The organism is Cellulophaga algicola DSM 14237 (assembly GCF_000186265.1).
Classification (GTDB): Bacteria; Bacteroidota; Bacteroidia; order Flavobacteriales; family Flavobacteriaceae; genus Cellulophaga; species Cellulophaga algicola.
On sequence record NC_014934.1, the window covers coordinates 1 to 115,343 of the forward strand.

Annotated in this window: 110 protein-coding genes, 2 tRNA genes, 3 rRNA genes and 1 riboswitch (1 of these 116 running past the window's edge); of the genes, 64 read left to right on the top strand and 51 right to left on the bottom strand. The window is 34.4% G+C overall.

Going from position 1 to position 115,343, the window contains the following annotated elements:
* Positions 1-111 precede the first annotated feature (111 nt).
* Genes dnaA through CELAL_RS00015 form a run of 3 tightly spaced genes read left to right on the top strand, consistent with a single transcriptional unit; the run spans position 112 to position 2,728 of the window.
* Positions 112-1,536, top strand: a complete 1,425-nt coding sequence (gene dnaA / locus CELAL_RS00005) for a chromosomal replication initiator protein DnaA (protein ID WP_013548862.1) — start codon at positions 112-114, stop codon at positions 1,534-1,536.
* A gap of 9 nt (positions 1,537-1,545) precedes the next feature.
* Complete coding sequence (locus CELAL_RS00010) at positions 1,546-2,001, top strand: low molecular weight protein-tyrosine-phosphatase (RefSeq protein WP_013548863.1); 456 nt, start codon at positions 1,546-1,548, stop codon at positions 1,999-2,001.
* Between the two features lie 10 nt (positions 2,002-2,011).
* The gene (locus tag CELAL_RS00015; protein ID WP_013548864.1) at positions 2,012-2,728 is read left to right on the top strand and encodes an SAM-dependent methyltransferase; all 717 of its coding nucleotides are present in this window, start codon (positions 2,012-2,014) and stop codon (positions 2,726-2,728) included.
* A 45-nt stretch (positions 2,729-2,773) separates the two neighbouring features.
* Here the strand turns inward: CELAL_RS00015 and CELAL_RS00020 are convergent, their stop codons facing one another.
* From CELAL_RS00020 to dapF, 4 genes are all read right to left on the bottom strand, one after another.
* The gene (locus CELAL_RS00020; protein WP_013548865.1) at positions 2,774-3,409 is read right to left on the bottom strand and encodes a lysozyme family protein; all 636 of its coding nucleotides are present in this window, start codon (positions 3,407-3,409) and stop codon (positions 2,774-2,776) included.
* 150 nt (positions 3,410-3,559) lie between these two features.
* A complete protein-coding gene (mltG, locus tag CELAL_RS00025) occupies positions 3,560-4,603 on the bottom strand; it encodes an endolytic transglycosylase MltG (RefSeq protein ID WP_013548866.1) in 1,044 nt (347 codons plus the stop codon).
* Positions 4,603-5,127, bottom strand: coding sequence for a GNAT family N-acetyltransferase (locus CELAL_RS00030; RefSeq protein ID WP_013548867.1), 525 nt, complete (start codon positions 5,125-5,127; stop codon positions 4,603-4,605). Before CELAL_RS00030 ends, mltG begins: the two co-directional genes overlap by 1 nt.
* A complete protein-coding gene (dapF, locus tag CELAL_RS00035) occupies positions 5,120-5,896 on the bottom strand; it encodes a diaminopimelate epimerase (protein ID WP_013548868.1) in 777 nt (258 codons plus the stop codon). Before dapF ends, CELAL_RS00030 begins: the two co-directional genes overlap by 8 nt.
* Positions 5,897-6,026: 130 nt before the next feature.
* Between dapF and CELAL_RS00040 the strand changes: the two genes are divergently transcribed.
* From CELAL_RS00040 to CELAL_RS22920, 19 genes are all read left to right on the top strand, one after another.
* Positions 6,027-7,421 carry a S1C family serine protease gene (locus tag CELAL_RS00040; RefSeq protein ID WP_013548869.1) on the top strand — a complete coding sequence of 465 codons (1,395 nt, stop codon included), beginning with the start codon at positions 6,027-6,029 and terminating at the stop codon, positions 7,419-7,421.
* A 125-nt stretch (positions 7,422-7,546) separates the two neighbouring features.
* Complete coding sequence (locus CELAL_RS00045) at positions 7,547-8,995, top strand: glyceraldehyde-3-phosphate dehydrogenase (protein ID WP_013548870.1); 1,449 nt, start codon at positions 7,547-7,549, stop codon at positions 8,993-8,995.
* Between the two features lie 79 nt (positions 8,996-9,074).
* Positions 9,075-9,701 (top strand): hypothetical protein, encoded by a 627-nt coding sequence (locus CELAL_RS00050; RefSeq protein WP_013548871.1) that lies wholly within the window; start codon positions 9,075-9,077, stop codon positions 9,699-9,701.
* A gap of 75 nt (positions 9,702-9,776) precedes the next feature.
* On the top strand, positions 9,777-10,451 hold the full coding sequence (gene trmD, locus CELAL_RS00055; RefSeq protein ID WP_013548872.1) for a tRNA (guanosine(37)-N1)-methyltransferase TrmD: 675 nt from the start codon (positions 9,777-9,779) through the stop codon (positions 10,449-10,451).
* Between the two features lie 182 nt (positions 10,452-10,633).
* Positions 10,634-10,984, top strand: coding sequence for a 50S ribosomal protein L19 (rplS, locus tag CELAL_RS00060; RefSeq protein WP_013548873.1), 351 nt, complete (start codon positions 10,634-10,636; stop codon positions 10,982-10,984).
* Between the two features lie 356 nt (positions 10,985-11,340).
* A complete protein-coding gene (locus CELAL_RS00065; RefSeq protein ID WP_013548874.1) occupies positions 11,341-13,560 on the top strand; it encodes an NADP-dependent isocitrate dehydrogenase in 2,220 nt (739 codons plus the stop codon).
* A gap of 119 nt (positions 13,561-13,679) precedes the next feature.
* Complete coding sequence (locus tag CELAL_RS00070; protein WP_013548875.1) at positions 13,680-16,079, top strand: TonB-dependent receptor; 2,400 nt, start codon at positions 13,680-13,682, stop codon at positions 16,077-16,079.
* Positions 16,080-16,082: 3 nt separating this feature from the next.
* A complete protein-coding gene (locus CELAL_RS00075; protein WP_013548876.1) occupies positions 16,083-16,883 on the top strand; it encodes a DUF4249 family protein in 801 nt (266 codons plus the stop codon).
* A gap of 12 nt (positions 16,884-16,895) precedes the next feature.
* A complete protein-coding gene (locus tag CELAL_RS00080; protein ID WP_013548877.1) occupies positions 16,896-17,132 on the top strand; it encodes a DUF6095 family protein in 237 nt (78 codons plus the stop codon).
* 116 nt (positions 17,133-17,248) lie between these two features.
* Positions 17,249-17,590, top strand: coding sequence for an ISAon1 family transposase N-terminal region protein (locus CELAL_RS00085; RefSeq protein ID WP_013548878.1), 342 nt, complete (start codon positions 17,249-17,251; stop codon positions 17,588-17,590).
* Between the two features lie 43 nt (positions 17,591-17,633).
* A complete protein-coding gene (locus tag CELAL_RS00090; protein ID WP_218916574.1) occupies positions 17,634-18,407 on the top strand; it encodes an ISAon1 family transposase in 774 nt (257 codons plus the stop codon).
* Positions 18,408-18,438: 31 nt separating this feature from the next.
* Positions 18,439-18,792, top strand: a complete 354-nt coding sequence (locus CELAL_RS00095) for an ISAon1 family transposase N-terminal region protein (RefSeq protein WP_013548879.1) — start codon at positions 18,439-18,441, stop codon at positions 18,790-18,792.
* Positions 18,779-19,147 (top strand): hypothetical protein, encoded by a 369-nt coding sequence (locus tag CELAL_RS22905; protein WP_456151072.1) that lies wholly within the window; start codon positions 18,779-18,781, stop codon positions 19,145-19,147. The genes CELAL_RS00095 and CELAL_RS22905 overlap by 14 nt, the downstream gene beginning before the upstream one ends.
* Positions 19,132-19,641, top strand: a complete 510-nt coding sequence (locus tag CELAL_RS22910) for an ISL3 family transposase (protein ID WP_456151073.1) — start codon at positions 19,132-19,134, stop codon at positions 19,639-19,641. The genes CELAL_RS22905 and CELAL_RS22910 overlap by 16 nt, the downstream gene beginning before the upstream one ends.
* A 41-nt stretch (positions 19,642-19,682) precedes the next feature.
* Positions 19,683-19,763, top strand: coding sequence for a hypothetical protein (locus CELAL_RS22915; protein ID WP_456151078.1), 81 nt, complete (start codon positions 19,683-19,685; stop codon positions 19,761-19,763).
* A 9-nt stretch (positions 19,764-19,772) separates the two neighbouring features.
* A complete protein-coding gene (locus CELAL_RS21740; protein ID WP_083807765.1) occupies positions 19,773-19,991 on the top strand; it encodes a transposase in 219 nt (72 codons plus the stop codon).
* A gap of 82 nt (positions 19,992-20,073) precedes the next feature.
* On the top strand, positions 20,074-20,415 hold the full coding sequence (locus tag CELAL_RS00105; protein WP_013548880.1) for an ISAon1 family transposase N-terminal region protein: 342 nt from the start codon (positions 20,074-20,076) through the stop codon (positions 20,413-20,415).
* A 99-nt stretch (positions 20,416-20,514) separates the two neighbouring features.
* Positions 20,515-21,393: an ISAon1 family transposase gene (locus CELAL_RS00110; RefSeq protein WP_456151074.1), complete on the top strand. Its 879-nt coding sequence runs from the start codon at positions 20,515-20,517 to the stop codon at positions 21,391-21,393.
* Positions 21,394-21,502: 109 nt separating this feature from the next.
* Positions 21,503-21,583, top strand: coding sequence for a hypothetical protein (locus CELAL_RS22920; RefSeq protein WP_245529706.1), 81 nt, complete (start codon positions 21,503-21,505; stop codon positions 21,581-21,583).
* Between the two features lie 179 nt (positions 21,584-21,762).
* Here the strand turns inward: CELAL_RS22920 and rrf are convergent.
* The 6 genes from rrf to CELAL_RS00140 all read right to left on the bottom strand — a co-directional run bounded on the left by rrf (position 21,763) and on the right by CELAL_RS00140 (position 28,131).
* Positions 21,763-21,874 (bottom strand): 5S ribosomal RNA (gene rrf, locus CELAL_RS00115).
* A 170-nt stretch (positions 21,875-22,044) separates the two neighbouring features.
* Positions 22,045-24,880, bottom strand: a 23S ribosomal RNA gene (locus CELAL_RS00120).
* Between the two features lie 235 nt (positions 24,881-25,115).
* Positions 25,116-25,189, bottom strand: a tRNA-Ala gene (locus tag CELAL_RS00125).
* Positions 25,190-25,341: 152 nt separating this feature from the next.
* Positions 25,342-25,415 (bottom strand) — tRNA-Ile (locus tag CELAL_RS00130).
* Between the two features lie 138 nt (positions 25,416-25,553).
* Positions 25,554-27,072 (bottom strand): 16S ribosomal RNA (locus tag CELAL_RS00135).
* Together the 16S, 23S and 5S rRNA genes with 2 tRNA genes alongside form the textbook arrangement of a ribosomal RNA operon.
* A gap of 381 nt (positions 27,073-27,453) precedes the next feature.
* On the bottom strand, positions 27,454-28,131 hold the full coding sequence (locus CELAL_RS00140) for a DUF4294 domain-containing protein (protein ID WP_013548881.1): 678 nt from the start codon (positions 28,129-28,131) through the stop codon (positions 27,454-27,456).
* 102 nt (positions 28,132-28,233) lie between these two features.
* Here CELAL_RS00140 and CELAL_RS00145 point away from each other — a divergent pair, with 102 nt between their 5' ends.
* Both CELAL_RS00145 and CELAL_RS00150 read left to right on the top strand, forming a co-directional pair.
* Positions 28,234-29,322 carry a M42 family metallopeptidase gene (locus CELAL_RS00145; RefSeq protein ID WP_013548882.1) on the top strand — a complete coding sequence of 363 codons (1,089 nt, stop codon included), beginning with the start codon at positions 28,234-28,236 and terminating at the stop codon, positions 29,320-29,322.
* A gap of 51 nt (positions 29,323-29,373) precedes the next feature.
* A complete protein-coding gene (locus CELAL_RS00150; protein WP_013548883.1) occupies positions 29,374-29,922 on the top strand; it encodes an NUDIX hydrolase in 549 nt (182 codons plus the stop codon).
* Here CELAL_RS00150 and hisS read toward each other — a convergent pair.
* From hisS to rpsF, 6 genes are all read right to left on the bottom strand, one after another.
* Positions 29,917-31,293, bottom strand: coding sequence for a histidine--tRNA ligase (hisS, locus tag CELAL_RS00155; RefSeq protein ID WP_013548884.1), 1,377 nt, complete (start codon positions 31,291-31,293; stop codon positions 29,917-29,919). The genes CELAL_RS00150 and hisS overlap by 6 nt on opposite strands.
* 140 nt (positions 31,294-31,433) lie before the next feature.
* Positions 31,434-31,904, bottom strand: coding sequence for a DUF6495 family protein (locus CELAL_RS00160; RefSeq protein ID WP_013548885.1), 471 nt, complete (start codon positions 31,902-31,904; stop codon positions 31,434-31,436).
* A 113-nt stretch (positions 31,905-32,017) separates the two neighbouring features.
* Positions 32,018-35,191, bottom strand: coding sequence for a TonB-dependent receptor (locus tag CELAL_RS00165; protein ID WP_013548886.1), 3,174 nt, complete (start codon positions 35,189-35,191; stop codon positions 32,018-32,020).
* A 107-nt stretch (positions 35,192-35,298) separates the two neighbouring features.
* Positions 35,299-35,748 carry a 50S ribosomal protein L9 gene (rplI, locus tag CELAL_RS00170; protein WP_013548887.1) on the bottom strand — a complete coding sequence of 150 codons (450 nt, stop codon included), beginning with the start codon at positions 35,746-35,748 and terminating at the stop codon, positions 35,299-35,301.
* Positions 35,749-35,761: 13 nt separating this feature from the next.
* Positions 35,762-36,058, bottom strand: coding sequence for a 30S ribosomal protein S18 (gene rpsR, locus CELAL_RS00175; RefSeq protein WP_013548888.1), 297 nt, complete (start codon positions 36,056-36,058; stop codon positions 35,762-35,764).
* 3 nt (positions 36,059-36,061) lie between these two features.
* Entirely contained in the window at positions 36,062-36,400 is a 339-nt protein-coding gene (gene rpsF, locus CELAL_RS00180) for a 30S ribosomal protein S6 (RefSeq protein ID WP_013548889.1), read from the bottom strand.
* A 244-nt stretch (positions 36,401-36,644) separates the two neighbouring features.
* Between rpsF and CELAL_RS00185 the strand changes: the two genes are divergently transcribed.
* A complete protein-coding gene (locus CELAL_RS00185; RefSeq protein ID WP_013548890.1) occupies positions 36,645-37,337 on the top strand; it encodes a LytR/AlgR family response regulator transcription factor in 693 nt (230 codons plus the stop codon).
* A 1-nt stretch (position 37,338) separates the two neighbouring features.
* On the opposite strand, the gene priA is transcribed toward CELAL_RS00185, so the two are convergent.
* The 4 genes from priA to nadC are packed head-to-tail and all read right to left on the bottom strand — an operon-like array spanning position 37,339 to position 42,072.
* A complete protein-coding gene (priA, locus tag CELAL_RS00190) occupies positions 37,339-39,795 on the bottom strand; it encodes a replication restart helicase PriA (protein WP_013548891.1) in 2,457 nt (818 codons plus the stop codon).
* A gap of 11 nt (positions 39,796-39,806) precedes the next feature.
* The gene (locus CELAL_RS00195) at positions 39,807-40,244 is read right to left on the bottom strand and encodes a DUF2147 domain-containing protein (protein ID WP_013548892.1); all 438 of its coding nucleotides are present in this window, start codon (positions 40,242-40,244) and stop codon (positions 39,807-39,809) included.
* Positions 40,231-41,214: a YihY/virulence factor BrkB family protein gene (locus tag CELAL_RS00200; protein ID WP_013548893.1), complete on the bottom strand. Its 984-nt coding sequence runs from the start codon at positions 41,212-41,214 to the stop codon at positions 40,231-40,233. The genes CELAL_RS00195 and CELAL_RS00200 overlap by 14 nt, the downstream gene beginning before the upstream one ends.
* A complete protein-coding gene (nadC, locus tag CELAL_RS00205; RefSeq protein ID WP_013548894.1) occupies positions 41,215-42,072 on the bottom strand; it encodes a carboxylating nicotinate-nucleotide diphosphorylase in 858 nt (285 codons plus the stop codon). It abuts the gene before it with no gap.
* Positions 42,073-42,180: 108 nt separating this feature from the next.
* Here nadC and rlmH point away from each other — a divergent pair, with 108 nt between their 5' ends.
* Entirely contained in the window at positions 42,181-42,654 is a 474-nt protein-coding gene (gene rlmH / locus CELAL_RS00210) for a 23S rRNA (pseudouridine(1915)-N(3))-methyltransferase RlmH (protein ID WP_013548895.1), read from the top strand.
* Between the two features lie 2 nt (positions 42,655-42,656).
* Here rlmH and CELAL_RS00215 read toward each other — a convergent pair whose 3' ends face one another.
* The 6 genes from CELAL_RS00215 to CELAL_RS00240 form a co-directional block, all read right to left on the bottom strand.
* The gene (locus CELAL_RS00215) at positions 42,657-43,505 is read right to left on the bottom strand and encodes a type IV pili methyl-accepting chemotaxis transducer N-terminal domain-containing protein (RefSeq protein ID WP_013548896.1); all 849 of its coding nucleotides are present in this window, start codon (positions 43,503-43,505) and stop codon (positions 42,657-42,659) included.
* A gap of 174 nt (positions 43,506-43,679) precedes the next feature.
* On the bottom strand, positions 43,680-45,572 hold the full coding sequence (gene serA, locus CELAL_RS00220) for a phosphoglycerate dehydrogenase (protein ID WP_013548897.1): 1,893 nt from the start codon (positions 45,570-45,572) through the stop codon (positions 43,680-43,682).
* 171 nt (positions 45,573-45,743) lie between these two features.
* Positions 45,744-46,529 (bottom strand): alpha/beta fold hydrolase, encoded by a 786-nt coding sequence (locus CELAL_RS00225; protein ID WP_013548898.1) that lies wholly within the window; start codon positions 46,527-46,529, stop codon positions 45,744-45,746.
* Positions 46,526-47,233 carry a DUF3307 domain-containing protein gene (locus tag CELAL_RS00230; protein ID WP_013548899.1) on the bottom strand — a complete coding sequence of 236 codons (708 nt, stop codon included), beginning with the start codon at positions 47,231-47,233 and terminating at the stop codon, positions 46,526-46,528. The genes CELAL_RS00225 and CELAL_RS00230 overlap by 4 nt, the downstream gene beginning before the upstream one ends.
* Position 47,234: 1 nt before the next feature.
* Positions 47,235-47,840: a SatD family protein gene (locus tag CELAL_RS00235; RefSeq protein ID WP_013548900.1), complete on the bottom strand. Its 606-nt coding sequence runs from the start codon at positions 47,838-47,840 to the stop codon at positions 47,235-47,237.
* Between the two features lie 79 nt (positions 47,841-47,919).
* Positions 47,920-48,372, bottom strand: coding sequence for a methyltransferase family protein (locus tag CELAL_RS00240; RefSeq protein ID WP_013548901.1), 453 nt, complete (start codon positions 48,370-48,372; stop codon positions 47,920-47,922).
* Positions 48,373-48,429: 57 nt separating this feature from the next.
* Between CELAL_RS00240 and CELAL_RS00245 the strand changes: the two genes are divergently transcribed.
* From CELAL_RS00245 to CELAL_RS00265, 5 genes are all read left to right on the top strand, one after another.
* Entirely contained in the window at positions 48,430-49,005 is a 576-nt protein-coding gene (locus CELAL_RS00245) for a non-canonical purine NTP diphosphatase (protein WP_013548902.1), read from the top strand.
* A gap of 217 nt (positions 49,006-49,222) precedes the next feature.
* The gene (locus CELAL_RS00250; protein WP_013548903.1) at positions 49,223-51,124 is read left to right on the top strand and encodes a DEAD/DEAH box helicase; all 1,902 of its coding nucleotides are present in this window, start codon (positions 49,223-49,225) and stop codon (positions 51,122-51,124) included.
* 171 nt (positions 51,125-51,295) lie between these two features.
* Positions 51,296-52,081, top strand: coding sequence for a carboxypeptidase-like regulatory domain-containing protein (locus tag CELAL_RS00255; protein WP_013548904.1), 786 nt, complete (start codon positions 51,296-51,298; stop codon positions 52,079-52,081).
* A gap of 80 nt (positions 52,082-52,161) precedes the next feature.
* Positions 52,162-53,853: an alpha-amylase family glycosyl hydrolase gene (locus tag CELAL_RS00260; RefSeq protein WP_013548905.1), complete on the top strand. Its 1,692-nt coding sequence runs from the start codon at positions 52,162-52,164 to the stop codon at positions 53,851-53,853.
* An 84-nt stretch (positions 53,854-53,937) separates the two neighbouring features.
* Positions 53,938-54,762 carry a metallophosphoesterase gene (locus CELAL_RS00265; RefSeq protein WP_013548906.1) on the top strand — a complete coding sequence of 275 codons (825 nt, stop codon included), beginning with the start codon at positions 53,938-53,940 and terminating at the stop codon, positions 54,760-54,762.
* On the opposite strand, the gene CELAL_RS00270 is transcribed toward CELAL_RS00265, so the two are convergent.
* On the bottom strand, positions 54,759-55,409 hold the full coding sequence (locus CELAL_RS00270; RefSeq protein ID WP_041557333.1) for a TrmH family RNA methyltransferase: 651 nt from the start codon (positions 55,407-55,409) through the stop codon (positions 54,759-54,761). The genes CELAL_RS00265 and CELAL_RS00270 overlap by 4 nt on opposite strands.
* A 57-nt stretch (positions 55,410-55,466) precedes the next feature.
* On the opposite strand from CELAL_RS00270, the gene CELAL_RS00275 reads away from it, so the two are divergent.
* From CELAL_RS00275 to purB, 3 genes are all read left to right on the top strand, one after another.
* Positions 55,467-56,168: an SIR2 family NAD-dependent protein deacylase gene (locus CELAL_RS00275; RefSeq protein ID WP_013548908.1), complete on the top strand. Its 702-nt coding sequence runs from the start codon at positions 55,467-55,469 to the stop codon at positions 56,166-56,168.
* Positions 56,168-56,728 carry an adenylosuccinate lyase gene (locus CELAL_RS00280; protein WP_013548909.1) on the top strand — a complete coding sequence of 187 codons (561 nt, stop codon included), beginning with the start codon at positions 56,168-56,170 and terminating at the stop codon, positions 56,726-56,728. The genes CELAL_RS00275 and CELAL_RS00280 overlap by 1 nt, the downstream gene beginning before the upstream one ends.
* 95 nt (positions 56,729-56,823) lie before the next feature.
* Positions 56,824-58,167, top strand: coding sequence for an adenylosuccinate lyase (purB, locus tag CELAL_RS00285; RefSeq protein WP_013548910.1), 1,344 nt, complete (start codon positions 56,824-56,826; stop codon positions 58,165-58,167).
* 70 nt (positions 58,168-58,237) lie between these two features.
* On the opposite strand, the gene CELAL_RS00290 is transcribed toward purB, so the two are convergent.
* From CELAL_RS00290 to CELAL_RS00315, 6 genes are all read right to left on the bottom strand, one after another.
* Complete coding sequence (locus CELAL_RS00290; protein ID WP_013548911.1) at positions 58,238-59,080, bottom strand: mechanosensitive ion channel family protein; 843 nt, start codon at positions 59,078-59,080, stop codon at positions 58,238-58,240.
* 164 nt (positions 59,081-59,244) lie between these two features.
* The gene (locus CELAL_RS00295; protein WP_013548912.1) at positions 59,245-59,784 is read right to left on the bottom strand and encodes a DUF4252 domain-containing protein; all 540 of its coding nucleotides are present in this window, start codon (positions 59,782-59,784) and stop codon (positions 59,245-59,247) included.
* A gap of 57 nt (positions 59,785-59,841) precedes the next feature.
* Entirely contained in the window at positions 59,842-60,387 is a 546-nt protein-coding gene (locus CELAL_RS00300; RefSeq protein WP_013548913.1) for a DUF4252 domain-containing protein, read from the bottom strand.
* 39 nt (positions 60,388-60,426) lie between these two features.
* The gene (locus CELAL_RS00305) at positions 60,427-60,969 is read right to left on the bottom strand and encodes a DUF4252 domain-containing protein (RefSeq protein ID WP_013548914.1); all 543 of its coding nucleotides are present in this window, start codon (positions 60,967-60,969) and stop codon (positions 60,427-60,429) included.
* A gap of 11 nt (positions 60,970-60,980) precedes the next feature.
* Positions 60,981-61,415 (bottom strand): hypothetical protein, encoded by a 435-nt coding sequence (locus CELAL_RS00310; RefSeq protein WP_013548915.1) that lies wholly within the window; start codon positions 61,413-61,415, stop codon positions 60,981-60,983.
* Positions 61,402-61,911: an RNA polymerase sigma factor gene (locus CELAL_RS00315; RefSeq protein WP_013548916.1), complete on the bottom strand. Its 510-nt coding sequence runs from the start codon at positions 61,909-61,911 to the stop codon at positions 61,402-61,404. The genes CELAL_RS00310 and CELAL_RS00315 overlap by 14 nt, the downstream gene beginning before the upstream one ends.
* Before the next feature lie 210 nt (positions 61,912-62,121).
* Between CELAL_RS00315 and CELAL_RS00320 the strand changes: the two genes are divergently transcribed.
* Positions 62,122-63,609: a S41 family peptidase gene (locus tag CELAL_RS00320; RefSeq protein ID WP_041557336.1), complete on the top strand. Its 1,488-nt coding sequence runs from the start codon at positions 62,122-62,124 to the stop codon at positions 63,607-63,609.
* Positions 63,610-63,690: 81 nt separating this feature from the next.
* Here the strand turns inward: CELAL_RS00320 and CELAL_RS00325 are convergent, their stop codons facing one another.
* From CELAL_RS00325 to CELAL_RS00335, 3 genes are all read right to left on the bottom strand, one after another.
* Positions 63,691-65,181, bottom strand: coding sequence for a DUF5011 domain-containing protein (locus tag CELAL_RS00325; protein ID WP_013548918.1), 1,491 nt, complete (start codon positions 65,179-65,181; stop codon positions 63,691-63,693).
* A gap of 3 nt (positions 65,182-65,184) precedes the next feature.
* Positions 65,185-65,535, bottom strand: coding sequence for a TraQ conjugal transfer family protein (locus CELAL_RS00330; RefSeq protein WP_013548919.1), 351 nt, complete (start codon positions 65,533-65,535; stop codon positions 65,185-65,187).
* Positions 65,536-65,709: 174 nt separating this feature from the next.
* Entirely contained in the window at positions 65,710-67,569 is a 1,860-nt protein-coding gene (locus CELAL_RS00335; RefSeq protein WP_013548920.1) for a TonB-dependent receptor plug domain-containing protein, read from the bottom strand.
* 74 nt (positions 67,570-67,643) lie between these two features.
* Positions 67,644-67,880: riboswitch (cobalamin riboswitch) on the bottom strand.
* 227 nt (positions 67,881-68,107) lie between these two features.
* On the opposite strand from CELAL_RS00335, the gene CELAL_RS00340 reads away from it, so the two are divergent.
* The 10 genes from CELAL_RS00340 to CELAL_RS00385 all read left to right on the top strand — a co-directional run bounded on the left by CELAL_RS00340 (position 68,108) and on the right by CELAL_RS00385 (position 76,845).
* On the top strand, positions 68,108-69,253 hold the full coding sequence (locus CELAL_RS00340) for an ABC transporter substrate-binding protein (RefSeq protein WP_041557341.1): 1,146 nt from the start codon (positions 68,108-68,110) through the stop codon (positions 69,251-69,253).
* Between the two features lie 33 nt (positions 69,254-69,286).
* Positions 69,287-70,285, top strand: a complete 999-nt coding sequence (locus CELAL_RS00345; RefSeq protein WP_013548923.1) for a FecCD family ABC transporter permease — start codon at positions 69,287-69,289, stop codon at positions 70,283-70,285.
* 104 nt (positions 70,286-70,389) lie between these two features.
* The gene (locus CELAL_RS00350) at positions 70,390-71,088 is read left to right on the top strand and encodes an ABC transporter ATP-binding protein (RefSeq protein ID WP_316928353.1); all 699 of its coding nucleotides are present in this window, start codon (positions 70,390-70,392) and stop codon (positions 71,086-71,088) included.
* An 86-nt stretch (positions 71,089-71,174) separates the two neighbouring features.
* Entirely contained in the window at positions 71,175-71,909 is a 735-nt protein-coding gene (locus tag CELAL_RS00355; protein WP_013548925.1) for an SDR family oxidoreductase, read from the top strand.
* Positions 71,910-72,032: 123 nt separating this feature from the next.
* Entirely contained in the window at positions 72,033-73,433 is a 1,401-nt protein-coding gene (gene rmuC, locus CELAL_RS00360; protein ID WP_013548926.1) for a DNA recombination protein RmuC, read from the top strand.
* A gap of 72 nt (positions 73,434-73,505) precedes the next feature.
* A complete protein-coding gene (locus CELAL_RS00365; protein ID WP_013548927.1) occupies positions 73,506-73,871 on the top strand; it encodes a hypothetical protein in 366 nt (121 codons plus the stop codon).
* 2 nt (positions 73,872-73,873) lie between these two features.
* Complete coding sequence (locus CELAL_RS00370; protein ID WP_013548928.1) at positions 73,874-74,416, top strand: acyl-CoA thioesterase; 543 nt, start codon at positions 73,874-73,876, stop codon at positions 74,414-74,416.
* A 306-nt stretch (positions 74,417-74,722) separates the two neighbouring features.
* Positions 74,723-74,893: a DUF3995 domain-containing protein gene (locus CELAL_RS22810; RefSeq protein WP_083807767.1), complete on the top strand. Its 171-nt coding sequence runs from the start codon at positions 74,723-74,725 to the stop codon at positions 74,891-74,893.
* 606 nt (positions 74,894-75,499) lie between these two features.
* Positions 75,500-76,321 carry a tetratricopeptide repeat protein gene (locus CELAL_RS00380; protein WP_013548929.1) on the top strand — a complete coding sequence of 274 codons (822 nt, stop codon included), beginning with the start codon at positions 75,500-75,502 and terminating at the stop codon, positions 76,319-76,321.
* A gap of 8 nt (positions 76,322-76,329) precedes the next feature.
* Positions 76,330-76,845 (top strand): GNAT family N-acetyltransferase, encoded by a 516-nt coding sequence (locus CELAL_RS00385; RefSeq protein ID WP_013548930.1) that lies wholly within the window; start codon positions 76,330-76,332, stop codon positions 76,843-76,845.
* Between the two features lies 1 nt (position 76,846).
* On the opposite strand, the gene pgl is transcribed toward CELAL_RS00385, so the two are convergent.
* Positions 76,847-77,557, bottom strand: a complete 711-nt coding sequence (pgl, locus tag CELAL_RS00390) for a 6-phosphogluconolactonase (RefSeq protein ID WP_013548931.1) — start codon at positions 77,555-77,557, stop codon at positions 76,847-76,849.
* Positions 77,558-77,570: 13 nt separating this feature from the next.
* Complete coding sequence (zwf, locus tag CELAL_RS00395; RefSeq protein WP_013548932.1) at positions 77,571-79,103, bottom strand: glucose-6-phosphate dehydrogenase; 1,533 nt, start codon at positions 79,101-79,103, stop codon at positions 77,571-77,573.
* Positions 79,104-79,318: 215 nt separating this feature from the next.
* Here zwf and gndA point away from each other — a divergent pair, with 215 nt between their 5' ends.
* The 3 genes from gndA to CELAL_RS00410 all read left to right on the top strand — a co-directional run bounded on the left by gndA (position 79,319) and on the right by CELAL_RS00410 (position 81,742).
* Entirely contained in the window at positions 79,319-80,731 is a 1,413-nt protein-coding gene (gene gndA, locus CELAL_RS00400) for an NADP-dependent phosphogluconate dehydrogenase (protein WP_013548933.1), read from the top strand.
* Positions 80,732-80,876: 145 nt separating this feature from the next.
* Positions 80,877-81,260, top strand: a complete 384-nt coding sequence (locus CELAL_RS00405; protein ID WP_013548934.1) for a DUF805 domain-containing protein — start codon at positions 80,877-80,879, stop codon at positions 81,258-81,260.
* A gap of 32 nt (positions 81,261-81,292) precedes the next feature.
* Positions 81,293-81,742, top strand: coding sequence for a DUF4345 domain-containing protein (locus tag CELAL_RS00410; RefSeq protein ID WP_013548935.1), 450 nt, complete (start codon positions 81,293-81,295; stop codon positions 81,740-81,742).
* Between the two features lie 37 nt (positions 81,743-81,779).
* Here the strand turns inward: CELAL_RS00410 and CELAL_RS21265 are convergent, their stop codons facing one another.
* The 5 genes from CELAL_RS21265 to rpmH all read right to left on the bottom strand — a co-directional run bounded on the left by CELAL_RS21265 (position 81,780) and on the right by rpmH (position 86,609).
* Complete coding sequence (locus CELAL_RS21265) at positions 81,780-82,622, bottom strand: sulfatase/phosphatase domain-containing protein (protein WP_052303957.1); 843 nt, start codon at positions 82,620-82,622, stop codon at positions 81,780-81,782.
* Positions 82,588-82,935 carry a hypothetical protein gene (locus CELAL_RS21270; RefSeq protein ID WP_052303958.1) on the bottom strand — a complete coding sequence of 116 codons (348 nt, stop codon included), beginning with the start codon at positions 82,933-82,935 and terminating at the stop codon, positions 82,588-82,590. Before CELAL_RS21270 ends, CELAL_RS21265 begins: the two co-directional genes overlap by 35 nt.
* A gap of 59 nt (positions 82,936-82,994) precedes the next feature.
* Complete coding sequence (locus CELAL_RS21275; RefSeq protein ID WP_052303959.1) at positions 82,995-83,357, bottom strand: sulfatase-like hydrolase/transferase; 363 nt, start codon at positions 83,355-83,357, stop codon at positions 82,995-82,997.
* 123 nt (positions 83,358-83,480) lie between these two features.
* Positions 83,481-86,333: a carbamoyl-phosphate synthase large subunit gene (gene carB, locus CELAL_RS00420; RefSeq protein WP_013548936.1), complete on the bottom strand. Its 2,853-nt coding sequence runs from the start codon at positions 86,331-86,333 to the stop codon at positions 83,481-83,483.
* Between the two features lie 108 nt (positions 86,334-86,441).
* Positions 86,442-86,609, bottom strand: a complete 168-nt coding sequence (gene rpmH, locus CELAL_RS00425) for a 50S ribosomal protein L34 (RefSeq protein WP_013548937.1) — start codon at positions 86,607-86,609, stop codon at positions 86,442-86,444.
* Positions 86,610-86,803: 194 nt separating this feature from the next.
* Between rpmH and CELAL_RS00430 the strand changes: the two genes are divergently transcribed.
* Entirely contained in the window at positions 86,804-87,319 is a 516-nt protein-coding gene (locus tag CELAL_RS00430) for a hypothetical protein (protein ID WP_013548938.1), read from the top strand.
* A gap of 75 nt (positions 87,320-87,394) precedes the next feature.
* Here CELAL_RS00430 and CELAL_RS00435 read toward each other — a convergent pair whose 3' ends face one another.
* Positions 87,395-88,342: a lytic transglycosylase domain-containing protein gene (locus CELAL_RS00435; protein WP_013548939.1), complete on the bottom strand. Its 948-nt coding sequence runs from the start codon at positions 88,340-88,342 to the stop codon at positions 87,395-87,397.
* A gap of 29 nt (positions 88,343-88,371) precedes the next feature.
* Positions 88,372-89,049, bottom strand: a complete 678-nt coding sequence (locus tag CELAL_RS00440; protein ID WP_013548940.1) for an alpha/beta hydrolase — start codon at positions 89,047-89,049, stop codon at positions 88,372-88,374.
* Positions 89,050-89,216: 167 nt separating this feature from the next.
* On the opposite strand from CELAL_RS00440, the gene CELAL_RS00445 reads away from it, so the two are divergent.
* A complete protein-coding gene (locus tag CELAL_RS00445; RefSeq protein WP_013548941.1) occupies positions 89,217-89,513 on the top strand; it encodes an N-acetyltransferase in 297 nt (98 codons plus the stop codon).
* A gap of 30 nt (positions 89,514-89,543) precedes the next feature.
* Here CELAL_RS00445 and mtaB read toward each other — a convergent pair whose 3' ends face one another.
* From mtaB to CELAL_RS00460, 3 genes are all read right to left on the bottom strand, one after another.
* Positions 89,544-90,872 carry a tRNA (N(6)-L-threonylcarbamoyladenosine(37)-C(2))-methylthiotransferase MtaB gene (gene mtaB / locus CELAL_RS00450; protein WP_013548942.1) on the bottom strand — a complete coding sequence of 443 codons (1,329 nt, stop codon included), beginning with the start codon at positions 90,870-90,872 and terminating at the stop codon, positions 89,544-89,546.
* 3 nt (positions 90,873-90,875) lie between these two features.
* On the bottom strand, positions 90,876-92,051 hold the full coding sequence (locus tag CELAL_RS00455; RefSeq protein ID WP_013548943.1) for a GlmU family protein: 1,176 nt from the start codon (positions 92,049-92,051) through the stop codon (positions 90,876-90,878).
* Between the two features lie 87 nt (positions 92,052-92,138).
* The gene (locus CELAL_RS00460) at positions 92,139-92,390 is read right to left on the bottom strand and encodes a type B 50S ribosomal protein L31 (protein WP_013548944.1); all 252 of its coding nucleotides are present in this window, start codon (positions 92,388-92,390) and stop codon (positions 92,139-92,141) included.
* Between the two features lie 166 nt (positions 92,391-92,556).
* On the opposite strand from CELAL_RS00460, the gene CELAL_RS00465 reads away from it, so the two are divergent.
* From CELAL_RS00465 to CELAL_RS00500, 8 genes are all read left to right on the top strand, one after another.
* Positions 92,557-93,063 (top strand): DUF4199 domain-containing protein, encoded by a 507-nt coding sequence (locus CELAL_RS00465; RefSeq protein WP_013548945.1) that lies wholly within the window; start codon positions 92,557-92,559, stop codon positions 93,061-93,063.
* Between the two features lie 43 nt (positions 93,064-93,106).
* Positions 93,107-93,613, top strand: coding sequence for a DUF4199 domain-containing protein (locus tag CELAL_RS00470; RefSeq protein ID WP_013548946.1), 507 nt, complete (start codon positions 93,107-93,109; stop codon positions 93,611-93,613).
* A gap of 452 nt (positions 93,614-94,065) precedes the next feature.
* Positions 94,066-95,037: a glycosyltransferase family 2 protein gene (locus CELAL_RS00475; protein WP_013548947.1), complete on the top strand. Its 972-nt coding sequence runs from the start codon at positions 94,066-94,068 to the stop codon at positions 95,035-95,037.
* Between the two features lie 30 nt (positions 95,038-95,067).
* Positions 95,068-96,777 carry a phospho-sugar mutase gene (locus CELAL_RS00480; protein ID WP_013548948.1) on the top strand — a complete coding sequence of 570 codons (1,710 nt, stop codon included), beginning with the start codon at positions 95,068-95,070 and terminating at the stop codon, positions 96,775-96,777.
* Positions 96,777-98,600 (top strand): ABC transporter ATP-binding protein, encoded by a 1,824-nt coding sequence (locus CELAL_RS00485; RefSeq protein ID WP_013548949.1) that lies wholly within the window; start codon positions 96,777-96,779, stop codon positions 98,598-98,600. The genes CELAL_RS00480 and CELAL_RS00485 overlap by 1 nt, the downstream gene beginning before the upstream one ends.
* Before the next feature lie 252 nt (positions 98,601-98,852).
* Positions 98,853-99,395 carry an RNA polymerase sigma factor gene (locus tag CELAL_RS00490; RefSeq protein WP_013548950.1) on the top strand — a complete coding sequence of 181 codons (543 nt, stop codon included), beginning with the start codon at positions 98,853-98,855 and terminating at the stop codon, positions 99,393-99,395.
* Between the two features lie 33 nt (positions 99,396-99,428).
* The gene (locus tag CELAL_RS00495) at positions 99,429-99,935 is read left to right on the top strand and encodes a hypothetical protein (protein WP_013548951.1); all 507 of its coding nucleotides are present in this window, start codon (positions 99,429-99,431) and stop codon (positions 99,933-99,935) included.
* Positions 99,928-100,377: a hypothetical protein gene (locus CELAL_RS00500; protein ID WP_013548952.1), complete on the top strand. Its 450-nt coding sequence runs from the start codon at positions 99,928-99,930 to the stop codon at positions 100,375-100,377. The genes CELAL_RS00495 and CELAL_RS00500 overlap by 8 nt, the downstream gene beginning before the upstream one ends.
* 38 nt (positions 100,378-100,415) lie before the next feature.
* Here CELAL_RS00500 and CELAL_RS00505 read toward each other — a convergent pair whose 3' ends face one another.
* Positions 100,416-101,444: a WD40/YVTN/BNR-like repeat-containing protein gene (locus tag CELAL_RS00505; protein ID WP_013548953.1), complete on the bottom strand. Its 1,029-nt coding sequence runs from the start codon at positions 101,442-101,444 to the stop codon at positions 100,416-100,418.
* 164 nt (positions 101,445-101,608) lie between these two features.
* On the opposite strand from CELAL_RS00505, the gene CELAL_RS00510 reads away from it, so the two are divergent.
* Positions 101,609-102,835: an RsmB/NOP family class I SAM-dependent RNA methyltransferase gene (locus CELAL_RS00510; RefSeq protein ID WP_013548954.1), complete on the top strand. Its 1,227-nt coding sequence runs from the start codon at positions 101,609-101,611 to the stop codon at positions 102,833-102,835.
* Between the two features lie 114 nt (positions 102,836-102,949).
* Positions 102,950-106,609 carry a phosphoribosylformylglycinamidine synthase gene (purL, locus tag CELAL_RS00515; RefSeq protein ID WP_013548955.1) on the top strand — a complete coding sequence of 1,220 codons (3,660 nt, stop codon included), beginning with the start codon at positions 102,950-102,952 and terminating at the stop codon, positions 106,607-106,609.
* 64 nt (positions 106,610-106,673) lie between these two features.
* On the opposite strand, the gene CELAL_RS00520 is transcribed toward purL, so the two are convergent.
* The gene (locus CELAL_RS00520) at positions 106,674-106,955 is read right to left on the bottom strand and encodes an STAS domain-containing protein (protein ID WP_013548956.1); all 282 of its coding nucleotides are present in this window, start codon (positions 106,953-106,955) and stop codon (positions 106,674-106,676) included.
* Positions 106,956-107,065: 110 nt separating this feature from the next.
* Complete coding sequence (locus CELAL_RS00525; RefSeq protein WP_013548957.1) at positions 107,066-109,666, bottom strand: T9SS type A sorting domain-containing protein; 2,601 nt, start codon at positions 109,664-109,666, stop codon at positions 107,066-107,068.
* A gap of 248 nt (positions 109,667-109,914) precedes the next feature.
* Here CELAL_RS00525 and CELAL_RS00530 point away from each other — a divergent pair, with 248 nt between their 5' ends.
* The 4 genes from CELAL_RS00530 to CELAL_RS00545 all read left to right on the top strand — a co-directional run.
* The gene (locus tag CELAL_RS00530) at positions 109,915-111,684 is read left to right on the top strand and encodes an AMP-dependent synthetase/ligase (RefSeq protein WP_013548958.1); all 1,770 of its coding nucleotides are present in this window, start codon (positions 109,915-109,917) and stop codon (positions 111,682-111,684) included.
* Between the two features lie 449 nt (positions 111,685-112,133).
* Positions 112,134-112,586 (top strand): MarR family winged helix-turn-helix transcriptional regulator, encoded by a 453-nt coding sequence (locus CELAL_RS00535; RefSeq protein WP_013548959.1) that lies wholly within the window; start codon positions 112,134-112,136, stop codon positions 112,584-112,586.
* A gap of 14 nt (positions 112,587-112,600) precedes the next feature.
* Positions 112,601-115,006 carry a 3-hydroxyacyl-CoA dehydrogenase/enoyl-CoA hydratase family protein gene (locus tag CELAL_RS00540; RefSeq protein ID WP_041557352.1) on the top strand — a complete coding sequence of 802 codons (2,406 nt, stop codon included), beginning with the start codon at positions 112,601-112,603 and terminating at the stop codon, positions 115,004-115,006.
* A 131-nt stretch (positions 115,007-115,137) separates the two neighbouring features.
* On the top strand, positions 115,138-115,343 hold the 5' portion of the coding sequence (locus tag CELAL_RS00545) for an acetyl-CoA C-acyltransferase (protein WP_013548961.1). 985 nt of this gene lie beyond the right edge of the window; the window shows 206 of its 1,191 coding nt (coding positions 1-206); it begins with the start codon at positions 115,138-115,140; the stop codon falls past the right edge of the window.

A 115,343-nucleotide genomic window follows, 5' to 3' on the forward strand; every position in this document is an offset into this window, starting at 1 on the left:
AGTTTTTTTGTTCACATATTTGTCGTCTGATAAAGCGAAGGGTATTTTCGCTAATTATCAATTTAGAAAATCTATTTTATTACTAACCAATATTTAAGAATAATTTAAAAAATGAGTGTTACTGCTATTTCCGTATGGAACAATTGTTTGGACTTTATCAAGGACAACATTCAACCGCAGGCATTCAAAACATGGTTTGAGCCCATAAAGCCTGTCAAATTAACAGATAAGGCACTAAGCATTCAAGTACCAAGTAAATTTTTCTACGAATGGCTCGAGGAGCATTATGTTAAACTTTTAAAAGTATCTCTAACCAAAGAACTTGGTGAAAGCGCAAAATTAGTTTACATTATAAAAATGGAAAACACCTACGGCAACAGAGAACCTTTTACCGAGAAAATTCCAAGCTCAAATAGAAGTACCGTTCCTGCACAAGAATTAGACGTTGCTATCAAATCTAAAAACCCACAATTAAAAAATCCTTTTATAATTCCTGGGATTAGAAATATCAAGATAGAATCACAACTTAACCCAAATTATAATTTTGAAAACTTTCTAGAAGGAGACTCAAATCGTCTAGCCCGTTCTGCGGGTATGGCTGTGGCAAATAAGCCAGGAGGAACTTCTTTTAATCCGCTATTAATCTTTGGTGGTGTTGGTTTAGGAAAAACACATTTAGCCCATGCGATAGGTGTTGAAATTAAAGACAAATACCCTGAACGTACTGTTCTATATATTTCTGCTGAAAAATTTACACAACAGTATATTGAGTCTGTAAAGAAAAATACTAGAAACGATTTCATACACTTTTATCAATTGATAGATGTATTAATCATTGATGATGTACAATTCTTATCTGGAAAATCAGGAACACAAGATGTTTTCTTCCATATATTCAATCATTTACATCAAAACGGAAAACAGGTCATCTTAACATCTGATAAGGCTCCTGTAGACATGCAAGATATTGAACAACGTTTGTTATCTAGATTTAAATGGGGATTATCTGCTGAATTGCAAAATCCAGATTACGAGACTAGAATTTCTATCTTAAAAAATAAATTATACCGTGATGGCGTTGAAATGCCTGACGATATTATTGATTATGTTGCAAAACATATCAAAACAAATATTCGCGAATTAGAAGGTGCTATTATTTCATTAATCGCACAGTCTTCTTTTAACAAGAAAGAAGTTACTTTAGATCTTGCCCAACAAGTTGTTGAAAAATTTGTTAAGAATACAAAGCGGGAAGTTTCTATTGATTACATTCAAAAAGTAGTCTCTGATTATTTTGAAATGGATGTAGCAACCTTACAATCTAAAACAAGAAAGCGTCATATTGTACAAGCAAGACAATTAGCGATGTTCTTTGCCAAGAAATTTACCAAAGCATCATTAGCTAGTATTGGTTCACAAATAGGAAAAAGAGATCATGCAACGGTTTTACATGCCTGTAAAACTGTAGATAATCTTGCTGAAACTGATAAGCAATTTCGCAAATATATAGACGATCTTACTAAGAAATTTTCTTAATCACCATTTATGAAAACGAATATTCTAATGGTATGCCTCGGAAACATCTGTAGGTCGCCATTGGCCGAAGGCATCTTACAAGACAAGCTAAACGCAGCTTCTTTCTATGTAGATTCTGCTGGCACAGGAGGTTATCATATTGGTAACCCACCAGATATTCGTTCTATTGCTGTTGCAAAAAAACACGGCATAGCTATTTCTAATCAAAAGTGCAGACAATTTAAGAAAGAAGATTTTTCTAAATTTGAGTACATCTATGTGATGGATGCAAAAAACTATCAAAACATCATTGCTCTAGCTACCAATCAAGAAGAGAAATTAAAAGTAAAATTACTTTTAAGTGAATTAAATCTTGACAACGATGAAGTTCCGGATCCTTATTGGGATGATAACGGCTTCGAACATGTTTTTCAGTTAATTGATAGTGCTTGCACTAGAATTGCTGAAAAATTGAATTCTAAATAAACAGCTTCCTATGGAAAATACAAAATTTGGTAAATTATACTTAATTCCAACTACATTAGGTGAGAATGAACCTTTAGAAGTATTACCCCTATCCGTGAAACAAGCTATTGAAAACATCAATTACTACATTGTAGAAAATGAAAAAACGGCTCGGAGGTTTATAAAAAAAATTAGCTCTAAAAAATCACAAGGAGATTTAGTTTTAGAGTCTCTCAATAAATTTACAGAGCCTGAAATGATACCCACTTTCTTACAGCCCTGTTTAGAAGGTAAAGATGTAGGTGTAATATCTGAAGCTGGCTGCCCAGGTATTGCAGATCCAGGAGCAGATGTTGTACGCATTGCTCATGAAAAAAACATTCGTGTAGTTCCTCTTGTTGGTCCATCGTCAATTCTTTTAGCTTTAATGGCTAGCGGCTTTAACGGTCAAAATTTTGCTTTTAATGGATACCTTCCAATTGACAATAGCGAGCGTAAAAGTGCTATTAAACGATTAGAGAAACTATCGAAGGATGCAGATCAGTCTCAAATATTTATTGAAACACCTTATAGAAATGATAAGCTTCTTGCAGAGTTAATTAAAACAGTACATCCATTTACAAAAATTTGTGTAGCCTGTGACATAACACTCCCTACAGAGCTAATTGCCACAAAAACAGCAAAGGATTGGACCACAGAAAAAATTGATTTACACAAGAGGCCAACAATATTTATTATTCAAGCATAAAAAAAGCCCTTGTAAAATCTACAAGGGCTTTTTTATATATCTTTTTTACTTTAATATTCTAGCATTTCTCTTTGGTTTGATATTTGAAATATCATAGCCTGAGAACAATTTCATGTAACGACCTATATTCGTTCCATAATCATCAAAAACATCATACGCACCATACGAACGTAAATACTTCTTTACATTACCTGGTCCTGCTAAATGAGCTGCTGCAATAATACCAGACTCAGTTACATTAGAATTTCCGATTTTAATTCCCGAAAATCGCTCAATATCTTTCCTCAAAATCCATTTATTACGAGCTATATTAGTCATAAATGCTTCTTCTTGAAGCTCTGGATTTGATAAAAACCGGTCTACATTATAAATACCAACCAATTCAAGAGTACTTGCACCAAACTGATATTTACCTAAATATCCTAAAGAATTAATAATTCCGTATCTACCTCTTGATTCTTTAAAAGCTAAAGCTTCTTTAAAACCGATATAGGAGCTACCTACATACGGGGGTGTTAATAAAAATTTTGCATCAAAAGTTTCATTTTGGGGAAACGAAACTAACGTAGGTTTATTTACTTTAAGGCTGTCCGGAACCAATACTGGTTTATTTTTGAATCCGAAACTAATTAAAATAAAGGTAATGGCAAGGGGACAACTAATGCTGATCCACTTTCTCATATATTTGTTTTCTTAAGACTTACGGCAACAAAAAAGTAGCTTGCTTAAATTCGCGGGGCAAATGTACCGCTATACAAAAGATATTATTGTTGTCAAAATCATAAAAATTGACTCAATTAGATAAAGTGGTGTTAAAATCAGACGTTTAACCTATCTGTTAATGTTTTGACTATTTATCCATCGGACGTACTGCTCTTTATTCTGGTTGTGTTGCGCAAGTGTTTTTGCAAACTTATGATATCCAAAATTTTCAACATTAGCTACAAAATAAAAGTAATCATGTTTTTCCGGATTTAGAACTGCATCAATCGCTGTAATATCTGGCATTGCAATTGGTCCAGGAGGTAAACCAGCGTATTTATACGTATTATAAGGTGAATCTAATTCTAAATCACGATACAACACTCTTTTAATTATTTGATCAAAATCTCCAGAGTGTAATTTCAAAGCATAAATAACTGTTGGATCTGCTTGTAAAAGAATTCCGTCACGTAATCTATTTAAATAAACACCTGCCACTCTAGGTCTTTCATCTACTTTTGCCGTCTCCTTATGCACTACAGACGCCAAAGTAGATACCTGAATAGGCGTTAACTTCAGTGCTTCTGCTTTTGCTATTCTAGTATCATTCCAGAATCTTTTATATTCCGTAAACATTTTATCTCTAAATTTTTCTGCAGAAGTATTCCAGAAAAATTCATAGCTATTAGGAATATACATAGCCAATTTAGTCTGCTCATTAAATCCTTTTTCCTTTAAAAAATTAAGATCGTTAAAGGCATTTAACAAAGATAAACTGTCTGCTTCTATTTGAGTAGCGACTCTACCCGCCAAATCTTGTAAATTTTCCTGATTATTAAAGGATAATTTTACAGGTAAATTCTTACTTCTTAAAGTATTAATAATCTCATGATTATTCATACCTTTCTTTAAGGCGTACTTACCAGCTCTTACGCTAGAAGCATATCCTTTTTTCTGAGCTGCAGATTCAAAAGAACCAAAATCTTTCAATAAAGGCGATACCAACTCCTCTACACTTGCAAAATTAGCGTCTGAAGGAATATACACAAAAGCTTCTTCGTTGTTGAATGCTGTATTGGGTGTAAAAAAAGCAGCATATACCTTATATGCAAAAAGACCACCGATTATTAGACCTATTACTAAAACTGCTAGAACTATTTTTTTCAAATACATTAATTAAATATTTTTTGATAAAGAATTTCGTTTTTAAATTTTCCTTTGGATGATATCCAATCTTTTTTAATACCAATTTTTTCAAAGCCTAAGCTTTCAAATAAATGTATACTTGCATGATTATCTTCCAGAATATTACAATAAATTTGATGCATTTCTAGTGTTACTCTAGAATACCCACATAACAACTCTAATGCTTCAGCTGCAAAGCCATTGTTTCTATGTTTTTCAGAAGCTATAATAACTCCTACCCCTGCCTTCCTATTCTTAGGATCAAAATCAAACAAATCAATCAACCCAACAACTGTATTATCAAGTAAACAAATGCACAACCGCAATTGCTTTACTTCATAAATATCCCGATGTACATTTTCAAGATACATTTCTAAAACTTGCTTAGAATATGGCGTAGTGGTACCACTAATTTCCCAAACAGCTGTAGCGTTTTCTATTTGATATAAAAAATCTAAATCTGAAGGCTCTAGCGCTCTTAAATATACTTTTTGTCCTTTTAGACTATACATCTATTTCTCCTTTGAATACAAATTTTGCGGGGCCTGTTAGAAAAACATTAGAATATACGCCATCTTCCACATCAAACCTTATGGTCAAATCTCCTCCCAAAGCTTTAATATAAATTTCATTACCAGCTGTTTTCGCTGTTTTATGCATAGCAATTGCTGCAGCAGTAACACCTGTACCACAAGATAAAGTTTCGTCCTCTACTCCTCTTTCGTAAGTTCTCACTGAAAAATTTACGGCATCTATTTGTTCAACGAAATTAATATTACTTCCTTTTTCACCATAAACCCCATAACGTAATCTGGCGCCTTCTTTTTTGACATTAAAATCTTTTAAATTAGCCACTAGCTGAACATGATGTGGAGAACCTGTATCTAAAAAAACGGCATTAGGTTTCTCTTTAATCTCCGAAACATTTTTCATTTGCAAACTCACCAATCCCTCTTTAATTGAGGCTTTATGCAAACCATCAATAGCGTTAAAGGACGCTGAATTTTCAATAATACCTAAGTAATTAGCAAAAGACACCAAACACCTTCCTCCATTTCCACACATGGTACTTTCATTCCCATCAGAATTGAAATACACCATCTTAAAATCTAAACCGTCCTCGTTTTCTAATAAGATTAAACCGTCTGCACCTACACCAAATCTTCTATCACATAAGAATGCAATTAATTTGGTATCTTTTTTATCAAATAAATTTTGTCGGTTATCAACCATAACAAAATCATTTCCCGTACCTTGAAATTTATAAAATGTAAGCTTCATCTTTTGCATTTAATAGACAAAGGTAACATTTTATTAAGGGAATTTTAGCAGTTAAAACAACGTTAAACAGAAAAATGATGTAGACAAAACTGTTAATTTTGTGGTATTAAAGTTAAAATGTAAATTGATTATGAAGAATATTGCGAATTTATTACTGGTTTCCGTGTTTGCGGGAGTAATTACATTAGGAGCTTACAAACTATTTTTTGAACAAAATACTTATATTTTTGGCGATTCAGAAACAACACCATACACGACCGCAAGCTACACACCCACAAGTGCGAAAGGTGCTGGCATTAATGAAGTAGATTTCACTTCTGCAGCCGAAAGAACAGTTAACGCTGTAGTACACGTAAAAAATGTAGCGATTAACAACGGTCCGAAAAACATTATGGAATTTTTATATGGATATGAAACAGACTCAAGACCGCAAGTTAAAGGAGCAGGTTCTGGAGTTATTATTTCGCCAGATGGTTATATTGTTACCAACAACCATGTTATTGATGGTGCATCACAACTACAAATTACCTTAAATGACAATACAACCTACCAAGCAGAGTTAATAGGAACCGATCCTAATTCAGATATAGCCTTAATTAAAGTAGACACAAATCACATGTTGCCTTATTTAGCGTTTGGTGACTCTGATAATGCAAAAATTGGAGAATGGGTATTAGCAGTTGGGAACCCATTTAATTTAACATCTACTGTAACTGCAGGAATCGTAAGTGCAAAAGCAAGATCATTAGGAGGTAGTAATCAATCTTTTATTCAAACAGATGCTGCTGTTAACCCTGGAAATAGCGGAGGCGCCTTAGTGAATACCAATGGAGATTTAATTGGAATTAACACCGCAATTAGCTCCCAAACAGGGTCCTATGTAGGGTATTCCTTTGCTGTGCCAAGTAATATTGCTAAAAAAGTTATTGATGACATCCTAGAATATGGAAACGTTCAAAAAGGTATTTTAGGGATTAAAACCCCCTCATTGAACACCCCTTATGCCATAGAAAAAGGCCTAAATGAATTAACAGGAATCTTTATCGATGGTGTAGAAGAAGATTCTGGTGCCGCAGACGCAAACTTAGAACGAGGAGATATTATTAAAAAAATAGACGAGGTGAAAATTAAAAATTTCCCACAACTTAATGGATATCTTGCAACAAAAAGACCTGGTGATGAAGTTCAAGTAACTATAGAGCGAGAAGGAGAATTATTAACTATTCCAGTCGTACTAAAAGAACGCCAAACTATAATTTTACCCATAATGGATTTAGAGGTTAAAAACTTAAATGACAAAGACCGCAAGGACTTTAGAACTAAAAAAGGAGTAAAAATAGTAGGGGTATCTGAACGTTACGAAGGCTATGGTTTAGATGGTAAAGTTTTACTTGCAGTAGGTGATAACGAAATAAATGATATAAATGATGCCAAAGTATTGTTTGGAAAAATCACTAAATATCACAGTACAAGCATTACAATGTTGAATAAAAAAGGAGAAAAAGAACGCATTATTCTTCAATAAGATTAAATACATACTAAAAAAATGCTCCCTAGTGGAGCATTTTTTATTCCAACAAATTGTTACGAAAACGTTTGAAATCTCTATTTTTGCAAAAAAATTTAACAACTCAACTTAAAAACAGTTTAATGGATAAAATTAAATCTTACGAAAAAGAACTTGCTTTTCAAGCAGATAGACGAAAAGCCACAACAGAGTTTATAAAAATTGTAAGCGACTTATGGTATGATAAATCTATTGAAGTAGTTTTATTTAAAAATCAAGTAATTGATAAAAATGTAAGTGACATTATTAACCTTCATCAATATGCTTGTGAATTTGTTCAAAAACCAATCTCTATATTTGATTCTGTTGAAATATTAAGGGCTATTAATGATATGAAATTGCCTCCTTCTAAATTAGATATTGGTAAACTCACCTATGAATATCATGCTGATAATGAAAATGAAGAACACGTAAAAGCATTTGTTTTCAACAGATTAAAAGATGCAGAAATTGCAGAAATAATAAAACCCAAAGATGTAGTTCTATACGGTTTTGGTAGAATTGGACGTCTTGTCGCTAGAGAGTTAATGGCAAAAACAGGAAAAGGCAATCAAATGCGTTTAAGAGCTATTGTCATAAGAGGGGCAATTAATAAAGACGTTTTAGAAAAAAGAGCTAGTTTACTTCGTATAGATTCTATTCATGGCGAATTTAATGGTACTGTAGCTATTGATACAGAAAATAATGCATTGATTATAAATGGTACTACCGTACATATAATTAACGCAGATAAGCCAGAAGACATTGATTACACTGCTTATGGTATTATAAATGCGCTAATCATAGATAATACAGGAGCATTTAGAGACAAAGCAGCATTATCAAGACACCTAAAAGCAAAAGGAGCTGCAAAAGTATTATTAACAGCACCAGGACAAGGAATTCCGAATATCGTACATGGCGTTAACCATAAAGACTTTGATCCAAAAACAAATAAAATATGTTCTGCCGCATCTTGCACAACAAATGCTATTACGCCAATTCTAAAAGTTATTGAAGATTCTTTAGGCGTTGTAAAAGGTCATATTGAAACAATTCACGCGTTCACTAACGATCAAAATTTAGTAGATAACATGCACAACAAATACCGTCGTGGTAGAGCTGCAACCCTAAATATGGTTATTACTGAAACTGGAGCAGGCAAAGCTGTCACTAAAGCATTACCTAGTTTAATAGGCAAATTAACTTCAAATGCCATCCGTGTTCCTGTACCAAATGGCTCTTTGGCTATTTTAAATTTAGAAGTAACGACTACTACGTCAAAAGAGGCCATAAATACTCTTATGAAAAAATATGCCCTTCAAGGCGATTTAGTAGAACAAATTAAATATTCTTTTAACAATGAATTAGTTTCATCTGACATTGTAGGCACCTCTGCCCCGTCAATCTATGATAGTAAAGCAACAATTGTTTCTGAGGATGGAAAAAACATTGTTCTTTATATTTGGTATGACAATGAATATGGGTATTCACACCAAGTAATTAGGCTTGCAAAGTATATTTCTAAAGTTAGACGCTTTACTTATTACTAATTTTTTTTCCTTTCTAACTTTATTAAAGTAATTTAGCGCTTCTCTAAATCATTAAATAATTATTAAGAACACTTACTAGATGAAAAACATTAGATTATTACTTGTAACTTTAGCATTGTTATCGGTTAATTTCCAATTCGCACAAGAGTCACAAGATGACACTGAAGAAGACGCTTCGTTAGAAACTGGCTCAATACATGGCCAGTTTGATTACTTGGCTAAAAAATCCGGGAATTACAGAGCAGATGGTGTGTATTATGAAGTCGTAAAGATTACAAGTTTAGAAAAGCTTAAGCAGAATGTTATTGATACTCTTAACTTAATCAATAAGAGAACTACAGAGCTTAATAAAGTTATAGTAGATAACGAAAAAGATATTAATTCTTTAAACGGAAAGCTTACCGAAACAACAAACAATCTTTCTTCGGTTACAGAAGAAAAAGATAGCATGTCTATTCTTGGTATTTTAATAGCTAAGTCGACTTACAATGTTATCTTATGGACACTAATTGCTGCTCTTCTATTATTTCTATTGTTTTTTATCTACAAATTCAGAAATAGCAATATTTTAACACAAGAAGCTAAAACTAACTTATCTGAACTTGAAGTTGAATATGAAGAACATAGACGTAGAGCGCTAGAAAGAGAACAAAAAATTAGCAGACAATATCAAGATGAGATAAATAAAAATAAAAAGGCTAAATAAATAGCCTTTTTATTTTTATTCAATTTCTTAAATTCTGACACTTAATATTACTCTTATCTATTAAATTAGAGCAACATGCGTATTGATATTATAACAGTCCTACCGGAATTACTCAAAAGTCCTTTTGAAGCTAGTATATTAAAAAGAGCTATTGAAAAAGGTATTGTAGAAGTACATATGCATAACCTTAGAGATTATACGGATCTAAGTTACAATCAAATTGATGATTATCAATTTGGAGGTGGTGCGGGTATGGTCATGATGATTGAACCTATAGATAAGTGTATTGCAGCATTAAAAGAACAAAGAGACTACGATGAAGTTATTTACATGACTCCTGACGGTAAGACGCTAAATCAGAAAATAGCGAACAGCATGTCGCTCTTAGAAAATATTATCATTCTTTGCGGTCATTACAAAGGAGTAGACCAAAGAGTACGCGATGCCTACATTACAAAAGAAATCTCTATTGGAGACTATGTTTTATCTGGAGGAGAATTAGGAGCTGCTGTTTTTTGCGATACCATTATACGTTTAATACCCGGAGTGCTAAATAATGAAACTTCAGCCTTAACAGACACCTTTCAAGATGACTTATTAGCTCCGCCTGTATATACTAGACCTGCAGAATATAAAGGAATGAAAGTCCCCGAAATTCTATTAAGCGGAAACTTCCCTAAAATAGAAAAGTGGCGAGAAGATAAAGCCTATGAGCGTACGGAAAAACTTAGACCTGATTTAATAAAATAAAACAGGTTATTTGGTCACCTATTACGTCAATCTAAAGTTTTCGAAAATCAATTTAAATTTTTTCAAATAAATAAGATTGAAATATTGCCAATTATTAATATTTTACTACTTTTGCAATCCAATAAACCAACCTCTGACGATAATCGTGAATGTTGCTTTATAACAAACAGTAAATCAATACGATGGAAGCATTATTAAAATTTGTTCAAGACGAATTTGTTACTAAAAAAGAATTCCCTAATTTCTCAGCAGGTGATACAATTACCGTTTATTATGAAATTAAGGAAGGTGAAAAGACACGTACTCAGTTTTTTAGAGGTGTCGTAATACAAAGAAGAGGTTCTGGATCATCAGAAACTTTTACTATTAGAAAAATTTCTGGAACAGTAGGTGTTGAGCGTATCTTCCCTATCAATATGCCAGCATTACAAAAAGTAGAAGTTAATAAAAGAGGTAAAGTTAGAAGATCTCGTATCTTTTACTTCAGAGGACTTACTGGTAAGAAAGCAAGAATTAAAGAAATACGTTCTTAATTTAAGACCTAAACAATATAGAAACCCGCATTTAGCGGGTTTTTTTATGCCTAAATGACACAAAAAAGTTTTCAAATTTGGAAAACTGAAATAAAAATACTATTTTCATAGTATAAATAGTGAAGCAAATGCAATCAATGGTTGCCGTTTTGTAAATAGACAAGACAACAAGGTTTGTAAACTATACTAAAAAAGCCATATCATATGCTAAAAGCACTGATATGGCTTTTATCGTTTTGATAACAAAAAAAAATAACATTTTAGTACATTTAACATCATATTATCCTTAATTCTATCCAAGGTAAAACAGCAAAATATTGTATATTCGCACCGCTTAATTCAAATAAACTGCAATAATGCCAAAAATAATTTATACTAAGACAGACGAAGCTCCAGCTTTGGCAACTCAGTCCTTTTTACCTATAGTTAAAGCATTTACAAAAACATCAGGAATAAATATTGAAACAAAAGATATTTCTTTAGCGGGAAGAATCATTGCTACCTTCCCTGATTTTCTTAAGGAAGACCAACGTATTGCCGATGATTTAACAGAATTAGGAGAACTAGCAAAAAATCCAGACGCAAATATTATTAAGCTTCCTAATATTAGCGCTTCGGTTCCACAACTAAAAGAAGCCATAACAGAATTACAAGAAAAAGGATATGAATTACCTAATTATCCTGACGAACCTAAATCTGATGAAGAGAAACAAATAAAATCTCGTTACGATAAGATTAAAGGTAGTGCGGTAAACCCAGTATTAAGAGAAGGAAACTCTGACCGTAGAGCACCAAGAGCTGTGAAAAATTACGCTAAAAAGAACCCACATTCTATGGGGCCTTGGAGTTCAGATTCTAAAACTCATGTAGCTACTATGGGAGAAAATGATTTTAAAACCAATGAAAAATCATTAACCATTCCTTCAGCTACTAAAATAAACATAGAATTTGTAGCAGTAGATGGTACTAAAACTATATTAAAAGAAAATTTAGGCTTACTTGAAGGTGAAATTATTGATGCAACTGTATTAAGTAAAACTGCATTAATTAACTTCTTAATAAAGGAAATTAAAGACGCTAAAGAAAAAGGAGTCCTTTTATCGGTACATTTAAAAGCGACCATGATGAAGGTGTCTGACCCTATAATCTTTGGACACGTTGTAGAAACTTATTTCGCAGATGTATTCTCTAAATATACTGATACTTTTAAAGAATTAGGAGTAAGTGCTAATAATGGACTAGAAAGCCTTTTAAATAAATTAAATAGCCTTCCTGAAGAAAAGCATAAAGAAATTCTTTCTGCTATAGAAAGCACAATAGCAAACGGACCAGATTTAGCCATGGTAAATTCTGACAAAGGAATTACCAACCTTCACGTACCTAGTGATGTTATTGTTGATGCTTCCATGCCTGCTATGATCAGAAATTCTGGTAAAATGTGGGATAAAAATGGGAAAGCCCAAGATACCAAAGCAATTATTCCAGATAGTAGTTATGCTGGTATTTACCAAGTAACAATAGATTTCTGTAAAAAACATGGCGCTTTTGATCCTACAACTATGGGTACAGTTCCTAATGTTGGTCTAATGGCTCAGAAAGCTGAAGAATACGGATCTCATGACAAAACATTTGAAATAAGTAAAAAAGGAAAAGTAAATATCCTAGATTTAAATTCTAATACTATACTACTTTCTCACGATGTTGAAGAAGGTGATATTTGGAGAATGTGCCAAGTTAAAGATGCCCCTATTCAAGATTGGATAAAACTTGCTGTTACAAGAGCAAGAGCATCACAATTACCTGCTATTTTCTGGTTAGACGATAAACGCGCTCACGATGTTGAATTAATAAAGAAAGTAAATACCTATTTACCTAATCACGATACAACAGGTTTAGACCTTAAAATTCTTTCTCCTGAAGATGCTACACAAGCAACTTTGGAAAGAATTATAAAAGGAGAAGATACCATATCTGTTTCTGGTAACGTATTGCGTGATTACTTAACAGATTTATTTCCGATTTTAGAAGTAGGTACTAGTGCCAAAATGCTTTCTATAGTTCCATTAATGAATGGTGGAGGCTTATTTGAGACCGGCGCTGGTGGTTCTGCCCCAAAACATGTAGAACAATTTTTAGACGAAGGCCATTTAAGATGGGATTCTTTAGGAGAATTTTTAGCACTTGGAGTTTCTTTAGAACATTATAGTGAAAAGTATAAAAATGACAAAGCGCTAATATTAGCTGATGCATTAGATGCTGCTACAGAAAAATTCTTAGACAACAATAAATCCCCTTCTAGAAAGGTGGGTGAATTAGATAATAGAGGCAGCCATTTCTATTTAGCTTTGTATTGGGCAGAAGCGCTAGCTAAGCAAGATAAAAATGCTGAATTAAAAGCTGAGTTTTCCAAAATTGCGAATGCTTTAAAGAGTAATGAAGCAAAAATTATTAAGGAACTAAGCGATGCTCAAGGTCACAAAATAGATATAAAAGGATATTATAAAGGAGACGATGCTTTAATTGCTAAAGCAATGCGCCCTAGTGAAACATTCAACACGATTATTGCTAGTTTATAATTTAAGTTTATACACCATTCAAAAGCCATCTTTATCACTAAAGATGGCTTTTTTTTATTAACATACATTCCTATTGATAAAAGATACAATTCTATTATTTTTACTAAAAATTGCAATCAATGAATCGTATTAAACTTTTACTTTTCTTACTACTGGGAATCATATATTATTCTGGATTATCACAGGAAAAATTTACAGTTAGCGGGAGCATAAGCGAAACGAAGAGTAATGAGACCTTAATTGGTGTTACTATTGCTGTTCCTCAACTAGCAACAGGCGTTACTACTAACGAATACGGATTCTACTCCCTATCACTCCCTGCCGGTGAATACATCCTAGAAATTAGTTACCTAGGATACCAAACCCTGAATAAAACTATTATTTTAAATCAAAATACAAAGCTCAATTTACAATTAGAAGAAGCTGCAGAACAATTACAAGAAGTTGTTTTAATAGAGAACGTTGAAAAAACAGATCTTAGAACGCCCCAAATGAGCGTAAGTAATTTAGCCGTTAAAACCATAAAGAAAATCCCAGTTGTACTTGGTGAATCGGATGTACTTAAAGCTATCGTATTACTTCCTGGCGTTAGTAATGCAGGGGAAGGTTCTTCTGGCTTTAACGTAAGAGGGGGTTCTGCAGATCAAAATCTTATTCTTCTAGATGAAGCAACAATTTTTAACTCATCGCATCTTTTCGGGTTTTTCTCTGTATTTAATCCAGATGCCATAAAGGATATTAAACTTTTCAAAGGAGGAATTCCATCACGATACGGAGGACGCGTATCCTCGGTATTAGAAATATTTCAAAAAGAAGGCAATAGTAAAGAATTTAAAGCGAATGGTGGTATTGGTATTGTGGCGAGTCGCTTACTCTTAGAAGGGCCTATAATAAAAGATAAAGCTGCCTTTCTTATTGGAGGTAGATCTTCCTATGCACATTTATTTTTACCCCTCTTTGATATAGATAATAAAGCCTATTTCTATGATTTAAATACTAAATTAAATTTCAAACTAAATGATAATAACAATATTTTCATATCTGGATATTTTGGAAGAGATGTGTTTAGTATCAGTGATAGTTTTGTAAATACTTATGGGAATACCGTAGGTAATTTAAGGTGGAATCATCTTTTTTCTGATAAGTTATTTTCAAACCTATCCTTGATCTACTCCGATTACTATTATGGCCTAAAATTAGATTTTGTAGGTTTTGAATGGAATTCAGGTATCCAGAATTTTAATTTAAAATACGATCTAAAACATTATCTCAATAATAATCTCCAAATTAATTATGGTATAAATAATATTTATTATCAATTTAATCCTGGAAAGATTGTCCCTAGCAGTGAAGATTCTGGTATTATAGAAGAACAATTAATTCAGAAATATGCTAATGAATTCGCTGCCTATATCGATATAGAGCATGATCTAAACGATAAATTAAGCTTAGCGTATGGATTAAGACTTAGTAATTTTAACAGGTTAGGACAAGAAGAAATAAACGTCTATGCTAATGACAACCCTATAAACTTTAATCCAGATCTTCAAATTTACGAAAAAGCAGATCCTATAGGTACAAATACACGAGGAAGGAAAACATCCTTAAAAACATATACGAATCTAGAACCACGAATATCAATGTCTTATCAATTAAATAATGATAATTCTATTAAATCTAGTTATACAAGATTAGCACAATACTTACATTTATTATCAAATACCAACTCCCCTACTCCATTAGATGTATGGACACCTAGCGGGTCCTTTATTAAACCCCAACTACTAGATCAATATGCTTTTGGTTATTTTAGGAATTTAAAAAATGGAGACTATTCCCTTGAAACAGAAGTATATTATAAAAAAATAAAAAATAGGATTGATTATATAGATGGCGCTAATTTAATTGCAAACAATGCCATTGAACAAGTTATATTAAATGGTGAAGCTAGAGCATATGGATTAGAAGTTTTATTTCGTAAAAATGTTGGTAAATTCCAAGGATGGCTATCGTATACCTTATCAAAATCAGAACAACGTACTCCCGGTAGATTCGCTACTGCTACAAACGGCATTAGCCCTTTAGAAACAGGTATTAACAATGGAGCATGGTATAATACTCCGTATGATAAAACCCATGACGTTTCTGTATTCGGAAGTTATGACCTGAATGAGAAATGGGATATAAATGCTAACTTTGTATTTCAAACAGGACAACCCACTAACTATCCTATAGGACAGTTTGAATTTCAAGGGTTAACTGTTCCGTATTATGGTTTGAGAAACTCAGAGAGATTACCTAATTATAATAGACTCGACATTTCTGCGACATTAACTCCAACAAAAAATAAAGATCGAAAAATTCAAGGAGAATGGGTTTTCAGTATTTATAACTTGTACAATCGTAAAAATGCTGCTTCCATTAATTTTAGTAATAATAATGAAACTGGTGTCAATGAAGCGGTAAGAACTTCAATATTCGGAATTGTACCTGCAGTGACTTATAACTTTAAATTTTAAGTAATGAAATATATATATTTAATACTAGTAGTCTCTTTGGTAGCTATAGGTTGCGAAGATGTAATTGAAGTGGAGGTACCGACGGAACAATCTAGATTAGTTATTGATGGCCTTATACGCGTATCTGATACAGATACAAATACAGACCTTGTAATAAAAACAAGTTTATCTAATTCTTTTTTTGATAATCTAGCCCCATTAACAGTTACTAGCGTATTGCTAAAAACCAACAATAACACTACAGAAATTTCGCTTTCTGAAGCTCAAACAGGCACCTACACCACTACATTATCTACAGCTATTCTAAAAGAAGGACCAATAACGCTAAGCATCGTCTACAATAACGAAACCTATGAAGGCATTTCTACGTTTACTTCTTCTACGCCGATAGACAAATTAGTTCAAGGGGAACAAACATTGTTTGATGATGACGAAACAGAAATTATTATCGCATATACAGATGATTTGAATACTGAAAACTTTTACCTTTTTGATTTTGATTTTAATGAATTTTTAGTATCCGAAGATACTTTTTATGAAGGCGAACAATTTGAATTCTCTTATTTTTATGATTCGGATTTAGAAGCAGGACGGACAGCACATGTAAGCATTTTAGGAGTAGATGAAACCTTTTATAATTATATGAATCAAATAATTTCACAAAGTGGTGGCAGCCAAGGACCTTTCCAAACTCCAGCAGGTACCGTTCGTGGGAATATAATAAACACGACTTCCTTTGAAAATTATGCTTTAGGTTATTTTTCAATTTCTGAAACTTTCACGCAAACAATTACTATTGAATAAGCTATACCAGATATGCATACAGATAAAGACATTTTAGTAAAAGGAATAAAATATTTAGGGTATACCGTAGCATTAATGTTTTCTGCTCCTATTGTAATCTATCAAGCCTTTAAAAACCAAGAACACTCTTTATATATCCCTGTATTAATTTTAGGTTTTATATTAGCTCTAGCAGCACTATTTATGGCTTTCTTAGGTATAAAAACAATAATGGACAGCCTATTTGGTAAAAAACAAAAAAAGAAATAAGCAAATTTTACCTGATCAACTTATATCTGCCATTTACAATCCTTGCTACTTGTTTTTTCGGGTCAAACGTAAAACTTGGGGAGAAACTTTATCTTTGACAAAAAAGTGTTTAGATTTTGGATATAGAATTAGTGCGGTATTTGTTGCCGGAAGGCGTATTGGATTACTTTGAAATTGTAAGCCATCAATCATCAGAAGGTAAGGTTCATTTTTACTTAGAAGAAAAGAACGTGCTACCCAAAGAGCACCAAACAGAATTAGCCCATTCCAAAGGCTTCTTGCCGGAGATAACAGTAGAGGACTTCCCTCTAAGAGGTAAATCGGTACTGCTCCATATAAAGCGTAGGCGCTGGACTCTTATGGATACGGGAAAAATCATAAAAAGAGATTGGGGTTTAATAGCTAAAGGCACTCGGATAACCAGCGAATTTGCCTCTTTTTTAAAAGGTATCGCTTGACAATCATGCCGTAAGCGCTAAACGGTTTGGCGACTATTATAAAATTAATGGCAAAGCCCTACAGTATCACTACAAAAACCATCTTAGCGACTTCAAGGATTGGCCCCAAAAGGAACATTCACAAAAGTGGTTGCTCTTTGGAAAGAATTTAGGTTACTATTTAAGTTTAGATGAAACCTCTTTGTCCAACGGTGAACTCTACACGATTCTAACCAATAAAGGCGCTAACGGAAAGAAAGGTAGCATAGTGGCCATTGTCAAGGGAACCAAAGCGGATGACGTCATCAGTGTGGGTAATAAAATCCCTGTGGAAAGACGAAATATAGTCAAAGAAGTTACTGTCGATATGGCTGGAAATATGAATTTGATCGCTAAAAAATGTTTCCCCAAAACAGAGATAGTGACCGATAGATTCCATGTTCAAAAATTAGCCTCAGAAGCAGTCCAAGAAGAACGTATCCGATTAAGATGGGAAGTTATAGAAATAGAAAACAAAGCCATTGAAGAAGCTCGAAAAACAGAAAAAACACATAAACCAGAAATTCTCGCTAACGGAGATACCCATAGACAGTTGCTGGCCAGAAGTCGATATGTATTATTTAAACCAAAGACCAAATGGACTGCAGGACAAATAGAAAGAGCGGAAATATTGTTTCGACTTTACCCAACTATTGAAAAAGCCTATAAGTTGGCCCAAGCATTAAGCTATATCTATGAAAATAATACGAATAAGGATGCAGCAAGACTAAAATTGGCACAATGGTATAACGAAGTAGAAAACGGATCAATCACAAAAGTTGTGTGTGAATTGAAATAGGAGTTCGATCTTTGCAATAAAACGATCGTCCTTGGAACTATCTATAGACCTATTAAAGCTTATACTACCTGAACTATTACTAACCCACTTCGACCTAGTCACCCATAAAACGGAAGACGGTACGCTCCATTTATCTTTTGAAGAAAAGAAGGACACCCCTAAAGAAGAAAAACATCGCATTTTAATAGCCCATGGTTTTCATACAGAGATAGTAGTCCAAGACTTTCCATTGCGGGGAAAGTCAGTTTATCTCCACATTAAGCGACGCCGTTGGCTTGATAAGCGCACTAACGAAATAGTGCAAAGAGATTGGGATCTGGTCGCACAGGGAACACGAATGACCATCGAGTTCGCTGCTTTTTTAAAAGTACTTGGTCGATACTAAAGCTTCGGACTGCCGCACCATAGGCCATTTCTATGGGGTCGACGGAAAGAAACTCCAGCGACAGTACAAGGATTATCTGAGCGATTTTAAAGATTGGGATCAAAAGGGACATGCCAAACAATGGCTCATCTTTCCCGAGAATATCGGGCCATATCTGTCCATTGACGAAACGGCACTCTCCAAAGGGGAACTCTACACGATAATCACCAACAAAAAGGCCAAGGGCAGGAAAGGATCTATAGTGGCCATATTCTCCGGCACCAAGGTGGGACCGATTATAGAACAACTAATGAAGATATCGGCAAAGGAAGGGCCAAAGTCAAGGAGATCACTATGGATATGGCAAACTCGATAAAGACCATCTCCAAGAAGTGCTTCCCTAAGGCAATACAGGTCACCGATCGCTTCCATGTACAAAAACTTGCCCTAGAGGCGCTTCAGGATATCCGGATCAAACACAGATGGGACGCAATAGACCTGGAGAACGAACAGATAAAACAGCCAAGGGCAAAGAACAAGACATTCGTCCCAAAAGAATTCAATAACGGAGATACAAGAAAGCAACTATTGGCCCGCAGCAGGTATTTAATGTACAAAGCTCCAAATAACTGGACAGAGAACCAATACATAAGAAGCAGGATATTGTTCGATCAATATCCCGATATAAAGATTGCCTTCGACCTAGCCCAAGGACTCAGAAACATATTCAATACGGCAACGTCCATAGAGACCGCCTATACAAAACTCGCACATTGGTACAAGGATGTAGAAAACACAGGATTTAGGGCGTTCAACACCATCGCAAACACCATAACACTCAACTATAGATCTATCCTGAACTATTTATAAACAGGAGTACAAATGCATCGGCAGAATCATTCAACGCTAAGATAAAGGCATTCAGAAGTCAATTCAGAGGTGTTAGAAATATAGAATTCTTCTTATTCAGATTAACTAAAATATTTGCATAAACACAACAATTGAGCCTGATCCTAGAAAACTCAAATTTTAAGTCGTTCAACACCATTGCAAGGTCTATACAAATGCATTACAAACCGATTTTGAACTATTTTAATAACAGAAGCACCAATGCTTCCGCGGAATCCTTTAATGCTAAAATTAAAGAGTTCAGGACGATGTTTAGAGGCGTAAGAGATGTTAAGTTTTTCTTGTTTAGACTAACAAAATTATATGCCTAATTTATCTCACTCCCCAAGAATATTCGGGTCAAACGTAAAACTTGGGGAGAAACTTTATCTTTGACAAAAAAGTGTTTAGATTTTGGATATAGAATTAGTGCGGTATTTGTTGCCGGAAGGCGTATTGGATTACTTTGAAATTGTAAGCCATCAATCATCAGAAGGTAAGGTTCATTTTTACTTAGAAGAAAAGAACGTGCTACCCAAAGAGCACCAAACAGAATTAGCCCATTCCAAAGGCTTCTTACCGGAGATAACAGTTGAGGACTTCCCTCTAAGAGGTAAATCGGTACTGCTCCATATAAAGCGTAGGCGCTGGACTCTTATGGATACGGGACAAATTATAAAAAGAGATTGGGGTTTAATAGCTAAAGGCACTCGGATAACCAGCGAATTTGCCTCTTTTTTAAAAGGTATCGCTTGACAATCATGCCGTAAGCGCTAAACGGTTTGGCGACTATTATAAAATTAATGGCAAAGCCCTACAGTATCACTACAAAAACCATCTTAGCGACTTCAAGGATTGGCCCCAAAAGGAACATTCACAAAAGTGGTTGCTCTTTGGAAAAATTTAGGTTACTATTTAAGTTTAGATGAAACCTCTTTGTCCAACGGTGAACTCTACACGATTCTAACCAATAAAGGCGCTAACGGAAAGAAAGGTAGCATAGTGGCCATTATCAAGGGAACCAAAGCGGATAACGTCATCAGTGTGCTTAATAAAATCCCTGTGGAAAGACGAAATATAGTCAAAGAAGTTACTGTCGATATGGCTGGAAATATGAATTTGATCGCTAAAAAATGTTTCCCCAGAACAGAGATCGTGACCGATAGATTCCATGTTCAAAAACTAGCCTCAGAAGCAGTCCAAGAAGAACGTATCCGATTAAGATGGGAAGTTATAGAAATAGAAAACAAAGCCATTGAAGAAGCTCGAAAAACAGAAAAAACACATAGACCAGAACTTCTCGAAAACGGAGATACCCATAGACAGTTGCTGGCCAGAAGTCGATATGTATTATTTAAACCAAAGACCAAATGGACTGCAGGACAAATAGAAAGAGCGGAAATATTGTTTCGACTTTACCCAACTATTGAAAAAGCCTATAAGTTGGCCCAAGCATTAAGCTATATCTATGAAAATAATACGAATAAGGATGTAGCAAGACTAAAATTGGCACAGTGGTATAACGAAGTAGAAAACTCAAATTTTAAGTCGTTCAACACCATTGCAAGGTCTATACAAATGCATTACAAACCAATTTTGAACTATTTTAATAACAGGAGCACCAATGCTTCCGCGGAATCCTTTAATGCTAAAATTAAAGAGTTCAGGACGATGTTTAGAGGCGTAAGAGATGTTAAGTTTTTCTTGTTTAGACTAACAAAATTATATGCCTAATTTATCTCACTCCCCAAGAATATTCCTTGATCCGAATATTCCTTGATCCGCGTTCAACACCATCGCAAACACCATAACACTCAACTATAGATCTATCCTGAACTATTTTATAAACAGGAGTACAAATGCATCGGCAGAATCATTCAACGCTAAGATAAAAGGCATTCAGAAGTCAATTCAGAGGTGTTAGAAATATAGAATTCTTCTTATTCAGATTAACTAAAATATTTGCATAAACACAACAATTGAGCCTGATCCGGAGTTAAGCTTACATACTATAATATACGTATTAATCTTACGCCATAGTGTGCCTAAAAACAGGTATAAACAAAAAAAGTCCTCAATATTTCTATTGAGGACTTGATTAAAAAAAGGCGACGACCTACTCTCCCACTTGGTATAGCAGTACCATCGGCGCTGATAGGCTTAACTTCCCTGTTCGGAATGGTAAGGGGTGGACCCTATCGCCATGGTCACCTTAAATCTTTGTACTAAACTAAAGTTTAGTACCTAATATTGTTAACATATTAAAGGGACAAAATGGGTGGTATAACCACTCACATAAAACACATGTATATAATTAAAGTAAGCTACGATTTACGGTTTATCTAATGTAAAAAGGAAGTCCGCCCCCTAATGAAAGGGGGCAAGTTGTGCAAGCCTATGGGCTATTAGTACTACTTGGCTACAGACATTACTGCCCTTCTACCTATAGCCTATCAACGTGGTCATCTCCCACGGCCCTTTAAAGAAATCTCATCTTGTGGCTGGTTTCGCGCTTATATGCTTTCAGCGCTTATCCAATCCCGACATAGCTACCCAGCAATGCTCCTGGCGGAACAACTGGTGCACCAGAGGTCAGTCCAACTCGGTCCTCTCGTACTAGAGTCAGATCCACGCAAATTTCTAACGCCCGCAGTAGATAGAGACCGAACTGTCTCACGACGTTCTGAACCCAGCTCGCGTGCCACTTTAATGGGCGAACAGCCCAACCCTTGGGACCTTCTCCAGCCCCAGGATGTGACGAGCCGACATCGAGGTGCCAAACCCCCCCGTCCGATATGAGCTCTTGGGGGAGATCAGCCTGTTATCCCCGGCGTACCTTTTATCCTTTGAGCGATGGCCCTTCCATGCGGAACCACCGGATCACTATGCTCTTGTTTCCAACCTGTTCGGCCTGTATGCCTCTCAGTCAAGCACCCTTGTGCCATTGCACTCTACGCACGATTACCAACCGTGCTGAGGGTACCCTTTAGAAGCCTCCGTTACTCTTTTGGAGGCGACCACCCCAGTCAAACTACCCACCACGCACTGTTCCCTAGTTTTAGGGTTAGGCCCTAGATAAGCAAAGGCTGGTATTTCAACAATGACTCCACAACGCCTGGCGACGCCGCTTCAAAGTCTCCCAGCTATCCTACACATTACTTACCCAGAACCAATACGAAGCTATAGTAAAGGTGCACGGGGTCTTTTCGTCCCACTGCGGGTAACCGGCATCTTCACCGATACTACAATTTCACCGAGCTCATGGCCGAGACAGTGTCCAGATCGTTGCACCATTCGTGCAGGTCGGAACTTACCCGACAAGGAATTTCGCTACCTTAGGACCGTTATAGTTACGGCCGCCGTTTACTGGGGCTTCAATTCAATGCTTCGCCGAAACTAACATCTCCTCTTAACCTTCCAGCACCGGGCAGGTGTCAGGCCCTATACTTCATCTTTCGATTTTGCAGAGCCCTGTGTTTTTGATAAACAGTCGCCTGGACCTCTTCACTGCGGCCCACCCGAAGGTGGGCGACCCTTCTCCCGAAGTTACGGGTCTATTTTGCCTAGTTCCTTAGCCATGAATCTCTCGAGCGCCTTAGAATACTCATCCCAACCACCTGTGTCGGTTTACGGTACGGGCTGCTTCACTTGTTTTTCTCGGAGGATGTTACGCTGGATTATCAACTTGGCCGAAGCCTCGTCGTACTATCGGGGTGTCACCACTCCCTTCAACGCGCTATTCCGTCAGCGCGCACCAACACCACATCCCCGTCACTTTTAGCGTGAGCAGGTAGCAGAATATTAACTGCTTGTCCATCCACTACCCCTTTCGGGTTCGCGTTAGGTCCCGACTGACCCCCAGCTGATTAGCATAGCTGGGGAAACCTTGGTCTTTCGGCGTGCGGGTTTCTCGCCCGCATTATCGTTACTTATGCCTACATTTTCGTTTCTATACGTTCCAGCAACCCTTACAGATCACCTTCAACACATATAGAATGCTCCCCTACCCCTCTGTACCGAGTACAGAAGCCATAGCTTCGGTGGTATACTTATGCCCGATTATTATCCATGCGGAATCGCTCGACCAGTGAGCTGTTACGCACTCTTTAAATGAATGGCTGCTTCCAAGCCAACATCCTGGCTGTCAATGCAATTCCACCGCGTTATATCAACTTAGTATACACTTGGGGACCTTAGCTGATGGTCCGGGTTCTTTCCCTCTCGGACATGGACCTTAGCACCCATGCCCTCACTGCTGTGAAACATTTTATAGCATTCGGAGTTTGTCAGGAATTGGTAGGCGGTGAAGCCCCCGCATCCAATCAGTAGCTCTACCTCTATAAAACTATCACAACGCTGCACCTAAATGCATTTCGGGGAGTACGAGCTATTTCCGAGTTTGATTGGCCTTTCACCCCTACCCACAGGTCATCCCAAGACTTTTCAACGTCAACGGGTTCGGTCCTCCACTTTGGGTTAACAAAGCTTCAACCTGCCCATGGGTAGATCACACGGTTTCGCGTCTACTACTACTAACTATGGCGCCCTATTCAGACTCGCTTTCGCTACGGCTCCGATCCTTAAAATCTTAACCTTGCTAGTAAAAGTAACTCGTAGGCTCATTATGCAAAAGGCACGCCGTCACCCCTAAAGGCTCCGACCGCTTGTAAGCGTATGGTTTCAGGATCTTTTTCACTCCGTTATTCACGGTTCTTTTCACCTTTCCCTCACGGTACTGGTTCACTATCGGTCTCTCAGGAGTATTTAGCCTTACCGGATGGTCCCGGCAAATTCATACAAGGTTTCACGTGCCCCGCACTACTCAGGATACCACTATCAATAACGATCTTTACTTATACGGGACTATCACCCTCTTCGGTCTGTCTTTCCAAACAATTCTAATTCATTACGCATCAAATAGCGTGGTCCTACAACCCCAGCATTGCCGAAACAATACTGGTTTGGGCTAATCCGCGTTCGCTCGCCACTACTAACGGAATCACTTTTGTTTTCTCCTCCTCCGGCTACTTAGATGTTTCAGTTCACCGGGTTTGCTTGATCTTACGATCACGACTGGCCTTCAACCAGACAGGTTGCCCCATTCGGATATCCGCGGATCACAAGTTGTGTGCACCTCCCCGCAGCTTTTCGCAGCTTATCACGTCCTTCATCGCCTCTGAGAGCCTAGGCATCCCCCATACGCCCTTTTCTAGCTTGTCACTAGTCCTTTTTATGCTATTATATAAATTACTACTGTATAAATACAGTAGTACCTCTATCGTACTTTACTCTATTTTTAAATTTGTGTTTTCTTGTGACTACAATATCCCTGAAGATAATTGTAATTCACTTTGTCCCAATATGTCAATGAACTTTTTCCCCCTCCTACTCCCCCAAAGGGGGAGCGCACTTACTCGTGCTTATTCCTTCCCTTAGGGAAGGCTAGGATGGGATTGTGGAGAATATCGGAGTCGAACCGATGACCTCCTGCGTGCAAGGCAGGCGCTCTAGCCAGCTGAGCTAATCCCCCGTCTTTTAGTGATCAGTTAACAGTTATTAGTTAACAGTACTTATAACGGCTATACTCAACCTCTAAAATTTCCTTTCAAAGAATACTACTAATAGTACCTTCAATTTTAATGAACGTATCTTGATTAAATAAATAATCAAAATTTAAGCTTGTAGTCTCAGGCAGACTCGAACTGCCGACCTCTACATTATCAGTGTAGCGCTCTAACCAGCTGAGCTATGAGACTCTCACTTAGCGAATCCTTTAACAGACTCTATCAATATTATAATAACATAATTATAAGACAGCAATTTGAACAATTAATAACTTAAAAATACAAGGACTAGAACTCGTTCGTATTCAGTGTTGAGATGTTTTTCTCTAGAAAGGAGGTGTTCCAGCCGCACCTTCCGGTACGGCTACCTTGTTACGACTTAGCCCTAGTTACCGATCTTGCCCTAGGCCGCTCCTTACGGTGACGGACTTCAGGCACTCCCGGCTTCCATGGCTTGACGGGCGGTGTGTACAAGGCCCGGGAACGTATTCACCGGATCATGGCTGATATCCGATTACTAGCGATTCCAGCTTCACGGGGTCGAGTTGCAGACCCCGATCCGAACTGTGACCGGTTTTATAGATTCGCTCTCTGTTGCCAGATGGCTGCTCTCTGTACCGGCCATTGTAGCACGTGTGTGGCCCAGGACGTAAGGGCCGTGATGATTTGACGTCATCCCCACCTTCCTCACGGTTTGCACCGGCAGTCTCGTTAGAGTCCCCATCATAACATGCTGGCAACTAACGACAGGGGTTGCGCTCGTTATAGGACTTAACCTGACACCTCACGGCACGAGCTGACGACAACCATGCAGCACCTTGTAAATTGTCCGAAGAAAAGTCTATCTCTAAACCTGTCAATCTACATTTAAGCCCTGGTAAGGTTCCTCGCGTATCATCGAATTAAACCACATGCTCCACCGCTTGTGCGGGCCCCCGTCAATTCCTTTGAGTTTCATTCTTGCGAACGTACTCCCCAGGTGGGATACTTATCACTTTCGCTTGGCCGCTCAGTCCGAAAACCGAACAGCTAGTATCCATCGTTTACGGCGTGGACTACCAGGGTATCTAATCCTGTTCGCTACCCACGCTTTCGTCCATCAGCGTCAGTGTATAGTTAGTGACCTGCCTTCGCAATCGGTATTCTAAGTAATATCTATGCATTTCACCGCTACACTACTTATTCTAGCCACTTCACTATAACTCAAGACCGCCAGTATCAAAGGCAGTGCATACGGTTGAGCCGCAGCATTTCACCTCTGACTTAACAGCCCGCCTACGGACCCTTTAAACCCAATAATTCCGGATAACGCTCGGACCCTCCGTATTACCGCGGCTGCTGGCACGGAGTTAGCCGGTCCTTATTCTTACAGTACCGTCATCAATCTACACGTAGATCTTATTCTTCCTGTATAAAAGTAGTTTACAACCCATAGGGCAGTCTTCCTACACGCGGCATGGCTGGATCAGACTTCCGTCCATTGTCCAATATTCCTCACTGCTGCCTCCCGTAGGAGTCTGGTCCGTGTCTCAGTACCAGTGTGGGGGATCTCCCTCTCAGGACCCCTACCCATCGAAGTCTTGGTGTGCCGTTACCACACCAACTAACTAATGGGACGCATGCTCATCTCTTACCGTAACCTTTAATATATAACTGATGCCAGTCATATACCACATAAGGTATTAATCCAAATTTCTCTGGGCTATCCCTTAGTAAGAGGTAGATTGCATACGCGTTGCGCACCCGTGCGCCGGTCGTCAGCGGAGCAAGCTCCCTGTTACCCCTCGACTTGCATGTGTTAGGCCTGCCGCTAGCGTTCATCCTGAGCCAGGATCAAACTCTTCATCGTTGTTTTGTAAATATTATATAACATCTTAATCCAACATCTAATTCATCCGAATCCTAGCCCTTAATATTCTTTAAGCTAATTCTTTAATTCAATTTATTTAACTACCGTTTCCAGTAATTAAACGCTGTCTTACAATATGTCAATGAACTTTTATTTCTGTATCTCTTAACGCTTAGCTACGTATCGTTGTTTCCCTAAGCGGCTGCAAATATACACCCTCTTTTGAAACCTACAAGCGTTTTTGTAATTTTTTTTCAAAGAAAGATTAAACTCTTTCACACACTCCACGTTAACAAGCTTTTACACCAAAAAAATAATACTAATAAAAAAATGCAGGTTTTAAATTTACATGAAATTAACCATACAAACAAATGAAAACAGCTATTTCTTCTGAACAGACCACTTGTCTGTGAGTTGAGAGTAATCAAAATTTAAGGCTGACTTCTGCCTTTCTATTCTAAATTGAGAGAAAGCACGTTGTAATATATCCTCTATTAAATAATCTTCATGTACTAACTCTGGATTAAATTCTTCCTTAAGACTTATCTTAAACATTTTAGCTGTGGCATTATACCAGAATGCTCGCCAACCGTTCCTCAACTCTTTTACCAGGTCAAAAGCTGTATTACCTGTTTGGCGATGAATAAGCTTTACTAAGATCTGTCCCTCCGTACGTGTTAATTTTTTTAATTCATCTGAAAACTCTCCTTCAATATATTTCTGAATTTCTCTAGTGTACTTTCTTTTATGCGAGTTTTTAGTAATCTTAGTTAAACTATCATTCAACTCCGTAAGCCTATCTGCAGCTAATTTTGCATAAGGGTAAACTTTAAGTGTTTTCCTCCTTAATATATAGTACCGTAGTTTCTCCTCATAGCTAGAAAACTTAAGTTTACTAAATACATAGTACTCTTCTAACGCAATTGTACTTTGCATAATAGAATCGCCCTCCATAATAATCATCTTTTCCGCAATGGAATCTAATGGCGTTTCTTCTTCTTGTCCAAAGCAAAAAGAATACACAAGCAACAAAGCAATTAATAAGAAGTTCTTTTTCATCTATACTATTATCATGTATTGAATATCAAAATTAATAATAAACCACAGCATTGCTATTAAATAAAAGTGAATATTCTTAACTTCGTTAGAAAATATACATAAATGAGTACAAATAAGATACTGACTAAAAAATCAATTGAATTTTTAGAAAAATACTTAAATAACGCCTCCCCCACTGGATACGAATCAGAAGGACAAAAAATTTGGATGGAATATCTAAAACCGTATGTTGATACTTTTATTACGGATACCTATGGAACTGCCGTTGGAGTTATAAACCCTGATGCAAAATATAAGGTAGTTATTGAAGGCCACTCTGATGAAATTTCATGGTATGTAAATTATATTACCGATGAAGGATTAATATATGTAATTAGGAATGGCGGAAGTGATCATCAAATTGCACCATCAAAATGGGTAAACATTCATACCAAAAACGGCATCGTAAAAGGAATTTTTGGATGGCCTGCTATACACACCCGTGATAACTCAAAAGAAGAGCCACCAAAATTAGACAACATATTTATTGATATAGGAGCTAAAGACAAAAAAGAAGTTGAAAAAATGGGAGTTCATGTGGGATGTGTGATCACATACCCTGATACTTTCCAGATTTTAAATGGGAATAAATTTGTTTGTAGAGCTATTGATAACAGGGCTGGTGGCTTCATGATTGCAGAAGTAGCCCGTCTTTTGCACGAGAACAAACAAAAATTACCATTTGGTCTTTACATTACCAATTCTGTACAAGAAGAAATTGGACTTAGAGGTGCCGAGATGATTACACAAACTATTAAACCGAACGTGGCAATAGTTACAGATGTATGCCATGATACCACTACCCCAATGATTGATAAGAAAAAACAAGGTCATACCGAAATAGGTGCCGGTCCTGTGATATCTTACGCTCCTGCAGTACAAAATAAATTACGAGAGCGTATCATTGAAACTGCCGAGGCGAATAAAATCCCTTTTCAAAGAATGGCTTCTTCTCGTTATACCGGTACAGATACAGATGCATTTGCATACAGTAATGGTGGCGTTGCTTCTGCTTTAATCTCTTTACCATTACGCTATATGCATACTACTGTGGAAACCGTACATCAAGATGACGTAGAAAATGTAATTAAACTTATTTACGAAACAATCTTAAATATAAAGGACGGAGAAACGTTCAGTTATTTTGAATAATATATTCTTTACTAAATCCTCCTCACAAGGGAGGATTTTTAATAGTACAGTATGGACGAACTCATAGATCTACTAGATGCAGATGGAAATAAGACAGGCGAAACTGTTTTAAAGTCTATTGCCCATAGGAGCGGAATTTTTCATCAAACCGTGCACATCTGGTTTTATACCAAAAACCAATACATCTTATTACAGCAACGAGGGAAATACAAAACCATTTTCCCCTTATTATTTGATGTTTCTGTTGCAGGACATATTGCTTCTGGAGAAGAAATTGAAGATGCTGCAGTTCGAGAAATTGCAGAAGAAATAGGACTAAATATCTCTAAAAAAGAGTTAAAAAAAATAGGCGTATTTAAATCCATTCAAAACCACAGTCCAGAATTAATTGATGCTGAGTTTCACCATGCATTTATCGCTGAATTAAAAGTACCACTACAAGAGCTTATAAAACAAGAAAGCGAAGTGGAAGATTTACAACTCACCTCGCTTTTAAAATTTTCGGAAGAAACTTGGGGAATGGCTAATCTTAGAAAATATGTGCCACACTCCGTTCATTATTACAAAACCGTAATAAAATCTATCAAAAAAGAATTATAAATTTTTTACAAATTCCGCTACCTTATCCAAACTATACGTTTCTTGCGAACCTTCTTTCATATTTTTTACTACAAAAGAATTATTCGCTAACTCCTCATCACCAATTAAAATTACAAAAGGTACATTCCTGTTATTAGCATATTTCATCTGCTTTTGCATTTTAGCACTATTCGGATATACATCTGCTTTAACCCCTTGTTTTCTTAAATTTGTTACGAGTTTTAAAGCTGCTAAAGCTTCTTGATCGCCAAAATTAACACAAAGCACCTGTAATGATTGATCTATGGCTTCAGGAAATAATTCTAATTCCTCTAATACCAAATAGATGCGATCTAAGCCAAAAGATATACCTACTCCACTTACATCTTTCAATCCAAATATCCCCGTTAAGTCATCATAGCGACCACCGCCACCAATAGAACCCATTTTAACTCCTTCCGGAGCTCCAACTTCAAAGATAGCACCTGTGTAATAATTAAGTCCTCGTGCTAAAGTAACATCTATAGCCAATGTTGCCGTTTGCAAACCAAGCTCAGAAATTGTTTCAATAATAAAACGAAGTTCGGCCACCCCTTTTGCTCCTTCTTCCGAAGAGGATAAAAGTTTTTCTAAAGCATCTAACTGCTCCAAATTGGTTCCTGTTAACTTAAACAATGGTGATGCTTTTTCTATAGCGGTTTCAGAAATACCTTTTTCTAACATTTCTTTCTTAACACCTTCTTCTCCTATTTTATCTAATTTATCTAATGCGACTGTAAAGTCTATCAAATTATCTTTAGCGCCAATAACTTCCGCGATACCAGCTAAAATTTTTCTATTGTTCATTTTGATGGTTACCCCATCTAATTTTAAATCGGCAAATACAGCATCATACAATTGCACAAACTCTACCTCCTGCAATAATGAGTCTGAACCTACAACATCTGCATCACATTGATAAAATTCTCTAAAACGTCCTTTTTGAGGCCTATCTGCTCTCCAAACGGGTTGTATCTGATATCTTTTAAACGGAAAGTCTATTTCGTTTTGATGCATTACTACATAACGCGCAAACGGCACGGTAAGGTCATAACGCAATGCTTTTTCTGATATTTTTGAAGTTATTGCATTTGAGTTTTTCTCACGGTAAGTAGCATCATCTACTTTATTTAAATAATCTCCAGAGTTTAATATTTTAAATATCAAACGATCTCCTTCATCTCCATACTTTCCCATTAAGGTATCAGAGTTTTCAAAAGATGGTGTTTCAATAGGCTGAAAACCGAAGGTTTGAAAATTCTTCTTAATCGTATCAAATATATAATTACGCTTTACTACCTCTGAAGGAGTAAAATCTCTAGTACCTTTTGGAATAGATGGTTTTTGTGCCATGTAATAGTATGTGTTCTTGTTTTTACTAAGACCTTAAATTAATAGTATAAGCTCTCTTAAATTATTCTTGGGTATTATTTGCAAAAGTTCTGAAATTCAAGATTGTCAAGAGCTCTCAGAATGTAGCCGTAAATATCGACTTATCCTATGACTTTTTCAAACCATTGGTACAACTCTCCTTTTGTAATCACAGCACCTTTTTTTATAAGTTCAAATTTATCAAGGTTCTTATCGTCCTTATAAGCCTTAGATGCTGAAAGATATTCTACAAAATCTGATTGCCAGTTTTTCTTAAACCAATTAAAACCTATTTCTGTTGTTAAGTCTATCTCAGGATTCATCACCTTAACAGAGATTAATTTCATCTCTTTTTCTGTTAAATGAAACAAATGCATTTGTTGCGCTGAAATATTCTCCACAAAATCTACTTTATTTAAAACACCCTCCCAAACTAAATCTGAGAATACATCTAATTCTTCTTCCGCTACTTCAGGTGTATCTGTTTTAATTTTTTCCCACTCCTCTCCTGTGATAGATTGTGTGGCTAAGAAATTAATGAATTCCTGATGTAATTCTTCTAACTGTTGCTTTGTAAGTCTTGTATACTTCATTACTTGCTTTTACGGTTTGATTTGCTTTTGTACAAATTCAAAATCTTGGCAAAAATAAAAAGGCTGTACAAATTGTACAGCCTTTTTAAGATTTAATATTATTTATTTTTCAATTAGAAGATGTAACGCACTCCAAATTGTGCTTGCCATCTTGATGCTAAACTAGCATCAAAGCCATAAGTCTTAGTTAAACTAGGGTCAAATGTATACGTCGGTGTATTGGTAGCATCTACAGAAACTCCTATAGGACTCACATTATTAGGTTGTTGAATAACACCCCAATCAGAATTGATTAAGTTACCTACATTAAGAACATCAATACTAAATTGGATTTTATTATCATTATCAAAGGTGTAATCCTGTAATATTTTCATATCCCATTTACCTCTCCATGGTGCTAATGCGCCATAACGCTCCATATATTCTCCTCTATTATCACTTAAATAATCATCTTGTTGAATATAGGCTTCAAAAGCTTCCGCTTGTCCTGCTCCTGAAAATTGCATTTGACCAACTTCTGCAGCTGTAGGAATGTATAGTAAATCATTGTTCTGGAAAGAACTGTCTCCGTTTATATTTCCAGCATAGGTATAATTGTAACGCGCTCCTTGTCCGTACTCAAAGAAGGTAGAAATAGTCGTGTTCCATTTTCCTTGACCGTATTCAAAGTTTTTAGACAATACCCCAATAAATCTATGGGTATCTCCGTATTTAGAATATCCTAATACATCATTATTCGCATTCCCTAAAGTTGGGTTAAAATCAAACGCGTCACCTGTAATCTCCGCTTCTATTGAGTTTACATCTTTTGCATTTAAATAACTATAGGCCCCCATGACATACAAACCATTACTGAAGTTTTTCTGTGCTTTCACAGATGCATTCCAAATTCTACCTTTATCTGAGTTTGTAAATACATAAGCGTTAGTAGAACCTCCGAAAGCATTTGATGCAAAATCACCAGCCTCATATACAGGTCTATTATCTCCTGGTGCATTCAATGTTCCACTTGGTGTATTTAATCCCCAGTTTTGAACATGTGCGGCATTTAAATCTTTCGTATAAGAAACGTCTGCCGTTAGCACGATATCATTATCAAACCGATGGTCAACCCCTAAATTAGTTCTCCATACTTGTGGCCATTGAAAATCAGGATCTACTGCTTGATAGAAGAAAAAATCTACTCCTTGCACTTGGTTTCCTAACCATACAAATGGCAACTTACCTGTAAATACGCCTGTACCACCACGTAATTGCGTAGTTTTATCACCTTTAAGATCCCAATTAAAACCAACTCTAGGAGATATTAACCAATCATTTGTTGGTAACTGCTCTGAATCAATAGTAGTCTCTTCTCCAGTGTTTGGGTTGTAATAAATATTATCGGGTTGAAAATTATCTATTTTTCTCTCGATATTCTCTGCTATTTTTTCTTTAGTATCAAAATATAGCGGCTTATCAAAACGAATTCCATAGGTTAATTTAAAATTATCTGTTGCACTCCATTCATCTTGCACATAAAATGAAAACTGACCTACGTTTGTTTCCGCTAGTTGCCAACCGTCACCGTCATCAAATTGGTTGTTATTCGCAAATTGGGCTTCAGCTCCCTGAATCATTCCATCTATCATTCCCCCTGGTTGTGCAAATGATAAAAACTCGCCTACTGACGCAAAATTTCTGTCGTCATTAAAATTATTTGGTGTACCGTTAACATCAAAACCAAAAGTACCTCCATAATTTCCTAGGTTAAATGAGTTATCAAATTGAAATTTTTCAAAAGAAAAACCTATCGTATAGGTATGATTTCCTTTAAAAACATTCATATTATTGGTTAACTGAAATACTTTCTGATCTAATCTATTATGAATTGAAAATGGCTCATGACCTGCAATGATATAATTAGAACCGGCACCATCTTGAATAATTATACTTGGAGCTGGTGTTGAAAGAGGATTTCTAAAATCATCAAAATGTGTATACCCCACTTGTAACTTATTCGTTACTTCATCAGATAAGGTAGAATTCAATTCTAATTGAATAGAGTTTAATTTGTTGTTAATTTCATAGCCAGACTTCTCAAACTGCAATGTAGAAAAGCTTGGACCTCTTACACCAATTGCTGTAGGGTGTGCTGGTTTTTCACTAGATGCATCTAAGAAATTATAGATAAGCGCTAACCTGTTCTTATCATTAATATTCCAATCTAATTTAAAAAGTCCCTTTGTAGATCCTGATCCGTAGGTAAAACCACTGTAAGCGCCAGTATCATAACCAAGACCAGCTAAAGCAGATTGTACAGACATTAAATCTGACTCTAATACTCTAGACTCATTTATAGCACCTGAACCTGTATTGGGTACCCAACCATTGGTTCCTAAATCATCTCTCTCTTCTTTTTCAAAATTCGCAAAGAAGAATAATTTATTTTTTACTATTGGCCCTCCAATACTTAAACCATATTGTGTTTGTGAAAGTTTTGGCTTTATGACATCTTCGCCTTTAATTTTACCACCCGTTAAATCTTCATTTCTAAAAAAGCCGTAAACCGTACCATGAAATTCATTCGTACCACTTTTAGTAACTGCATTAACAGTAGCTCCAGTAAAACCAGATTGCGATACATCATAAGGAGCTGTAGACACTTGAATTTGCTCAATAGCATCTAAAGAAATAGGCTGAGAACCTGTTTGCCCCCCAGGTGTTGGAGAATCTAAACCAAATGGGTTGTTGAAAATAGCGCCATCTAGAGAAAAGTTGTTGTATTGATCATTACGACCACCAAAAGAGTTACCACTAGCTGTAGGCTCTAATCGTGTGAAATCTGAAGCAGATCTAGATATTGTTGGTAATCTTGTTAATTCTCTACTACCAACACTGGTTTCTGCACCTGTACGACCACTACCAAAAGTTCCACTTTGATCTGATACAACCACTACTTCTTGTAATGCCTGACTATCTGAAGCCAAAGTAACATCTACGTTAAAGGTTTGGCCTAAAGTAAGATACACGTCTGACTTTGATTGTGTTTTGTATCCAATATAAGAGATTGAAACCTCGTAAGGACCACCTACTCTTAAATTTAATAAATTAAATCTACCGTCCTCATTAGAGATAGCACCATAAGTTGTGCCTGTTGGTGTATGAACGACTACAATGTTAGCGCCAAATAATGGTTCATTAACATCGTCAATAATAAGACCTTTAATATTAGAGGTCGTTACTTGGGAAAATGCTCCGAAGGAGACAAATAGAAGCACAAATAATGCACAAGCCTTTTTAAACATAATTATGTGAGTTTATAGTTTAAAACGAAATTAGCACAAAAAAAAAGAGCCATGCGAACATGACTCTTTTTTTATTAAGTATTTGTTAACTATTTGTTAACTAATTTTTACTTACCACCAACTACCTCAAAAGGGAAATCTACAACTACATCTCTATGTAATCTGATTTGAGCATTGTAAGGACCAGTTCTCTTGATAGCACCACCTGCGATAGAGATGAATTTTTTCTCGATTTCTTGACCTTCTTTTGCTAAAGCTTCAGCTAAATCATTGTTAGTTACAGATCCAAATAATTTGTCACCTGCACCAGATTTAGCAGAAATTTTAATCTCTAGTTGTCTTAATGCTTCCGCTGTTTTATTTGCAGCATCAACAATTTTCTTTTCTTTATGAGCTCTTTGCTTCAAGTTTTCTGCTAATACTTTTTTAGCAGAAACAGTAGCCATAGTAGCTAATCTATTAGGAATAAGAAAATTTCTTCCGTAACCGTTTTTTACAGTCACTAAATCATCCTTAAAGCCTAAATTCTGAACGTCTTCTTTTAATATAAGTTCCATTGTTCGTATTTTTTTATTTTAATAAATCACCAACATATGGCATTAATGCTAAATGACGTGCTCTTTTCACAGCTACAGCCACTTTTCTTTGGTACTTCAATGAAGTTCCAGTAAGTCTTCTAGGAAGTAACTTACCTTGCTCATTAACTAATTTAATTAAAAAGTCTGGATCTTTGTAATCTACATACTTGATACCAGATTTCTTAAAACGACAATACTTCTTTTGAGTATTGGTGTCGATATTTAGAGGAGTTAAATACCTAATTTCTCCGTCTTTTTTACCTTTTGCTTGTTGTTCTATTGATGACATAACTTAAGCTTTAGTTTTTAACTTTGTTCTTCTTCTTTCTGCCCATGAAATAGCATGCTTGTCTAACTTTACAGTCAAGAAACGCATGATACGCTCATCTCTTCTGAATTCTAATTCAAAAGGGGAAACAACTTCTCCTGTAGAACTAAATTCAAACAAATGGTAAAAACCACTTTTCTTGTGTTGTATTGGATAAGCCAATTTTTTTAGGCCCCAATTTTCTTTAGATACCATTTTGGCATCTTTGCTAATTAAGAAATCTTCAAATTTCTTAACTGTTTCCTCTATCTGAGTATCAGATAGAACGGGATTCAAAATGAAAACAGTTTCGTAATGATTCATATTAATATATTTTTAAGAGCGCAAAAGTAACAATAATTCTGAGTTTACACAAGATTTCTTGAAAAACTTCGTTATAAGATTCAGTATGCGTAAACTTAACCTAAAAAAAATAAACTTAACCTAAATTTTGATCATGTATTTTGCTGATTACACAACAAATTATACCATATTCACATCTTTTGTTGTAGTTCATCGTGTTTTTTCAGTACTTTGCCTATGATTTAACCCCACAAATCAACCTTTTATGAAACTAAGAAGTATAATTGTAGACGATTCATCCATGCAGAGGATGGCAGTTGCTAAGCTAGTAAACAACCATCCAAACTTGGCCCTGGTTGCAGAGTATAGCAATGCAATTGAAGCAAAAAATGGAATTAAGAACAATGAAATTGATCTAATTTTCCTTGATGTTGAGATGCCTATTATTAGTGGTTTTGATTTGCTTGAGTCCTTAGATAACAGGCCACAAGTAATATTAATTACAGGTAAACCAGACTATGCACTCAAAGCTTTTGACTATGATGTCACTGACTATTTGCATAAACCTATTACCATGTCCAGGTTTGACGCTTCTGTAAAAAGAGCAGTTGCCAAATTTGAACAACTACACAGAATAAATGAGGATGAGGAGCATATTTTTGTAAAAAGTAACCTTAAAAAGAGAAAGGTTATATTAAATGATATTAAATGGATTGAAGCTCTTGGTGATTATATTAAATTAGTTACCGATGAAGCAAACATTGTAATTTTATCTACAATGAAATCCTTTGAAGAACAATTACCAGACGATAAATTCTTAAGAATTCATAAATCTTATATTATCAACTTAGAAAAAGTAGAGAAGTTCAACAGTAAAAATGTTGAAGTAAGTGGGCGCTCTATTCCTTTAAGTAGAAATAAAAAGACTGAATTAGCAGAAGCGTTAAACAACGTATAAACTATATATAATCTACATTGTAGATTACACGTACGCTAGCGTACTGCGAAATAGCATTAAAAGATTTTTCAATTCTTTTAATGCTATTTTTAGTTTTACCCAAAGCTTGACCATTAGGTATCTTTATCAAAACATTTTTTAAGTATTGGTTTCTAATTCTAGACACCGGAGGAAACTCTGGCCCTAAGACATGGATACCAAATGCATTTCGCAACCCTTTTGTAAACCATTCTGCCGCTTCATTAAGTTTGTTATAATCTTTATGCTTAAACGTTATTTTAATAATGCGATTTATTGGTGGATATTTATACTGTTGCCTTTCATACAACTGCTCCTTAAACATCCCTTCATAATCACCAGTAGATACTTGTTTTAATATTTGGTGGTATGGGTTGTAGCTCTGAATAATTACTTTACCTCGCTTTTTTGTTCGCCCTGCCCTACCCGATACCTGAGTAAGCAATTGATAGCTGCGTTCATGAGCTCTAAAATCTGGAAAATTTAGCAACGTATCTGCATTCATAATTCCTACTAGATTTACATTTCTAAAATCTAATCCTTTCGTAAGCATTTGTGTACCTACTAAAATGTCTATCTCTTGCTGCTCAAATGCCGTAATAATTTTTTCGTAGCCATATTTTCCTCGTGTCGTATCTAGATCCATACGACCAACTTTTACATCAGGAAATAAGTTATTCAATTCTTGTTCTACTTGTTCTGTTCCAAAACCTTTAGTATCTAGCGTAGCACTCCCGCATGCCTCACAAGCTAAAGGCACTGCTATATTGTAACTACAATAATGACAACGCAATTGCTTTTTATGTTGATGATACGTTAAACTAACATCACAATTAGGGCATTGAGGAGAGTGTCCGCAAGTAGTACATTCCATAATAGGGGCGTACCCTCTTCTATTTTGAAATAAAATTACTTGCTCCCCGTTTTCTAAAGTTTCCTTAATCTCCTCCAATAATCGCTCGGAGAAATGACCTTTCATTCTCTTTTTCCTAGTCAACTCCTTAATATCAACCAATTCAATATCTGGCATTAGAACATTGCCAAATCTTCGTAGAATACTGGCATAGCCATATTTACCAGACTGTGCATTGTAATAACTTTCTACACTAGGTGTTGCGGACCCCAATAAAATTTTAGCCTTATGTAATTTCCCTAAAACAATAGCTGTATCTCGTGCATGGTAACGTGGCGCAGGATCATATTGCTTAAATGAACTCTCATGCTCTTCATCAATAATAACTAAACCTAAGTCTGCGAAAGGCATAAATAATGCAGATCTTGCTCCAATCACTATTTGTGCTTTTGCTTTATTTGCTAAAACATTATTCCAAACTTCTACACGCTCCTGAACACTGTACTTAGAATGATATACTGCTACTTTTTCTCCAAAATATTCCTGTAGCCTTGAAATTAACTGCGTAGTTAATGCAATTTCAGGCAATAGATATAAAGCTTGTTTATTTGAACGAATACACTCTTCAATCAATTTAACATAAACCTCTGTTTTCCCTGAAGAAGTTACTCCATGTAATAAAGTAGGTAGCTTTTTATCAAACCCTATTCTAATATCTTTTAAGGCCTCTTCCTGATACTCGTTTAATGATTTTAGACTTTCATTATCTCCATCTTCTACATAAACCACTCTATCTGTTTGTACAAAATACTCTTCGAGAATAGCTTTATCAATAAGGGTTTTTATTATAGCCGCAGAACTTTTACTTGCCACTTCCAACTCAGAAACTTTAATAGGCTTTTTTGTTGTGGCTTGCAATTGAAATAATGTTAAAACAACTTGACTTTGTTTGGGAGCTCTTGTCAAGGTAGTTAACAATTCCTCAAGTTTTTCTTCGGATAGATATGCCTTCCCCATACGAACATAACGCACCATTTTTGGCTTATACTGCTCGTACACTTCTTCTTTTAGGATGATAATGTTTTTGTCTAAGAGTCTATTTAATACCGGGAGTATATTCTTTTTTTCTAAAATGGCACTTATTTCTTGTACGCGTAGTATAGATTGATGTTCTAAAGCTTCGAACACCAAGAATTCGTCATCTAAAAGCTCATTTTCATCTGCATTAAAATTCTTATTCTTTAGAATTAATGTTTCACTTTCTAATAAAAAGGCATTAGGCACAGCAGATCTAAAAACTTCACCTACACTACACATATAATACTCCGCAATCCAGAACCAATGTTTTAATTGCGTGGCAGTTACTAAAGGAATTTCATCTAATATTTGATGAATTTCTTTGGCGTCATAGACTGCTGGTGGTGTTTGGTGCACCTCATGCACCAGAGCGGTATATATTTTAGATTTTCCAAATGGAACTGCTACTCGCATTCCTGGTTGCAAAAAATCTGCTTCTGCTTCAGAAATACTGTATGTAAACAGTTTTTCTAACGGTATAGGAAGAATTACATTGATAAAATAAGACATGCTATGGTGTTCTAATCTTTTACTCGTATCCAAGTTTGAGTTCGAAAAATGAATGCTAAATACCCTCGAACTTTAAGCTCATTGGGGTTATCAGGATTCAACCAAATTTTACAACGAAAGGTCATGGCTTGTTCTGGATCAAATAAATACTTTCCTTTCCATTCTCCACCACTGTGAGCTTCAGCTGCTTTAATGATCGTCATTCCTAAAACAGGCTTATCTTTTAAATCTCCTTCGCATTTGGTACATTTAAAATTTTCTTTACCATCTTCTAATATCTTTACGATATCGCCATACATCTTACCGTCTTTCTTATATATTTTAATAACCCCTTTAGGTTTCCCTGTGCGATCGTCAATTGTTTTCCACTCATCAAAAACTGTTTGACCAAAACTAAAATTGATTAAAAATATTCCTATAAAAAAAAATAATAGCTTATGGTGTTTCATCTTTCTGATTTAGATTATTTCTAACTGAGTTTATGGTTGCATTCAGTTCAAAACCTAGCAACAATATATTAGAATTTAACCAAATAAACACCATTAATATTAATAATCCTCCTAAAGCACCATATAACTCATTATAACGCGCAAATTTCTCTACATACACACCAAATAAATACGAAGTAAAAATAAATAGCAAGGTGGTCATTGTAGCACCGGCAGAGAAAAATCTTGCCTGTCTACCTTCAGCTGTTCCAAAATAATACAATATTGCCGTTGTTAAATATGATAGAATAATAAAAAATAAAATTTTCGCAATCCGCACTCCTATTATATCCGTTTCTTCTAAATTGGTACCATATGTTTTTGTTACCAAATCACTTGCATATTCTACAATATAAAACTCAGAATACACAAAAGAAATTGCCGCTACTATGAGTAAAATAGACAAGATTAACCCTACGAAGAGCGCATATAAATATTGTCTAAAAAAGTTCCTTGTTAAGTTTACATGGTATGAATTCTCAAAACCTCCAAAAATTGCATTCACTCCGTTTGCTACAAGAAATATGGAAATTACAAACGTAGAAGACAATAAACCTCCTCTTTTTTGATCTTTAATTTGAATAAATATTTCCTCAAAATAATCACCTGTTGCATTTGGTAAAAATGATTCTAAAAAAGCCAGAAAATCAGATTCAAAATTGGTCTCTCCATTAATCTGAATATAAGGAATTAAGAAAGGCAATAAACTCAGTAAAAAGATTAACAAAGGAAAAAGAGCCATAAATAAGCTGAATGCAATAGCACTTGCTCTAGTAGAAAGGGCTCCTTGTATTATTCCTGATAAATACAATTCTATTAGCTCATACAAAGAAAGACCTTCAAAAGCGGCAAATTTTACCCTTTTAAGCAACCTCGCCAACCAGTTTACAATCGGAATTTTATCTATTTTCTCTTCTATTGCTGTAGACATTTATACCGCTTTAAGACTTAAATCCATATTGTAAACAGAATGTGTTAATGCTCCAGACGATATATAATTTACACCACACTCTGCATACTCACGAATTGTATGTTCATTAATACCTCCCGAAGATTCCGTCAAACATTGGTTGCCTATTAATTTAACTGCTGTCTTTGTGTCTTTAAATGAAAAATTATCTAATAAAATTCGGTAAACACCTTTAGCTTCTAGAATTTGCTGAACCTCATTTAAATCTCGTGCTTCAACTATTATTTTCAAATCTCTATTTGTGTCTTTTAAATATTGCTTTGTCTTTTCTATAGCTTTAGCTAAACCTCCAGCAAAATCTATATGATTATCTTTTAACATAATCATATCATACAAAGCAAACCTATGGTTTTCTCCTCCTCCAATTTTAACCGCCCATTTTTCTAATGCTCTAATTCCTGGAGTAGTTTTTCTAGTATCAAGAATTTTTGTGTCTGTGCCTTCTAACAATTTTACAAAATAATTTGTTTTAGTTGCAATTGCACTCATACGTTGCATCGCGTTTAACACCAAACGTTCAGATTTCAGAATACTTTGTGAGCTCCCTTCTACATAAAAAACGATATCGCCATGTTTAACTTTATCGCCTTCTTTTAAAACAGTTTCAATTTTCAGGTTTTTATCTACATAACTAAATACTTGCTTAACAAAATCTATACCCGCAATAATACCCGTATCTTTCACTAACAACTTTGCTTTACCTGTTGCTGTTACGGGAATACAAGCTAGAGAACTATGATCGCCATCTCCTACATCTTCACGGATTGCATTTGCTATAATTAATTCTATTTCTGTATTAAATTGCTCTTTTGAAATCATTGAAAATTTTCTTATTTGCTAATTTACTAAATACTTTACTTAGAGTAGACTCCCTATAAATTTATATTCTTTATTATTAAACGTAAAAATTCTGATTAAATTTGCCTTATGACAATCAAACTTTTAGCCATAGGAAAAACAGACAGTTCTCACCTGTCTCAACTTATTGAAGAATACGAAAATAGACTTAAACATTATATCAAATTTGATTTAGAATTAATCCCCGATATTAAAAACACTAAAAATTTATCGGAAGCACAACAGAAAGAAAAAGAAGGTGAAGCCATTTTAAAAAAAATAACTAATACCGATGTTTTAATTCTATTAGATGAAAATGGAAAACAATTTACTTCTATTGATTTTTCTAATTATTTACAAAAAAAAATGAATTCAGGAATTAAACAATTGGTTTTTGTTATTGGCGGTCCTTACGGTTTTAGCGATGCCATTTACAACAAAGCACAAGGCAAAATAAGTTTATCTAAAATGACCTTTTCCCACCAAATGATTCGCCTTTTTATAGTAGAACAAGTATACCGAGCATTTACTATTTTAAAAAACGAACCTTACCACCATCAATAATTTTACTTTTTCCTATCAAATAATTTATCTAATTTAGTTAGAAGAATATCTAACTTACTTATTTCTTCCTCGTCACTTTCTAAAGACTTTAACATGTTTTCTGATACTTCATTAAGTGCATCTAACTCTGTAATAACGCACGCTACTAAATCTTCTTTATTTTCTATTTTCCGTTCAATTTTTAGCACATGCTGAAGATCTTTTATATTTTTCATGTGCGAAGCATACGCATGAGATTGATGCCACGAAATCTCTTTAAGCTTTTGGTTCTGAGAGGTAGTTTTTCTAATAATAGGATTTACAATATAAACTATCTCAAAAAGGATAATAAACAGCGACAGGACCGCTAACTCTACCTCTATGATCATAATCGTTTTTATTTCTTCTTCTGATTCTTGTTGAAACTTAAGAACAATACCGTCCATAATTTTTAGAAAACTATCTACATGACCAGATAGCTCTATTACAGAAACTTCTGCAATACGATCTGTAGCATTTAAATTAGCATAGATATAATCTAAATGCGGTTGCAATTTTTTAAAATCAGCTATTATTTCAGGATTCTCTACCGGATAAAAACCAAGTTTCTCATCTCCGTTTTGTAAAACTTCATCTGTTCTATATAATTTAGCCAAGGCTACTTTTAATTCTGAATAATTACAGTCATAATCTTTACATTCATAAAAATCTTTTAACACTAACTGACTAAACATACGTTGTTTACCCGCAACATTAATGACAGCCGCCATACGTTCCTGGTTTCTTAAAGAATACTGAATAATTGATTGAATTAAAACCGTTAAAATGATAATCGTACTGACTAATAAATAATATTTATAAAATTTTTTCACGTACTAAATTTTTTATCCAAAAAATTACAAAGGAATTTTCCTACAAGGTATTTGATATCTAATTTATGAACAACAAATTGTTGTGAAACATATGATAATAGATAGCTAAAGCAATTAAACAAAAAAAGCCCAAGAAAAAATTCATTGGGCTTTGTAGTAAAAAGTAAATTGTTCTTAGTAAAGAACTCTAAATTTAATTGTGTTTTCTATTTTCTTTAGCTCCTTTATAACATCTTTATTATATTCTTTATTCACATCTGATATAACATAACCCACTTCATTATCCGTAGATAAGTACTGGCCTGTAATATTTAGTTCATAACGTGCTAAAACTTCATTTACTTTAGCCATAACTCCTGGTACATTTTTATGAATATGCAAGAACCTATGCGCTTTGTTTTGCTTTGGTAAACGAATATTAGGGAAGTTTACAGCATCAACCGTATTACCCGTATTCATATAATCCATAATTTTATTCGGTACAAAATCTGCAATATTAGCTTGTGCTTCTTCTGTACTACCTCCAACGTGTGGCGTTAAAATAACATTCTCTAAACCTTTAAGCTCCGTTTCAAACTCACCATTACTTCTAGGCTCTTCTGGAAAAACATCTATTGCAGCACCTGCCAATTTACCACTCTTTAATGCATTGGCTAATGCCGGAATATCTACCACAAAACCACGAGCTAAATTTATAAAAATAGCTCCATTTTTCATTTGGTTAATTTCTCTTTCTCCTATAAAATTAAGGTTTGCTTTATTATCATCTATATGTAGGGTTACCACGTCTGAAATATTCAATAAATCTTCAAGCGTATTACATTTCACAGCATTACCCAAAGCCAATTGATCATTTACATCATAATAATATACACGCATTCCTAAAGCTTCTGCTAAAACAGATAATTGCTTACCTATGTTCCCATACCCAACAATCCCTAAGTTTTTACCACGTACTTCTCTAGAATTTGCAGCAGTTTTATTCCATTGTCCTTGGTGAATTTCGGTACTACGCGTAAACACACTACGCATTAGCATAATAATTTCCCCAATTGCCAATTCTACTACAGAACGCGTATTACTATAAGGAGCATTAAATACGACAACTCCTTTAGCCTTACAAGCATCTAAGTCTATTTGCGTAGTTCCGATACAAAAAGCACCAACGACCATAAGCTTATTAGCAGCCTCTAGTACGTTCTTAGTAACTTGCGTTTTAGAACGTATACCAAGTACATGTACGCCTTTTATTTTTTCTATTAATTCTTCTTCTGTTAAACTGTGGTTAACGGTTTCTACAGAGAAACCTGCTTCAGATAGACTCTTAAACGCATCTGGATGCACATTTTCTAACAACAACATTTTTATCCTATTTTTTGGATAGGAAATTTTTCTAGGTAAATCGTTCACAAATAAAAATTCATCAAGGTTAGGTGTAATATAATCTGCATTTTTTGCAGCTTTTTCACGGTGTACATTTTCGGTATAGGCAAAAAACTTATGCGCAATACCTGCTTCTCTCATTACATAATCGCTATAGCCATCACCAATTACCTGAACCTCACCGTCAAGATTCATGTTTTTTAGGCAATCTATTTTACCATTATGCATTGCCAAAACATTAGTTTCATCAAAACCTACTATTTTGCCTTCTTCATCAAATTTAAACGTATTTGCATATACTCTATGCGAAGGAATATTATATTCTTTTACTATAGGATCTATAAATTCTTTAAAACCACAAGATATTACGTAAATATCATCTGCGTAATCTCTAAAAAAATCTTTATTCGCTTCTATAGATTTTGAGATTTTAGTCTTCAACTCTTCAACTAAAATAGGCAAATCATCTTTATGCGCATTCAAAAGTTTTATTCTACGCTCTAATGATTCCGTAAATGAAATATCACCGTCTATTCCCAAGTTGGTAATTTCCTGAATTTCTTTAATAATTTCTTCTTTGTTGGACTTGCCATTGAGTGTAAGCTCCGCTAGAACATCTAGCGCTTCAACTCGCGTTAAAGTACTATCAAAATCAAATACATACTTTCTTCCTGTTGCAACCATTTTTTGAATAAAAATTAAGCCATAAAAGTAAAAATTTATTTGCTCTGATTCTTTGAAATAATACTAAAACTACTATTGAACTTGTAATTGTAACATTTTGATGTAGAATTGTTTTTATGAGCGCTATAAAATTATCAAAATCGCAATTTCATTCTTCGGTTTAAAAAAATATCACTTGAAAAATGAAATTATTTCTTTTGAAAAGGATGCTGTTTTGTACGCTTCATTATGAACTCCCTTAATTATTGCAAATTTACTCCTAGGAATTACCTCATGTAATTCACTTGGATTACCATTTTCTAAATCCTTATCTCCTGCAATAATCAACACTTTTGTTTTAATTTCCTTTAATTCAGCCACAGTTGTTACTGGTTGATATACTTGCAAATAATGTAAGGCCTTAAAATTTGCATGTATTGATTTTGCATAAGCCACAGCCCCTTTCACCTCCTCTGTTAACACAGCGCCTTCTGCAAATGCATTCGCAAACAAAATACGTCTACCCCATTCACGATTCGTAAAATCTAGCCCCATACCACCTAATACCGCTTTTTTAATGCGTTTATCACAGGTTAGCCACTTTGCTGTAACAATACTACCTCTAGAATACCCTACAACATCAAATTTTTTAATGTTCAAATAAGACGCCAAACCTTGTAAGTCTTTTATTTCTGCATTATTTTGATAAAATTTTGCTTCATTCGGTTTATCTGATAAACCGCTACCTCTTAAATCTGGAATAATAACCCTGTAGCCTTTTTGCAAAAGCCCTTTTTTCAAAACAGTATAATCCCAAGAACTTCCAGAAGTTATGAATCCATGTACTAAAATAACTGCGTTTCCTTTTCCTTCATCTGTGTAGGCAATTTTTACCCCATCAAAAGAGGTAAAAAATTCTACCTGCGCGTATCCTGCAAATGAAATTTGTAAAAAAATTAAAATAAGAGCAGTTCTCATATGCTTAAAAGCGTATTATACACTATGCCTGTTAAAATGGCTATCCCAAAACTCAACAACGTTCCTATTAAGATATATTCTGTTAATTCCCTACTATTACTATCTTTTAAGTCATTGAATCTAAAAACAGATTTTGCCGCGATTAAAAAACCTATAACTTCCCAATGTCCAGCAATTAGAAACGTAAGCACAAAAAAACGCTCTATTATTCCTATATACATTCCTGCATTTGGCAATGATTCATGATCATCTTCTATATGCCTAGCCATTCCCTGTAATAGTTTACTTATTATTATGGCGGCAGGAAAACTAACAAATACAAAAGCAGTAACTAAATTAAGATCTATTTCTTGAAATAATTTTACGGTATGATTAACTAAATCTCCATAATAAACACACCCGTATAATACGGCAATATGCATTGCTTGATCTATAAAAAATGGAACACTTTTATTTTTAAAACTTGGTGTTATGTAGAGCTTTATTAAATCTATAAGGTAATGAGAAACCGCAATGACTACTGCAATTTTCCAGTATTTTAAATCCCACAACAACAGCAACGATAAAGCAAAATGAATTAACGTATGATAATAGATGTATTTAGATTTTACTTTTTTTTCTTCTTTATCTTTAACCCATTTAGAGGGCTGAAAAATAAAATCTCCTAGCAGATGTGCTAAAAATAGTTTGGTCAATAACATCATATTACGCCTGTTTAATTATATCCTTATAAAAGGTTAATACTTCTAAGACAAGGTCTAACCTCGCTCTTTTTTGTCTTTGACTTACGGCAGATTGTTTTATTCCCAACTGATCTGCAATTTCTTGTTGCTGTAAATTGGGGTTCTCCAATGAAATTGTTACAATTTCTGCAGAAACAACACTCCAATCATCCATAAAATCTAGTGCCAATTTAAGTATTAAATTTAAGATTTTCTCTAATTTTTCATCGGCGGCAGCTAAAGCTAATTTTATTTTCTGCTCTTTTAATGTTTCGAAAATTCTGCCTGAAAAATGATATGCACTCCCATTAGATTCACTTATTTTAGTCCCTACAAAGGTTTCTTCTCCTAAACCAATACCCATCCGAACGTCTAAGCCTTTTATTGTTTTTATTTTAGCTTTAGTAAGTATCGCTATTTTAAGAGCATCTGCAACAGACACCTTTAGCTGAAATTCATCACCTCTAAAAATATCCCAATCTTGTGGAGCATCTCCTATTTTGGATAAGTGTTTTTTTAAAACTACCATCCATTCCGAAGCTTCATAGTGTTCAGAATTTACAATATCTCCTGTTAGTACCGCAATCATAGTTATAAGTTAATGTGTTAATATAGCAATATATAAGCTAAATAAGTAATAATATAAAATATAAGTATATATACTTATATTAAAACCATCTTCTAACATGCTTCAAATAGGCTTTATACTCCGAACCAAAACTATTAGAAAGTGCCGCTTCTTCTGGTTTTATCTGAAAAGCATTCATATAAGATACAAACCCTGCCGCCACTAAAGAATTAAAAGCATTTCCTAAATACAAACCCCAAGCCAAAAGCACTAACAATAAGCCTAAATACATAGGATTACGGCTGTAACTATACAATCCTGCGGTGACCAATTGAGAAACATTTTGAGGTTTTGTAGGGTTAATAGTCGTATGCTTTTTAATAAATTGAATAATTGCAAATACCCCTATAAAAGCGCCTAATCCTATAAAAACATATATAAAATAAATACGTCCTGTAAAATCAAAATTTCCGAATGGTAGAAAACGAGCAACACCTAACATAAGTGATGCTGCTAAAAGCCAAACGATCGCTGGCGGTAATTTTAAATACATCTGATAAAATATAAAGGATTAAAATACTATTTTTGAATTAAATGACACTACACTAAAATGGAAATTGTTTTTGCAACGCACAACAAAAATAAGGTATACGAAGTTCAATTCTTAGTTCCTAAACATATAAAAATACTTTCTTTAGAAGATATTGGTTGTTTTGAGGAGATACCAGAAACTGCTGACACCCTTGAAGGAAATGCTAAAATAAAGGCGGATTTTGTAACTAAAAAATACAAACTACCCTGCTTTGCAGATGACACAGGATTACTTGTAGAAAGCTTAAATGATGCACCAGGAGTTTTATCGGCAAGGTATGCAGGAGAACAAAAAAATTCTGATGACAATATGAATAAACTACTCACCGACTTAAAGAACAAAGAAAGTAGAAAAGCTAGATTTGAAACCGTAATTGCATTAAATTTAAATGGAGAACAAATTTTATTTGAAGGAGTAGCTTTCGGAGAGATAACCGTTTTAAAAAACGGAACAAAAGGTTTTGGCTACGACCCTATATTTAAACCAAAAGGATATGACAAAACTTTTGCCGAATTACCTATAACTATCAAAAACACAATAAGTCATCGCGGAAAAGCAATGAAAAAACTCCTCGATTATTTAAATAATTTATAGAAATTTAATTCTAAACAAACGTATGTTCTTGATACACTGCGCATTACTTATCTAAATTAATGGTTTAAAATTTAATTCATTATCTAATAAATTAACAGTACCTTTGCAGCTTTAAATAATGCCGCTAGTATAGCATGTGTTGCGCTGAGTCTAAATAGGTTATAAAAAATAATCGCTCTATGCAACAGACATATTTGCGATTAACAATAACATATTTATGACAAAATTTGAAGCGTTAGGCCTTAAAAAGTCTATATTAGACGCTATTACAGACATGGGATTTGAAACTCCATCTGACGTACAAGAGAAAGCAATTCCAATCTTATTAGGTGACGACACCGACTTAGTAGCTCTTGCCCAAACAGGTACAGGAAAAACAGCAGCATTTGGTTTTCCATTAATTCAAAAAATAGATGCAGATAGTAGAACCACTCAAGGTTTAATATTATCACCAACACGTGAACTTTGTTTACAGATTACAAATGAAATGCAATCGTATTCTAAATACGAAAAAAACATTAATGTTGTAGCTATATATGGTGGTGCAAGTATCACTGACCAAGCAAGACAAATTAAACGTGGTGCACAAATTATCGTAGCGACTCCTGGTCGTATGAAAGATATGATGAGCCGTGGATTAGTTGATATCTCTAAAATTGATTATTGTATTTTAGATGAAGCTGATGAAATGCTTAACATGGGATTCTTTGAAGATATCAAAGAAATTCTTTCTGATACTCCTAAAGAAAAAAGTACTTGGTTATTCTCTGCAACAATGCCTAGAGAGGTAGCTACAATTGCTAAAAAGTTTATGCGTAGTCCACAAGAAATTACTGTGGGAGCTAAAAACTCAGGAGCATCAACAGTACAACATGAATACTATGTAGTTAGTGGTCGTGATAGATACCCTGCATTAAAAAGATTAGCAGATACCAATCCAGATATTTTCTCTGTTATCTTCTGTAGAACTAAAAGAGATACTCAAAAAGTAGCCGAAAGTCTTATTGAAGACGGATATAACGCCGGTGCTTTACACGGAGATTTAAGTCAAAACCAACGAGATTTGGTAATGAGTTCTTTCCGTAAAAAACAAATACAAATATTAGTTGCAACTGATGTTGCTGCACGTGGTATTGATGTTGATGACATCACACACGTAATTAACTATCAACTACCAGATGAAATAGAAACCTATACTCACCGTAGTGGTAGAACTGGTAGAGCTGGAAAATCTGGTATCTCAATGGTAATTATTACCAGAAGCGAGCTTAGAAAAATAAAAGCAATAGAAAATAAAATTGGTCAAAAATTCATCACAAAAAATATTCCTACAGGAATGGAAATTTGTGAAATTCAATTATACCACTTAGCAAATAAAATAAAAGATACCGAAGTTAACGCTGAAGTTGAAACTTATTTACCTGCAATAAACAAAGTATTTGAAGGTATTGATCGTGAAGAGTTAATTAAAAAAGTAGTTTCTGTAGAATTTACTCGTTTCTTTAATTACTACAACAAAACAAGAGATTTAGCAACTAGCAGCTCTGGTAGAGAAGAAAGAGGCGAAAGAGGCGAAAGAAGTAATAACAGCGGAGAAATCCCTACAGATGGTTCTGTACGTTACTTTATAAACGTTGGTGAAAAAGACGAATACGATTGGATGTCTCTAAAAGATTTCTTGAGAGACACTCTAGAAGTTGGTCAGGATGATATTTATAAAGTTGACGTTAAGGAAAGTTTTTCTTTCTTTAATACTGATGCAGCAATTACACCAAAAATTTTAGAGACTTTTAAAGACTTTAAAGTTGACGGAAGATTTGTAAATGTTGAGATTTCTAGCAACCCAGGTGGTGGCGGAGGTCGTGGAGGAAGAGATCGTAACCGCAGTGGCGGTGGCGGCGGAGGAAGAGATCGTAATCGCGGTGGCGGTGGCGGAGGAGACTTCAAAAAACGCAAGTCTTCATCATCAAGAGATGGTGGTTACGGAGGAGGAAGTTCTGAAGGAGGAGGATCTAGAAGAAGATCTGATTCTAGCTCAGGATCTAAATCTGGTTCACGTAGTGGAAGTAGAGAATCTAGTAGCGGTAGCAAAAGCAAACGTAGAAGTGGCTTTTTCTAGTCTAAAATTTAGTTAATTTCATAATAAAAAAATACGCTTCGGCGTATTTTTTTTGTTTTGTTTAGTATTTTAGGCCTTTATTTGTCAAACGTAATAATCACCATAAATACTGCACAAGTGCAATCTTTTAAAAGTGAATTACATCTGACTCATTTAAACATATTACTTCAGATGAAAAACAAGCTTATTTATATATTTCTATTTACCTGTGTTGCCATAGGATTCTCTCAAGAAACTGAGCAAGAAAATCAACAAAACGAATTCCTAAAAGCAATTGTGATAAATGCACAAGACGGTTCTTTAATGGAAAGCGTTCATATTGTAAACCTAAACCAAGTAGTTGGTACTATAACCAATGAAAAAGGGGAGTTTACCATCCCTGCAATAGCTAATGACACCTTATATTTTAGCTATTTAGGTTTTAAATCTCAGAAAGTCCGCGTCACCAATGATATGCTGAAGTTTAAGAACACAAAAATTACCTTAACAGAACTTGCATACGCCCTTGAAGAAGTAATTGTTACGTCATACGATCTAACTGGTTATTTGGAAATCGATGTTAAAAATTTACCTTTAAATGATTCTTACCAGTACAGTATCTCAGGATTAAATACAAGCTATGAAGCAGGTAAAAAAAATCCGAGTGCCGTAACCAAAGTTTTAGGTGCCATTCTTAATCCTGCAGATTTATTGCGAAACTTATTTGGAAAAAAGCCGAACCAGATGAAGAAGCTTAGAAAAGTTAAAGAAGATGACGCCATTAAAGATTTATTAGCCTCTAAATTTGATAGAGAGACACTCACAGAGCTACTACATATAGAAAAAGTAGATATTGAAGATATCTTAAACAATTGTAATTATTCAAAATCATTTATTGCTACTGCCAATGACTTACAAATTTTAGATGCCATCAGTGGGTGTTATGAAGATTACAAAGTTTTAAACCGTAAGCAATAGTCTTTTTTTATCGCTTATCTATTTCAAAAAAATTTTCTATTTCCATTATCATTTTATAGCTTTATCAAAAATAAAAGATAATGAAAAAAGGCCTGCTATTGCTATTAGGATTTGTTCTTTTCATCTCTTGTGAAGAAGAAAAAAACACTCCAAAACCTGAACAATCAAGCACAACTAAAAATAGCATAGTTACCCCTAAAAAAAATCCATTCGTTTGGGAAGGAGCGAATATCTACTTCCTACTTACCGATCGTTTTAACAATGGAGATACCACCAATGATGTAAACTTTGAAAGAACCGAAGATACTGGCGTTCTAAGAGGCTTTATGGGTGGAGACCTAAAAGGAATCACCGCAAAAATAAAAGAGGGTTATTTTACTAAACTAGGCATCAATGCTATTTGGTTTACTCCTGTAGTAGAACAAATTCATGGCGCTACAGACGAAGGCACCGGCAACAGTTATGGCTATCATGGGTATTGGACAAAAGATTGGACGGCATTAGATCCTAATTTTGGTACTCGTGATGATCTAGAAGAGTTAGTAAAAACTGCGCATAATAACGGAATCCGAGTTTTATTAGATGTTGTTCTAAACCATACGGGTCCTGTTACAGAGATTGATCCTGTCTGGCCAGAAGAATGGGTACGTACCTCGCCAACCTGTACTTTTGAAAATTACGAAACAACCACAGCATGTACATTAGTAAAAAACTTACCTGATATTAAAACGGAAAGCGATGAAGAAGTAGCCCTACCCGATCACTTATTAGCAAAATGGAAAGCAGAAGGCAGGTTGAGTTCTGAATTAGATGAATTAGATTTATTTTTTAAACGTTCTGGTTGCTCAAGAACCTCAAGAGCTTATATTACAAAATGGTTGACCGATTATGTAAATGATTTTGGAATTGATGGCTTTAGAGTAGATACGGTAAAACATACCGATGAAAATGCTTGGAATGAATTATACAAACAAGCTTCTATTGCTTTTGACACTTGGAAAAGAAAACACCCAGACGCAGTTTTAGACAACAATCCATTTTACATGGTAGGTGAAGTTTACAACTACGGAATTTCTAGCGGTCGCACCTATGATTTTGGAGATAAAAAAGTAGATTACTATAATTCTGGTTTCAAAAGTTTGATAAATTTTGAACTTAAGACCGATGCTAAAAAAGATTATGAGACTATTTTTAAAAAATACAATACACTTCTACAATCTAAATTATACGGAAAAAGTGTGGTAAATTATTTAACATCACACGATGACGGGGCCCCTTTTGACAAAGAACGCAAAGACCCCTACCATGCCGCTAATTTATTATTACTTACGCCAGGAGCATCACAAGTGTACTATGGTGATGAATCCTCTAGAAGTCTTACCATAGAAGGCACCCAAGGCGATGCTACCTTGCGTTCCTTTATGAATTGGAAGGAGATAGACAGCCTTCCTGAAACTAAAAAAATTCTCGCCCATTGGCAAAAACTAGGTTCTTTTAGAGCCAAACATCCCGCAATAGGCGCTGGTACACATAAAATGCTTTCTAAAGCACCTTATGTTTTTGAAAGAACCTACACCAATAATGAATATAAAGACAAAGTAGTCGTAGGCCTAAACCTTCCTAAAGGAAAAAAATCTCTTAACGTTAAAGGATTCTTTGGGGATGCTACTACATTACATGATGCATATTCTGATACCATCGTTGTGGTTAAAAAAGGCAAGGTTCAATTAGATAATGATTTTGATATAGCACTCTTAGAGTTGATAGAATAAGTATTTTGCTAAAACTTTATTAAATACCTACTTCCTTTTTCATGAATAAGGTTTCTTTGCAGGCTGTTACATTTTAATATACCAATGCACATCAAAAGACGCGTGTTTATAAAGCATCTATTTTTAGGACTTTTAGGGCTTACTGGACTTATCTATCTAGATAGTTTTTGGATAGAAAAATACATTATTGATTGGAACACGCATGATCTAAGTGATGCTACAAAAAATAAAATAAAGATTATTCAGCTGTCTGATTTACACTTGAAAGAGATTGTATATTTTCATAAAACTATCGCTGAAAAAATAAATAAAGAAAAACCAGATTTTATTGTTTTTACAGGAGATACCATATCCAGAAGAAACACATACCATATCCTAGAACAACTCTTAGATCTTATGGATCCAAATATCTTAAAGATAGCTATTCTTGGCAACAAAGAATACGATGCCAGAGTAGATATAGCTACTTTTAAATCGACTTTTAAAAAATATAACGGCATGGTTCTTATTAATGAACACTATGTTTTCAAGAAAGCTAAAAGAGCTATAAACGTTATAGGTGTTGATGATTTATTACGAGGAGACGCAGATTTTAAAAAATCAATTCAGCAACTTGATAAAACATTAGAAACGATAGTCTTAAATCATTGCCCAGCTTATACCGATATAATTGACGCTTTGAATACTAAAGAAAAATTGCCTATCAAATTTGTACTCTCAGGACATACACACGGTGGCCAAATTACATTTTTTGGCATTCCACTTTACACGCCTGGTGGGAGTGGAGATTATATAAAAGGTTGGTATACAAAATTGACCACAAAAATGTATGTTTCTAAAGGCATAGGAACAACGGTACTTCCTATTCGATTTTTTGCTAGAGCAGAAGCTTCTATTTTTTATATCTAACTTACATATCGTGATAATACACCTTCTATGCTCTTAATAGACTTTTTTGACCAATCAATTTTTTTTATAAGTTTCTCATGATCGGTGAGTTGCCAATCAGTGCTCTCTTTCTTCAATTTTGTAGTTAGACTTTGTAAAATAATTGCTGCCGATACAGAGATATTTAAACTTTCTGTAAACCCAACCATGGGTATTTTTAAAAATCCGTCTGCATTTTTCAAGACTTCCTCACTTAACCCATTTCGCTCTGTTCCAAAAAAAAGAGCAATTTTACCTTCAATTTCAAAATCTTCTAACAAACAAGAATCGTTATGTGGAGTTGTTGCTATAATTTTATATCCATTTTGTTTTAAGGTATCCATACAATTTTTAGTACTCTCATACCTATGAATATCTACCCATTTTTGAGAACCCATTGCTATTTGGCTATCCAATTGGTCGCCATACTTACGCTCTATTAAATGTGCTTCTTGAATCCCGAAAATATCACAGCTCCGGACCACCGCACTGGTATTATGCATTTGAAACACATCTTCTACTGCAACCGTAATTTTATTAGTACGCTCTGCTAATACCTGAATAAAACGTTGCTTACGTTCTTCAGAGATAAATTCTTCTAAATAATTTAAAAGTTTTAAATCAATCATAAATCGAAGATAATAAAAATATAAAATGTATATTTTTATAAATAAATTAGCGTCCATATGAAAAAAATTGTTGTTTTAACAGGAGCAGGTATAAGTGCAGAAAGTGGCATACAGACTTTTAGAGATGCAGATGGCCTATGGGAAGGCTATGATGTTATGGAAGTTGCATCGCCGCAGGGTTTTATAAATAACCCAAAACTTGTTTTAGATTTTTACAACCAACGCAGAAAACAACTTCTCAATGTATTGCCTAATAATGCGCATTATGCATTAACAGCTCTTGAGAAACATTTTGAGACCACTATCATTACCCAAAATATTGATGATCTACATGAAAGAGCAGGCAGTTCAACAGTTATTCACCTACATGGAGAGTTATTAAAAGCAAGAAGCACTAAGACCTCTAGAATTGGAAGCCCTGAAATTATCGACTGGAAAAAAGATATGAAACTGGGTGATAAATGTATAAACGGACATCAACTAAGACCCCATATAGTTTGGTTTGGAGAAGCTGTACCCTTACTTGATAAAGCGATAGAAATTACCCAAGATGCAGCTATTTTAATTATTATTGGAACCTCTATGCAAGTATATCCCGCAGCTAGTTTAGTGAATTTTGTAAAAAACGAGACCCCTATTTATTTTATAGACCCTAGACCTAATATCACTAAAAATGCCTTTAACAATTTAAACATTATAGAAAAAACTGCGGTAGAAGGACTCCCAGAATTGGTAGCACAACTAATTAAAACCTATTAATGACTACAGACGCCCTGTACAAATCATTAAATTACGTAAATCACTCTAGAGAAAAAAGAGCTGAGATGGCAATGCTTGTTGCTAAAAACCCACATTTGATTGCTCCATTATTTGCGATTGCATTTACGGTAGATGATCCTATTTCATGTAAAGCATGTTGGGTTTTAGAGTTTACTGCTAAAGAAGACTTACCTTATATATTTCCTTATCTTACTCTTTTTACCGCTAACTTAAGTAACGTGCATTTGGATTCTTCCGTACGCCCTATGGCTAAAATTTGCGAATATTTAACCAAAAGCTATTTCTCAAAAACGACCAATAGTACTCAGAAAGCTTTAACAAAAAGCCATTTAGAGAAAATGACAACGGTTTGTTTTGATTGGTTAATTACAGATCAAAAAGTAGCGGCGAAAGCATATGCTATGACAAGTTTATTGCTACTAGGTAAAAAATTTAAATGGATATTACCTGAACTAAAAGTTATTCTAGAAAAAAATTATCCTGAAGGTAGCGCCGCTTACAAAGCTAGAGCAAGGTTAACCTTAGCGAAGATAAAATAGTTTTTAACTCCGTAATTATTTACTTGTTAGTTTTTTAGCTGTTTAAGGAATCGCTATATTTACCGCTTCTATAAAAATCAATCAATTTCTATACAATGTCTTTAAACAAACTGAATGCGATTTCTCCGATAGACGGTCGTTACAGAAGCAAAGTTGAAAACTTAGCAGATTACTTCTCTGAAGAAGCATTAATAAAATATCGAGTTCGCGTAGAAATCGAATATTTCATTGCTCTATGTGAAATTCCTTTACCACAACTTTCTAGTTTTGATACTTCTAAATTTGACAGTTTAAGAAAGATTTATACTGAATTTTCTTCTGAAGATGCTTTAGCAATCAAAGAGATTGAAAAAACAACAAACCATGATGTTAAGGCTGTTGAATATTTTATAAAAAATAAATTTGACGGATTAAATCTACAAGCTTTCAAAGAGTTTATCCACTTTGGACTAACCTCTCAAGACATAAACAACACCGCAATTCCTCTTTCATTGAAAGATGCTATGAATGAAGTTTATGTGCCACAATATTTTGAAGTTCTAGAAGAATTAGAAGCATTAGCATCGGAATGGAAAGACATACCTATGTTAGCACGTACGCATGGACAACCGGCCTCTCCTACCCGATTGGGTAAAGAAATTCAGGTTTATGTAGTGCGATTAAAAGAGCAATTTAATTTATTAAATGATATTCCGAGTGCTGCAAAATTTGGTGGTGCTACCGGGAATTACAATGCACATAAAGTAGCCTACCCTGCTATTGACTGGAAACAATTTGGACAAGAATTTGTCCAAGAGAAATTGGGGCTTTATCACTCTTTCCCTACCACACAAATTGAACATTATGACCATATGGCCGCTTTGTTTGATACTTTAAAAAGAATAAATACCATTATCCTTGATTTAGATCGTGACTTCTGGACCTATGTATCTATGGAGTATTTTAAACAAAAAATCAAAGAAGGTGAAGTTGGTTCTTCTGCAATGCCACACAAAGTAAACCCTATAGATTTTGAAAATTCTGAAGGTAACTTAGGTATCGCTAATGCTATTTTTGAGCATTTATCTGCCAAATTACCTGTATCTAGATTACAACGAGATTTGACGGATAGTACTGTTTTAAGAAATATAGGCGTACCCTTTGCACATACCATGATTGCTTTTCAGTCTACCTTAAAAGGTTTAGGCAAGTTGTTACTTAATAAAGAAAAGTTTGAACAAGACCTAGAAAACAACTGGGCTGTGGTTGCAGAGGCAATTCAAACCATTTTAAGACGGGAAGCTTACCCAAACCCCTATGAAGCTTTAAAAGGCCTCACAAGAACTAATGAGAAGATCAACAAGCAGTCTATCGCTAATTTTATTGACACCCTTGAGGTTTCTGATGCTATTAAGGCTGAGTTAAAAGTGATTACCCCTAGCAATTATACAGGTATTTAATATTCACAATAGCTATAAAATAAAAAGACCGCAAATTGCGGTCTTTTTTTATGCTTAATCGCACTATAAATTACTTATTAATTTGAACTTCATGTGGGTAAGGAATTTCAATTTTAGCTTTATCAAGCGCTAATTTAGAACCTTCAATTGTTGCAAAATACACATCCCAATAATCCTCTGGCTTACAAAAAGGTCTTACCGCTAAATTTACAGAACTATCTGCTAAAGCTTCTACATTTACTGAAGGAGCAGGATCTTTTAAAACCTTAGGGTTTGCTACAAGCATTTCTAAAAGCACTTCTTTTGCTTTTTTCATGTCTTCTCCATATCCTATACCAACTGTTGTATCTACACGCATTTTTCCTTCTGCTGTATAGTTGATGATATTACCATTTGCCATTGCACCATTAGGTACAATGGCTAATTTATTTTGAGGAGTGATTAATTTAGTTGTAAAAATTTCAATTTCTTTTACATTTCCTAAAACACCTTGAGCCTCTACTAAATCTCCAATTTTATAAGGTTTAAAAATCATAATAAGGACGCCTCCAGCAAAATTAGAGAGTGATCCTTGTAATGCTAAGCCTACCGCTAAACCAGCTGCTGCAAGAATAGCTGCAAAACTTGTAGTTTCTACACCAAGTTTTGATATCACCATGATGATTAAAAAGATTTTTAATCCCCATGATAAAAGATTTAATAAAAATCGCTGTAATGATGCATCGTAATTTCCTTTATTTAATACTTTTCGGACGGCACCACTAAGCTTTTTTATAACCCAAGAACCAATCAAGTAAATTGCTATAGCTCCCAAAATTTTTGGCCCATAATCTGTTACAAAATCAATTCCCTTCGCCATCCATAAATCTGCCGTTCCTGCAGTCTCGACAATAATTTCTGCACTTTCTTCCATAATTTTCAATTAGTGTTTATATAATAATTTGTTAATAGTTACTGGCAAAATACGGATAATCAGACAAGAATTCTCTATAAAAACCAAAACATTTATGATCTAACAATAAAAAAGCCCCCTATTCTATAGCACATAGAATAAGGGGCAAAACTATTTTAATTGAATTATTTATTAAAAAACCCTATCAGACTTTCTAACTGTTTACCATCTACATTAGATTTTTCTAATGTTTGGATTAACTGCATTAAATTAGCAGGGTTCATATTATCTCCTAAAACCCGAATAAGCATAAACCCTTTATCATCACTATCTCCATAAATGACAACCTCATCTATAGCGTCTTCATCACCTGAAAATTTTATAGAACCTTTGCCATAACTTGTATTCAGCTTCATTAACTCTTGATACTTATCATTCTTTAATATTGCTTTTACTGTAGCTTTCTCTGCAACATATGCTGTTCCATTATCTTTTGTTTTTTTAAATGCCAATACATTTAGCTTCTTTAAAGACGTAAAAGCCTTCTTTTGCTCTGGCGTTAAGGCTACCTCATTCATATTTAATAAACTAGCAGGCAAATCAAAAGACAGGAAATTAGGATTCTCTGCATTATCTACATAATATTCTTGAAGACTTTGGGTAGATGAACAACTAAAAAACAACAGTACCAATGCTATTCCTAAACTACGTTTTATTACTTTCATTTTTATATCATTTAAAAACAGCAGAAGGAATATCCTACTGCTGTTTTATTATTTGTATTACTTTGCTTTACCTACTTTATTCAATTCTTTAGGAAGATTCATCTTGTTTGTTAAGGCTCCTATATTATTTAAATCGATATCTCCTGTAATAGACACCAAAACAGTTTCAATAGTTCTACCATTTATATCTGTTTTGAGATTTCCAATACCCGTTACAAACATTAATAACTCTTTTACATGATCTGCATCTCTACCTTCTCTAATAAAAAATTTTACATTAACATCTTCATCTTTTACACGCATCAACTCTTCCATCTTCGAAGATTTTAAATACTTTTTAACGGTAGAAGCCATTTCTGAAGAGGCGGCTTTGTCTTCGGTCATAAAGACCTTTAAGCTTTTTAAGCCGCTGGCTATCGCCATAAAGTCTTTAGCTTCTTGATCGCTTTCATCAATCCCAAGAGAACTAACAAAATTGATCATGCTTTTGTTGACGATTACAGAGGATACACGATCCATATCTTCATACTTGTCAAAAATAGATTGTGAAAATCCAAATAATGGTAAAACTGCGATTACTAAAAATAAACTGATTGTTTTCATGATTGATGATTTTTAATTGATTAATTATTGATTGATTAATTATTGATTTTTCTTACCTGCATTATTTAGTTCTTTCGGTAAGTTCATTTTACTTGTTAAAGAACCTATTTTATTTAAATCGATATCTCCTGTTAATGAAAGTAATACCGTTTCTACCTTTCTACCTCCTGCTTGTATATTTTTAACGCCGGTAACAAACATAAGTAACTCACTTACATGATCATCATCTTTACCCGCTTTGATATAGAATTTTACATTAGCATCTTTATCTTTTACTCGCATTAGTTCTTCCATTGAAGAAGATTTTAAATACTTAGCAACATTAACAGCCATATCTGCACTAGTTGCTTTGTCTTCTGTGGTAAAAACTTTAAGACTACTTACGCTCTTAGCAATGTCCATAAAATCTTTAGCATCTTGATCATCAACCTCAACATCTATCTTACTTAAAAGATTAAACATGCTTTTGCTAACAATTACAGCAGATACATTATCAGAATCCTCGTATTTATCAAATAAGGACTGCGAAAAACCTATAAGAGGCGTAACCACTAGGAATAATACTATAAGGGACTTTTTCATAATTTTTTTGTTTAATTATCGTTATAAATTTTCTGTTTTGTTTGTTCAAACTCTTCTAAATAGGCCATCTTCTCTTTTCCTTTATTAAAATTTTGTGCTAATAAATTCAAAGCTTTTTTTGTTTCCTGGTACGCATACGCCGCCTGTTCTTTTTCTATACGCTTTTGTTGTAGGTAATTATTACCTAAATACAAACCAAATAACAACATTGCTACAGCCGCTACAGAAAACCATTTCGTATTTGTTTTTTTCTTTTTTAAAGGAATTTGCTTGGTAAACTTCTCTTCTTTCGCTTTTGTTAGATGCGCAAAGATTGGTACATATTTCTCATGCTCAGGCTTTACGGCACCATTTACAAAGTATTCTTTTAATGCTTTCTCTTCTGCTATAGTTGTTTCTGCATTAAAATATTTCTCTAGTATGTTATTTATATTATCCAATTCCATAACTGTGTTTTTCTACTAATTTTTCTCTTACTGTTTTTCTAGCTCTTGATAATGCTACACGTATTGCGGTGGGTTGCATATCTAACATTTTAGCTATCTCATCATAATCATATTCTTCTACATCTCGCAATTGTAATACCAGTTTTTGTTGTTCTGGTAATTCTTCCATTATTTTTTCTACCCATGAGACACTATCATTGGCTTCTACTTGCCGCTGTAATGATGTATTTTCATCTTTATAATTACTATGTACTAACTTCAGATTCCCTGCTTGTTTCGACTTTAGTCGGTCTAAACAAAAATTCTTAGTCATGGTCATGGCAAAAGCTTCTACATTTTTATAGTCTTCAATAGCAGCATTTTTTGTCCATAACTTCAGTAATATTTCTTGAGTTGCATCCTCTGCTTCCTCTGTGGATACCAACAATCTTTTGGCTAACCGAAAGAGTTTGTCTTTAAAAGGCATCACAACATTTAAAAATTCTACCTGCTTCATTGTGGTTGGGTTGTTGTAAACCAGTATTAAGTGGTTTATACTAGGAAGACGAAGTATAACGAATTTTGTTACAAATAATTTCTTTTATTTTTTAGATGTGTCTATTTTAGTGCTATAATAGTAAGATACAAATGGCTTTGATAGGACTGCATGAAGCATACTGTAAAACATACTTTGGTATAATTAGTGTTATATTTAAAGAAAAAAAATATGAAAAAGTTTCTCCTTTTGTTTTTAGGCTTAGGCCTATTTACTATTTCCTGTTCTGATAAAGATGATGAACCTTCTGAAGTAGTTACGATAGAATTGAATAGTGAGGTGAATGATTTTGTTTGGAAAGCAATGAATTATTGGTATTATTGGCAACCTGAACAAGTAGTACTTGCTGACGATAGATTTGCTACGACTGATGAGTTTTATAGCTTTTTAAATGGATATAACGCTCCAGAAGATTTGTATGATGCTGTAAAATCACCGCAGGATAGGTTTAGCTTTATTTCGGACGATTATGATAATTTAATTAGCGCCTTAGGAGGGACCTCTACCACTACTGGAATTGAATTTACATTAACAAGGCTCCCTTCTGATAATGGAAACGGAGTATTAGGAACAGTTCGCTATGTTTGGGCCAATTCTGATGCTGCAACCAAAGGCATTAAAAGAGGTGATATTTTCTACGGCGTAAACGGCACAGAACTATTTGCTGATACAAATTCTGATGGCGCTATAACGTCCAGTAATTTAGATTTACTAAATGCTAGTACATTTACTTTAAACTTTGGAATCATAGAAAATGAACTATTTACACCAAATAATGTAAATATAGAAGTGAATCGCTTAGAAATTACAGAAAACCCTATTTTGATAGCTAAAACTTTAGAGGTAAATGCCACAAAAATTGGCTATATAATGTATAATGGTTTCACTAGCAATAATGAAGATATTATTGATGATGCGTTTGCTAAAATAAAAACTGAAGGCGCAACGGAATTGGTTATAGATCTTAGATACAATCCTGGAGGAGCAACAGGAGTAGCTAATAGAATAGCGGCCAGAATTACAGGGCAATTTGCAGGACAACCTTTTATTGAATACATCTATAATTCTAAAAGAAATGAAAGATTTGGAACTACAGATCCTTTTGAATCTGATTATGAAAATACTCCATTAACAAGTTTAGGTCTAACGAAGGTATATGTTATCACTACTGGTGATACCGCTTCTGCTAGTGAGTTGCTAATTAATAATTTAAAGCCATACATTACCGTAGTTCAGGTGGGTGAAACCACCGTTGGTAAAAATGAATTTTCTATAACACTTTTAGATAATACAGCACAAACATCAAATGGTTATCCTCCATATGCATATTATGCCCAAAATGTTGGTTTAGATGGCGTAAATCCTAATCACAAATATGCATTACAACCTATATGTGGTACGTATGCAAATGCAGATGGATTTAATGATTTTGCATCTGGTCTACAACCAGATATTGCTATAGATGAAACCTTAGGAAACTTAGGTCAGTTAGGTGATCTAGAAGAGCCTTTACTAGCCAAAGCAATAGAAGATATTACTGGAGTTACAAGTAAGAGTTTAAAAAGTGTTGTTCCTGAAAGTATGAAAACTGAATTTGTCGGTAGTTCTTTAAGGCTAAAAAAATATAATAATATGGTGTTGATCCGAGATTTTAATTAATTTTCAAGGAAACTAGAAAAACGTAAACGGTTTGAATCTATATTCAAACCGTTTTTTATTTAAATCTAATTCTCTAAACTTTCAGTTATTTTCACTAACCGTGCCATTGACTTCAGAGACCCCACCTGATATATGATTAAAAATCTCAAATTCATAAGTATAATCTCCTATAGGAAATATTGGAGTAGTAATAAAACTATTTGGATTACTGAATGTTGTAGAGACAGAATATTCTTGTCCATTAATTGTGAAAATAGAACTCATAAGAAGATCTTTAGCTTCAATTATAAAACTAGTTGGATTATTAACTACACTTACTACCCCTTGTATTTTCAAACTTCCATAGTCCGTTTTATATAAAGACAATATAATCTTCCCATCAGAAAAAATAATATTAGAAGCCTCATCTACGACCACCTCTATGGTATCTGAATCTTGCTCTCCATTACCGTCAAATACCGTTAAAGTTACTTGATAGGTACCTGCAGAAGTGAAAGGCCATGATGTATTGTCGCCGAAAGCTCCTGAAATTGGATTTGCAAAATCTCTAAAACCCCACTGGTAGGTTAGCGTATCACCGTCAGGATCAGACGAGCCAACACCACTAAAGCTTCTCGTTAAGGTTGTAGGATCATAATCTGTTAACAATTCTGCTACTGCTACTGGGGGTCTATTTCCTTGGGTTATTGTTAGCACTACAGTTCCTGTTGCTTCATTCCACACCCTACCATCATTTATGGTATAAGTAAATTCTGCAGTACCTACATAACCAGCAGCAGGACTAAAACTAATTGTTGAGCCTGTGAAAGAAACCGTACCTGCTTCCGCTGGAATAACACTTCCTAGACTCATTAGTGCAATGGGATCTGATTCCGGGTCACTGGTAGCCTCCAAAACAGAAAAAATTGATGCTTCTGTATTGGTACTAGTTCTCGTAATAGCATTCGCCGTTGGAGGCTGATTGCCATTAGGATCGCGGACAACATTAACCATACGTGAAGCCGTAGTGGTATTTCCGTCATCATCAGAAACAGTATAGGTTACTTCATACGTATCCTCTACTGTAGTATCCACCAGAGAAACATCAGCCACGATTTCAGAGCTTATATCTCCATCAATATCGTCTAAAGCCGTTGCTCCCCCATCTTGATACGCTGTTCCTAAAAACACGTCCATAGGATTATTTCCTAAAATTGTAAGCGTTGGCGCGGTAGTATCAATAATATCGTCAACAACCTCGAAGCTTATTACAACATTACGTTCTTGATTGCTACTGTCAATTAAAACAAAATTTATAGGTACTATCCCTAAAGTACTCGGTGTAAAATTTACCGTATAAGTTCCCGGCGCTATTTGAATATCCTCATTTAAAACAAGGTTATTTTCCGTATCATTATCTTTTAATTCTCCTTGGCCAACCTCTAACTGGTAATTTCGCATAAAGCTAATCCCGCTTTCAGTATGGTCTATTTCAAAATTGATAACAATAGCCCCTATTTTACCGAGTTCTAACTGTGTAGCGGTACTGGTAGCCGTCCAAAGCACAGAAACCTCAGCGATAGCAAACAACAAGGTTTATTCTTTTTCTATTCCATAATTATCTGATGCTATAATTTGCACTTCATGGTCGCCCGCACTTGTACCTACGTACGATAGGCTTGTGGCGAGTGGATTTAGGCTCATTTTAGAATTCTCAGCGAGTAGAACTCCATTAGCAGTTACTAAATATCCTTCTCCCTTGGTAATGCTATACGTAAAACCATAGCTTATCTCTTCTAATACCTCTTCTGGTATTACTTCTATCGTTGTAGTCAGTAATTCATTTAAATATCCTTGATTGGTATGTGAGGTGACCAATTCAAATTCTACCTCTGTAAATAACTTTACTTCCTTGGTACACGAAAAGCATAGGCTCACTAGAAGCATTATCATATAAGCTTTACGGATCAAAGTATGTTTTGTAGCGAACATAAGGTATGATATAGATTACTTCTAGAATAGGCTAAGATACTTCTTATAACGAAGTATTTTTTTCTTAATTGTAAAACAAAAAAGGGTCGCTATACATAGCGACCCTTTTCAATTAAAAAATTTGAAACCCTATAAATTCAAATTAAGTCCTAAACTAAAGTTTCTACCCAAAGTAGTATATCCTACTGTTTCAACAAATTCTTCGTTCAATAAGTTTTGAGCATTTGCAAAAATTCTCAATTTATTATTTATAAGTTGATGGCTTACATAAAAATTCACCAAAGAAAATGGATCTAAACTAACATCAGAAAAAGTACTAAAATCTGTATCTGAACGATCTCCTGTATACGCATAACTTAACGAAGCAAAAGTTGCATCAGAAATTTGATAGTTAAATGATGTATTTACTTTATGCTTTGGAATACGTATTGCGTTATCTCCCTTACGTTCTGTAAAAGTGTAATTAGCATTCCAAGTTAAATTTTCACATAAGTTCCAATCCAACTCAACCTCTACCCCTTGTGCTTTTATGAAACCCTCTATATTTTCGTACCCTTCACTTCCGTAAATAATAGTTTCATTTTCATCTCTATTAAAATACACGGCACTCAATCTTACTTTATCATTGGCATATTCTACACCACCTTCAATGGTAGAATTCTCTTCTGGATTTAACTCCGGATTAGCACCAAAAAAACCAAATAACTGACTAAGTGATGGTGTAATGTACGATGTTGCATACGAAGATAATACTTTGACATATCCATTATCCAATTTATAACTGTACGATGGGTTTATGTTATACACTACATGAGAACCATATTCCGAATTGTTATTATAACGAGCTCCTGCATTTATATTTAAACCGAAAGGAGAAATATAAACAAGATTAGCATAAGGATCTGTAATCGTTATTTTTTTAAGTTCTGAAAACTCAGATTCATCTTGAATATAATTTACTCCTAAAATAGTATAAAATGTATCGTTAAAATTATACTTGTTATACACATCTACTGTATAATTATTTCCTTTAAATGCTCCAGGGTAAGACCCCATGTCTTCTGCATCATAATTAGAATAGGCAGCATTTATATTCACAGAACCATTTTCGTTATATAGGAATGAAGAAGACAGCCCTACTCTTTCTTGATTATTTTTATACCTAGGATCTGCAACGGTTCCGAAAGACTCATCATACGCTGTACTTATTTTGGTCTGATTACCATAAACACGCACATTAAACTTATCAGAAAACTTGTATCCAATTTTTATATCTGTATTATACTCTGAAAAGAAATCTTTTTCATCCGCAGAATTTACAAAAGCAGAAAGTCCGTTTGAATAGCGATTAGAAAAACCTACGGCATAATCAAACTTATTTAAAGTTCCACTAACCAAGGCACTATTTGAAAATGTAGACAGATTGTAATTTTGGTCATCTGCTGTTTGCTGTGTACCTAAACTTGTTTGAAAGTTACCAGAGATAGCTTTGTCTGATGCTTTCTTTGTAGTTATATTGATTACTGCAGTAGCAGCATTGGTACCATAAAGTGTACTTGCTGCGCCTTTAATAATTTCAATAGATTCTATATTTGCTGTTGCTAATAACCTTAAATCATACTCGGAAGAAGGGGAAGAAGGGTTTGATACGCGAACACCATCTATAACAACTAAAACTTGTTTACCACGACCACCTCTAGCAGAAACACCTAGAACGGCTCCGTCTCTACCTCTACTACCATTAATTTCAATACCACTTTTAGTATTGATAATTTCTGCTACAGTTTTACCTTGGCTTTGAAGTAATTCTTCTGAAGTTATTTTAATAACTGTCTTTCCTGAGTTCTCACGTTTTAACTCAAAGCGTGAGTCACTAATTACAACTTCATCTAACTTTTGAAGTTTCATCGAATCGTTTGGCTGTTCTTGAGCAGCTGCACTTGTATATGCTAAAGCAATAGCACATAAACTTAAAAATTGTTTGTTCATTTCGTAAAAAATCGAATAAACGGGAGAATAGTATGTCTGTACCCATACGTAAACCTCTATCCCGAAAGTTTAACATTATTGTTTTGAATTTGGCAGGTCTCCTGACTTGTGTACTATCCATCACCTTCCCAAGTTACTACTCAGTGGTATTTTGAAGAATATGATAGCCACCTATTACGGACCAATATAAATACCAGTGCCGATTCGGCATAACTTACAGTTGCGGGAACAGCTCTAGAATTACACTAGATTCCCTTTTAATTAAATACATGCTAAAAGCATCTATGAAAACCAAAATTCGGCGCGAAGATATTGCTTTAAGTAGAAAATAAATCACTTATCATCGTTATTTTTTTTGTTCATCTTAACCATCAACCATATAAAACCAACTACAAAATGAAGTATAATAATACCTGCAACAATATATAATGTAAGATTAGAATTCCCTCTCATGTTTAAATTTTCATAAAATTAAGCCCTTAAAACCATAAAAAATATGACTTTTGCTACCTTGCAAAACATTATATACTCAAAATCAATGAAATACTTTTTTCTATTTATATCTATTCTACTCTTTTCCTGTAAAGAGGAAACAAAAAAAATACCTGATTTTGTAGAAAAAATAATTCCAAGCACTGATATATTATATGCCAAAGGATTTTCTGTAGAAAAACAACCCAGTGGAGTAACCATAATCAAAATTACATCGCCTTGGCCAAATGCAGAAGCTGTTTTCACATACGCTTTAATCCCAAAAGAAAAAGCGGCATCTATGACTTTAAACAGAGATGAATATGATGCTATTGTCACCGTTCCTATAGAGAATATTGTGGTAACGTCTACCACTCACATTCCTGTTTTAGAGGCCTTAGGGGTTGAAAACACCTTAGTAGGTTTCCCTGATACTCAATATATTTCATCAAATAAAACCAGAGCATTAATTGCGAAAGGGCAGATTAAAGAATTAGGTCAGAATGAAACCATAAATACAGAACTCCTTTTAGAATTACAACCAAACTTAGTCGTTGGCTTTAGTATTCATAATGAAAATAAAATGTACGAAACCATTCAACGTGCTAATATTCCTGTGGTGTATAATGGTGATTGGACCGAAGAAACACCCTTAGGGAAAGCAGAATGGATTAAATTTTTCGCCCCTTTTTATGGTTTAGAAAAGAAAGCAGATTCTATTTTTCAAGACATTACAAACAATTATTTAGCGGCAAAAGAATTAGCAGCAAAAGCTACAAATAGACCTACTGTAATAAGCGGTGCAATTTACAATGATGTTTGGTATTTACCTGGTGGAAAAAGCTGGGCTTCCAAATTTATTGAAGATGCCAATGCTGCTTATATGTTTAAAGACACGGAAGAAACAGGTAGTTTATCTTTGAGTTGGGAAAGTGTTTTGGAAAAAGGAAAAAAAGCTAATTTCTGGATTTCTCCTTCTCAATTTACTTCGTATAAAGATATGACAGCGAACAGTCAACATTACGGACAGTTTGATGCTTTTAAAAAGAAAAAAGTGTACTCTTTTGCAGGTACTACTGGTGAAACTGGCGGACTTTTATATTATGAATTAGCACCAAATAGACCCGATCTAGTTCTTAAAGATTTAATTCATATATTTCACCCAGATCTATTGCCAAACTATATTCCAACTTTTTTTAAACCATTAGATTAAGTGCCAAATTCAAAAAAATATAAATTCTATTTTTTGCTATTAGTACTAATTTTGTGCGTCTTTTTTGTAATAAATATAAGTTTAGGTTCAGTACATATTCCTTTAAAAAGCACCTTCCATACACTTTTTGGTGGTGCAGATGTACGTGAATCATGGGATTACATTATTTGGAACTATAGAGTCCCAAAAGCAATTACGGCAATACTTGTTGGTGGAGGCCTGTCCTTAAGCGGCTTGTTAATGCAAACGCTTTTCCGTAACCCTTTAGCAGGACCTTTTGTCTTAGGAATAAGTTCTGGCGCTAGTTTGGGGGCTGCGCTATTGATTATGGGAGCTGGGTTATTTTCAACACTTTTCAGTATTTCCCTTTTTAATGATGTTTCTTTAGCCATTGCCTCTAGTTTAGGAAGCTTTCTAGTATTGCTCGCTGTACTGTCTGTTGCCATGAAAATAAAAGACACCATGTCATTACTTATTATAGGGCTTATGTTTGGGAGTATAACTGGTGCGCTAGTTAGTGTTCTCTCCTACTTTACTACTTCAGAACAATTACAACAATATATCTATTGGAGTTTTGGAAGTTTAGGAGATTTATCATGGCCACAATTAGCGCTACTTACTGGGATTACCAGTATTGGTGTACTGCTAAGTGTCTTCTCTATTAAATCTTTGAATGCCTTTTTATTAGGCGAAAATTATGCAAGAAGCCTTGGAGTTAGTCTAAAAAAATCTAGATTCATTATTATCATTGCTACTGGGTTATTAGCCGGAGGTATTACAGCCTTTGCAGGACCTATTGCTTTTATCGGTTTAGCAGTGCCCCATTTAACCCGACAAATATTTAATACCACAGATCATAAAATACTTGTACCCGCTGTGTTAGTCTATGGCGCAATTTTAATGTTAATTTGTGATAGTATTGCGCAATTACCATTATCAGCAAGTGTATTACCTATAAATGCCATTACAAGCTTAGTAGGCGCTCCTGTTGTGGTATGGTTGTTAGTTAGAAAACGTAAAATGATTTTTTAAATTAGGAAACTATTCAAACGCATAAAAAACATATCGCCCTAGAAATAGCAAATCTTAGTATAGGCTACCAAAGCAAAAAGCAAGAAACGCTTGTTGCTCAAGATATCTCCTTTTCCTTAAACCAAGGAGAATTAGGAGCTATTGTTGGTATCAATGGCGTAGGAAAATCTACCTTATTGCGCACCATTGGTTCGGTACAAAAATCACTCTCAGGAGAAATTCATATCGATAATTTAGTACTCTCTGACTATTCCTCTTTAGATTTAGCTACTAAGATTAGCCTTGTATTAACAGAACCCATCGCCTCAAAAAATTTAACGGTTTTAGAACTCATCGCTTTAGGCAGGCAACCATATACCAATTGGCTAGGCACCCTAACCGAAACGGATAAAGCTAAAACAAAAGAAGCAATTCTATTAGTAGAAATAGAAGCATTACAACACAAAAAGTGTTATGAATTAAGTGATGGCCAATTACAACGGGTCATGATTGCCCGTGCATTAGCACAAGACACTCAAATAATTCTATTAGACGAACCTACTTCTCATTTAGATTTGTACCACAAAGTGCAAATACTAAAGCTCCTTAAAAGTATAGCACACCAAACGCAAAAGACCATACTGTTTACTACGCATGAAATTGAAGTTGCGTTGCAACTATGCGATAAAATGCTTTTACTCCGTAAAGAAGAAAGTTATTTTGACACGCCAGAGGCTTTAATTCAAGGAAAGCATTTTGAAAAGTTATTCCCTTCAAACATGATTCAGTTTGATGCTACTACGGGAAGCTTTAAAATAGTATAAGCAGTTTATTGCTAGCTACTCTTTTAACTTTAATTTAAAAGACGCTCGGTTTTTATTCTTTAATTTTAATTTTCAAAACAAGGAACATGAAATTAGAACATAAATCCATCATCATCACTGGGTCATCTAGAGGTATTGGAAAAGAAATAGCGGTACTCTTAGCCAAGAATGGCGCTAAAGTTGTTGTTAATTATACGCGTAGTAAGGATGCTGCAGAAGAAACTATTGCAGAGATAAACAAAAATGGAGGTACTGCTATTGCCTTGCAAGCAGATGTTAGTAAAAAGGAAGAAGTGATTCGTTTGTTTGACGAAACTATTAGGGCTTTTGGAAAGGTTGATGTATTGATTAATAACGCTGGTATTATGACCAATAAGCCTTTTAAAGACTTTAGTCAAGATGATTTTACTTCCCAGTTTGATGTAAATGTTCGAGGTGTTTTTAATACGATGCAAGAAGCATATGCAAAGCTAACAGATAATGGTATTATTATAAATTTTTCCTCGAGTACTACAAAACTGATGCTTCCTAGTTACGGTATTTACGCTGCTACTAAAGCTGCGGTAGAACAGATGACCCGTGTTTTTTCTAAAGAAGTAGGTAGAGGCATCTCTGTAAATGCCATAGCTCCTGGTCCAACAAAAACAGAATTATTTTTAGAAGGAAAATCTGAAGAATTCATTGCTAAACTTAAAGGCATGAATGCTTTTGGTAGGCTAGCAGACCCTATCGATATTGCTAAAATTGTGTTGTTTTTAGCTAGTGATGATTCTAAATGGATTTCTGGCCAAGTAATAGGCGCCAATGGCGCTATGATTTAATCATTAAACTTTTGTAAACAAAAACATAAACTCGTTCATAAGTTTAAAGCAAAATCGTTTAAAGCAGTATTTATAGTAGAGTGCTATCTAGTATCTTTACTTTTTAAGCTATTAAACGAGACAATGAACGAGTACATCATCTATTTACTTATTGGTAGTGTAGGTATCGCTATAGGATTCTTTTTAGGAAACTATATTCAAAAGCTTAAGACTACCTCTTCACAAAGTGCTTTGGTAGCACGTGAAGAACAGTTGCATATCAGCATTACTTCTTTAGAAGAAAAACTGATGAAAGCAGAAGAAACTACTGCTGAAATACGTGCTTTATCCGATTTGGATAAAAATGAACTTCGCAATGAAAAAGAAGTGTTGGGAAATCAAATTACCCGATACCAAGCAGACTTAGAAAACCTTCAACGTAAACATACAGAACAAAAAGAAGAAGTAGAAAAACTTCAAGAAAAATTTACCAAAGAATTTGAAAATCTTGCGAATAAAATTCTAGATGAAAAAAGCAGCAAGTTTACGGAACAAAACAGAGAGAATATCAAAAATATTCTGAATCCACTACAAGAAAAAATACTCCTGTTTGAAAAAAAGGTAGATGATAGCCAAAAAGAAAGTGTAGGCATGCATTCTGCACTTAAAGAGCAATTAGCAACGCTACAATTACAAAATTTAAAAATTACCCAAGAGGCAGAAAACCTTACGAAAGCTTTAAAAGGCGATAGTAAAATGCAAGGAAATTGGGGGGAACTGGTTTTAGAACGTGTGCTTGAAAAATCTGGCCTCGAAAAAGATAGGGAGTATTCTGTACAGCAAAGTTTTACCCGAGAAGATGGTTCCAGAGTTTTACCAGATGTAATTATTAACCTACCGGATGGTAAAAAGATGATTGTAGATTCTAAGGTATCCTTGACTGATTATGAACGTTATGTAAATGCTGAAGATGGTTTAAAAGAGAAGTTCTTAAAAGACCATATCAATTCTCTTCGCCGTCATGTAGACCAATTATCTGCTAAAAAATATGAAGATCTATATGCAATGGAAAGTCCAGATTTTGTTTTGCTTTTTGTTCCTATAGAACCTGCTTTTGCTGTCGCCATTAACAATGACAACACGTTATACAACAAAGCTTTTGAGCAGAATATTATCATCGTAACACCTTCTACCCTTTTGGCTACATTACGTACTATTGATAGCATGTGGAATAATGAAAAACAACAACGTAACGCCTTAGAGATTGCAAGACAAGCGGGTGCGCTTTATGATAAGTTTGAAGGTTTTGTGAGCGATTTAATGAAGGTTGGTAAAAAAATGGACGAAGCTAAAGTAGAATATCGTGGTGCTATGAATAAATTGGTTGATGGCCGCGGTAATATTGTAACTAGTATTCAGAAACTAAAGAAAATGGGCGCTAAAGCCAAAAAGTCTATTCCTGATTCTTTATTAAAAAGAGCGCATGATGATATTAATGAGGAAGAAGAAAACGGAAGTATTGAGGAATCTAAGGTCAATTTGTAATATATTACCAGAAAATTAGCCTAAAGAAGAGAGATCGCTTTATGCTTTAAAAAAAACTAACAAATAAAGAGAATGAAAAAAATAATTGGATTAATAATTGTTGCAATAATCACAATATTTGGAGCGTACTATGCTTTTGTATATTTTGTGCCCTACAGTGAAGGCATACGCTCCGGAGAGCTTATTAAAATAAGCTATAAAGGAATGGCTGTTAAAACCTGGGAAGGAGAAATTAGCCAAGGAATTTCTGGAGCTCAAATTTTTGAATTCTCTGTTTTAGATAAAGACAAAGAGGTAATTCAGAAATTAAAAGATTATCAAGGTCAATATGTAAAGCTAGATTATATAGAACGTTACAGAACATTCTTTTGGTTAGGAGATTCTAAATATTTTGTAACTAAAGTACAAAAAGAAAATTCACCTGGTTACCGCAATTAATTATGAAAGAATATAAAACATCTAAAGAATCAAGAGTATCTATAACAGAATTAATGCTGCCTGCGCACTCTAATTTTGGCGGTAAAGTTCATGGAGGGCACATTTTAAACCTAATGGATCAGATTGCCTTTGCTTGCGCCTCTAAACATTCTAGAAGCTATTGCGTTACAGCATCTGTAAATAAAGTAGATTTTTTAAACCCTATTGAAGTTGGTGAATTGGTGACCTTAAAAGCATCGATAAATTTTACAGGTAGAACCTCAATGGTTGTTGGTGTTAGAGTAGAATCTGAAAATATTAGAACAGGTAAAAAGAAACATTGCAACTCTTCTTATTTTACCATGGTTGCCAAAGATCTTGAAGGTAAAAGTATTCCAATACCAGGGTTAATTGTAGACTCAATTGAAAGTGTACGTAGATTTTCTCGAAGCATCCAAAGAAAATCAGAATCCTCATCAAGAACAAGTCGTTTTGATTCTGCTAACTTTAAAGTTGATGATTATATAGCACACTTAGAAGGTGAGAACATGAAGTTGGATTTATAATCACAAAGCTACTAGACACTTTTCTTTTAACAATAGTGCTTTAATAAAAAACAAATACGATAATTTCATCCCTTTTACTAAGTACTTCTTTACTTATTTTAGGGATGATTCATTTCAATTGGGTGGTTAGGAGGTCAGTTTGATATTTCTGCTTCAATCCCTACTAAAGAAGATGGAGAGCGGGTTTAAAACCCTAAAAAATTGACAGTGCAGTAATTGGTATTTGCTTATGTGTCTTTTAATTATTCTACTTTTCTTTTTTACGGGTTAATTACAAATAATTTACCAGATCGGACAACAAATTATATGGGTTGGATTATTCCACTTATTTTTATGTTAAAAGCTTTTGGAGAATTTAAATACATCGGATTTTTTAAACGAGTAAAAAACAATAAATTTCGGAAAATTAGATACTTTTTTTCGCCCTTATGCCTCACTATTAGTGTTCTAGAAATACTTATTCAATCCATGAGGTAATTTTATTAAAATAGAAGTAATTAAAGCCTTGTCTAAACGTATTGTAAGGATTCTACTGAATGTATACCACACAATAAACCAAAAGAATGAACATTAAAAAATACTAAATTTAAGCCTAATCTTCACTTGTTTAGTAACCAGTTGTCAGATAGAAAAAAAGGTATTTCCCTCTAAACAATACTCCCGACACATTGGTGATAGCGAGCAGAACAATGAAGATGATTTTAATTTCAAAGTTTGTAATGGTAATGAGAATATCTATCAATACTTTAATCTGCAAAAAGGACCTGAATATCTAGGTGAAAAGTGTTCAATTTTAAAAGTCTTTAATGATCAATACAAACCTATTCGTGCTATAAGTCAAGATGGACTTATAAGAATTAGATTTGTAGTTAATTGTGAAGGTAAAGCAGGAAGGTTTAGAGTGTTACAAAGTGACAATTATCTTAATGAATTTAAATTCAATAAAAAGGTTGTAAATCAGCTTCTAGAAATAACAAAAAGTGTAAAATTTTGGGAGATTTATTACTTTAGAGAAAACCCTATAGATTACTATTTCTATCTAATCTTCAAGATAGAAGACGGACAAATAAAAGAAATATTACCATGATAAAATACCTGATTTCGAATGTACTTTTCTTTTGCTACCTAACAGTTGCTGCGCAACCAAATTGCGAAGTGTACAAATACAATGGGGAAACTAAGAAATATCAAGCATGTATAAAACTAGAAGAAGCTGACGCCTTTTACCAGTTTAGTAAGGAGTTTCAAGAAATTTATGATGAAGCCATAGCTATAGATTCCACCTTTGCGTATGCCTATAAAGAAAAATCTGTTGCCTATTTAAAAAGCGGGGATTTTATCACATGGAAAAAGTTAATGGATAAAGCAGTACAGTATGACGCTAAAGATAATTTAGGGTATCGGGGTTGGTGTCGCTATCAATTTTTTAGAGATTACCAAGGTGCAATTGCTGATTTGGAAAAACTAGACAGTTTGTTAAGTTATGATATGGGCTATTCTAAAAATGGTACCTATCACTTAAATATTGCTAAAGGGCTATGCTATAAAGGCATTGGCGAGAAAGAAAAAGCGCTTACCATTATAGAAAATCAAATAAAACTTAATGAGGAAATAGATTTTGTAGGAACCCTAGATTACTTGCACTTAGGGGTATTACATTTAGAACTTAACCATTTTAAAAAAGCCATAGAGGCCTTAAAAAAACAGGAAACAACAAATAATCTCGCTGAAAATCAATATTATCTTGCACTAACCTATAAAGCGCTAAAAAGACATACGGAATACCAGATGTGTTTAGTAAAAGCTAAAGCGCTATATATTGAAGGTAAAATAATGAATGACCCATATACTACTCCAATAGATAAAATATATTTGAAAGATATTGAAACTGAATTAACCAAATAGTATTAATTATGACTATAAAAAATAGCAGAATTGAAGACATTGATGAAATTTTCAGACTTTATAAAATAGCCTCTGACTATCAGAAAGAAAAAAAGAAAGTGGTTGTTTGGCCAGAATTCAAAAGAGTATTGGTAGCGACTGAAATAGCAGAAAAAAGGCAATGGAAAATGATAATTGATGATGAAATAGCATGTCTTTGGGCTATTACCTTTAGTGATGCACAAATTTGGGAAGAAAGAGATAATGCTACCTCTATCTACATTCACAGGATTGCTACTAACCCCAAATTCAGAGGCAACAACTATATGAACACTATTGTAACTTGGGCAAAAACCTATGCACAATCTACAGAAAAACAGTTTATACGTTTAGACACCTTAGGGAATAATACCAAACTAATCGAACATTACCAAAAGGCCGGATTCGACTTTTTAGGAATGTTCGATTTGAAAAATACTGATATGTTACCTGATCATTATCAGGACCAACCTGCCTGTTTGTTTGAAATAGATTTAGGACAATAAATTAAAGTCCCTTTGCTGCAGCTCCGTCTAAAAACCAAATTAATTTATTAGAGGTAGGTTTTACCAAAGTTGCAGGATAAATAGTAGCATCTACCTCTTTTCTGATGATCTCTTTTACCTTATCTGTCTTACTGGCTCCTGTTACTAAAAATGCTACTGTTGCGGCATTATTGATAATCTTACCGGTAATAGAAACACGCCTTTGTCCAGAGTCTGGATGAATGGCTACCACACAGTTTTCTTCTGCGTCCCAGAGGCTTATTTCATGAGGAAAAACAGAAGCGGTATGTCCGTCATCTCCCATTCCTAGAATTACCAAATCAAATTTTGGTACTCCATTTTCATTAGGTACGTTTTTCTCTAAAACATCACTATAGCGTATCGCTTCTTTTTTAGGATCATTCTCTCCTAAAATTCTAAAAATATTCCCAGCAGGAATTTCAATTTTAGACAATAGGTGTTCTACCGTCATTTTATAGTTACTTTCGTCATCGGTGGGTTGAACACAACGTTCATCGCCCCAATAAAAAAATACGTTGGACCAATCTATGTCAGTACCAAAATGTGCGGCTAGATAGTCAAAAACAATTTTAGGAGTACTACCTCCAGATAATGCCACATGAAATGCATCGTGTTTTTTTGATTCATCTTTGAAAAAGGCTGAGAATTTTTCTGCAACCTGCTGCTTTGTATTATATATTCTTACTTGCATTCTTAAAAATCTTTTAACAAATTACACAGAAACCAGAGTCGTCTACTAAATGTGGGCCTGGATTACGCCATGTATATTCACCTTCTATTAAACCATCAGAATTTTTAGGTCCCCAAGCTCCTGCAGAATATCCGTACGTTTTAACGTCTTCCCCATTCTCCCAATAGTTCAAAATAGGATCTACAAATGCCCAAGCGGCTTCTACTTCATCTGCTCTAGCGTATAAGGTAGCATCACCTTGCATAGCGTCTAACAATAAACGCTCATAGGCTTGCATTATATTTGTATCGACCAAGCTAGAATAATAAAAATCTAAATTAGCACGCTCTACTTTAAATCCTTGCCCTGGTACTTTTACTCCAAATTTAATCAAGATACCTTCGTCTGGTTGTATTCTAATGATTAATTTATTGTCTTTATTGGCTATATCTTTTTCTTTAAAAACTTGATGGTGTGGTGTTTTAAAATGAATTACTACCTCAGTAACCTTTGTAGGCATACGCTTTGCTGTACGCACATAAAAAGGAACATCGCTCCAACGCCAGTTGTCTACAAAAAACTTAACTGCAGCAAACGTTTCCGTTTTAGAATTAGCATCTACCCCTTCTTCTTCCCTGTATCCTTTTACTTTTTCTCCATCAATTTCCGAAGCAACATATTGCCCTTTAATCGTATGATCAAATAGTGTTTTTTCATCTGTCATGATTCGGAGCGACTTTAAAGCTTTCACTTTTTCATTTCTAATCTCTTCCGCATTAGAATTAATTGGCGGCTCCATGACAATTAAAGATACTATTTGTAACAAATGACTTTGAAACATATCTCGGAGTGCTCCAGATTTATCATAATAACCCCCACGTTTCTCTACGCCTACCGTCTCTGCATTCGTAATTTCCACATGATGTATGTAATTTCTATTCCATAAAGGTTCAAAAATAGAATTGGCAAAACGTGTCACTAATAAGTTCTGAACCGTTTCTTTCCCTAAATAATGATCTATTCGGTAAATTTGTTTCTCTTTAAAATATTTCTGTAAGCCTTTATTTAAATCTTGAGCCGTTTGTAAACTATACCCAAAAGGTTTTTCTATTAAAATACGTTTCCAACCGTTAGCTTCACTATTTAAACCTTTATCTGAAAGATTTTTTGCTATTGCCTCATACAAACTTGGTGGTGTAGAAAGGTAAAATATATAATTATTCTCTGTATGGTATTTATTGTTTAAATCCCCTATTCGCTTGCTTAAGCGGTCGTAATCAGTATCATAATCATCCCCTAAATCTTCGTAAAATAATTTATCTGCAAAAGTCGATACGAAATCTTGATCTTCTTTCCCTAAACTTGATTTTAAGAATTCACTTTCATGAACTACTTTTTTTCTAAATTCACCATCCGTGATTGAACTTCTACTTGCCCCTAAAACAACAAAGTTTTCTGGCAGGTGTTTTCCTTTGTATAAGTTATAAATAGCAGGAATTAATTTCCTTGCCGTTAAATCTCCTGAAGCTCCAAAAATAATAAGCATTTGATTTGCCGTCTTGTTCATAAATCCTTGCTTTTTTTTATTCTGTATGTTGTATTTCCAATTTTTATAAAGACTTTGGTTAGTTTCTTACGTATAACCCGCCTAATTGGATATTTTAAATTAATTTTGATATAATTCTTCGGCTAAATTAAGATTATTTTATATCAATTAGTAGTTTAGTCGAATACTTTACACAATATTGACACCTATTGTTAGGTAATAAAAGATATACACAGATGAAGCATACAGATTATGATTTTGGATTAGTAGGACTTGGCGTTATGGGGCGTAATTTTATCTTAAATGTCGCAGATAATAATTTTAAGGCCTTTGGTTATGACTTAGATCAAGAAAAGGTTGATGCCTTGAAAACCGAAGGTGGAAATTTAGAGCGCGTTAATGCCGCTACTGATATTAAAACTTTTGTAAATGCCTTAGCTACTCCGCGAAAAATAATGCTATTAGTACCTGCAGGTAAAATTGTTGATGCTGTAATAGAAAACTTATTGCCTTTTTTAGCAAAAGATGACATTATTATTGATGGTGGAAATTCTTTCTTTACAGATACAGACCGTAGAGAAGCTTACTTACAAGAAAAAGGAATTCACTTTTTTGGTTCTGGAGTTTCTGGTGGCGCAAAAGGAGCACGCAAAGGCCCTAGTATTATGCCTGGAGGTAATAAAGAAGCGTATGCACATGTTAAACCTATTTTCGAAGCAGTTTCTGCTAAATATAACGGAGAACCTTGTGTAGCCTATTTAGGCCCTAAATCTGCCGGAAATTATGTAAAAATGGTACATAATGGTATTGAGTACGGTTTAATGCAACTAACTTCTGAAATTTATGATATTCTTAGAAAAGCTGGCGGGCTCACAAATGATGAATTACACACTGTCTTTGACACTTGGAATAAAGGAAGGTTACAATCTTTTTTAGTTGAAATAACAGCTGAAATTTTTAACCAGAAAGATGATAAAAGTGATGGTCGTTTAGTGGATAAAATTTTAGACAAAGCAAAACAAAAAGGTACTGGAAAATGGACCTCACAAAATGCCATGGATTTAGGTATTCCTGTTCCTTCTATTGATATTGCAGTTAGCATGCGCGAAATTTCTTCCTTAAAAGAAGAGCGCGTAGAAGCAGATGGATTGTATGGCAGACCTGAAGTTGCCCCAATAGCAAAAGAAGATTTAATTGCCATGGCCGAAGAAGCTTTGTATTTTGCTTTTATAACAACCTACGCTCAAGGCTTACATCAATTAGCAGATGCATCAAAAGAATACAAGTATGAGTTAGATTTATCTGTGATTGCTAAAATCTGGAGAGCTGGCTGTATTATCAGAGCTGGTTTACTTGCTGATATTTCTAGTGCTTATGTAGAAAACAAAGACTTAAAGAATTTACTATTAGCACCTTCTTTTGTTCCTAAAGTACAGAAAGCAGTTCCTTCCTCTAGAAAATTAGTTGCTTATGCTGCTACTAGCGGAATTCCAATGCCAGGGCTATCAAATTCATTAACTTATTTTGATGCCTATACTTCTAGTAAATTACCTTTAAATTTAATCCAAGCACAAAGAGATCACTTTGGGTCGCATACCTATGAACGTACAGATGTAGAAGGTATTTTCCATACAGAATGGGGTGCTTAATACGCTAAACATATAAATTTCTAAAAAGGTCCAATAGCACGCTATTGGACCTTTTTTTTATATTAAATTCTCATTTTACATTAGTTCATTACAATAATTTTCTCAAACGTAGGTTTAATACTGTATAAATTTAACCTACTTAAGTATGAAATGGTATTTAGACGCATTAAAAAAATATGCACAATTTGATGGGCGTTCAAGAAGACAAGAATATTGGATGTTTAGATTATTTTCAATTTTATTTATGTTTGCAAGCTTAATTATAGACGGGATTATATCTTATTTAGCAGATTTCCCTCTATTTATCGTAACTACACTCTACTGTTTAGCTATTATAATTCCTAGTATAGCAATAACCATAAGAAGATTACATGACACCAACAATAGTGGTTGGATGATTTTTGTAGCGTTAATTCCGTTTGTTGGTGGTATTTGGTTGCTTGTTTTAGAAGTTACAGAAGGAACACATGGAAAAAATGATTATGGTGAAGATCCTAAGAATAGTCCAGAACTCATTCAGAGTTATTAATTCTAAGAAAATTAAATCCATTACAACTTGTAATGGATTTTTTATTTGATACCTTTCTTTTTGTAACAAAAAAAGATATGCTTTTTTACAAAAACCCTAAGTACAAGAATCTACAATTAACACTTTCCGCATTTGTAGTGATAAGTGTAAGCTTTGTATATGGAGGAAACCCAAGTGTTTTTCTTCCTTATGTTTTTGGTTTTGATGTAATTGATATTGATTTAAAAAATATACTCAGAGCTATAATGGGGTTATACCTTGCTATCGGTGGCTTTTGGGTTTACGGAATATGCAATAAGAATTATTGGGAATCTGCAACGCTCATCAATATTTTATTCATGGGTGGCTTAGCCTTTGGAAGACTTGTAAGCACCCTACTTGATGGAATATCTCCCCAATTTATGGTAGGTCTTATTTTAGAATTTATGTTTATGCTTTGGGGAATTTATAACCTGAAAGTATATCGTAAAAATAATCTATAAAAACCATTACCCTCCTATAGCAATATATACCTATCTACTATCGTGTAGGTTCTCGCTCTGCTTTTTTCCAACCTGCTAAAAGTTGTTTTGATAAGTCTAAAATTACTACAGTATAGTTTTCATTTTTAGAAAGATTAACCGTTTCAAAAGCATCATTTTCTGAGTTATACAATTCTGAAGACACAAAAACGCCCTTAGCACCTGTTTTTTCATCCCAACCATACCATTCAATATAATGATATTTCGCTGTATTTATAGAGTATCCCATATAGCGTTTGCCATCTGCAGACCCCTTAGGCCGTCTATGAAATTGACTAAAAGTTGCTTTTTTCCATGATAAATCTGGTTTTTCTAATAAAGGAACAAAACTAGTTCCCTGCATATATTCCGGAACAGGAATCCCAGAAAGCTCACTAAGAGAGGGAAACATATCTATTAATTCTGTAATCGCATAACTCTTTACGCCTCTAAGTTTCTGATTTGGATACCTAATGATCATTGGTACTTTTAAATCAATAGTATAGTTTGTCATTTTACCCCAACTATTAAGTTCTCCTAATTTCCATCCATGATCTCCAAACACAATGATAATTGTATTTTCATAGATTCCAATGGTTTTCATATGTGCAATTAGGTCTCCCAGTAATGCATCTACATAGCTAACACTAGCGTAATAACCATGTTTTAAGGTTAGAATAGTGTCTTTAGAAATGCGATTAGGAGTGGTAGGATGGCCTATATGTTCAAAGCCATCGTAATGTCTTAATTCATACATAGAGTTCATGCTATGAAGCAGCGCTCCTTCTGGAATTTTAGGATTCACGGCCATAGAAATTTTCTCACGATCATATAAATCCCAATATTTTTTTAGGTGCTGCAAATGGTAGATGCGGTCTAAAATATCCTAATCCGAAAAAGAATGGTACTTTTGATTTAGAAAGCCTTGTGAGCGTTTGTTTTGCCAGTTTGGTTTGTGCTCCGTCATAATACATGGTGTCATGTACATCAGCAGCTTCCCAAGCGGGTCCTGTATTCCAACCATCTGCGTAACGTTCTGGCCGTAATTTTAATAAGGAATCTCTTTTGATTACTTGTGATTTATTAACTGCTTCGCTGCTATAAAAAGTCTCTCCATCTCTTTTAAGCCATTCTTTTTTTAAATATCGAGAAGGTCTTAAATCTGGTTCTTCCATGATATAGCATCTGGTATATAATTATGAAAAATTTTACCCAAATTAACGGTATGATAGCCCTATTTAGAAAAATATTGAGGCATAGTAACTGCTTCAGGATTGATCACTCTAAACTCCTCTCCTAAGTGCCAAACACGTGTAGCGTCTGGACGTAAACCCGTCATTAGACTAGCTCTAGAGGGGGCGCAAACTGCAACTTGTGCATAGGTCTCCATAAAAGTCATTCCTTCAGACGCTAATTTGTCTATATTGGGAGTAATAACTTCAGTATCGCCATAGACCCCCAAAGTTGGTCTTAGATCATCTATAGCTATAAAAAGAATATTGGGCGGTATCGATTCCTTTTCTTGGTGCTGACTGTTGCAAATTAAGACCGAACAAAGTAACACAAGCTTAAACATCATACGTTTACCATTCATCATCACATCTAATTAAAAATTGTATGGAATAAAAATAACCCAATACAATTAATAACGAACTTCCTATAAAAGAAAACACCCATTTGTACTGCTACAAATGGGTGTTTTTAGTATTGTTCTTAAGTTTTATTTACTTAAATACATTTTTCTACGTGAATACAAGTTGTAGAATTCATCATCTTTTAAGCTATCAATAAATAAAATACTCTCTCCCGTACTCTTCATTTCTGGGCCTAAATTTTTATTTACATTATGAAACTTCTCAAAAGAGAAAACAGGTTGCTTTATAGCATACCCTTCTAACTGAGGATTAAATTTAAAGTCTTTAACTTTTTTCTCTCCTAACATTACTTTAGTTGCATAGTTTACGTAAGGTTCTTTATATGCTTTTGCGATAAATGGCACGGTACGCGATGCTCTTGGGTTCGCTTCAATAATGTATACAATTTCATCTTTTATCGCAAACTGCACATTGATAAGCCCTACCGTATTTAAAGCTAACGCAATGTTCTTGGTATGGTCTTTAATTTGTTGCATTACTAATTCTCCTAAATTAAAAGGAGGTAAGGTAGCGTTAGAATCTCCTGAGTGAATACCACATGGTTCAATATGCTCCATGATTCCTATGATGTACACATCTTCTCCATCGCAAATAGCATCTGCTTCTGCTTCTATGGCACCATCCAAATAATGATCTAATAGTAATTTATTACCTGGTATTTGCTTTAAGAGATTAATTACATGCTCTTCTAATTCTTGTCTGTTAATTACAATTTTCATTCCTTGCCCTCCTAAAACGTAGGAAGGTCTAATTAATAAAGGAAAATCTAATTCATCAGAAAGTGCTAATGCTTCCTCTGCGGTCTCTGCTACTCCAAATTGAGGAAAAGGGATGTTATTTTCTTGAAGCATTTTAGAAAAACTTCCTCTATCTTCTGCTAAATCAAGGGCTTTAAAGCTAGTTCCTATAATTTTTATACCATGTTTTTCTAATTTCTCAGCTAATTTAAGTGCTGTTTGCCCACCTAATTGAACGATAACTCCTTCTGGTTTTTCATGAAGAATAATATCGTAGATATGTTCCCAAAAAACAGGTTCGAAGTATAGTTTATCAGCCGTATCAAAATCGGTAGACACTGTTTCAGGGTTACAATTAATCATAATAGTTTCATAACCACATTCTGCAGCTGCTAAAACACCATGAACACAACAGTAATCAAACTCAATCCCTTGCCCTATTCGATTTGGACCTGATCCTAAAACAACAATCTTTTTCTTTTCAGTTACTATACTGTCATTCGCAACATACCTAGTTCCGTCTGGTCTTTCTATTTCTTCTTCAAAAGTAGAATAATAGTAGGGCGTCATTGCTTTAAACTCTGCCGCACAAGTATCTACTAATTTAAAAACTCTATTAATGTTTAATTCCGTACGTTTTTTATGAACCTCGCTCTCATAACAATCGAGCATATGTGCGATTTGACGATCTGCAAACCCTTTTTGCTTTGCTTCTAAAAGAATGTCTTTAGGCAAAGATTCTATCGTATAGGTTTCTATTTCTTTTTCTAATATATGCAGTTCTTCATATTGCTTTAAGAACCACATGTCTATTTTAGTTATTTCATGTATTCTGCTCAATGGAATCCCTAATTGAATTGCATCATAGATAATAAATACACGATCCCAACTTGGAATTGTTAACTTACTGATGATTTTATCATAATCTTTCACTCCTTTACCATCTGCTCCTAATCCGTTTCTTTTAATTTCTAAAGATTGCGTTGCTTTATGAAGTGCTTCTTGAAAAGAACGTCCTATCCCCATTACTTCGCCAACAGATTTCATTTGCAAGCCTAAAGTCCTATCTGATCCTTCAAACTTATCAAAATTCCAACGTGGAATTTTTACAATCACATAATCTAAAGTAGGCTCAAATAAAGCCGAAGTAGATTTTGTAATTTGGTTATCTAATTCATCTAAATTGTATCCTATTGCTAATTTTGTAGCTATTTTTGCGATTGGATACCCTGTCGCTTTTGAAGCTAAAGCAGAAGAACGTGATACTCTTGGGTTAATTTCTATAGCAATTATCTCTTCCTTTTCATCAGGACTAACCGCAAACTGCACATTACATCCTCCAGCGAAATCGCCAATACTACGCATCATATGAATTGCCATATCACGCATTTTTTGATACGTTTTGTCAGACAAAGTCATTGCAGGAGCTACAGTAATAGAATCTCCTGTATGGATTCCCATAGGATCCATGTTTTCTATTGCACAAATAATAACTACGTTATCATTTTTATCACGTAATAGCTCTAATTCATATTCTTTCCAACCCATTAAGGCTTTATCAATCATTACTTCATGAATTGGAGAAATTTCTAACCCACGACTTAATAACTCATCAAAATCTTCTGGCTTATATACTATAGAAGCTCCAGCTCCTCCTAATGTATAAGATGCTCTAATGACTAAAGGAAAGCCAAACTCTTGAGCAATTTCTTTTCCTTTTAAGAAAGAAGTTGCTGTAGCTTGTGGCGCCATTCCAATACCAATTTTCAACATTAGATTTCTAAACTTTTCACGATCTTCTGTAATATTTATAGCATCAATATCAACGCCAATAAGTTCTACTCCAAAATCTTTCCAAATTCCTTTTTCATCTGCCTCAATACACAAATTTAAAGCGGTCTGCCCTCCCATTGTAGGTAAAACTGCATCTATATTTGGATGCTTTTTTAAAATCTCGATGATAGATTTTGTGGTTAAGGGCTTTAGATAGACATGATCTGCCATAGTAGGATCAGTCATTATCGTAGCAGGGTTACTATTAATTAAAATAGTTTCTATCCCATCTTCACGCAAAGATCTAAGAGATTGAGAACCAGCATAATCAAACTCACATGCTTGTCCAATTACAATTGGTCCAGAACCAATTAATAAAACAGATTTGATATTTTTATTCTTAGGCATTGTACTTTGTATTATATAGTGTTCGCTAATTATTTTTAAAAATAGGCAAAAAAAAAGGTGCTACTTATAAAAAAGTAACACCTAATATCTAAAATAACAAATGAATCATTATTTTTTATGTCTAGTTTCTGAAGATACAGTTAATTTTTTTCTTCCTTTTGCTCTTCTTCTAGCAATAACTTTTCTTCCATTTACAGACGCCATGCGTTCTCTAAAACCATGTTTGTTTCTTCTTTTACGCTTTGATGGCTGATATGTTCTTTTTTGTCCGGGCATCTTATAATATCTTTAGTATCCTTTTAAATTCAATTTTAGTTTTGTCGATTGCTCGTCCAAAACTGGGCGCAAATATACAAAGACTTTTCGCATTGACAAATCTAATTTAAAAAATATTTTAGTTTGTTTTTATTACTTTTGCCAAAATATATAAAAGAAGCAAAAACTAACTCCTTTACAAATTTACAAATAACATGTTTAATAAAATTTTTAAATTAATAATTGCAGGCTTAATTATAGCATATGCTATATACCAATTTATTGAAGGCAACATTGGTAATGGCATCTTTTTAATCTTGTTCTCTTTAATTTTTATATTCCTTTATTTTAGAAACGAAATTATACTTCTTGCCTTTTTAAAAATGCGTAAGCAAGATTTAGTAGGAACTGAAAAATGGTTATCTAAAATTAAAAACCCTGAAGCGGCATTAACATTAAAGCAACAAGGTTATTACAACTACTTACATGGGATCATTTTTTCCCAGACAAATCTAACTACTGCTGAAAAATACTTTAAAAAAGCTTTAAAGCTTGGCTTAACGATGGATTACGACGTTGCTATGGCTAAATTAAGCCTTGCGGGTATCTCTATGCAGAAAAGAAGAAAAAGAGAAGCTACAATGCTTTTAAATGAAGCCAAAAAATTAGACAAGCAAGGTATGCTTACGGATCAAATTAAGATGATGAAAGTACAATTGAAGAAAATATAATCTTCAATAGCTTAAAAAATAAAAAAGCTTTAGCAGTTGCTAAAGCTTTTTTTATGCTTAAATGTTAACTTTATTTTACTTAGAAGTCTTGTAATATCCTTTATTCGGGATTTCAACAATATATTTTTTTCTAGAATTATTGTTTAAGTGTGGCTCACGCAACCAAGGGTTATGACGTTTCAATATCTTATAATTGATTTCATACTGTTTAGCAAAGTCTGCAAAATCCGTTACAGGAACATCTACTTCTACATTAAATGTTGGTACTTGCGTATACATATCTTCTTTAGCAATATCAAAACCATACTTATGTGGGTGTGAAAGAATTTCTTTGATTGCCAAAATACGGAACACATAACGCCCTGTCTCTTGCCCTAAAAGTAAATCATAATAAGCATTTACATCCTGAGCATCTAAATATTTCTGAATTCCGTAAGAACCCGCGTTATAAGACGCCGCAGACAAGGTCCAAGTACCAAACTTTGCTTTTGATTTTTTTAAGTAATCACAAGCAACCTCTGTAGCTTTTTCAATATGGTAACGCTCATCTACGTTATCATTAACTTCTAAACCATACTCTCTTCCTGTAGTTTTCATTATTTGCCAAAAACCAGAAGCACCAGCAGGAGATCTTACATTTTCTAAACCGCTTTCTGCAACTGCCAAATATTTAAAATCATCCGGAATTCCATTTTTAGCCAAAATAGGTTCTATAATTGGAAAATATTTATTCGCACGTTTCATTAACAAAAGTGCATTAGACTGCCAATATGTATTCACTAAGAATTCACGATCTACACGCTCCATAATCTCAGGATCATCAAAAGGAACTAATTCTCCAGCAAAATTTAAGTCTTCAGGAATATCTATTGCGCTTATCTTATAACCAGTTGTTATTTCTGACGTAGCCACCTCCTCATTTATTAGCTGATTTTCATCAGCAGAATTTTGTACTGCAAAAATTAGCGTGCTTACAACAAACAGCACTCCTAAAAGCATTAAAGTATTTTTTAAAAATTTCATAGCTACCATATTTTTATACATCAAAGATATTAAATAGAACTTTTGTTTTGCAAAATAATTGTGGGAAGATGCTCATTAAACCATTTATATCTATGAATAATCATCGTATGCGTGCCATTTTTAACTAGAATACAGTTTTTAATGTTTGCAACAGGAAAAACAGGATCGCTATCTCCTTGGATATGAACTAAATCTGGCAACTCCACTCCTTCTTTCCAATTTACTACATTATCTATGCACCAATCAATATAATATTTATCTCTTACCGACAAATAACGCTCATACAGCTCCAAACGCTTAACAGCTGTTTCCCCAAAGGCATACTTAGCCAACAACTCTACGTTACTTACAAGCCCTGTGGGCAATAGTTTATGGATTTTGGTATACTTAGCAAATTGCATTCGCTTAGGAAGCTCTAAGCTCGATTTTACGCTAGAAATGATTATAACCTTTCTAGTCTTTATATATCGTGCCATTTCCTGTACTAAAAGACCTCCAAAAGAAACCCCAATTAATACGGGGTTAGCCTCTGTTACCTGTTCACACATTAATTTTGCATAATCTACCAAGGAAATTCCCTTTTCAGGGATTGACCACTCCAACTTATGGATCGTAAATAAATCTTCAGGCAATGCTATATGCTCAAAAATTAAAGAGGAAGCTGCCATACCTGGCATAAAATAAACAGGAGTTTTAATTTGAGTCATAGTAAAGTAAACTATCAGAAAACTAGGAAATTAGCAAAAAAAAAGGTAATTTTATGCTCTTGCTAATTTTTTATATTAAACATTTATTTTAAGTACTTATCACCTATCAACCTTTACAATCTGAGAACCTTGTATGGGTTATTTTAATGAACTAAAATCAAAACTATATGAATGAAGTAAACATTACAGACAATAGTTTCTTACGCCAATTTGAAACAACGGTTAATGGGCACTTAGCAAAGATTGAATATTCTGCTCAGGAAAGAAAGATTTTTTTAACTAAATTAATTATTCCTGAAACAATTACCCAAGAAGACTTTAAAGAACAATTCATTGAAGCCGTGTTAAACGTAATTCAAGAAAGAAATTTACGCGTAGTACCTACAAGTCCAGAAATAGCTGGATTTCTTAGAAAAAATAGCAGAAAATACAAAGATATGCTCCCTGTAGGCATTCGAATCTAATATAAGAACCGCTCTAAACAGAGCGGTTTTTTATGCTTCTATTTTTTCGTCAACAAATACAAACCGCACCAAGCCGTCTTCATCAATATTAACAAGCTCTACTTGTTTCAATTGATTTACCAACTCAGGATTCCAAGGAGCTTTTACTTTTACGTAGTTTTCGGTAAAACCATGAATATACCCTTCTTTATTCTCCCCTTCAAAAAGAACCGTTCTAACAGAACCTATCTGACTTTCGTAAAAAGCTCTTCTTTTTTTAGCAGATAATCCACGTAACATTTTACTCCGTTTACTTCTTACGTTTTTAGACACCACATTATCCATTTCTGCCGCGACTGTATTATCTCGTTCTGAATACGTAAATACGTGTAAGTATGAGATATCTAAATCATTCAAAAAATGATAAGTTTCTAAGAACAATTCATCTGTTTCTCCTGGAAAACCAACAATAACATCCACACCAATACAAGCATGCGGCATTACCTCTTTGATACGAGTAACACGATCTACATATAAACCACTCAAATACCGGCGACGCATCAATTTTAAAATCTCATCACTTCCACTTTGAAGCGGAATATGAAAATGCGGCACAAAAGAATTGCTATCTGCTACAAAATCTATCGTTTTATTTTTTAATAAATTAGGCTCTATACTAGATATTCGGAGCCTATGAATTCCTTCAATAGCATCTAAAGCTTCTACTAAATCATAAAAGGTATGTTCGTGTTTTTTATTTCCGAACTCTCCTTTTCCGTAATCTCCAATATTTACTCCCGTTAAAACAATCTCTTTAATGTCTTGTGAAGCAATTTCTTTAGCATTTTTAATTACATTTTGCAAGGTATCACTACGTGATATTCCACGCGCCAAAGGAATGGTACAATAGGTACATTTGTAATCACAGCCATCTTGTACTTTTAAGAAAGCACGGGTTCTGTCTCCTATTGCATAACTCCCTACATAAAAATCTGCCTCAACAATTTCGCAAGAATGCACTTCTCCAAAATCATTTTTAGACAAGTCATTAATATAATCTGTTATTTTAAATTTTTCCGTAGCTCCTAAAACCAAATCTACACCATGCACAGATGCCAGATCTTCTGGCTTTAATTGAGCATAACAGCCAATTGCCGCCACGAAAGCATCAGGATTAACCTTCTGCGCTTGTTTTACGATACTTTTAAAACGTTTATCTGCATTTTCTGTAACAGAACATGTATTAATTACGTACATATCTGCATGTTCAGAAAAATCTACACGATCAAAACCTTCTTCCTGAAAGTTTCTTGCTATTGTAGATGTTTCTGAGAAATTTAATTTACATCCTAAAGTATAAAATGCAACTTTCTTTTTCATCGCTTAGTAATTTCTCCACTTTTTGGTTTCTTCAAAAACATGGGTTAAAATTGCTTCTTCTTTTTCATCAAACTCTAATCCTCTACGAGACATTACTAGTTTTACAGTTTCAAAAGCTTTTTTAGGTAAATAATTTGTAAAACCCGAAGCTCCACCCCAACTATAGCTAGGAATAAAATTTCTAGGAAAACCAGATCCGAATATATTAGCACTTACGCCAACTACCGTACCCGTATTAAACATGGTATTAATACCACATTTACTATGATCCCCCATCATTAAACCACAAAACTGAAGTCCTGTTTTTGCAAAACCTTCTGTTTCATAACTCCACAAACGAACTTCATCATAATTATTCTTCAGGTTAGAATTATTAGTATCCGCACCCAAATTGCACCATTCTCCAAGTACTGAGTTTCCTAAATAACCATCATGGCCTTTATTTGAATAAGCAAATAATACCGAATTATTTACCTCTCCTCCAATACGAGAATAAGGACCAACAGTCGTTGCCCCATATATTTTAGCTCCCATTTTTACGGTAGAATGATCACATAGCGCGAACGCTCCACGTATCATAGCACCCTCCATTACCACCGCATCTACACCTATATAGATAGGTCCTAAAGAGGCATTTAATATACTACATTCTACAACAGCTCCTTCTTCTAAAAATATATTATCAGGATTGATAACTGTATTTGTTTTAGAAATTGGCTGACTCTTGCGATCTTCGGTAATAAAATCAAAATCTTCCTGTATGGCTGCGGCGTTCTTAGAAAAGATATCCCATGTATTTTCTATACGAAGTACTTCTCCTTCAAACTCAATAGCTTCATAAGTACTTAAATCTACCTCTTCTTGTGAGTCTTTAGTATAAAACGCAACAACTTCTTCACCAAAAAATATAGCTTGATTTTCGGATAACTCCGTAACAATGCTAACCAATTCTGCATTTGGAAGAAATGACGCATTAATCAATACATTCTCCTCCAACTCTACCATTGGATATTTTTCTGACAAATATTCTTCTGTTATGGTTGTAGTAGTACTTTTAAGATAATTCTCCCATTTTTCACGGATAGTAAAAATTCCTACTCGAATTTCAGCTACAGGCCTTGTAAAAGTAAAAGGCAAAAGAGCATTCCGTACAGTACCATCAAAAAGAATATAATTCATCAGTTAGTATTTTTTGGTAAAAATAAAAAAAGTCACGTTCCGAAGTTGAACGGAACGTGACTTAATTGCTAAAACTAGCAAAAAATATTATTTTTCGAACTTCTTGTATTTGTTTTTAAACTTATCAATACGCCCAGCAGTATCCACTAATTTAGCTTTACCGGTATAAAATGGGTGAGATGTTCTTGAAATTTCCAATTTAATTAAAGGATAGTTCACACCTTCAACTTCTAACGTCTCTTTCGTATCTGCAGTAGATTTCGTAATAAAAACATCCTCATTAGACATGTCTTTAAAAGCAACTAATCTATAATTCTGTGGGTGTATATCTTTTTTCATTTTTAAAAAACTTAATAACTTCTATTTTTAGAGATTGCAAATTTATGTTTTTTTCTTAAACTTACAATTATTAATCGGTAAAAATTCAATAAAAATTATTCTGGGTCATTCTTTCCCAAAAATTAAAGCCTATTTTTGCGCTATTAAAGTCAAAAATAATTAAATTTTGGAAGCAGATAACTCTAGTGCAATTAAAAAAATAGTTTTACCAATAGCCCTTATTTTCGGGGCTGGCAGAATTATCTTCGATTTAATTCCAAAATTAGCCGGTGCTAATAGCAAGGTTTATTACTCCACTTTTTTAATTGCATTTGTTTTTGAGGTTCTAGCCATTACCTATACCATCAAAAAGTACAAGAAAAGCCAAAACAACTCCATAAACTTAAAAGAAGCGCTAATAGTTGGCGTTATGTTCATGGTTATCGTAGGTGGTTTGTATGCTATTCAGTCTTATTTATACGATCTATATATTGATCCTGAATTTCAGAAAAAAACAGCCTTAGAATGGGCTAACTTGTACGGTAAGAGTAGTGATGTTAAAAAAATGATGAGCGAAGGAGAAAGCATACAACAAACTAGTTCTATTTTCAGCATTATCACCAGCATCCTTAAGTTCTCTCTACTAGGTATTTTAGTTTCATTTATTGTGGGCACCATAGTACGAAACCGCTAATCAAGAAAATTCACCCCTTTTTCTATTTCAATCTATAAAGAATATGAAACCAAATCAAATTGAAATTTTAAAGTTTGGAACAAGATATGGTATACTAACAGGAATTATAGGTATTCTTTTTACCTCTATATTAATTTCATTAGATATGTTATATAGTCAATCTATAGAAAAATCTATACTGGGCTTTATAGTACTAATTGTTCCTATCATTTTTACAATTTATACTTTTAGAAAAAAAAACAACTCTTTAATTGTAGAACAAGCAATTGGTGTAGGCGTTATTACTGCTCTGGTCGCTGCAATAGTAACCATCCTATTTACCTATTTATTAACTAATTTTATACTTCCCGATTTCTGGGATAATTCTGCAGCTTACAATAAAATTTTACTTCAAGAACAAAACCCCGCAATAACCATAGAAGAGCTAAATGAGTATATTACACTCAAGCGTAAAATGTATTGGATAACCTATCCTATCATTTTACTTTTTAACCTATGTATTGGCTTTGTTGTTTCTTTACTTAGTGGTATTCTATTAAAAACTAAGTAAAAAGAAAAACAATTTTGATTACTTAAAAGACCCTATAATATCCAACATCGATTATAGCTGTTCTCTTTAAAGTGATACTACTTATTAGAATCCTTTAGAACAGGATAAAATTTAAGCAAAAGCACTAACAGTTTTTTTTTACAACTGCTATTACCTAATCATTTTCACCCATTTACAAATACCTAGAACTGTTGTTGTTGTTGTTGTTTAGTAGAAAATATAAATCACAATGACTATAGCATCACAAAGGAATACACACATATTTCATTTAGACATTGATTAAAAATGGCAATGCCTTTTAAAGCACTATTAGCTAAATTATGCACCCTTCTATTTTTGTAATGCATTTAATCATTGATTTTTTTTACCGCATTAATTGCGGGTCTGCTATTAAAAAAAGACTGAAAATTTATATTAATCCGTACTTTTGAAAAGATTTTCAGAAGTATTGCATGAATTTATCTATTATCATACCTCTTCTTAATGAAGAAGAATCTTTAAAAGAATTACACAATTGGATTGTTTCCGTGATGGAAAGCAATAATTTCTCGTATGAGATTATTTTTATCGACGACGGCAGTACGGATACTTCTTGGAAAGAAATTACTGCTTTAACGACCACTAATCCTGCAGTAAAAGGCATCCGATTTTTACGTAATTACGGAAAATCTCAAGCATTACATGCTGGTTTCAAAGCAGCAGCTGGTGAAGTTATAATTACCATGGATGCAGACCTACAGGACAATCCTGATGAAATACCAAAATTATATGAAGCCATCAGAACAGAAGGATTTGATCTTGTTTCTGGATGGAAGAAAAAAAGATATGATTCCGTTTTAAGTAAAAATATGCCGTCTAAGCTCTTTAATTGGGCTGCTCGAAAAACTTCAGGCGTAAAACTTCATGATTTTAATTGCGGACTTAAAGCCTTTAATAAGAAAGTAGTTAAAAATATAGAGGTTTCTGGAGAAATGCACCGCTATATTCCTGTACTTGCAAAAAATGCAGGTTTTTCTAATATTGGAGAAAAAGTAGTCCAACACCAAGCCCGAAAATATGGGAAGACAAAATTTGGAATGGAGCGTTTTATCAATGGCTTTCTAGATTTAATTACCATTTGGTTTGTATCTAAATTCGGAAAACGCCCTATGCATTTATTTGGTGCATTAGGGGTATTAATGTTTTTTGTAGGATTTGCTTTTGCCTTATATTTGGGTATTGATAAATTATTTATTCATAAAACAGGACGATTAATTACAGATAGGCCACAATTTTTCATTTCATTAACCGCCATGATTATTGGTACACAATTATTTTTAGCCGGTTTTTTAGGTGAAATAATGGTACGATCAAAAACAAACGAAACACGCTATACCATAGCAGAAGAACTAAACACAACAATTTTAAACGAATATTCTAAATAAATTTACGACACAACCTAAAGAAATAATTTCATGGACAACATACTAAATACCGCTAAAACTTGGTTAACCGATTTTTTTGATGCTGATACTAAAAAAGAAGTTCAGGATTTAATAGATAACAATACGGAAGAGCTAAAAGACAGGTTCTATAAAAATATGGAATTTGGTACTGGCGGTATGCGCGGAGTAATGGGTGCCGGAACAAACAGAATTAACAAATACACATTAGGAAAAAGCACGCAAGGTTTAAGTAATTATTTAAACGAAGTTTATAAAGGTGAAGAGTTAAAAGTGGTCATTGCTTTTGACTGTCGCCATAATAGTGATACCCTAGCAAAAACTGTTGCAGAAGTATTTTCTGCGAACGGAATTAAAGTTTACTTATTTTCAGAACTAAGAACAACTCCAGAGCTTTCTTTTGCGGTTAGACATTTAAATTGCCATGCTGGTATTGTACTTACAGCATCGCATAATCCACCTGAATATAACGGTTACAAAGTATATTGGACCGATGGCGGACAAATTGTACCCCCACAAGACGGAAAGATTGTTGCAGAAATAAATTCGCTTTCTTTTGAGGATATTAATTTTAAAGCCAACCCTGACTTAATAGAATTAATAGACAAAGAAGTTGATGAAGCTTTTATTTCAGAATCTGTTGCCAGAGGTAGCTTTAATGCAAAAGGTAAAGACGATTTTAAAATAGTGTTCACTTCCTTACACGGAACATCTATCACTGCTATTCCAGAAGTTCTAAAACGCGCTGGATATAAAAACGTGACGATTATAGAAGAGCAAGCTAAACCAGACGGTAACTTTCCAACGGTAAAATCTCCCAATCCAGAAGAGCCAGAAGCACTTTCTATGGCGATTAAAAAAGCAGAAGCTATTGGAGCTGATATGGTGGTAGGTACAGATCCTGATAGTGATAGATTAGGGATTGCAGTACGTAACCTTGATGGTGAAATGGAAATTTTGAACGGAAACCAAGCCATGGTTTTAATGACTAAATTTCTTTTAGAAAAAGCAAAGCAAGAAGGTTTTAAGGGGAACGAATTTGTTGCCTCTACGATTGTTTCTACACCTATGATGGAAGCCATGTCTAATGCCTATGGTGTAGAATACAAAACTGCATTAACAGGATTTAAATGGATTGGAAAAATGATAAAAGATTTCCCTAACCAAAACTTTATTGGTGGTGGTGAGGAGAGCTTTGGTTTTATGGTGGGTGATTTTGTTCGCGATAAAGATGCCGTTACCTCTACCCTATTAGCTTGTGAGATTGCTGCAAATGCAAAAGCAAATGGCAGCTCTTTCTATAAAGATTTAATTGATTGTTATGTGGATTATGGCTTCTACAAAGAGAAACTTATTTCTTTAACCAAAAAAGGGATGCAAGGTGCGGAAGAGATCAAGCAGATGATGATTGATTTTAAAGAAAATCCTGTTCTTAGTATTGATGGTTCTAAAGTGATTATCGTTGATGACTACAACACATCAACCTCTAAAAACCTTAAAACTGGTGAAGTATCTACTATTGATATTCCTAAATCTAACGTATTAATCTATACCACGGAAGATGGTACCAAAATGGCCGCAAGACCAAGTGGAACAGAACCTAAAATCAAATTTTATTTCAGCATCAATACTTCTTTAGCTACTGCCTCGGCATTCAAAGAAGTTAATGCCAAATTAGAAGCTAAAGTTGCTCGTATTTTGAGTGAACTTAAATTGAATTAATGGATAATTACAAAAAGATTCTTCGTTACGCGAAACCTTACCGTAGCTACGGATATTTAAACATATTTTTCAACATCTTATACGCATTGTTCAGCGCGCTATCTTTTGCCGCGCTGATGCCAATGCTAAATGTTTTATTTGATAAAAACGAAGCTTTAACAGTTGCACCTACCTATACAGGGATAAGTAATGTTAAAGATTATTACATGGATTACATGAATTACCAAGTAACCCAATATGCTGCAGAAGATGAAATGAAAGGTTTAGTCTTAGTTATTGGCCTTGTAATTGTATTATTTCTACTAAAGAATTTGGCTAATTATTTTGCCATGTATTTTATTACATTTTTAAGAAACGGCGTTCTCAAAGATGTCCGTAATTCGATGTATAAAAAAATTACGGAGCTTCCTATTTCATTTTACTCTGAAAAGCGAAAAGGAGATGTTATTGCACGGATTACTTCAGATGTATTAGAAGTTCAACACTCCTTCTTGTCAGTTTTAGAACTAATTGTGCGTGAACCGTTGACCATAATCTTCACAATTACGGTAATGTTTTTGATCAGCGCTCAATTGACCCTATTTGTTTTTATTTTTATTCCACTTTCAGGTTACGTAATCTCTTTGATTGGGAAGTCCCTAAAAAAACAATCTGATGACGTGCAACGTGAGCAAGGAGAATTTTTATCGGTTGTAGAAGAAACTCTTGGTGGCTTACGGGTTATTAAAGCATTCAATTCTGAATCTCGTTTTTACAAAACTTTCTCAGCATCTACTACTCGTTTTTATAATTTTTCAAATAAATTATTAAACCGTCAAAATCTAGCATCCCCGTCTGGTGAATTCTTAGGAATTCTAACGATTGGTGTTTTACTATGGTTCGGAGGTAAAATGGTTTTAGTAGATAAAACATTAGACGCACCTTCTTTCATTACTTACATGAGTTTAGCGTATGGTGTTTTAACGCCAGCTAAGGCAATAAGCAAGGCAATTTATGGTGTCAAAAAAGGAGATGCTGCTGCGGAACGTATTCTTGAAATATTAGAAACAGAAAACCCGATTACCGAAATAGCTAATCCGGTAGAAAAAAATACATTTGATACTGGTGTAGCTTTACAAAACATAAGCTTTAAGTACGATGATGATTATGTACTTAAAAACTTCAACCTAAAGATACCAAAAGGATCTACTGTAGCGCTTGTAGGGCAATCTGGGAGTGGAAAAAGTACAATTGCTAATCTTGTTACGCGCTTTTATGATGTTAACGAAGGGAGCATCACTATAGACGGAGTGAATATTAAAGAATACTCCAAAGGCTCTTTACGCGGACTTTTAGGTTTAGTGACACAAGATTCTATTCTTTTTAACGAGACTGTTCGTAATAACATCAGTTTAGGAAAAGAAAATGCAACAGATGAAGAGATTATAGAAGCAGCAAAAATAGCGAATGCTCATGATTTTATTATGGAGCTGCCTAAAGGTTATGATACCAACATTGGAGATAGTGGGAATAAATTAAGCGGCGGGCAAAAACAACGTTTGTCTATTGCACGTGCCGTATTAAAAAACCCTCCTATCATGATTCTAGACGAAGCTACTTCTGCTTTAGATACAGAAAGTGAACGTTTGGTACAAGATGCTTTAGAAAAAATGATGCGCAACCGTACTTCTATTGTTATTGCACACCGTTTATCTACCATACAGAGCGCAGATACTATCGTGGTATTACAAAAAGGAGAAATTGTAGAGCAAGGTTCACATGCAGAACTTTTAGCGATGAATGGCACCTACAAGAAGTTAGTGTCAATGCAATCCTTAGGATAAATTTTAGTCCACCTATTTTAATATTTAAAACGGCTTTATCTCATAGCTCCAAAATTTCGAATTGATTTTAGCTCAGGTTCAAAATCAATTCGAACTAGTTAAGTACTGATTGACAATAGGCTACAATATGATTCTTCACATATCAGAACTGTCAAAATTCCAAGTACACTTTATAAAATTTAACAAATTTCTCTGTTTCAATTAAACCTTTTTATACATTTAGAGTCCTACCTACATCTAAGACATTAAAAATTGATAGAAGAAGCTCTCTTAGTTGAACAACTACAAACAGAGGCCACGCAAAAACGGGCTTTTGAATTGTTGGTGAATACCTACAAAGAGAGACTCTATTGGCATATAAGACGCATTGTTTTAGATCATGATGATACTGATGATGTTTTGCAGAACACGTTTATAAAGGTGTTCAGAAACATTAACGGCTTTAAAGGTGAAAGCAAACTATATTCTTGGATGTATCGGATAGCCACAAACGAAGCTCTTTCATTTTTAAATTCAAAAAGTAAAAAATTGAATATTAGCAATTCTGAAATTCAGGAAAAGATGATTGCTAACTTGGAATCTGACGTTTATTTCGAAGGTGATTATATTCAATTAGCATTACAGAAAGCTATTGCCACATTACCCGAAAAGCAGAAATTAGTTTTCAATATGAAATATTATCAAGAAATGAAATATGAAGAAATTTCAGCTATTCTTGAGACATCGGTAGGAGCCTTAAAAGCATCTTATCATTTAGCCTCTAAAAAAATTGAAGCATTTTTAAAAGAAGATTAAACCTATTAATAAATTGATAGTCAAACAATAGCAATGAAAAAAACAGGAAATAGTTTCAAGGTTCCAGAAGGTTATTTTGATAACTTCACCAGTAAATTACTAGATAATTTACCTGAAGAAGCTACTATTACCCCTAAAAATGAGGGGTTTAAAATTCCCGATGGCTATTTGGAGAACTTTAATAAAGAATTAGAAGACAAACTTAACGTTAATGAACCTAAAGTTATCGCTTTAAAACCGTATAAAAAATATTATTACGCTGCAGCATCAATAGCAGCAGCTATTACCATAGCTATTGGTTTAAATATGAATACAGCGCCTGAATTAAGTTTTGACGATTTAGCCGATGTAGATATCGAAAACTATTTTGATAGCAATGAATCTAGCTTGAGTAGCTATGATATCGCAGAAATTATTCCTGTAAGTGAATTAGAAATTTATGATGTTATAGATAACCATTTGAGTAATGAAAATGTCATGGAGTATCTAGAAAATAATATTGATGACTTTGACGAATTAAATATAGACAGCAATGAATAACTTAAAAAAAATAATTCCCTTAACCCTACTTATGTTTGCTTGCGCCTTCTCTTTTGGACAGCAAAAGGATTGGGATAAAATAAGAACTTTAAAAGTAGCTTTTATTACGGAGCGTTTAAACCTATCTAGCAAAGAAGCGCAGACATTTTGGCCTATTTATAATGAATACCAAACAAAAAGAGAAGAGCTATATGTAAAAGGTCATGAAGAAATTAGAAAGAAATTTGATGAATCTGAAAAACTATCAGAAAGTGATTCTGCTAAACTTCTAGACAAGTACCTTTTATATGAAAATGAAGAAGAGGCTTTAGAACAAACATATCTCAAAAAAATAGAGAAAGTAATATCATCAAAGAAAACCTTACTTTTAATTCGCTCTGAAGGCGACTTTAAACGAAAGCTTATTAAGCAATATCGAGACAAACATAAAGGTGATAAATAATTTACTATCCGTTAAGTACTAACTTAACGGATATTTTTTTACTTAAATATTAATTCAGATACTCTTCCTTTTCCTGCAGCATAGGCCACAGAATCATTTTTAAAACGGAGTGTAAAAAAACCTTCGTCCGATAATTTCGTCCAAGTTGCCCCTGTGTCATTAGAATAGCTAATTCCTGTAAAACCTACTGCAACCAATCCTTTCCCTTTAGAGTTAGGTATAAATTGCACACAGCTTTTATACCCTGGTGCTGCCTTATCTGCAACTAGCGCCCAAGTATTACCACCATCTACAGTTACGGCTTTATTCTTTTTTGTAACCTCGGGTTTCGTATAATCTCCACCGATTGCAAAACCAATTTTATCATTATAAAAATCAAGAGAATAGATACCCTGCGTTGCTTCAGCATGTAGCACCGGAGTTGGGATAACCGTCCAAGTATTCGCCTTATCATCAGAATAATATATACGTCCGTGCGTAGTTGCCACCCATGTTTTAGTGCCAATAACTTTTATATTGGTATTACTTGCTGCAAAAGCACCCTCGCCTACGATACCTTTGGGTAATGCAGAACATTCTTGCTTTTTCCATGTTAATCCCCCATCTCGGGTTACAATAATAGAGAGGCAACCTTCCATACTATCACCAATCGCAATTCCCTCCTTATCATTCCAAAAAGTCATCGCATCATAAAAAACGCTTTCATCCTCTTCTTTGTAGACCAATTCAAATTTGCCATTATCCCCAGTTTTATACAACAAAGCTGGGTTTCCTGCAGAGAGCACAAAAACATCTGTAGCGGTATGTGCTATACTTCTAAATTCAGGATGGATAGAATCATATTGGATATTGGTACCAAAAACTTTCCCTGAGTTTAAATCTACCGTCCCTACAAACCCCTTATTTGCAGAAAATGCAAGCGTATGATCAATAATTTCTAGTGCTCTAATATTTAAAGAATCCTCGTAAATACTTTCAATTGCAACAGAAGTGAATAATCTTGATGGTTTCTCTTCATTACAAGACCATAATAATAGTAACAATAGGGCAAAATAAACGTGTTTCATAGCACTTAAATTTTATAAAAACTAACTGGTATTGACTTCTTTATTCATTTAATGCCTATTCTAGGCATTCGTAACGATAATTTTAATCAAAATTAAAAGGAATCAGTTCTAATACAATACCTTTGCAGCCTTAATTTTTAGTTAAAACAAAAAGATTTAAATAAATGAAGCTACATAGAAATTTGGTGTTTGCTGTTGTTGATGCCTTAAACCTCATTTTTAATGAAGAGGAATATGCTGATAAAGTAGTTCAGAAAGTACTAAAATTTGATAAACGTTGGGGTGCTCGCGATAGAGGTTTTATTGCAGAAACCACCTATGAAATTGTACGTTACAAACGTTTATATATAGAAATTGCAGAAGTTAAAGCTCCTTTTAGCAGGCCTAATTTATTTAGAGTATTTGCTGTTTGGGCTGTATTAAGGGGTATAGAATTACCCGATTGGAAGCAAATAGAAACCGTTCCTAATCGTAAGATTAAAGGTCGTTTTGATGAACTTTCAAAAATTAGAAAATTCAAAGAATCTATTCCAGATTGGATGGATGAAATAGGAGTGAAATCATTAGGAGAAAAACGTTGGACCAAAGAACTTAATGCTTTAAACCAACAAGCGGATGTTATTTTAAGAGCAAATACCCTAAAAACAACAAAAGAAGCCTTAAGAGCTAACTTATTGGAGAATGGAATAGATTGTGAACCTATTGCAGGGTATACAGATGCTTTAAAGTTAGCAGAACGTGGTAATGTATTTAGAACAGATGCTTTTCAAAACGGAATGTTTGAAGTACAAGATGCATCTTCACAGCTAGTTGCTGAATTTTTAGATGTAAAACCTGGGCAACGTGTTATAGATACTTGTGCTGGTGCTGGCGGTAAAACATTGCATATTGCGGCATTAATGGAGAACAAAGGGCAATTAATTGCCATGGATATCTATGAAAATAAGCTTAAGGAATTAAAGCGAAGAGCAAAACGTAATGGTGCTTTTAATATAGAACCTAGAGTTATAGATTCTACTAAAGTTATTAAAAAACTGTACGGAAAAGCAGATCGTATTTTGATTGATGCGCCTTGTACAGGCTTAGGAGTTTTACGCAGAAATCCAGATGCAAAATGGAAGCTGCAACCAGAATTTTTAGAAAAAATAATGGCTACGCAACAAGAAATTCTTCGCAGTTATAGTAAGATGCTAAAACCAGAAGGAAAAATGGTATATGCTACTTGCTCTATTTTACCACAAGAAAACAACGAACAAGTAAAATCTTTTTTAGCTTCTGAGGAAGGAAGAGACTTTAGATTAATCAAAGAAAACAAAATTTATGCTTCAGAAAGCGGTTATGATGGCTTTTACATGGCATTGTTAGAAAAAATAGCTGAAAAAACAGCATAATTACCCTTAAAAAGTAATCAACAATTCATCTGAAAACTGTTAACTATTCCTGAAAATAAATTAACGAAAAAAATGTAAATTTGTGCTTTCTTAAACGAACAATTTAGACCGCACATGATTCACTTTTTCGGGGATGTCACCAGTAATGTTTTTGCAGTACAAACCAAAAACGAACTATCAGAAGAAAATATTTCAAAATTATCGTGGTTGTTTGGCAACCAACCTAAAATAAATACGGCGTCTCTTGACGCCTTTTTTGTTGGCCCACGAGCAGCGATGATCACACCTTGGAGCACTAATGCTACAGAGATTACCCAGAACATGGGAGTCGAAGGTATCCTTAGAATCGAAGAGTTCTCCGCTTCAAATGAAGTAGACACTTCCTTTGATCCAATGCTCTTGCAAAAATACAAGGGTTTAAACCAAGCTATTTTCACCATTGCTGTTTTACCTGAGGCCGTTCTTGAAATTGAAGATATCGCTGCATATAACCAAAAAGAAGGCTTAGCGTTAAGCGATGAAGAGGTAGGGTATTTAAATGCACTTTCTAAAAAACTAGGCCGTAAATTAACAGATTCTGAAGTATTTGGGTTTAGCCAAGTGAACTCGGAACACTGTCGACATAAAATTTTCAATGGTACTTTTGTGATTGATGGTAAAGAAATGCCATCTTCCCTTTTTAAATTAATTAAAAAGACATCACTAGAAACTCCAGGTACTATTGTCTCTGCTTATAAAGACAACGTTGCTTTTGTAAAGGGGCCTAAAGTGGTCCAATTTGCACCTAAAAGCTCCGATAAACCAGATTTCTACGAAGAAAAAGACTTTGATTCTGTAATATCACTAAAAGCAGAAACACATAACTTTCCAACAACAGTGGAGCCATTTAACGGTGCTGCAACTGGTGCTGGTGGAGAGATCAGAGATCGATTAGCTGGAGGAAAAGGGTCTTTACCTTTAGCAGGAACTGCAGTATATATGACTGCCTATTCTCGTTTAGAAGAAAACAGAACATGGGAAAAAGGAATGCCAGAGCGTGAATGGTTGTACCAAACACCAAAGGATATTTTAATTAAAGCTTCTAATGGAGCTTCAGATTTTGGAAACAAATTTGGACAACCATTAATTACTGGTTCTGTTTTAACCTTTGAACATACCGAAAATGACCGCCGATTAGCCTATGACAAAGTCATTATGCAAGCGGGTGGTATTGGTTACGGTAAAGCAGACCAAGCACTAAAAGACAAACCAGAAACCGGAGATAAAATTGTAATCCTAGGTGGTGACAATTACAGAATTGGTATGGGTGGAGCTGCGGTTTCTAGTGCAGATACTGGAGCATTTAGCTCTTCTATAGAATTAAATGCTATACAACGCTCTAATCCTGAAATGCAAAAACGTGCTGCCAATGCTATTCGTGGTATGGTAGAAAGTGATGTAAATACTATTGTCTCTATTCATGATCATGGTGCTGGTGGACATTTAAATTGTTTATCAGAATTGGTAGAAGAAACTGGCGGTAAAATAGATTTAGATAAATTGCCGGTTGGCGATCCTACTTTATCAGCAAAAGAAATAATCGGTAATGAATCTCAAGAACGTATGGGATTGGTTATTGGCAAAAAAGATATTGACCTACTAACACGTATTGCAGCGCGGGAACGTTCTCCTATGTATGAAGTAGGAGAGGTTACAGGAGATGATCGCTTTACTTTTGAATCTAAAACAACAGGAGAGAAACCTATGGATTTAGCTTTAGAAGATATGTTCGGTAGTTCTCCTAAAACCGTAATGACCGATAAAACGGTTACAAGAAATTACGAAAATGCGCAGTATTCATTAGAGTTTTTCCACGATTATTTAGACAATGTATTACAACTAGAAGCTGTGGGCTCTAAAGATTGGCTTACGAATAAAGTAGACCGTTGTGTAGGAGGTAAAGTAGCAAAACAGCAATGTGCAGGTCCATTGCAATTACCACTAAACAATTGCGGGGTAATGGCGTTAGACTTTAAAGGTAAGGAAGGTGTTGCTACCTCTATTGGCCACTCACCTATTTCAGGATTAATTGATCCTGCGGCAGGAAGTAAAAATAGTATTACAGAAGCACTTACCAATCTTATATGGGCTCCGTTAAAAGACGGCTTAGCATCTGTTTCGCTATCTGCTAACTGGATGTGGCCTTGTAAAAATGAAGGTGAAGATGCTCGCTTATACGAAGCAGTACAAGCCATCTCTGATTTCTCTATTGCATTAGGAGTTAATGTACCGACTGGAAAAGATTCTCTTTCCATGAAGCAAAAATATAAAGATGGCGATGTCATATCTCCAGGTACCGTTATTATCTCTGCTGCCGGAAATTGTAATGATATCACGAAAGTAGTAGAACCTGTATTACAAAAAGATGCTGGCGCTATTTACTACATTAACCTATCAAAAGATACTTATAAATTAGGCGGTTCTTCTTTCTCTCAAGTATTGAACAAAATAGGTAATGAAGCACCAACGGTTACTGATGCTGCATATGTTAAAACCGTTTTTAACACCATCCAATCTTTAATCAAAGAAGATTTAATTACCGCAGGCCATGATGTTGCTTCTGGTGGTTTAATTACAACACTTTTAGAGCTATGTTTTGCTGATGTTGATTTGGGTGCTCATCTAGACTTGTCTAGCTTAGGAGAAGAAGACACTATAAAATTACTCTTCTCCGAAAATGCAGGTATTGTTTTCCAAGCTAAAAACGAAGCTATTGAAACTACATTGACCACTGCAGGTATCGACTTTAAAAAGATAGGAACGGTAACTCAAGAAAGTACCTTAACTATTAAAAATGGAAGTATGGAAATGGGGTTAAACATTGTTTCTCTGAGAGATACTTGGTTTAAAACATCCTATTTATTAGATCATAAACAAACGGCGAATGGCTTAGCTAAAGACCGATTTGATAATTACAAGCATCAAGCTTTGGAGTATGTCTTCCCAATTGGTTTTGAAGGTAAAATACCTAAAATTGATGGAAAAAGACCAAAAGCAGCTATTTTAAGAGAAAAAGGAAGTAATTCTGAACGAGAAATGGCAAATGCCATGTATTTAGCTGGTTTTGATGTAAAGGATGTACACATGACCGATTTAATTTCGGGACGCGAAAATCTTGAAGATATTCAGTTTATTGGAGCTGTTGGTGGTTTCTCTAATTCAGATGTTTTAGGAAGTGCTAAAGGTTGGGCCGGAGCTTTTAAATACAATGAAAAAGCAAATACCGCTTTAAAGAACTTCTTTGCTAGACCTGATACATTATCTGTTGGGATCTGTAATGGATGTCAGTTGTTTATGGAGTTGGATTTAATTAACCCTGAACATCATACCCATGGTAGAATGAAGCATAACGATTCCCATAAACATGAAAGTAACTTTACTTCTGTAGAAATTCAGAAAAACAACTCAGTAATGCTTTCTTCATTAGAAGGTTTAAAATTAGGTGTTTGGATATCTCACGGGGAAGGTAAATTTAATTTACCGCTGTCTGAGTCAGATTATTCTATAGTCGCAAAATATGGTTATGAAGGATATCCTGCAAACCCTAATGGCAGCGATTTTAACACCGCTATGCTTTGCGATAAAACAGGTAGACATTTGGTAACTATGCCACATATTGAGCGCTCTACCTTTCCTTGGAACTGGGCACATTATCCTTCATACAGAAAAGATGAAGTTAGCCCATGGCTACAAGCTTTTGTAAACGCAAAAGAGTGGATTGAAAAGCAGAAATAATATATTTCTATACCCAAATAACACTAAAAAAGACCACTTCAAAACAAGTGGTCTTTTTTTAATTTTAGGTAATTTCACACCCTCTAAAATCGTCATAGATATCCTTACACCCGTTTCCTATAATAGAAAACGATTTATTTTCTAAAAAAGCTTTTTTGTACAACGCTCTTAAAGCTTTCATTCCAGCAGCATCTACTTCCGTAATCTCATCAATATCTAATGTTAATTTATTTAAAGAATCAAGATTAGATTCAAAATTCGATTGGAACTGAGGAGCTGTAGTTGCATTGATTTTACCTGCTACTTTAAATGTTCCGTTTTTAATACTTAAAATTTTTAGCACCATAATTAATGTATTTATATGAGGTTGGGTTCTAATTTTAATCTGTAGTAATAAAAAAGACCACTTAGAACTAAATGGCCTTTCTATTCATAGCAATTAGTGTTCAATCAATATCATTTAACAACAATCTTTCCGCTCCATATCTGATCTCTACTTGCTAATTTGTAAAAATAAATTCCAGGACTCAAGTCTTTACGAGGTATTGTAATTTCGTTCTGCCCTACCGCATGAGTTCCTTCTTGCGAATGATTACTTAATAAAATTCCGTTTAGAGAAAATAACTCTAAGGTATATGTGTCATCTGTTCTTGAGGTATAATACAGGGTAGTTGAAGCTTTAACTGGGTTAGGGTATATCAAAGCCTTTGTACTCGTTTCTTCTTCAACGATGATTTCTTCTTCTATTTCTGATCTATTATTAAAATCTATTTCTGAAATAGTCATTTCTTTTTCTTGAACACTTCCATCCGTTGAGTGCATATTAAAGAGCACCACTTTTAAGTTTGCAAAATCTGCTACACTATTCGTTTCATCTTTAAAATCTGAAGCTAAAATCTCAAACATTTTATCTTCTTCTGTTAAAACGAGTTCTGTAGTGTAAAAAGAGCCATCACCTTTTAAAAGTTTAACTTCTAAGGCTCCTGTTCCAGAGGCATTAAAAGATAATTTCTCATAGGCAGATAAATCTACAGCTTGAAAACGTGGTGTCAATGCACGATAAACACCTAAGTAATTGGCTGTTGTTCCTTTAGCATGAACATTACGTTCTATTCTATAACCACTATAGGCATAACTAGCTTTGTTTTGTAACACTTCATAGATATCTACTGTTGTATTATCAGAAGATTCATCTAAGCCCCAAGGAGCATCAGCAACAAAGAGATCATCAGGGGTATCTCCTTGTGCGTTTTGTATTCTAAAGCCAAAATCAAACAAAGCTCCCGTTTCTACTGTAATAGATTCTACTCGTGTAGCAATACTTGTTGCTAAGTTTAAGTTATCTGTACCACTGGTTTCTGTCTTCTTCATTCCACCATCCATAGTAATAGACGTACTCTTATTATTGTTGGTAAGCTGTAAGTTTATAGTACCATTAGCATAACTAGCGCTTCTTACAAATACTGGAGGTGGTGTAGACCCTCTATAATCGACAATTGCACTATTAGCCTCTAAAAGGTTTAGTATTTCATCTCCTAATTTTAGTAAATCATCAACCGAATTAGACCATATTTGAAAATTATAATAGGCCGTATTCTTCTCATAAGCATCAATATTCCAATGAGATTCTACTACAAATTCATCATTCTCGTTAACTCTTGCCGAAAATGTCAAGGCAAATTCAATACTGCCATCGGCTTGTTTGATAATTGATTTAATAAAATCTTTCTCTCGTAATTGAATTGTAGAAACAGACAATAATTGAGCACCAAGGAAACGATCACATATAAACTTACTGTGTTCATATACATTATCATCGGTTTTTATCACCATCAAAGCACTAACTGTTTCACTCTCTTTTAAATAATCAACAGAGAAAATATCAGAGGCATTGGTAAGCGCTAATAAATCTGCTGGTGAAGATTCTATCGTAGAAGTCTCCCCTACAATACCTAATGGCACCAACGTATTTAACGGAATATCTTTACTGGTAAAGGCATCTTTTCGTTTGTAATTAAATCCTTTTTTAATGGTTTTAGCTGATGATTTATCGAATTTATAATTTGTATTTGCTCTGTTGAAGTTTCGCTGATTAATTAAAGTAGATAATCTATCATTACTTTCTAAACCTCCATCATTACCTCCTGAAGTGGTTGTTATGGTTGGACAAGAACTTATTCCTGAACAAGAAGGATCATCACAATCTACCAATCCATCACCATCATCATCTACCCCATTGATACAATCTTCTTGCGGTAAAGGCGCTGTAGGACAACGTGCGCCATCATTACTTGCACTCGCCGGACCAAAAGCGAATATATTGGAAACCATAGCACCATTAGAAATAGTCTGTACATTATTTATTTTATACACAGATCCTGTTTGATTGGCAGAAACGTAGAAATTACCATCTACATCAAAATACACCGCTCCATAGGTATAATTGAACCCCGAAAGAATAGGCACAACACCCAACTCTTCAACGTCTCCTGTTCCTACAGAAATTCTATACAACGTATTGGACCCTTTTTCAACCGCATATAATTTGTTATCCACCGCATTGAAGGCCCAATCATGTATACTAATATTCTTAGTTAAGGTAAAAGAACCAAGATATTCTAAGTAAGTATCAGAAGTTGGATTTAAATCTATTCCATAAAAAGTACTACCTCCTGCTTTGAAATAATAAATCCCATCAATACTAATATCTCCTACAAATTTATTTTTAGTATCAGGTAATTCTGGAATCTCAAAAATTTCTGGTTTAAAATCTTTACCTATACGAACAATTGATTTAGCAGGAGACGATAAATAACCCCATATGTAACCATCTGCAGAATTATACGCCGCTGCATTGATACTTCCAGGAGTTACATTTTCCGCTACTATGTAAGATCCGCCAGAAGCTAAATCAACAGCATAAATATCATTGTACTGAAATAAATAAGCATTAAAATCACATTGAAATGGTTCTGATTGTGCTTTTAGACCACTAAATGAGAGAACAAAAAACATAACAAACAATGCATAATAGTGGTTGAAGTAACGTTTTTTCATCAATTTGGGTTTTTAGTAAGTAATAAAACAAATATACAAAATATTAGACAGAATTTTCCTACATATGGTTTGATGACAACTATAACTCGTTAAATAGCAGATTATTGTAGATAATAAGAATTGTTTTTTTGATAATATTTTAAAAACCCATTTAATGGATTTATTGATAGAAACGTTAATATTTATATATTTCTCATTTTTCAAGTCAGTTTTTTTCTTAATTTGCAATACAAATTCAGACTAAACCTATGCAAAACATAACCCGACTCTTTGATTTTCCTTATTATCAGCTAGAAAAGTACAACCTTGAAAAATCTCTAGTGACTAAAACAGATGGGAAATGGGTTGCAACATCAACAAAAGAGTATTTAGAAAAAGCAAATACTATAAGTAGAGCTTTATTGCGATTAGGAGTTAAACCTAATGAAAAAATTGCCCTTATCTCTTCTGAGAATAGAACAGAGTGGAATATTATGGATATTGGTATCCTCCAATTAGGTGCGCAAAACGTTCCTATTTATCCAACAATATCTGAAGATGATTATGCGTATGTTTTAAATCATTCTGAAGCAACCTATTGTTTTGTTTCTTGTGCAGACGTATATGAAAAAATTAAAAAAATAAGGCATGAAGTCCCTAATTTAAAAGAAGTGTATTCTTTTAATCAATTAGAAGATTGTAAAAACTGGTCCGAAGTTTTAGAATTAGGAAAAGATACCACCAATCAAAATGAAGTAGATGCTTTAAAAGAAGCTGTTAAATCTACCGATTTAGCTACTTTAATCTATACTTCAGGAACAACAGGAAAACCTAAAGGTGTTATGCTTTCTCATGAAAACATAGTGAGTAACGCATTAGGTAGTTTTAAAAGAATACCTATAGAATTAGGTAAATCTAGAGCTTTAAGTTTTTTACCACTATGCCACGTTTACGAGCGCATGTTAATCTATTTATATCAATATTGTGGGTCTACAATTTACTATGCCCCTATAGATCAGATAAGCGAATATGCTCAGGAAACCAAGCCACATGTAATGACAGCGGTTCCTCGATTATTAGAAAAAGTGTATGATAAGATTATCGCAAAAGGCACATCTTTAACAGGTATTAAAAAGAAATTATTCTTTTGGTCAGTAGATATTGGCCTACACTATGAGCCTTACGGTAAAAATGGTTGGTGGTACGAACAGAAGTTAGCCCTCGCTAGAAAATTAATCTTTAGCAAATGGAAAGCTGCTTTAGGAGGTGAATTATCGGTAATGGCTTCTGGGAGTGCAGCACTGCAACCGCGTTTAGCTCGTATCTTTAATGCTGCAGAATTTGGCGTTATGGAAGGCTACGGTTTAACAGAAACATCTCCTGTAGTTTCTGTTAACGACATGAGAAATGGTGGATTTAGAATTGGAACAGTAGGTAAACCAATTGACAGAACAGAAGTTAAAATTGAAAGTGATGGTGAAATATGTATTAAAGGCCCACAAGTAATGCTAGGGTACTTTAAAGATGACGCTAAAACTAAAGAAGTTATCATCAATGGTTATTTTCACACTGGAGATATTGGAGAAATTGATGCCGATGGTTTCTTAAAAATTACCGATCGTAAAAAAGAAATGTTTAAAACATCTGGTGGTAAATATGTAGCTCCGCAGTTATTAGAAAACAGATTTAAGCAATCTAGATTTATAGATCAAATTATGGTTATTGGAGAAGGTGAAAAAATGCCTGCTGCATTTATTCAACCTGATTTCGAGTTTATTAAAAATTGGGCTAAAATTCACAACGTAACTATTACCAGTAATGAAGACCTTGTAAAGAATGAAAAGGTGATTGCTAGAATTCAAGAAGAAGTAGATGATGCCAATACAAACTTCGCAAAATGGGAAACGGTGAAACAATTCCGATTAACACCAGATGCATGGAGTGTTGAAAACGGACACCTGACCCCTACCCTAAAATTACGTCGTAAAATTGTCAAAGAGAAATACGTAGAATTATACAATGACATTTACGGACATTAATCATTTTTGTAGGTTCTAAAATACATAAGTTCAAGTAACAATGCCAATACGATACGCAGTAGAAATGCAGATTGTATTGGCATTATTATTTTTATACTTCAGCCTAAAATAAAGCTACGTTGCTTCACTTACGAGAACCCATACTCAGACCTAGATACTATGCATTTTCTCTCCCCTGCATTCCCTCATAAATTAATTTTTCTGTAGAAATATAGGATAAACGAACCAAATGAAGTCTAAACTTACCACGCTATTGCTACGAGTAGAAAATTTCTTACAAAAATTAACTTACTTTTATAATTAATTAGGCTACAGTACGTTAAAACCTTAGCGTATTGTATTATTTTAGAATATTGATTTAAAAAATAACCATCAGCATCAAAAAAATTACATAAATTTATTATGCATGCATAATAAATTTTACTATATTTGAGTTCTATAAATAATGTATGAAGGAGCTTACAATAGATTATGCTTTAAGAGCTACATGGCAAGCTGTTGCCAGAATGTATAACGAAGAAGCTAAAAATTTTGAAACTACCATGGCGGTAGGTTTCACTTTATTGAGCATTGATCCTAAAACAGGTACCCCTTCTACTGCATTAGGTCCTAAAATGGGAATGGAAGCAACCAGTCTGTCTCGCATACTAAAAAGTATGGAAGAAAAAGGATTGATTATTAGAAAACCCAATCCAAATGATGGAAGAGGTGTTTTAATTCACCTAACGCCATTTGGCTTAGAAAAAAGAGTAGATTCAAAAAATGTTGTCCTTCGCTTTAACGAAGTGGTTAAGGATAGCGTTCAAGAAGATCAATTAAATGGTTTTTTCAAAGTTATGGATACCATTAATAAACTGGTTATAGATAAGAAAATTTACACTAAAGATTCAAAAACAATTTAATCGTAATGAATTCGATGAATAAACACATTAAAAAAGTAGCCGTTGTTGGTTCTGGAATTATGGGAAGTGGCATAGCATGTCATTTCGCAAATATCGGAGTTGAAGTATTATTACTAGATATTGTACCTAGAGAACTTAATGAAAAAGAAAAAGCCAAAGGCTTTACGCTTGAAGATAAGGTGGTCCGCAATAGATTGGTAAATGATTCATTAATCGCAGCATTAAAATCTAAGCCATCTCCTATTTACAATCAGAAATTTGCTGATCGTATTACAACAGGAAATCTTGAAGATGATATAGCAAAGGTTTCTCAGGTAGATTGGATTATTGAAGTTGTAGTTGAAAGACTTGACATTAAAAAGATGGTCTTTGAAAATTTAGAAAAGCACAGAAAACCCGGTACACTTATTACCTCTAACACATCAGGTATTCCAATTCACTTTATGAGTGAAGGGCGTAGTGAAGATTTCCAGAAACATTTCTGTGGAACGCACTTCTTTAACCCTGCACGTTACTTAAAACTTTTTGAAATAATCCCTGGACCTAAAACTTCACCAGAAGTATTAGATTTCTTAAATGGTTATGGTGAGCAATTCTTAGGAAAAACTTCTGTAATTGCTAAAGATACTCCTGCTTTTATTGGAAACAGAATAGGTATTTTTAGTATCCAAAGTCTCTTCCATATGGTAAAAGATTTAGGAATGACGGTTGAAGAAGTAGATAAATTAACAGGACCCGTTATTGGTCGTCCAAAATCAGCAACATTTAGAACTGTTGATGTGGTAGGATTAGATACTTTGGTTCATGTTGCTAACGGAATTGCAGAAAATTGCAAGGACGATGAGAAATTAGACTTATTTAAATTGCCTACGTTCATCAATACCATGATGGAAAACAAATGGTTGGGTAGTAAAACAGGTCAAGGTTTTTACAAAAAATCTAAAGATGCTAAAGGCAAAACAGAAATCTTAACGCTTGATTTAGACACGATGGACTATCGTGCAAGTAAAAAAGCAAGTTTCGCTACTTTAGAATTAACGAAGACTATTGATAAAGTAGCTGATCGTTTTAAAGTATTAGTAGCAGGAAAAGATAAAGCTGGTGAATTTTACAGAAAGAGTTTTGCTGCATTATTTGCTTATGTATCGCATAGAATTCCAGAAATAACGGATGAGCTTTATAAGATTGATGATGCAATGAAAGCTGGATTTGGTTGGGAACATGGACCTTTCCAAATTTGGGATGCTATTGGTATAGAAAAAGGTATTGAAATTATGAAGGCAGAAGGAGAAACTCCTGCTGCTTGGGTAAATGATATGCTTGCTAGTGGAACAAAATCATTCTACGCAGTAAAAGACGGCGCTACTTATTTTTATGATATTCCTAAAAAAGCTATAGAAAAAGTTCCAGGTCAAGATTCATTTATCATTTTAGATAATATTAGAAAGTCTAAAGAAGTTTTCAAAAACAGTGGTGTTGTTGTAGAAGATTTAGGTGATGGAATCCTTAATGTAGAATTCCAATCTAAAATGAATACCATTGGTGGTGATGTTCTTGCGGGTTTAAATAAAGCTATAGATATTGCTGAGAAAGATTTCCAAGGATTAGTTGTTGGAAACCAGGCACCAAACTTCTCTGTAGGTGCTAACATCGGGATGATTTTCATGATGGCCGTAGAACAAGAGTATGATGAATTGAACATGGCGATTAAAATGTTCCAAGATACGATGATGCGTATGCGTTATTCTGCAATACCAACCGTAGCTGCTCCTCACGGAATGGCACTAGGTGGTGGTTGTGAGCTTTCATTACACGCAGACATGGTCGTAGCTGCAGCAGAAACTTATATTGGTTTAGTAGAATTTGGTGTTGGTGTCATCCCTGGTGGTGGTGGTTCTAAAGAATTTGCTGTAAGAGCACAAGACCAATTCCATAAAAACGATGTTGAATTAAATGTACTTCAAGAATATTTCTTAACAATAGGTATGGCTAAGGTCTCTACCTCAGCATATGAAGCCTTCGATTTAGGAATTTTACAAAAAGGTAAAGATATCGTAGTTGTTAATAAAGACCGTCAAATTGCTACGGCAAAGGCACATGCTAAGTTAATGGCTGAAGGTGGGTATACGCAACCGGTAAAACGTAAAGACATTAAAGTTTTAGGAAAACAAGCTTTAGGAATGTTCTTAGTAGGTACAGATTCCATGGAAGACAGTAAATACATTAGTGAGCACGACAAAAAGATTGCTAATAAATTAGCGTACGTTATGGCTGGTGGAGATTTATCGGAACCTACGTTAGTTACAGAGCAATATTTATTAGATCTAGAGCGTGAAGCATTTTTATCTCTTTGTACAGAACGTAAAACATTAGAAAGGATTCAGCATATGTTGAAAACAGGAAAACCTTTAAGAAACTAAGGTTCCTCTGCCTAACGGCATCTCCTATAAGGAGAAAATAAAGGAAACCTTTTAAGTAGTTAAATGAAGTATAACTTTTAAAATATCCCGAACAAACTCCCTCTCCTCTGGAGAGGGTTGGGGAAAGGATTATGAAAACAGCATATATAGTAAAAGCATATAGAACAGCAGTCGGTAAAGCTCCAAAAGGGGTATTCCGATTCAAAAGAACAGATGAATTAGCCGCAGAGACCATTCAGTATATGATGAAAGAGCTGCCGCAATTAGATAAAAAACGAATAGATGATGTTATTGTAGGGAATGCAATGCCAGAAGGTTCTCAAGGACTGAACATGGC

Excerpts from the sequence above, each read along its gene's own strand:
- CELAL_RS00010 (WP_013548863.1), top strand. The coding sequence starts at position 1,546 with ATGAAAACGAATATTCTAATGGTATGCCTCGGAAACATCTGTAGGTCG.
- gndA (WP_013548933.1), top strand. The coding sequence starts at position 79,319 with ATGAAGCATACAGATTATGATTTTGGATTAGTAGGACTTGGCGTTATG.
- pgl (WP_013548931.1), bottom strand. The coding sequence starts at position 77,557 with ATGCAAGTAAGAATATATAATACAAAGCAGCAGGTTGCAGAAAAATTC.
- CELAL_RS00460 (WP_013548944.1), bottom strand. The coding sequence starts at position 92,390 with ATGAAAAAAGATATACACCCACAGAATTATAGATTAGTTGCTTTTAAA.
- CELAL_RS00435 (WP_013548939.1), bottom strand. The coding sequence starts at position 88,342 with ATGAAATTTTTAAAAAATACTTTAATGCTTTTAGGAGTGCTGTTTGTT.
- CELAL_RS00445 (WP_013548941.1), top strand. The coding sequence starts at position 89,217 with ATGAATGAAGTAAACATTACAGACAATAGTTTCTTACGCCAATTTGAA.
- CELAL_RS00510 (WP_013548954.1), top strand. The coding sequence starts at position 101,609 with ATGAAGCTACATAGAAATTTGGTGTTTGCTGTTGTTGATGCCTTAAAC.
- CELAL_RS00080 (WP_013548877.1), top strand. The coding sequence starts at position 16,896 with ATGCATACAGATAAAGACATTTTAGTAAAAGGAATAAAATATTTAGGG.
- CELAL_RS00050 (WP_013548871.1), top strand. The coding sequence starts at position 9,075 with ATGAAAAACATTAGATTATTACTTGTAACTTTAGCATTGTTATCGGTT.
- CELAL_RS00165 (WP_013548886.1), bottom strand. The coding sequence starts at position 35,191 with ATGTTTAAAAAGGCTTGTGCATTATTTGTGCTTCTATTTGTCTCCTTC.
- CELAL_RS00405 (WP_013548934.1), top strand. The coding sequence starts at position 80,877 with ATGAAATGGTATTTAGACGCATTAAAAAAATATGCACAATTTGATGGG.
- CELAL_RS00475 (WP_013548947.1), top strand. The coding sequence starts at position 94,066 with ATGAATTTATCTATTATCATACCTCTTCTTAATGAAGAAGAATCTTTA.
- rmuC (WP_013548926.1), top strand. The coding sequence starts at position 72,033 with ATGAACGAGTACATCATCTATTTACTTATTGGTAGTGTAGGTATCGCT.
- rplI (WP_013548887.1), bottom strand. The coding sequence starts at position 35,748 with ATGGAACTTATATTAAAAGAAGACGTTCAGAATTTAGGCTTTAAGGAT.
- CELAL_RS22810 (WP_083807767.1), top strand. The coding sequence starts at position 74,723 with ATGGGTTGGATTATTCCACTTATTTTTATGTTAAAAGCTTTTGGAGAA.
- CELAL_RS00275 (WP_013548908.1), top strand. The coding sequence starts at position 55,467 with ATGAAAAAAATTGTTGTTTTAACAGGAGCAGGTATAAGTGCAGAAAGT.
- CELAL_RS00370 (WP_013548928.1), top strand. The coding sequence starts at position 73,874 with ATGAAAGAATATAAAACATCTAAAGAATCAAGAGTATCTATAACAGAA.
- zwf (WP_013548932.1), bottom strand. The coding sequence starts at position 79,103 with ATGAACAAGACGGCAAATCAAATGCTTATTATTTTTGGAGCTTCAGGA.
- CELAL_RS00255 (WP_013548904.1), top strand. The coding sequence starts at position 51,296 with ATGAAAAACAAGCTTATTTATATATTTCTATTTACCTGTGTTGCCATA.
- mltG (WP_013548866.1), bottom strand. The coding sequence starts at position 4,603 with ATGTATTTGAAAAAAATAGTTCTAGCAGTTTTAGTAATAGGTCTAATA.
- rpmH (WP_013548937.1), bottom strand. The coding sequence starts at position 86,609 with ATGCCCGGACAAAAAAGAACATATCAGCCATCAAAGCGTAAAAGAAGA.
- CELAL_RS00195 (WP_013548892.1), bottom strand. The coding sequence starts at position 40,244 with ATGAAACACCATAAGCTATTATTTTTTTTTATAGGAATATTTTTAATC.
- purB (WP_013548910.1), top strand. The coding sequence starts at position 56,824 with ATGTCTTTAAACAAACTGAATGCGATTTCTCCGATAGACGGTCGTTAC.
- CELAL_RS00305 (WP_013548914.1), bottom strand. The coding sequence starts at position 60,969 with ATGAAAAAGTCCCTTATAGTATTATTCCTAGTGGTTACGCCTCTTATA.
- priA (WP_013548891.1), bottom strand. The coding sequence starts at position 39,795 with ATGTCTTATTTTATCAATGTAATTCTTCCTATACCGTTAGAAAAACTG.
- CELAL_RS21270 (WP_052303958.1), bottom strand. The coding sequence starts at position 82,935 with ATGGAAGAACCAGATTTAAGACCTTCTCGATATTTAAAAAAAGAATGG.
- CELAL_RS00270 (WP_041557333.1), bottom strand. The coding sequence starts at position 55,409 with ATGATTGATTTAAAACTTTTAAATTATTTAGAAGAATTTATCTCTGAA.
- CELAL_RS00300 (WP_013548913.1), bottom strand. The coding sequence starts at position 60,387 with ATGAAAACAATCAGTTTATTTTTAGTAATCGCAGTTTTACCATTATTT.
- CELAL_RS00070 (WP_013548875.1), top strand. The coding sequence starts at position 13,680 with ATGAATCGTATTAAACTTTTACTTTTCTTACTACTGGGAATCATATAT.
- CELAL_RS00320 (WP_041557336.1), top strand. The coding sequence starts at position 62,122 with ATGAAAAAGTTTCTCCTTTTGTTTTTAGGCTTAGGCCTATTTACTATT.
- CELAL_RS00470 (WP_013548946.1), top strand. The coding sequence starts at position 93,107 with ATGAAACCAAATCAAATTGAAATTTTAAAGTTTGGAACAAGATATGGT.
- CELAL_RS00240 (WP_013548901.1), bottom strand. The coding sequence starts at position 48,372 with ATGTATTTAAAATTACCGCCAGCGATCGTTTGGCTTTTAGCAGCATCA.
- rpsF (WP_013548889.1), bottom strand. The coding sequence starts at position 36,400 with ATGAATCATTACGAAACTGTTTTCATTTTGAATCCCGTTCTATCTGAT.
- CELAL_RS00500 (WP_013548952.1), top strand. The coding sequence starts at position 99,928 with ATGAATAACTTAAAAAAAATAATTCCCTTAACCCTACTTATGTTTGCT.
- dnaA (WP_013548862.1), top strand. The coding sequence starts at position 112 with ATGAGTGTTACTGCTATTTCCGTATGGAACAATTGTTTGGACTTTATC.
- CELAL_RS00455 (WP_013548943.1), bottom strand. The coding sequence starts at position 92,051 with ATGAATTATATTCTTTTTGATGGTACTGTACGGAATGCTCTTTTGCCT.
- rpsR (WP_013548888.1), bottom strand. The coding sequence starts at position 36,058 with ATGTCATCAATAGAACAACAAGCAAAAGGTAAAAAAGACGGAGAAATT.
- nadC (WP_013548894.1), bottom strand. The coding sequence starts at position 42,072 with ATGATTTCAAAAGAGCAATTTAATACAGAAATAGAATTAATTATAGCA.
- CELAL_RS00015 (WP_013548864.1), top strand. The coding sequence starts at position 2,012 with ATGGAAAATACAAAATTTGGTAAATTATACTTAATTCCAACTACATTA.
- CELAL_RS00365 (WP_013548927.1), top strand. The coding sequence starts at position 73,506 with ATGAAAAAAATAATTGGATTAATAATTGTTGCAATAATCACAATATTT.
- CELAL_RS00290 (WP_013548911.1), bottom strand. The coding sequence starts at position 59,080 with ATGGAAGAAAGTGCAGAAATTATTGTCGAGACTGCAGGAACGGCAGAT.
- CELAL_RS00355 (WP_013548925.1), top strand. The coding sequence starts at position 71,175 with ATGAAATTAGAACATAAATCCATCATCATCACTGGGTCATCTAGAGGT.
- CELAL_RS00150 (WP_013548883.1), top strand. The coding sequence starts at position 29,374 with ATGGACGAACTCATAGATCTACTAGATGCAGATGGAAATAAGACAGGC.
- CELAL_RS00065 (WP_013548874.1), top strand. The coding sequence starts at position 11,341 with ATGCCAAAAATAATTTATACTAAGACAGACGAAGCTCCAGCTTTGGCA.
- CELAL_RS00295 (WP_013548912.1), bottom strand. The coding sequence starts at position 59,784 with ATGAAAGTAATAAAACGTAGTTTAGGAATAGCATTGGTACTGTTGTTT.
- dapF (WP_013548868.1), bottom strand. The coding sequence starts at position 5,896 with ATGAAGCTTACATTTTATAAATTTCAAGGTACGGGAAATGATTTTGTT.
- CELAL_RS00030 (WP_013548867.1), bottom strand. The coding sequence starts at position 5,127 with ATGTATAGTCTAAAAGGACAAAAAGTATATTTAAGAGCGCTAGAGCCT.
- CELAL_RS00260 (WP_013548905.1), top strand. The coding sequence starts at position 52,162 with ATGAAAAAAGGCCTGCTATTGCTATTAGGATTTGTTCTTTTCATCTCT.
- hisS (WP_013548884.1), bottom strand. The coding sequence starts at position 31,293 with ATGGCACAAAAACCATCTATTCCAAAAGGTACTAGAGATTTTACTCCT.
- CELAL_RS00485 (WP_013548949.1), top strand. The coding sequence starts at position 96,777 with ATGGATAATTACAAAAAGATTCTTCGTTACGCGAAACCTTACCGTAGC.
- CELAL_RS00430 (WP_013548938.1), top strand. The coding sequence starts at position 86,804 with ATGTTTAATAAAATTTTTAAATTAATAATTGCAGGCTTAATTATAGCA.
- CELAL_RS00230 (WP_013548899.1), bottom strand. The coding sequence starts at position 47,233 with ATGATGTTATTGACCAAACTATTTTTAGCACATCTGCTAGGAGATTTT.
- CELAL_RS00250 (WP_013548903.1), top strand. The coding sequence starts at position 49,223 with ATGACAAAATTTGAAGCGTTAGGCCTTAAAAAGTCTATATTAGACGCT.
- CELAL_RS00315 (WP_013548916.1), bottom strand. The coding sequence starts at position 61,911 with ATGAAGCAGGTAGAATTTTTAAATGTTGTGATGCCTTTTAAAGACAAA.
- CELAL_RS00185 (WP_013548890.1), top strand. The coding sequence starts at position 36,645 with ATGAAACTAAGAAGTATAATTGTAGACGATTCATCCATGCAGAGGATG.
- CELAL_RS00340 (WP_041557341.1), top strand. The coding sequence starts at position 68,108 with ATGAAATACTTTTTTCTATTTATATCTATTCTACTCTTTTCCTGTAAA.
- CELAL_RS00265 (WP_013548906.1), top strand. The coding sequence starts at position 53,938 with ATGCACATCAAAAGACGCGTGTTTATAAAGCATCTATTTTTAGGACTT.
- CELAL_RS00530 (WP_013548958.1), top strand. The coding sequence starts at position 109,915 with ATGCAAAACATAACCCGACTCTTTGATTTTCCTTATTATCAGCTAGAA.
- CELAL_RS00540 (WP_041557352.1), top strand. The coding sequence starts at position 112,601 with ATGAATAAACACATTAAAAAAGTAGCCGTTGTTGGTTCTGGAATTATG.
- CELAL_RS00520 (WP_013548956.1), bottom strand. The coding sequence starts at position 106,955 with ATGGTGCTAAAAATTTTAAGTATTAAAAACGGAACATTTAAAGTAGCA.
- CELAL_RS00075 (WP_013548876.1), top strand. The coding sequence starts at position 16,083 with ATGAAATATATATATTTAATACTAGTAGTCTCTTTGGTAGCTATAGGT.
- CELAL_RS00410 (WP_013548935.1), top strand. The coding sequence starts at position 81,293 with ATGGATTTTTTATTTGATACCTTTCTTTTTGTAACAAAAAAAGATATG.
- CELAL_RS00140 (WP_013548881.1), bottom strand. The coding sequence starts at position 28,131 with ATGAAAAAGAACTTCTTATTAATTGCTTTGTTGCTTGTGTATTCTTTT.
- CELAL_RS22910 (WP_456151073.1), top strand. The coding sequence starts at position 19,132 with ATGGCAAACTCGATAAAGACCATCTCCAAGAAGTGCTTCCCTAAGGCA.
- CELAL_RS00235 (WP_013548900.1), bottom strand. The coding sequence starts at position 47,840 with ATGATTGCGGTACTAACAGGAGATATTGTAAATTCTGAACACTATGAA.
- CELAL_RS00145 (WP_013548882.1), top strand. The coding sequence starts at position 28,234 with ATGAGTACAAATAAGATACTGACTAAAAAATCAATTGAATTTTTAGAA.
- serA (WP_013548897.1), bottom strand. The coding sequence starts at position 45,572 with ATGGTTGCAACAGGAAGAAAGTATGTATTTGATTTTGATAGTACTTTA.
- mtaB (WP_013548942.1), bottom strand. The coding sequence starts at position 90,872 with ATGAAAAAGAAAGTTGCATTTTATACTTTAGGATGTAAATTAAATTTC.
- CELAL_RS00495 (WP_013548951.1), top strand. The coding sequence starts at position 99,429 with ATGAAAAAAACAGGAAATAGTTTCAAGGTTCCAGAAGGTTATTTTGAT.
- CELAL_RS00480 (WP_013548948.1), top strand. The coding sequence starts at position 95,068 with ATGGACAACATACTAAATACCGCTAAAACTTGGTTAACCGATTTTTTT.
- CELAL_RS00160 (WP_013548885.1), bottom strand. The coding sequence starts at position 31,904 with ATGAAGTATACAAGACTTACAAAGCAACAGTTAGAAGAATTACATCAG.
- CELAL_RS00335 (WP_013548920.1), bottom strand. The coding sequence starts at position 67,569 with ATGAACAAACAATTTTTAAGTTTATGTGCTATTGCTTTAGCATATACA.
- CELAL_RS00045 (WP_013548870.1), top strand. The coding sequence starts at position 7,547 with ATGGATAAAATTAAATCTTACGAAAAAGAACTTGCTTTTCAAGCAGAT.
- CELAL_RS00200 (WP_013548893.1), bottom strand. The coding sequence starts at position 41,214 with ATGTCTACAGCAATAGAAGAGAAAATAGATAAAATTCCGATTGTAAAC.
- CELAL_RS00525 (WP_013548957.1), bottom strand. The coding sequence starts at position 109,666 with ATGAAAAAACGTTACTTCAACCACTATTATGCATTGTTTGTTATGTTT.
- CELAL_RS00380 (WP_013548929.1), top strand. The coding sequence starts at position 75,500 with ATGATAAAATACCTGATTTCGAATGTACTTTTCTTTTGCTACCTAACA.
- CELAL_RS00280 (WP_013548909.1), top strand. The coding sequence starts at position 56,168 with ATGACTACAGACGCCCTGTACAAATCATTAAATTACGTAAATCACTCT.
- CELAL_RS00330 (WP_013548919.1), bottom strand. The coding sequence starts at position 65,535 with ATGCTTCTAGTGAGCCTATGCTTTTCGTGTACCAAGGAAGTAAAGTTA.
- CELAL_RS00040 (WP_013548869.1), top strand. The coding sequence starts at position 6,027 with ATGAAGAATATTGCGAATTTATTACTGGTTTCCGTGTTTGCGGGAGTA.
- CELAL_RS00440 (WP_013548940.1), bottom strand. The coding sequence starts at position 89,049 with ATGACTCAAATTAAAACTCCTGTTTATTTTATGCCAGGTATGGCAGCT.
- carB (WP_013548936.1), bottom strand. The coding sequence starts at position 86,333 with ATGCCTAAGAATAAAAATATCAAATCTGTTTTATTAATTGGTTCTGGA.
- CELAL_RS00225 (WP_013548898.1), bottom strand. The coding sequence starts at position 46,529 with ATGAGAACTGCTCTTATTTTAATTTTTTTACAAATTTCATTTGCAGGA.
- rplS (WP_013548873.1), top strand. The coding sequence starts at position 10,634 with ATGGAAGCATTATTAAAATTTGTTCAAGACGAATTTGTTACTAAAAAA.
- CELAL_RS00245 (WP_013548902.1), top strand. The coding sequence starts at position 48,430 with ATGGAAATTGTTTTTGCAACGCACAACAAAAATAAGGTATACGAAGTT.
- CELAL_RS21275 (WP_052303959.1), bottom strand. The coding sequence starts at position 83,357 with ATGATGAATGGTAAACGTATGATGTTTAAGCTTGTGTTACTTTGTTCG.
- purL (WP_013548955.1), top strand. The coding sequence starts at position 102,950 with ATGATTCACTTTTTCGGGGATGTCACCAGTAATGTTTTTGCAGTACAA.
- CELAL_RS00505 (WP_013548953.1), bottom strand. The coding sequence starts at position 101,444 with ATGAAACACGTTTATTTTGCCCTATTGTTACTATTATTATGGTCTTGT.
- CELAL_RS00020 (WP_013548865.1), bottom strand. The coding sequence starts at position 3,409 with ATGAGAAAGTGGATCAGCATTAGTTGTCCCCTTGCCATTACCTTTATT.
- CELAL_RS00535 (WP_013548959.1), top strand. The coding sequence starts at position 112,134 with ATGAAGGAGCTTACAATAGATTATGCTTTAAGAGCTACATGGCAAGCT.
- rlmH (WP_013548895.1), top strand. The coding sequence starts at position 42,181 with ATGACAATCAAACTTTTAGCCATAGGAAAAACAGACAGTTCTCACCTG.
- CELAL_RS00310 (WP_013548915.1), bottom strand. The coding sequence starts at position 61,415 with ATGGAATTGGATAATATAAATAACATACTAGAGAAATATTTTAATGCA.
- trmD (WP_013548872.1), top strand. The coding sequence starts at position 9,777 with ATGCGTATTGATATTATAACAGTCCTACCGGAATTACTCAAAAGTCCT.
- CELAL_RS00385 (WP_013548930.1), top strand. The coding sequence starts at position 76,330 with ATGACTATAAAAAATAGCAGAATTGAAGACATTGATGAAATTTTCAGA.